Genomic DNA, 110,805 nt, shown 5'->3' on the forward strand with positions numbered 1-110,805 from the left:
ACCGTCACAATACGTAAATTCAATGAGTTATGAAACAGAGTTGTGATGCTTTGAAACCATCACACTGTGATGCTCTTGTGAAGGTTTTGTGATGGTTTTCAAAGTGCTAATTTATTCATATATATTATATAGATACATTACATTTTAAAATCTTGTGATGATTGTGACGGTTTTCCGATGCCCCCCATCAATTTTTGAGAATATCTCGATTGGCTAAATATTAGCCTGATTTGTTGGTGTAATTGTTGTGTTAGTGTTCGGATTATGTGTGCATTGGCATAACGAGGTTGGTGGGGATATAGTCGGCATCAAGGGCTGTTTCTGTACCCACACTCACCAAATGGAACGTTAGCAATGAATTATAATACTATTTTTCCGTTTACTTTTCATGGGGATAAGCTGTATATCGTTGAGCATAAAGGCGAGCCCTATGTAGCGATGAAGCACGTTGTTGAAGGCATGGGCCTGTCAAGGGGATCTCAGCATATTCGGCTGAAAGACCGATTCTCAGGGGGATCTCGCAAATCGAGATCCCCCTGGATGTTATGCCGCAAAAAATGGTTTGCATGTCGCTCAGAAAACTCCCGGGCTGGCTTATCCCTTCCTGGGCTACCAGGTGATTAAAAGCGCCATTACCGGCGAGTCAGTCCAGTGCTGGATATTTCGTCAGCGCTAAATCGTCTCGTTTCCGTGCTGTATTTTCGCCTGCGTTTTCACTGCCGGTGCGCACTGAACCTCGCCCGGTAGTGCAAAAGAGTGCAAAACTTTTTCCTATCGATAATCAGCCTGAAACCCGCGCCCCTCTTGACCTCACGCAATAAGGTGTGTTGAATCCGCGCTATCGGCGCGAGCGCTGGCCACACCCACGAAAAGTAACTCATTACCTTTTAAAACATCACGTTATCAATTTACCTGGTTCGCCACCGCCACCGTGTTTTTGCAATTTTTTGCAAAACCTTGCACTGATTGCAAAACCATCCAGGCGCTAGAACCCCAGCCACGGCGCTGGCTGGCGGTCGATTTGCGCCCCAATTCTTTTGCAAAATTTTTATGATCCAAATCGTGCAGGCGGGTGCGGTGTAGCGCCGTTTCCGTCTCGGATACGTTTCCGCCTGCCAGTTTCTGTCACGTCAGCGGGTCGTGGTAAGGCGAACGCAAAGAAGGCCGAACAGTGTCGGCCTTCGCGTTATGCGTTCAGTGGTGAGCGTTACAGCGCGTTTTTTTAGGTGGTGAAAATCAGCCTATCAGCGGGGCATATTTGGCGCTGAGTACGTCTGTTTTTTGGGCGGTAGCGGTGAACTGCGCGGACTGCTGACTCTGTCCGGCATTGGGGTGGGTATGGCTGGCGGTAAGCGTGGCCAGTTCCTTGAGTACATCCAGCGTGTCGGTCAGCAGAGTCAAGACGTTAATTTCGTCGGTTCCCAACTTCACCACAGGGGCGATAAGCTGCTGCGCCTGGGCGACGCTGCGCCGGATGCCGGTTATTTTCTCAGTGAGTGCGGCCCCCACATCCAACGTGACCGAACCGCCGATGTTATCTTCCAGGTTGCCGCCAATCTTTCGTTTCACGTTCTGGCCAACGTCGACGGTCGCGTTTTTACTGCATGTCACAATCAGACTTCCCGATGTGCCTAGGCTGTAATCGCCCTGGCTGATATGCATCACGGCACCGGCCATCAGCGTGGTGGTGCCCAGAACGGTGGTTTTGTCCGTGGCCTGGATAGTTGTTTCGCGTACAACCAGCGAGCGGGTTTCTTCATCGGCCTTGATTGCCCGCTTCATCGACGTTTCACTTATCGCTTGGTCGGTCTGCCGTTCCCAATCGCCGGCAACCGTTACCCGCTGTGATACGCCGTCCCGCTGCTGCTGGAGTTGTTCGCCGGGTTTTACCGCGGGCAGGTTTTGCCCCTGGGCCACAGTCTGACGCACAAAAGGCTTGTCAGGCCGCCCCTCGGTGAAGCCAACCTCAACCAAGGTTCCCTCGGGTGGAAACTGGAACATGCCCGACTCACTGCCGGCCATTGGTACCGGGAGCGGCACGGCGGGGTAAATCGGGGTATTGGGTACCGGTTTGCCGTCCGCGTCTATCAGCTGTAAATCCACGGCATAGCGGGGGCGAAACGGGTCGGCGATATTGCCGCTGGCCACATCTTCGGTCGGTGCCACCACTCGGGCAAATTTTGGCAGGTGCAACCCGGATGCCAACTCAGGGAATGCCCCTTCAACCTGGCGCTGGATAGGCGATTTTTGCAGCACCTGACCGGTGGTTTTATTGCGCGGTGACCAGGTGATCACCATATTGTCGTTTTCCAGCCGTACCTGATTTAAGCGATGACCGTTCACCTCTGCACCAGGTCGCAGGCTCTGGATCATGGGCACGGTCATGGAGTTGCCGCCCGCCGTTGCCTGGCTGAATTCGGCCGGAATATCGACCGGTTTGCCGGCCATGAGGCTATGCTCAGCGGCTCCCACAAAAACGGTACCATCCGGCATCTGATACCACAGATAATCCGTGATGGAGAACGCGCGACCCAGGGCAGCAAAAAGCTGGTACCCGGTGCCGCTATGCGTGAAGTGGGGGATCGGCTTGTCCGCATAGACGGCCCCGTCAGGTGGTGCGATGGTCAGGCCGCTTTGCTCAGACAACCCGGCGGTAATGTCGCGCAGGGTCGGATGCTGGAATGAACAGGGCCAAAGCTTATCAAAAACGCCGATCAGCTCGCGGACAAAAAGCCGTTGAGAACCGTTATCAGCCGGCTGGGAGCGTTCCACGTAACCGGTAAACCAACGCAATACCAGGCCGTCATAGCCGACATCAAGCCGTACCATTTTGCCTGTGTAATCCGTTTCGGTCTTGGCGGTGATAAATCCCCGGCCGCACGCATTGAGTTCCAACATGATGTTGGCGTCAACCAGGAGCACGGTGTCCGCGGAGAGGTACAGGCGTTTAATCGGTTTCATGGCTTACCCCAGGGCATCGTTAACAGGTTTCAACACCTTTTCCTCGAACCAAGTCATTTTGTCGGCATCCTCGGCAGCCGCCTTGCCTTTACCCCCGGCACCGCCGGTTTGTTTGGTGCTGGTTGTTGCGTTGCCTTTTCTGGCCTGGCGTTTTTCCGGTACGCTGATTTTTTCCCGCAAGGTGAAGTTGACCAGCCAGGCGAGGCGATCTTCCTGGGGAGTGGCATCTATCGAGCCGGTAAATGTTGCCTCCCTGAAATTGATGGCCGCCGCCGTTTCGTTAGCGATACGGTATTTTTTCAAGGCTCCGCCGGCATCCGTCGCCGATGCCAGTTGAAAGAGTCGCTGGAGCGTAGCTTCTTCGTCAAAGGTCACCAGCCCCGAGACCCGCAACTCTTTGGCCTTGATGCCCTGTTCGGAGTTGGCCGTGCTGGATGTCTGCCCGGATTGGTCTTTTTCCTGAAATTGCATCGACGGTGATACCAGCATGTTTTTCATGCTGATCCCCTCACCATCAAGGGCGAGTAATGCGGCCTGACTCATCGATCATCTTCTCCAAAACACCCAGCGAATCGCCGGTGAACATCATGGCGGCAGTGTGAACAGCCGTCGCTTGCGGGATATTTTTCAACAGTTCCACGGCTGCGGTTGTTCTATCACCAGAATGCGTAAATACCCAGGCTTCAGCGCGGGCACCTTTCAGCGTTTCCAGGGCATCGCTGATCGCCGTCAACATACTGGAACGGGCCTGAACAAAATCGGCGATCTGGGCTTGCATCCCCGCGATGCTGCTGCCGGCGGCAGCGGCTATCTGGGCCTTCGCAACACGCTGGGCATTCAGTGCGGCCCGATTGGTGGGCACTGACAACGGCATGGCGGCTGGCAGTGCGTTGGAGACTTTTGCCGGCAGTTGCATTTTCACCGTACTCAGTTCCACGGCGGCTTGAGCCATCCGGCTGACTTGCGTAAACGCCGGCGCGGGAAAGACTGCCGCTAGACTGCGTAGCCCCGCCATGAAGGCGTCGTGAGTGTTTTCTGCGATCATGAAAACAATCACATCACCCTGACCGCCACTCCCGACCAGTTTTTTAGCCAGGTAGCCTAGGGTATTGGTCGGGCTGAGATAATTTCCTGATTCGGCAGCCTGGCCCAGGCCATAAACCCAGGGATGCGCCGGAACAATGGCGCAGGACACCGCGGCCATGTCGTCCGCGATCCGTAACGTTGCCTTACGCCACACCCGGTACCTCCGGCCATTCAATATCAGGGGCGACAGAGGTATCGATGCGGTTCAGCTTAACGCGAAAGGTTTTCCAGGAAATTAACGCTGATTTCTCCTCGACCATTGCCATCCCTAAATCATCCGCATCCTGAAGAGGGGCTATCGCCTTGGCTGCTTCAGCCATCAACTGTGCCTTCTTCCGCTCTGCCGCCTCAATTTGCTCTTCGCGGGTTGGCGGCGGTATATCGACCCAGCACGGCAAACCGTTTTTGCCTGCGCCGCGCATTTTTCCCGGGGGGCCCTGCACACTGAACTTTTCCCATATCTCATCCGAGATGGACTTAACATCATCCGGCCAGTTGCCAAATTCTGCATAACCCTCTTTGTCTTCAATAACATAGAATATATTGGTTTTGGCGCTATACCCGTAACTCATCGTTATACCCCCACCGCCCACCAGTAACACTGGTGCTCTTGTTCAAACATCACGGCGTTAAAGCCGCCATTCTGCGCATCGCGTGCTTCGACGTTGGCCTGGCTTGTTCCCCAACGGTGGAACAGTGTCATCTGTACACCGAAGCATTCGCGTTGGTAACCGCGTGGAAATCCTACCCAGGTAACATCCCCGCCGCGTGTGACGGTGCCCCCCTGGAATATCAACCCGGTGACTTCGTCCTTATACCACCAACCACCACGACCACCGGCGACAGCCGAACGGCTATTAACGTAATCCCAAGTGGCGCGCGTATTGATGTTGTTATCGCGGGCAGTGAATTGATTGTTCAACCAGTTACTGAGATACCCACCCCATTGCGGACCTTCAACATTCCCATCAGGATGCCACGTGGTGCCGGCAGAGTTGATAATCGCGGGCCAGCGCCCACCTAAGTACACAGAACCATTGCTTCGAAACTCAGGCCAGCCATCCTCCCCACCACCGCGCACTCGAAAGCGCAGCGCGGTATATTGGCCAACGGTTTCAAGAAAGTAGATTTGCGCGTAATTGTCGCCACTCCCCTGAAGATGGAAGCCGTTCGTTTGGTTATAAGTCACACCATTGGATTGATATGTATTTATACCTAGCTTGCGAACATATTCAGCGTGTTCAAACGTTATTTGAGTGCCTAACGTTACCGCGCCAGTAGCATTGTTAACACCGAATGGACGCAAGCTGTTATATGCTCCCCATTGGTCATCTGCATTGGTGAGCATAAAGTATGTTGCATTACCGTCATTGCGCCAGAACGAGCCATATTTCCCGGAAACAATACGATAAGAATCAGCATACGTAGTGCCTAACGGGCCGCTCATTCTATCGCCAGTCTTAGCAACAGCGTTTATATCGGCAGCAGTAGGTTTAAACTTATCGGTATAAATTCTCGCCCAGGTAATCCCGTTAGCCTCTGCTTGAGAAATGCCGACATACGCCGCCATATTTCCACCAACAACAGCAACGTAGCCTGAGGATGGTGCGGCATCCATAGGCAAGCATACAACACCAGCTGATACGTTCCCTGAAACCGCCGGAGGCTTATTAGCAGCAGACGCATTTACACGGTAAAACTGCGCAATATTGCTGTAAGCGTCGGTCTTAGCTATAGGGCCAACACCCAAGCCAGCAGTGCCCATTTCCATCACATTGCCGCTGCCGGTACCGACATTGCGCGTGGCTGCCGTTCCCAGCCCCAAACTACCCCGGCTTTTGGCCTTATCTTTCAATGCGGCCAGGTTGTCGTCTTTACGCAAAAAGTCACTGTTGGCCTGCTGTTCACCGCGTGAACCTTTTGGGCGTAAATCGGTGATCACTCCGGCCGCGTCAATGCTCGCTAGGGCAAACACGTAGTGCGCGATGCCGTTCTCTGTGTAGTTCGCCAGGTTGCCGGCGACGGTGATTTTGATTTCCGTCCGGTAGGTGCTGGTGACCGTGCCGTGATAGCACACATCGGCCCAGACCTTGGTCGGCTTCGCGCTCAGGGTAATATTCTGGTTGTTTGCCAACGCCGCACGCAGCCCGCCGATGTAGCCCAGCCCCTGGGTAACAAAATACTGATTACCCGTTTTTGCCACCAAAAAGCCCGACTCAAAGAACGCGCCCGCGCCGTAAATATCCAGGTTGGCCAGCCGCGCAGCTTCATCCATGCCGGCGAGGCGAGCGGTAAAGTCAATCTGCCAGGTCTCGGCGGGGACGTTGATGCGTGTTTCAGTCTGTGCGCCGTTGAATTCCATCAGCACCGACCGGGTCAGCACATTGCCCTGTTGGCCATTGGCGTTTTTGACCTTGCGCTGGGTCGGGGCGTGAATAATTGACGCCAACGTGCCGCTGGCTTTATTGACAAGCCCTATCCAGTTGAAATCAAAATCACCGACCTCGGCCCCCATCGTCACCGAGTACACCACCGCGTTCAGGTTGACGACGCCGGCCTTGCCGACCGCCTGGCGATGCACAATCTTGTCGGCGGCGGGGAGCCCTTCGGTGTTAGCGATCGGCTTGTTGACGTCAAGACCGGGGATGTAGGCAAAAATAAACTCGTCCAGCACCACCGGCTGGTTGTCGATGGCCTGCTTTGCTTTCCACTCAACAAAGGCTTTCGTAATAACGGTCTGTGACATTTCTCACCCCTACAAACGTGCGCTATAGGTCGCGCTGTATTCTGTTTTCACGTCACCCAGGCTCACCGGGTAACAAATGTATTCGCCCTGGTACCAGCCGGCACGCAGATGCATACCGAGCGCGGTGATCACCTCAAACTGATAGCGCCGGCAGGTGCGCCCGTACTTGCGGATGATCTCCAGCAACAGGTCGCTGTTCTCGGCGACTTGGCTGTCGGTCACCCGCCCGATGATCACGTCCCAGTCGATCCCCTCCTGACGCTCCAGCAATTCGACGTAGCCGATCCCCAGGCGTTCGAAGATGGCGATAAACCCTGCGACCTCCCCCGAATCCTGGGCGTTGATAAACGCATACGCGACGCGCTTGCGGTACAGGGCGAGCGGTTCACCGTCAAAGCGGGTGATGTCGCGCTCATACGCCAGCAGGTTGAGCAGTGGTTCGGCACAGGTCAGCGGGTCAAACTGTTGGAGTGGCCATTGCACCCAGGCGTTGACCTTCGTCCAGAACTGGCGGCTGGCGCGAAGCAATTTGGCCGGTTCGCCGCTGTCCATCCAGGAAGGCAAGCGCAGGCCGCGCAGCAGGCGGTCAAAATCAATCATTGGCGATCACCACCTTCAGGCTGTTCAGCCGCGGCACCGACAGATCACTGACGATGTCCGGCAGCGAGAATGCCAGCGAATCAATCGCAGGAAACGTTTTATGCAGCTCCCGGCCCAGATTCGACATGGAAAAACGCGCATAGGGCCAGGTCTTCTTCACCGGGTAGGTGGCATTCTCCCTAAAGGCGCAGCGGATCAAGTGGGTGACGCCGGCTTCCAGTTCGGCCAGTGCCTCGCGCGTCATGTTCTCTTTGCTGGGAACATACACGGTAACCGCAAGGTCGTGCCGGGTCTCCGGCAGTGCAAAACACTGCATGTCGTCACCGTGGCCGTGGTGACCCTGGGTGTTGATGTAGTCATTGACGGCATCAACAAACGGCTGGGATAACTCGCCACTGTCGAGCAGCAAGTAGGCGTTAGCCGTCCCTGGCCCCCGCGGGGCATCATGCTTGAAGAAAATGCGGTCAACGCTCAGCCCTATCCGGCTGGCGATCATGCTGCGGTAAACCGCATCGGTGTGGTACTTCCCTACCAGGTTGAATTGATTGCGGGCCCGGTCGCGCAGTTCGTCGTCTGTTTCTTCATCGGCCCCCGGCGTCGTCAACCAATCTTCCTCATTCACCACGCTGGCGATACCGTTCACGGCAACCGGCAGGATGCGGTAATAGCCGGGTGCCAGGTTGTAGCCGCTGCCGGTACCGGTAGCGATAACCGGCACCAGGCCGTTCTCGTCCCCGGCGGGCAGCAGCGTGTCTTCGGTGACCTTCAGCACATACACCACGCCGTTGATGCGCTCGGTTTGCACCAGCGTGCCCGCGGTAACGGTCACCGCGTTGGCGGCGGTAGTCTTGTAAAAGCGCAGCACGCCGAGGGCAGCACTGGCGGGTTTTGCCTCAATATTGACCGCCCAGGCGAGTAGGCGAAGCATGGCCCCGCCCGCGGTTGCCACAAACATGTTGGTCAGCACGACCTGGACGAGTACGTCCTTCAGCCACAGCACCGGCGTGCTGACTATCTTGGTGATCAGCCGCCAGAACGGCGACATGCGCGACGTGTTTGTGATATAGCCCTCAGCCTGGACGAGCGCCTTAAACTCGGCGGTGATCTCGTCTTCGGTGGTCGGCATTCCACTGCCTTTGAGCACTTGCTCAAAATCGACGGTCGGCTTTTCACTCATAATCAATTCCCGTACTGATAGGGCCGAAATCGTAGGTTTCAGCCGTAATGTAAAGGCGCGACAGCGATTCTTCGGTGATCACAATCGTGCCGGGCACTAACCGTTCATCGCTCTCAACCAGCAAGATCAACTGGGTGATCACGTCACCGCGCATCGTTGGGCTGCGTTCGCCAATTAGACGGGCCGTAATGCCACTTTCGACAATGCTGTGAACGATGTCCTGCCCAATGCTCTGCCGGTTGTTGCAGCGTAGCGGCTCTTGCCCACTGTCCAGGGTGAAGTCGCCCTGGGTTATCAACAGGTCGATGTAGAGCGGTTCGGTACTCATCCGGCGTTCATCTCCTGCCATTCGGCCAGTTGGCCCGGCGTCATGCCGTTGGGCATGACGAAGTTCACTTCGCCAATGCTGCGGCGATTGTCGACGGTAGTTTTGCTGTCGGACTTAACCTGGCGCATCAGACCGCCCTGCGGCACCACTGCGCCGACGCTGTTACCGCTCAGTAGCGATTGCCCCGTCAGTTGGGGGGCAGCGGGCTGCGGTATTGCCTCGGCGGTGGGTTTGAGGTCGATATTGACGCCGGGGATCTTGTTCAGCTTTTCCGCTATCCAGTTGTAAGTCCCGGCAAAGGCGTTTTTCAGGCTGTCAAACAGAGAGCGGAAGATGTTGCCGATCTTCTCCCCAAATCCTTCAAATGCCGCGACCGGCGACAGTCCCATGAAGAAGGCGACCACCATATCCCAGCCTAGGGAAATGGACTTCCAGACATCGTCAAATACCTGGCCAACTTGTGCAGCGGTTTCCATGACCCACTTGAACGCCGCGGTGTTCATGATGGCGGTCTTAAGTTCATCCCAGTGACTGACCACATACCAGATACCGACCGCAAGCAGCGCCAGCGCGGCAATGATAAGGGTGATCGGGCTGGTCAGTAGTTGCATGGCCGCGCCGGCGAACATTGTCGCTACGCCATACACCCGCATGGCAATCGCCCCTGCTTTTAACACCGCGTTCCAGGCAAACAGCGCTACGCGACAAATGCCCGTCCACAATGCCAGGAGTTTGGATTGCACCCACAGCGCGGCCAAACCGATACGGGTCGTCAGCAGCGACGGCCGCAGCAGGTTCAGCGTCCAGATTAAGATTTTCCAGGCCCCACCCAGGGCCTTGGCGATCCCCTTGAGTCCCACCATGGTGAAACCAAATATCCCCATGATGATGTTGGTTGATGCCCCAACCAGGCCAAAGGAGAGCACGCCCAGGGTGATGTAGCCGAGCCAGCGGGCAATGTTGGGAAACATTTCTAACCAGCGGGCGAAGGTGGCACCGACGTCGGCGACGCGATTAATCAGCGGGGTGATCACCGGCAGCAGGGTGTTACCGATCGCCGCCCGCATGGCGTACCAGGTCGCGGTGATGCGCTCCCAGGGCTTGGCCATCTTCTCGGCCATTTCCTGTGCTCGCTTCATGCCGTCATTGCGTCCCAATTCGGTGATGCTTTTATTCAATGCATCCTGGCGGCCCAGCAGTTTTTTAATCACATCGGCACCGCCGCCAAATGCTGCATCAAGTGCCTGTTGCGCCTTGACGTTGCCTTCGATGTTCTTGCCGTATCTGGCCTGGATTTTTTGCAGAATATCGCCCATCGGCAACATCTTGCCGGTGGCGTCGACAAAGCTCATGCCCAGCTTCTGGGCCGCGGCCGGCGCACTGCGCAGGAACTGCTCGTAAATGCCGCTGGACTCGGTGCCCATGGTGCGATATAGCTCACCCAGCACGGCGAACTGTTCGTTCATGCTGACCCCAAAGTCAGCCCCGGCGTTCTTGGTGCCTTCCATCAATTCCTGCATGGTCTGCATTTTGACGCCGAAGTTTTGCACCATATAGGCCGTCTTGCCGGCCAACGCCTCGGCAAAGTCCACATGTCCCAGGTTGGACAGTTCGCGGTTAAAGCGAGCGGCCATTGCCCCCATGTATTCCCCGGCTTCCTCACCGCTGGCTTTCACTGCGGTGGCCAGGGTGTTGGCGGCCAGGGTGACGCGCGGCAAATCCTGGTCTGCCAGGCCGATCATCGCCCCCTTCATCGCGTAGCTTGAATTCACCACGTCGACGGCGCTTTTGCCGTAGCGCATGGAGAATTTCAGCGCCTGGTTGGACAGCCGGTTCAACGTGTCTTCGGCCACGCCTTTGGCATCCAGTTCGGCCAGCGCGTCTTTCATTTCTGTAGCCGGCCCTAACACGCCCTGAATAGACCGCGCCACGGCCCACACTGCTCCCGCGCCAATACCGATGCGGGTAAATGACGCCTGCGATTTTTCGGCGAAACCGGTTACCGACGCCTGCGCCTGTTTCAGCGGGCGCGTCAGCTTGTCGATTAGGCTCAAGGTAAAATCCAAATGGCGCATGTCATTTTCCATTCAGGGCAATGGCGATGCCCTCAGCAGTTTTATAGGCTTTTGTCTGGGCGAAATATTCATCCAGCCACAGGGCGCGGGCGAGGCTTTCCTCGCTGTCGTCCTCCCCTGGCAGGTAATACCGGCGCAGTGCGAGGTATTGCTCCAGCGGATTGGCGCGTATGGCTGCCAACCGCGCCGTCAGTTTTTTATTTCAATCTCAAGGTGAGGCGAATAAATCGCGTTGATCTTCTCGGTTAGCTGCATCTCGACGCCGGGATAGTCATCCAGCAGTTTGCCGAGTGCCGCTTTTGAATCGGCTTCAACGATACGGCCCAGGTAGGTGACCATTGGTGCCACCTTGTTGGTCAGGGTCATCTCGTTGATCAGCGCGTTAAAGGCGGTTTTATTCGGGCTGAACGCCAGGTCAACGCCGGCCACGGTCAGGGTGATGGTTTTGCTTTTTGTTTCGCTCATTGCGGTAAATCCTTACGTTGTCGAATAATGCCCACCAGGGCGTTGTGTCTCACCGCACAGGCGGTATACAGCTGCATGTACGCGGTCAGTGCCGCGTCAAAATCAGCGCCGGTTGTTCCCGCCAGACGCGGCAGGTTTGTCGGGCACAGGGTCAACTGATTTTCCTGAAAGGGTTCGCTCGGCACGATCGGCGTTCTCGTTGAACAACCGGACATAGTCATCAGTAGCGCAAACATGACTGAATACCGGCTTGACCACCTCAGTGCGAATAACCCGTTCGGTGTGGGTTTCATTGGCTTTTAACTCCGCGAGTTTCTTCTCTAACGCTTCCCCCGACTGGCGGGTTAACTCCGTGACCACCTGGCGGGTTAGCTCGGCGGACTCATTCGCGGCCAGCGCCAGCTTGGCAGTGTGCCAGCCGTGCGCTGTCCAGCCGATGTAAAACACGGCGACCAGGATAATCAGTTGCCCCCATGCCGCCCGCATCACCGCACCCCGTTATGTCCAAGGCTGAAGTGATTACCGTCCGGCCTGCTCTTGAAGCGTCCGCCCCAGCTACCGCCGAGGCTTTCCCAATATTCGCCCAGCGGCAAATAGGCTTCGGTCTGCGTCTGGTATTGGCCATCGATAAACAAATTAAAATCCACCGCCAGACGTTGGGTGTGCAGGCTGTTGGCGATCCCCTTGCCGGACTGGGCATTCAGTTTGGCCTGGTCAGGAGTGCGATAGGCTTCGCCGAAGGTCAGCGCGTAGCCGTTCGCCCCAGCCCAGGCGATCAGTTGGCCAATCATGTGCGTAAACTGTTGTTGCTTTTGGCTCAATGTCATGAGGTCTTATCCTTCTTGCTTTTAAGCCAGCGCTGGACGGCGGCTTCAACGGCCGTGTGGCCGGCAATGCCCAACATGCAGGCAATGCCGATCATGGCCAACTCGGGGATGTCACCCACCTGGATCAGCGCGACGCCGGATACCAGTGCCACGGCCGACCCCAAAATCACCCGCCCGATAAACAGCCGGGCGGTGATCTTCTCCTGGCCAACCAGCAGTTGACCGGCTCCAATCAGAGCCCCAATCAACACCAGCTTGGCAAACAGGCTTGTTTCACCATTCGGCATGGCATCATCCTTTCAGGTCGCGGGTGTCACGCGCGGACAAATACGGCACGCCATCAATAGCCACAAAATCAGGGCTGGTGACCATGAATTTGATTTTCTTAGTGGTTTTGCTGGCTTCGCTCGGGCTGATATTGACCAGGTCGGACAGCGTCGGCACGCAGCCGAACACCTCGATTTTTTCTTCTTCATCGCCAGCGTTGGCGTAGAACAGAAAATCTTTCGCGGCAATGCCGCGCCAGGAGCCGGCTGCACGGGCTACCGCCGTGAATTTCTTGAAGTTGAGCGCATCGACTTCAATTTCGACGTCAGCACTGACGGAGCCTTTGACGTGCCCGTTTGGCACGCCGCGCGTTTGCACCGCGGCGCTGTTGTCGGTGATGGTCACCGTGGCGTTCTCGACGTGGATCATGACACTGTCATAGTTCACGTCGAACGAACCGCCGCTAATACGTTCACCCATGGTTAGCTCTCCAGTGAGGTGTCAAGTTCGATGCTGACGGCGATTTCTTTCGCACTTTCATACGGTCGCACCACAATAAAAATCTGCACTTTAACGGTGCTGGCCCACTGGATGGCAATGTCACCGTCTTTGGGCGGCTTCACTTCCCCCGGGTACTCGACCCCATTGATCTGCACGGCTTTCGACATCTCGCGCAATGGCTTGCCGAAGTAGGTGACATGGGCGGCGATGCTGCCCGGGGTGCTGTTCAGCGAACGGTCGGCAATCTTCGGGATAGCCCGCAGGCGCACCTGGCGCGAGGCTTTATCCACGATGCGTACATTTTCTATGGTCTGGTAATCGCCACCCTCGGCGTCCAGGGTGCGGCCGTCAGACCAGTAGATACCGTCAAAATCGTGGTACCACATCGGCACGCTGAAACGTTTGGTCTCCAGCGCCTGCAACACGGCGAGATCAATCTCAGCGCCGGTGCCATCGACCGGCAGGTGGTCGTTACCCAATGCCGTGACTGTGCCGGTAGCCACGCGGGCCGGGCTGTCGGCAATGGTCACCGAGCGGTTGCACAAACGCCCCGCCAACACGCCCGGTTCGTTCCCCCACAGTCGGGGCACCAGTTGCACACCCGGGGAGGCGATTTTGTCCTGAAGCGCGGCCAGCCGGGCGGTATAGGTCGCCCAGTCCTCGTCCTTGTTTGGGCCGCCGACCGCAAGCGCGAACCACACGAACCGGCCGAAGCTGGCTTTCAGGGTTTCACGCATTTCCGTAGCGCGGTTGATGGTGGCGGCGCTATCGGTATCAAAAGCCAGGACGACGCCTTCCACTGAGGCGACGTTCTGCGCCAATTTAACCGCGTTCATCCAGTCCTCATCCGGCTTGACGTCAGTCCCTTTAGCCGGCTCGGGGAGCACATGCGCATAAGCAAACCAGTTTTGTCCGGCGTTGTTGCTGGCCGCTGCAACCAGACTTTTTAACAGGCTATCGGCAGAGCCCAGCGCCGTGTCCAGGTTGCTGCCGGTGTTCAACGCCAGGGTTTTGCCGGCGTTGGTTTTGCCATAGCCGACAAACAAAATGACGCGTTCGACGTCCTTCGTGGTGCCGTTATAGCGGTTAATCTGACTGACGTTGACGTTTGGCCATGTCATTTTTACCCCCTGATGTCCTGCGCGGAGACGTCCCAGCCGAAGCCGATCGCCTGTAACTGCCGTGCAAGTATTTTGTTAAATTCATCATTGCTCACGCCTAGGAATGCACGACCGGGTAAATCAATCGTCCAGACGCGCTTCGGTGGCGCGGCGCGTAATTTTCTGATAACCAATCCAGCCTGCGCCATACTCATGGTTTCCATGATTTTTTTGCTGGATGGCTTCACCCAACGTTTACCCTGGCGGATCTTGTACCCCAGGGCCCGCAATCGCTTGGCCTGCCGCGGTAAGGCGGGACGATTGGCCTGCGGCTTGCGCGGGGCCTGGCTGGCTTTCATGGTGATGCTGGCCCCCTCCTGCTGTACGGCCCCCACCAGACCGGCCGCGATGGGTTTTGTGCCATTGCGGTAGTTGCCGCCCTTGAGGTAAATCCTTATCCCTTGGATCTCCGGCATTTCCCTCACCGCCAGCAGCTTGGGCAATCCCTTCAACATCTTGCCTTTACCCCGCTTTCGGGGTGCCCATGGTGTGCCGTCCGGCGCGGTTTGCTCGCGCTGGTGACGCTTGGCCGCCACAACGATACCCAGCTTGGCGATACGCCACAGCAGCCGTTGGCGCTTCTTCGCCGGCAGGTCGGCGGCGGCCAGGGCGGTGCGCAGTTGGCTAAGCTGCCTGTTATCCAGTTCGCCGCGGATCACTGTGCATTACCGTGACGAGTGAAAAACTCGACATCTTCGGCCGTCCAGACCTCGGGGTAGACCACATCCCAGCGCTGCCCCTTCGAGGGCACCGCGCCGGTGCCGCTGGGCTTGAGGATGATTTCATCCGCAACCGCGACCACCACCTGGAGGATGCACGACCCTTCATCATCGTATTCCGGGTCAACCGTGGGGTCAGGGAGTTTCAACTCGTCATTCAAGGCGTTGGCGTGCTCCGACAGCCAGGTCAGCACCAGCGCATACACCAGGCCCGGCGAACATTCCCGATAGGGGAAGTCGTCCCACGACAGCACAGCGTCATAACGCAATACACCAATGCGCCTTTGTCCCAGCCCTAACCCCTTGGCACTGCGGATAATTTCGCAATTATCCATCGTGGGCAGAAACATTTGCATGGCGCGGGGTGGCATATTGGCCGTGATGAACGCCGTCAGGCTTTCCAGTTCAGTCATATCAGATGCACCCCAACGCGCGGCAGGCGCAGCATGTTGCGCATGACCATCGCCGCCTCGGCCAGCAGAATGGCGCGGGTCTCGTTGCTCTCCTGGCCTGGATGCGATTCACGCCGGCCAATGGTGGCGAACTCCCCCAGAAGGTCGGCTTTCGCCCTAGCGTAGACGGCCTTTTTGTATTGCGCCGTCAGTTGGGTTTCATCATTCATCCTGGCCCCGGGCACGTCTGCCGCCCTGGCATGGCCTTTAGCCGCCCAGTAGCTGACTACAGACGCGCAGGTGGCGTTGACCTCTGCAATGGCCGCCAGTACCGCAATGCCTGCGGTTTCTGCCGGCAGGTCGGCCGGTAACGTGCGCGACTTCTGGAATTCGCCCAGGTTCAAATCCGGCCAGAACGGCTCACCGTTGGCAATGACGTCCTGCTGATAGTCAATCGGTCGCCCGCTGATGCTGAAACTTGGCCCATTCATCGGTTCATACCCCAATGCAAAAAGAGAAGCGGGCTAACGATTTCCACGGCCTTAGAAAACCTTGCGAGTTTTCTGCCTCCACCGCGCCCGCCCCGCCGTGCGGTAGTCGTTATTCCGCCGTCAGACCGTTGATGCGTGCGGCGAGCTTCGTGCGCATGGTCTTGACGCCAGCATTTTTGTTGAACTTCTCAGCCTGGGCCAGCAGCGCGTCGGCTTGCTCCAGCACGCTGACATCCTCCACCGCGGTGGCGCGGGGTGCTCCGTTCTCGTCACGCAACAGGTATAACCCGGCGAACTTGAACCATTTGGCGTTGATGTCTTCATGCAACCGCCATTTGTCACGGATGTTGTTAAACGTCCGGCTAAAGTACGGTTCAATGCTGTGCCCTGCGGCGGCCTCATCGGTGGCCCATGCCAGAACGGTGTCGGCGACAAACGCCGGCATCGTGCTTTTGAAGTTTTCCGGCATGGTCTGGCCCTCGCTGATGGCAATATCTGCCCAGTCGAGCGCCCGTTCCATTTCCCCCGTGTCAAACAACCAAATGATGCAGTAGACCAGCGCCGGGTTCATGTAGCGCTTGTCGCCGGCCAGGTAGGCTTCCACGGTCGGCAGCCAGCGCGGCAAAAGCTCGTCACGCTTCATGTCGATGCGGTCGGCCGTCATAGGCAACGAGCGCAAGCGCTCGACATCGGCTTCCAGTTCAAGCTTTTGCAGATGGAAGCTGACCGGTGATGCAGTGAGCACCTCGCGGTTATCCAGCGCCTTGGCCGCCATAATGCGTGCCCGGTGGCGTTGACAGGGGGACATGGCCATGGTTATGCGCCTCCACCAACTGACGGCTGCGGTGCCGGCTCGTCGTGTGCCAGGGTGATTTTGTCGTAGGCGGCATACAATTCGTCATGTTCGACGGCGTAGCCTTCCATACGCAGATAGTTGTTTTCAAAGCGTTTGCGGTCGTCGTTCCACTCCGCCTTGCGCTTGCGGGTGCCGCCCTGGGTGTAGATGTGCAGGTTATCCAGGGTGGTGACGATCAAGCGCCCATCCGGCATAAACGGCGGGGTGTAGGCTTTACGGCCTGCAATCTCGCGGTTAATCAGCTGTGCGGCCACTTTCTCGGTCGGACGGTCAACCTTGTTCATCATGGTGGTGGCGTCAGCACCGATAAGGTCGGCGGCAACCAGCACCACCAGGCGCGGGTCGTTGCGTAACGGCTCGTAAATACAGGTGTGAATGATGTCAGTCACCGCCGCATCGAGGCCGACAAAGTCCGCTTTTGCGCCGCCGATAGTGACATTGCCGGTGATGACCTGCTCCTTGGAGCGCTCTTTCACAATCTGATGCCAGCCGATATTGACGTCTTCACCGTTCGGGTTCTTCTCCGGGTCGGTGTCGTCCGCCGCTTTCACACCGTTGAAGGCCACGCGGAGCATATCCAGGGCAAAGGACTCATTGCTAAACGCCTGGATGCGCTGGAAGAACTCGTCCTCGCTGCCCGAATTGGCCCAAATGACCAGCAGGTCATACGGCAGATAAGAGCCGGAATCCGTTTCGTACAGCTTGAACTCATTACCGCCCACACCCAGCGGACGAGAGAAACGCCCCTCTTTCTTGCGGCCGGTGTAGATGCCGGGTTTACCGGTGCTGACTACCTGGCCGACCGTCTGGCTGACGTCCATCACGTTGACCAAGCGCAAGAATTCCGACTCTTGCAGCAGTGCATTGCGCAGCACGGTTTCTTTCGGCGGCGTCAGGGAGAAGAAGCGGGACGTATCCATCGCGCCGTTGGCTTTCGCCAGGCCGGCAGCGTATTTACGCAGCAGCGCTTCAGCTTTAGGTGTTAATTGCATAGTGTCGATTTCCTAATAAACGAGCAGATCAGACCTAATAAACGGGTAGGTCAGACAAACTCAAACGGCTTGTTACTGCCGCCCGGTGCCTGGTTTGGCCGCTGGGTGCCACCGTTCTCCAGTGCGGACAGCTTGGCCATGAAGGTGTTCAGCGTGGTGTTAAGCGCCGTAAGCTGATCGCCATTGCCGACCTTCCGTTTTTGCACACTGAACTGGCGGCGCTTGCCACGACGCGAAGATTTTGCCGGCGTCGCGGTAAAGCCCTTCATAGCTTTTAGCAACTTGGCTTTCGCTGCGCTGAATTCTTCCGCCTTGACTTCATCTTCCAGGTTATCGGCGACTTCCTGGGCCAGTTCGGCGACCTCGTCAGCGGCGTCGGCGATGTCTTCCGCAATGGTGGCCACTTCTTCCGCGGCCACTTCCGGCGTGTTCGTGTCCGGTGAGTCGCCGCTGGCGGCGTCGCTCATCTCACTGAGCATTTGGAGCATTTGTTGCAAGAGGGCTTTTAATTCATCCATCTTCTCGTCCTCGCCCTCATTGGGCTGGTTAGTGTCAGTATTGGGGGCTGGTGTTGGCGTAAAGTCTTTGCGAGGCGTAAATAAACGCCCCCAGAAAGACGGTTCTTTCTTTTCAGCCTTGTTAACCTTTAATTTCCCTAGGCTGAAGGTTTCCAAACTGCCGCGTTCGGCATCTTTTTCCTCACCGGCTAAAATAAACTTCATTTTCTCGGTGCCGAGACTGGCGGGAATATCGGTAACAGCCAGCCCGAACAAATACTCTTTGCCGCTGCCGGCAAAATCAGAAATAAACTCTGCTGACGTAAAGAGCTTTTGCCCCATTCGGTTGGCATCAATTAAAAATTGATTCGGGATAAGTTGCGCGTACAGCTTGACGACATCACCTTCCGTTTCTGTTTTCAGCGCGTCGACTTCGCCCAAATTGCAGGTAAATTCTCGTTCGCTTAAATCAAATTGCGGATGGTGTGGCCAAATCATGGCCGTGTAGGTATTACGGGAATATGTCTGTGCCGCATCAATCAGCCATTGTGATTCAATGACGCGACCGTCGACAGCCTGGCCTGATGTAGCAATGCATAGCCAATCAGTGCGGTAATTGGATTGCGGCATAACAAACCTTAAATAGTCAGTAATAAAGTGTGCGTGTGAACGTGAAATTAAGTATTGCGAATTGCGCCGGCGGGCGCACCCGCTTTATATCGGGTGCATTCGGTTATCGGTGCTTATCCACCTATTGCCGATATTTAATGATAAATCCGTTTGTTTTTCCCAGTCATAATGACGACATGGCTAAATATTCAGATGAAATAAAAGACGCGGCCCGCGCATTATATCTAAAGCGCTGGACACCCCGCGATATTGCGCAGGAGTTAGACCTCCCCCCGCGCACAATCTACCATTGGGCGGATGTCGGCCAGTGGGCCGACCTGCTGCCGGCAGAATCGATAGAGTCAGCCATCGCCCGGCGCTACAACCAGCTTTCCAATAAAGAGAAGAAAACGGCGCTGGAACTGGAAGAACTGCGCGACCTGATCGCCGCTGACGTCAAACTGCGGGTCCAGCGCAACAAACACGCCGAGAAGATGGCCGAGATCCAGACCCGTAGCGCGATGGTGTTTGACGAGGACAGCGGCGGCACCCCGAGCGGAGACGGGCGCAAGCGCAAGTACAAAAAAAATGACGTCTCGGGTATCACCCCGGACATGCTGGATGCCTGGGCGAACGAACACCTGTTCGACTACCAGCTGCATTGCCGAGAGCATAAGGACGAGGACTGGCGCTTTATCCTGAAAAGCCGCCAGGTCGGCATGACCTTCTATTTTGCCTGGGAAGCCTTCGAGGATGCCGTGACCACCGGCGACAATCAGGTGTTCTTCTCGGCCTCCCGCGCCCAGTCGGAAATATTCCGCGAGTACATTGTCCAGATCGCCCAGCAATATTTTGACGTGACGCTGACCGGCAAGAATATCCGCCTCAGCAATGGCGCAATTCTGCGTTTCCTGTCCACCAACGCCAGCACCGCCCAGGGCTTTAACGGCCATCTCTACGGTGATGAGGTGTTCTGGATCCCCAAATTCACGCGACTGCATGAAGTCGCGTCGGCGATGGCGACGCATGACAAATTTCGTACCACCTACTTTTCGACACCCAGCGCTAAAACACACCAGGCATATACGGTCTGGACGGGCGATGAATGGAAGGAGGACGACGCCAAACGCAAGGCGGAGGTATTCCCGAAAGAGAGCGCCCTGCGCGACGCCGGCCAGCGCTGCCCGGATGGTATCTGGCGTTATGTCATCACCATGGAAGATGCGATCAAGGGTGGGCTCGGGGCCCTGGTCAACATCGAGCGTCTTCGCAACAAATACAACCCGACCGCGTTCGCCATGCTGTACATGTGCCAGTTCGTCGACAGCAAAGATGCGGTGTTCAAGTTTGCCACCCTGGCCGCCTGCGAAGTTGACCCCAACACCTGGGGAGACTACGACCCGACCGCTGCGCGGCCATTCGGCAACCGCGAGGTGTGGGCGGGCTTTGACCCATCCCGTTCGGGTGATAACTCCACCTTCGTTATCGTCGCCCCGCCTGTCTTTGACGGTGAGCGCTTCCGCGTGCTGGCGATTTACCAATGGCAGGGCCTTAACTTCAGTTGGCAGGCGGAGCAGGTCAAACAGCTGATGAGGCGATTTAACATCACCTATATCGGCATCGATACAACCGGCATCGGCAAGGGGGTCTTTGACCTAGTGAACAAGTTCGCCCCACGTGAGGCGCACGCCATTTTGTACAGCGTGGAAAGCAAAAACCGCCTGGTGATGAAGATGATCGACGTTATCGAGCGCAAGCGCATCGAATGGGCCAAAGACGCGATGGATGAAACCAACAAAGAGCGGGCGGAGATCGCCGCCAGCTTTATGGCCATCCGACGAACCACCACCGCCAGCGGCAACGCCATGACCTTTGTCGCGGAACGCTCGGACGCCACCGGCCACGCAGACGTCTTCTTTGCTATCTCGCACGCCGTGATTAATGAACCTCTCGACCACGAATATGACCGCCCATCGATCTGGGCTTTTGGAAAAGCAGCATGACAACGAAAAAGCGCAAGCCCCGTAAGCAGTTCGCCGCCCGGAAAGGCACCCCTGCGGTTAAACCGGAAACCTTTACGCCAGGCAAAGGCAGCGTCATCACCTTCGGCGAACCGGAACCGATCCTCACGACCGGCACGGATTATCACAACATCTGGTATGACAACGAATATGACCATTGGCGGCTACCCATCGACCGCCTGGCGCTGGCGCAGTTGCCGAACCTCAACGGCCAGCACGGCGGCGTACTCTACTATCGGCGCAACATGGTGGCGGCTGGTTATCTGGGCGGGGGGCTGACCACCGACCAGGTCGAACAGATGGCATTTGATTACCTGCTGTTCGGGGATGTGGCCATCCTGAAAATCAGAAACGTGTTTGGGGAGGTGATCGACCTGTTGCCGCTGCCGTCGCTGTATCTGCGCTGCCGAAAGAACGGCGACTTTGTGGTGTTGCAGGAGGGGCCGCCGTTGGTCTATGACCGGCGCGACATTATTTTTTTTAAAATGTATGACCCGCGCCAGCAGGTTTACGGGCTGCCGGATTATATCGGCGGCATCCATTCCGTGCTGCTGAACAGTGAGGCGACGATTTTCAGACGCCGGTACTACAACAACGGGGCCCATATGGGCTTTATCCTGTACGCCAACGACGCCAACATCACCAGCGAGGTGGAGGCCGAAATCAAGGAAAAGATCGAACAGTCCAAAGGGCTGGGCAACTTTCGTAACATGTTCGTCAATATCCCGAACGGTACCCCGGAGGGCTTAAAGCTGATCTCGGTCGGTGAAATGAGCGCCAAGGACGAGTTTGCCAACGTCAAGGGTATCACCGCCCAGGATATTTTTACCGCGCACCGCTTCCCGGCGGGACTCGGCGGGATTATTCCGACCAATGGCGCGGTCATGGGCAACCCGGAAACTGCCCGCGGAACCTACCGCAAGGACGAGGTGATCCCGCTCCAGCGCAAATTTATGAATGGCGTTAATGCCGATCGAGAAATTCCGGCGCACCTGCACCTGAAATTTGATGTTGAAACCGCAACAATCAACGCAGATAAGGGCGAAAAATGAACATAATTACGCTAAAATCATCCCCATTGTTGGCACTGGCGTGCGGGGTGGTAAATATGCGCATATTCAAAATTCATTGCCCGGAGTGTAATGCACCGGCCATCATCCGAAAGACGGAGTGGAAGAACAAGCAGTTGGCCGATTTGTATTGCGCCTGCTCAGACGTGGAGTGTGGTCACACCTTCGTATTTAACGCGACTTACTCGCACTCGCTCAGCCCCAGCGGGCTGACCGGCAACAAGCTGGTCAAGGCGTTGCTGGAAAGGTTGAAACCTGATGAACGGCAATTAGCGTTAGACCTGTTGCAGGCACAGGCGAGATAACAAAAAACCGCGATAAACGCGGTTTTTTATCACTTCTCATTTCTCCCGACGAAATACCCAGCAGCGGAATGTTTCCGGCATTCGTTGCATCTCTCCCTTACCGCGATTATGACGCTCACTGACGGCGCTGCGAATGGTACTTTGGCGGATAAACCGGCGCTCATTGCCATTTTTCAGCAGCTTTTTAATTTCCGTTAACGTGAACGGTATGCGTTGCCGGTGCGCGGCGGCCACTTCCTCCATATGGTTGAAGTTCACCGCAATTTCGTTTTCATCCGAAGAATGATTAATGCCATGTGAGGCGAGTTCATCCAGGTAATCAAACAGTTCCCAAAACTCTTGAACCATAGGGTGATCCTTTTTCAATGCTTGGCACCGTTCCACAGCAAGCCGTGTGATCGCCTCGCGCGTTTGTTCCAACCGGTCAACCGGCATCGGTACAACCAGCGCCAGCGCGTCAAGCAGTCCGACCAGTTGCGCGTGATTTTTGGCGATGCGGATATGTCGAATATCCGGCCGTGCTTCCAACTCGTTGCGTGCGCGTTCGTACCCCGCGCCGAAGGCCTTCATGATTTCCTTTTCGCGCATCGTGGCCAGCAACGTGAAACCGGACACCTGACCAACGGGGATTTGCTCCAGGCGTTCAGCAGCATGGCGGGTATGAATCGACTGGGCGCGTTTGTCGGTGTAGATGTGAATGATACGCTCCAGAAACGCTTTGCTGCCGTCAGTATCGGCATTCTGGGCGATCACAATACTGCCCCGGAACGGGGGCTCATAGGTTTCATTGTTGTTCGATTTGATGCCCACAGCCCGGGAGGCGCGGCCGTTATACAGTGATTTGAGTTCATCCCAATCAAAAGCGCGTTGCTTGGCGTTATCGGTGGTGCGGTCACCTTCGATTAAGACCACCGGCAGGTTGCCGACCTGGGCGAAATTACGGCCACGCGCGGCGGCGGTCGATTTGGACGGGTCAAACCCTTCATATTCTTCACGGCCGGCGAGTTTCCACAGAAATTCAATCAGCGTCGATTTACCGGTACCCGGCTCGCCGACGATTTCCAAAAATGGGAAGGATTTGTCACGCTCGCGGATTTGCTCGGCAAACAATGACCCTAGCCAGAATGCCAGCGCCGCATAGCCTTTTTCACCGAATGCCGTCCAGATGTCGTCAACCCAGCCAGTGGTAAACTGGTCTAGGCGAGGGTTTAGATCCAGCGATGGGGTCAGGCTCAGGCTTTTGACGCTGGCGCTGTTGATCTCGAAGTAATCCTCGTCATTCATTTCATACAACCGCCCATCACAGACGGCCACACGGTTAAACAGCCAGGCCGAATAGTCTTTGTTATAACCGATAAAATTCTGGGTTTTCACTTCTTTGATCTCCGGTAGTCGCATCTGGATAAACTTGTCCAGTTGCTTGGTGCTGCCGGTGTAAACCGCGCCTTTGGCGATGTGCAGCAGACGCTTTTTAAACTCGGCGGAACTGGTGAGTTGATTGGCGGTGAAAGTGTCTTTCACCGGCGGCCGATTAGGCATGTTGACCTTCACGTAATACCAGGATTCGTCTGTCGGTTCAGAACGCTGGAAATACAGCGGCGTCAGCCAGCAGTTGGCTATCTCTGAAACGCCGCCAGACTCCTTGATAGCCCTTTCCTTGGCCTCCCATTCCTGGACAACCTCTGAGCCGGTGTTGGTGATGCGCTCATAGGCCCGCATGTAGCGATCGAGATCCAACTCAAACCAGTACATGCGGGAAGCGTGTTCAAAGTAAAACGAGTGCCATTCATTATGTTGATGCATAAGAAGGGCTTTTTCGGTAGGGCTTTTTGCCAGCAGGAGATCGCCGTAATAGCGATAATTTTTGATGTCGGATTGACTGAACCGGTCACGTATCAGCAAATCGTTCCAGTCCAGGCCTGCGGTCGATTTTATCGGCTGGGCCGCACGGGTTTTCCAGCCCGACGCATCACTGCGGGCGGCAAACGCCAGCGTATGCTTGGTACCGGCCTTATCGCCATCAAAGGCCCATACCAGCCGCGGGCGAGGCTTATCGCCCAATGCCTTGGCCAACGAATCAAGCGCGGCCAAGGGGTAATTGTTGCTGCTCAGGGTGGCGACGGCGGGCAATCCTGCTTGACACAGGCTTAATGCATTAAAAATGCCTTCGGTGATCCAGATTTCCTTAACGTCCAGCAGATCCACAGACGGCGGTACCCACCAGTGACCGACATAGCTGCCTCTGATGTTGGCCTTTTGCTTGCCGAACCGCTGCGGCTGGTCAATGATGCGCTCCCACGTCGCACCACATGCCAGCTTAAATTTGACCGTAGCCGACCCCATACCGTCTTTGGCAAAGGCTCCCTGGGTGAAGCAGTCTTTCAGGTGTTCGGTGTCCAGCCCCCTGGCTTCACGCAAATAGGCCTCAGCGGCGGCGTGAGGCGTTTCCGGTGTGGCCTGGTACCGCTTTGACCAGTCCTCAAAAATGTCCGGGTACAACTCTTTGACCATCACCTGGTGACCGCATTTATTTTCACGGCCACATTTCAACACCCAGGGTTTATCAATGCTGGTGAATAACTCGCGCTTATGGCAGGCGGGGCAAACGCCCTGCTGCAAATATTTATCACGCTCTTTAAATTCAAAGTCATTAATGAGCCTGCGAACAACGTCATGTTGTAGTGTTGCGTTCATAGGTAAATCCAGATGTGAGAAATATTCCGGGAGACAAAAACGAATGCGCCGCTGTGCCTCCAGCTGTCGACCATTTGGAAACACGCCCACGGACGGGCTTGCAAATGGTGCCGGGATTACGCGCCCGGCCGCGTTGTGGTAACGTCATCGTGCCTGGCTAATCCCCTGACAAGGTTCCAGGCACAATTACTCACCGCCACAAAGGAGTTGTGATGAAATTCAATGTATATTTTGAGAAAGATCGGGGTTCACATTGGGTGCTTTCCAATGGAACCCCTATTTTTAAAAGCCCATCATTTGAAACAAGGCCAAATACCATTGATGACCTTGTGCAATTTGTAACGTTAATGGAGTCCCCAATTTTCACTGTGTCGCAAGGTGAAGATGATTTAGAAGATCCCGGGGTTCCTTGTGCTATCCTCATTACTTTGAGACAGCAAGGAAATAAATGGCGATGGGATGCATCATTTTTTGATAATGGAAAATCATCTAAAATAGGTAGGCTTTCAGAAAAAGAATTTGACACATTGGAGTTAGCGAAAGAAAACGCCACGTTATTCTGTAATGCCATTGTCGTTGCCCCTATTCTCGACCAAGCCGATGTTGCCATCCCGAATGTGCATTTTGATACGCCTTTCGCCAAAAGACATCGCATTGGCGATATACATCCATCCAGCAAATGGTTTAAATAACTTATAAGCTGGTTCGGGTCTTATTTATGTGCGGGGGTTATCTCTCGCACTGTTTCGTCATTAATAATCAAATCATAAACTCTTATTTGGTTTTCATGTTTATTGGCATCTGCGATGCTATTAATAAGAAAGTTTATAAATTGTACGTAAGTGACGCTGGGGTCAATGTAACCATTGGATACTTCAAGCAGCGGCGTGAGCCCACTGTTATTGATTATGGACACACATTTAAGCTGATCCAGACAGAAGAAGAAATTACCCGCGGGGGTTCTTTCATCTTTAATGCGAATATAAACATTGGATACCCGAGCCTGCTTATCGATGGGGAAACTGGCGCGTAATTTTGACCAGTCTTCCTTTTCTTTCTCGCTCATGGTGTGGTGTTGAGAAAATGTAAAGTCTTTGGCTGTGGTCGTACCATCCGAAACATTCGTCTCATTCGTGAGGATCACAGATGCAGCAATGTCCACTTGTTCGGACACGTCAACATGACTATTAGTGCCGACATGAGAAGCTAACGCATCAACAATCTCACCCGATGTACGGATGTCGTCGGCAGCATTAGCGCTGTAAAATATATCGCCAGCATGACACCCATTAATATAATAATGGCGACGAAGGAGTAGTGTGTCATTGGGTTTAGGGCGATTAATGAAGATGTTTTTAAATTCCATAGCGGCAGTCCTCTTTGTATAAATATTTTTGCGGGTGATTATTTACCTATGCAAATATTCCCATCAGCTTGGCAAACCAGCGCACTTTATTTCGGGGCCGCGCCATAAAGGGTGTACGGCATCCTTTAATAAACTGCACCTCGCTGGCTTTTGGCTGGAAGTGGCGACCGTCTGGCGTTTCCAACCAACCGCGGGTATGGCGTCTGTGGGTCACTTGCTGGCCATTGATAAGCATTGCGGCCAGTGAAGGGCACTGTGCGGTTGTCATGATTGTTTTTCCTCTACACTGAATGGTTCCGGCGCTTTTTCCGTCCGGCTCCAGGCATCTGCCGCAGCGCGGATATAGACCGCCTCTTTGCTGCCAACATAAGCCGCTGCGGCAGCGATACTCTGTAACATTTCACATGCCCAGTAGATCTCTGCTGGAGAGTGTGCCGGTGCCTAGGCACTGGTCCGTTCCTGACGCAAGGCATACATGGTTAATACTTTATTGGCCGCTGCGTAAAATGGCGTTTTCATGGTTTACCCTATCGAATTGCAGAATATCGAGACCGGGAATAATTGGATTTTGAGTCACGCCAACACCGACTAATCGGGTCAGCGCATAATTATTTCTCTCGCCGGGCATTACCTCTGGTGTAAGGTGATAGGCTAATTTCCTGCCTGCTATCTCTTTTAGTTCATCGGTCACTTTTATTTCAGCGTAAAGATGAATTCGATAGTCGATAACATCACAGCCCAAAGCGATAACTTCGCTAAGCAATGGACTCCAGCTATAATGCGCATAGGTCACCGGAACCATTAATTCTTCGTAATTAAAATTATCCACCATCGCCTTAATCTCTGCGGCATTAAGTGAGCGTCCATCCGTGAATTTACCTTCATAGGCAATTAGAAATCGTTGAGTCTTCACGCAGCAGCCCTCGAATGGCGCTTAGACGGTTTGGAGTGGTGCAGGCGGTCTTTCCAGCCGTGCCATTCATCCGGCGCGTTCTCGACCAACTGGTCGGCGTATTTGTCCCATTCGCCACGGTGAACCCACAATTCAGCATGGCCGCCCGGATTGAGTGGATCGGTCATGTAAAACGCTGGAAGCTTCCCGGCCTTCGCCATGGATGCGATAGCGATTGGCGTTTTCCCCACGTACAAGGCGAAACCTTCCTTCGAGAGAAGGTTGGAGGGGTCTTCCGATAGCTTGACCTCGGCGCGCTTGCGCTCGACCTTCGCTTTCTCGTCGTCGGTATCAGTTGCGGTTTCCGCTTTCAGCTCGATCTCTTCGGTGTTAGTGACATCTTGCATTTGATATTCTCCGCTTTGGCCCCTTTAGCTATCTAGCACCGTTTAGAACGAATTGGCTAGATGGGAAGGTGTTTTTTGTTTGTCTATATATTTGGAGATTAGCAAACATATGTCAATAGAGCAAAGAGAGAAATTGAAGCTTATACGAGATTCAGAAAGGCTTAATACGAAGCAACTAGCTGAATTATTGGGGATTAACTACCACACATGGCACGGCTATGAATCGGGGAAATCAAAAATGCCAATGGAAGCTGGCATGAAGCTTTTCAAACATCCGAGGTTCAGAAAGTACAGAGACTGGTTCATGTTCGACGAGATCGACACAGAAGCTGGTCAAATTGCACCGGCTCTCGCACACATTGGGCAAGAGTTAACAAAATCGTCCCAATCCGAAAAGAAAACTGGCTAACAGTTTACAGGCTATACATTTTCACGATTTGTTACCAAGACGACAATGATGTCGGAGGGCTGTCTTATGTCGATTAAGAAGCTCGATGATGGTCGTTATGAAGTGGACATTAGGCCCCGTGGTTCTGAGGGAAGAAGAATCCGGCGCAAGTTCAACACCAAGGGTGAAGCGCAGATTTTTGAGCGCCATATCTTGGTTAGCCACCACAACAAAGAATGGCTGGACAAACCAGCCGACCGGCGAAAACTCACTGACCTATTGGGACTTTGGTGGGTATTTCACGGAAAAAGCCATAGTCGCGGCGAGAAGGAACGGGAGAGGTTGACGAATATTATCGGTAATTTGGCTGAAATGGGCGTAACGCGAGCCGACCAACTAACTCGTAAGGCCATCATGGACTATCGAGTAATGATGCTCGACCGCGACCTGAAACCGTCAAGCGTGAATCGCCAGTGCGCGATTATGAGTGGCATGTTTACCAAGCTGATCAACGCTGAAGAATATCAGAACCCTAACCCGTTTCATGAGGTGAAAGCTTTCAAGGAAGCTGAAACTGATATGGCTTTCCTGTCGGCTGATGAAGTGGAGTTGTTGCTGTCTCGGCTTAGCGGGGATGATTTAAAGACCGTTATGTTATGCTTGGCGACCGGTGGCCGCTGGAATGAGGTAGCCAGCCTGAAAGGGGAGCATGTGATAGGTGGAAAGGTGATCTTTATGAAGACCAAAAACGGCAAACGCCGAGCAGTTCCCATAGATACTGACTTGGAAGCGGAAGTGAAAACCAAGGCAACGGGGCGCCTTTTCTATCCGAATTACATGAGTGCCCGCGCCGTTCTTAAAGAAATCAAACCCGACCTTCCCAACGGGCAGGCTCTCCATGTACTGCGACACACGTTCGCTACGCACTTCATGATGAACGGAGGGAACATTATCACCTTGCAACGTATCCTCGGACACGCCACGATCCAACAAACGATGGTGTATGCGCATTTTGCGCCAGAGTTTTTACAGGACGCAATCCGGTTCAATCCACTGATTGGAGTGTCCAGAAAGTGTCCATCGAATGGCACCAAATAGCACTTTTTGGCACCATCTGAAAATTGTAAGTGATTGATAAAGCGGGAGCGCTCCGGTTGTTGCTGGGGTGCTCAAGCGACCAGCGAGTCGCCTTTTCTTTATTTGAGGAGCAAGAGATGAAAGCCTGGCAGCGTCAGTTTATTGAGTTCGCCTTAAACAAGCAGGTGCTGAAGTTTGGTGAATTCACGTTAAAATCTGGGCGTAAAAGCCCCTATTTCTTTAACGCCGGTCTGTTTAACAGTGGACGAGATTTAGCGCTGCTGGGGCGCTTTTACGCGCAGGCGCTGGTAGACGATGGCGTGGATTTTGACCTGCTATTTGGTCCCGCCTACAAAGGCATTCCAATCGCTACAACCACTGCCGTCGCGCTGGCCGATCATCATGATCGTGATGTTCCTTACTGTTTTAACCGCAAGGAAGCTAAAGATCATGGTGAAGGCGGTTTACTGGTCGGTAGTCCGCTCGAAGGGCGTGTAATGCTGGTGGATGATGTGATTACCGCTGGTACGGCAATTCGCGAATCAATGGACATTATCAGCGCGCACAACGCGACACTGGCTGGCGTATTAATTTCACTGGATCGCCAGGAGCGTGGACGCGGAGATATTTCAGCAATCCAGGAAGTAGAACGTGACTATAAATGCAAAGTCACCGCGATTATTACCTTGAAAGATCTGATTGCTTATCTGGAAGAGAAGCCAGAGATGGCTGATCACCTTGCGCAGGTTCGCGCTTATCAGAAAGCCTACGGCATTTAATGCAAAAATGCGGGCACCAGCCCGCCTTCTGCTATATCAATTGTGCGGCAATCAGCGGCCAGCGGGTATCGAAGTCTGCTGTGGGACGAAAACGAAACTCAGAACGAACGTAACGCGATAATAATCCTTCGCAAAATGCCAACAGCTGGCTGGCTAACAGGGTATCGTCCGACTGAAAACCTTCGCCTTCACGCATCTTTCGCTCGCGCATGACCTGACGCAGTTGTACCTCAATACGCTCGAACAGCTGATTAATACGACCCTGCAAGCGGTCCTGCTCAAACATCAGCGCATGGCCGGTCAAAATACGCGTTAGCCCCGGATTACGCTCACCAAACCCCAGAATCAATTGCACGATAAGACGCAGACGCGCCATCGTCTCTTTTTCATCTTTAAGAATCAGGTTGATACGGGTAATCAGACTGTCTTCGATAAATTCTATCAAGCTGTCAAACATGCGTGTTTTGCTGGGGAAGTGGCGATATAAAGCCGCTTCAGAGACACCCACATTTGCTGCCAGTTTGGCGGTCGTAATTCGCTGGCTGCCATCACTTGACTCAAGCATTTGCGCCAGCGCCTGCAAAATTTCTTCGCGACGGTTCCGCTTTGCGACTGTTTTTTCTGCCATGATCCTAAAGACCCTTGAATTTCACCATAAACAGGCAACACCTACGCATCTGCCACAAGCAAGTGTCTCATGACAATGAGAAATAATAATGACTGGCGTAAGTGAAAATCGGTAGCGTGTGTTACTGACGGCCTGAATGACCAAAGCCACCTGTGCCGCGCAAGCTGGCGTCAAAGTCTTCAACCAGGTTGAATTCGGCCTGCACCACCGGTACAAAAACCAGTTGTGCCATGCGATCGCCGGGCTGTAGCGTAAAACTTTCCTGTCCACGATTCCATACAGAAACCATTAACTGGCCCTGATAGTCGGAATCGATCAGACCCACCAGATTGCCCAGAACGATGCCGTGTTTATGGCCCAGGCCTGAGCGCGGCAGAATGACGGCAGCCAGGCTGGGATCGGCGATATGTATCGCTAAACCCGTTGGCACCAGCGTGGTGGTGCCTGGTGCGATTTCCAGCACATCATCCAGGCAAGCGCGTAAATCTAACCCAGCGGAGCCCGACGTCGCGTAGGTCGGCAGGGGAAATTCTTTGCCAACACGTGCATCAAGTATTTTAACGTCTATTTTTTTCATCATAACGGCTGACAATCTCGTCTAATAAGAGCTGGCCAAGGAGCGCCTTCTCGCTGAGCGGTAAGCGTTTTTCTCCGTTGTGCCAAAAAAGATGAAGAGCATTGGTGTCGCTATCAAAACCTTGTCCGGCTTTAGCAACGTCATTAGCACAGATTAGGTCCAGATTTTTGCGTACTCTTTTTTGCCGGGCGTATTCTTCCACATTCTGGGTTTCAGCGGCAAATCCAACCACAAAAGGTCGGTCTGCTTGTAATGCGGCGACACCAGCGACAATGTCGGGATTTTTTATAAGTTGCAGCGTGGCGTTATCATCATCGCCCTGTTTTTTGATTTTTTCGGCCGCAATTTCGGCTGCCCGATAGTCTGCCACGGCTGCGCTTGCAATGAAAATATGTTGTTTGTTTATCTCGCTCATCACCACAGCCTGCATCTCTAGCGCCGTAGTGACATCAATACGTTTCACACCGACGGGCGTGGTCAGACTGACCGGACCGGCTACCAAAAGGACGTTTGCGCCACGTTTGGCGGCCGCTGAAGCGATAGAAAAGCCCATTTTTCCTGAACTTTTATTGGTGAGGTAGCGCACCGGGTCCAGTGCCTCGCGCGTCGGACCGGCAGTAATCATAATATTGAGATGTTGCATATCGTTGACAGGTGATGCCCATTGCACGGCATGGTCAACAATTTCCAGCGGATCCAGCATGCGACCCGGCCCCACATCGCCACAGGCTTGACTGCCGCTGTCTGGCCCCCAGATTAGCAGGCCGCGAGTCTGTAAGGTTTGCAGGTTTTGTTGGGTGACAGGCGCACGGTACATCTGCTGATTCATCGCCGGAACCACAGCAACGGGTGCGGCAGTCGCAAGACAGGCCGTGGTCACCAGATCATTTGCCATACCCGCAGTCAGGCGGGCTATCAGATCGGCAGTGGCAGGGGCCAGCACAATTAAATCAGCCCACTTCGCGAGTTCTATGTGACCCATCGCCGCTTCGGCGGCTGGATCGAGCAGATCATCCATTACCGGGTAGCCGGAAACTGCCTGTAGGCTGAGCGGTGTAATAAAGGCTTTGGCTCCTTCGGTCATCATTACGCGGACATCGGCGCCGCGATCGCGCAGGCGACGAACTAATTCCGGTGTTTTATAAGCGGCAATGCCGCCGCTCACGCCCAAAAGAATTTTTGTTCCGGCTAATCCCATCATCTTTTTGCCTCACTCATCTGTTTGCCGCGCCTGACGCGACATGTTGCACGGACTTTATCACAAAACCCTTGAATCGCTTTTTCACTCCCTGTTGTTTGCGAGACATCTCGTAAAACGCCGCAGTACTGCTGGTGACTGGCAAGGCGGCGGTTCAGGATAGTGAAGGCAGCAGGGAGAAAGTCCATGAAAAATATGGCACCGCGGGAAAAATTACAGCATTTAGGTGTGGAGGCGTTGAGCGACGTTGAGTTATTGGCCATTTTTCTGCGTACCGGTTCAGCAGGGCTGAATGTTATGGATCTGGCTCAACAGATGCTCCAGGAGTTTGGCTCGCTTTATCATATTATGACCGCCAGCAAAGCGGCTTTCAGTGACATCAAAGGTGTCGGGGATGCAAAGCTGGCACAGCTGCACGCCATTGCCGAACTGGCGAAGCGTTTTTTTGCCAGTCAGCTGGCGCGAGAAAGTGCGATGGAAAACCCCCAGGTTACGCGACACTATTTGCAAAGCCTGTTAGCGCATCAGGAACGCGAGATCTTTATGGCGCTGTTTCTGGATAATCAACATCGTGTCTTACTGGCGCAAAAGATGTTTTCCGGTTCAATTAGCAGCGTTGAGGTGCATCCACGCGAGATTGTACGAGCAGCACTGAAGGTGAACGCGGCAGCGTTGATACTGGCACATAATCATCCTTCAGGCGTGTCGGAACCCAGCAAAGCGGACCGCGATATTACTCACAAAATCAGCGAAGCCTGCCGCCTGCTTAATATTCGCTTACTCGATCATTTTGTTATTGGCCATGGTGAATATGTTTCATTTGCCGAGCGTGGCTGGCTTTAAGAGTAAGGAAAGGGAGGCCGGATGATGGCTTTTTACCCGATCATTCGGGATCTTTATCTGTTCGGGACTTGAGCACTTGCGCCGAGCGGCGTATACTACGCCACCTTTGAGAATCTCGGGTTTGGCGGTTAGGCCAGCTTAGCGGGTTCCATGGAACTCGCCTGGCGGGCTGCAAGCCTGACGAGGCGGCCAAAACCTAATTTTTAAAGCTCGAGCTGATTTGATTTTTGGAGAATAGACATGTCACGAGTCTGCCAGGTAACTGGAAAGCGCCCGGTGAGCGGTAACAACCGTTCCCACGCAATGAACGCGACGAAACGCCGTTTCCTTCCGAACCTGCACTCACACCGTTTTTGGGTTGAGAGCGAGAAGCGCTTCGTTACTCTGCGTGTATCTGTAAAAGGTATGCGTATTATTGATAAAAAGGGCATCGATACGGTTTTGGCCGATCTGCGTGTCCGTGGTGAGAAGTACTAAGGAACTGAATCATGGCTAAAGGTATTCGTGAGAAGATCAAGCTGGTTTCCTCTGCTGGTACAGGTCACTTCTATACCACCACGAAGAACAAACGTACTAAACCAGAGAAACTGGAACTGAAAAAGTTCGATCCGGTTGTACGTCAGCATGTAATCTACAAAGAAGCCAAAATTAAGTAATTTTGGTGTTCTGCTAAAAACCCGGCTCCGGCCGGGTTTTTTGTTTGTGAAAAACGCTGAGGAGAGGCTATGCCAGAGTTACCAGAGGTTGAAACCAGTCGTCGCGGTATTGAGCCGCATTTAGTAGGAGAAACTATCCTGCATGCCATCGTGCGCAATGCACGTTTGCGCTGGCCGGTTTCACAAGAGATTCTGGCATTGAGCGATCAGCCGGTCCTTAGCGTTCAGCGTCGTGCCAAATATTTGCTGCTGGAGCTACCGCACGGCTGGATTATTATCCATCTTGGTATGTCTGGCAGTTTGCGAGTGTTAACTGAAGCATTGCCGGCGGCTAAACATGACCATGTTGATTTGGTGATGAGCAATGGCAAAGTGCTGCGCTATACCGATCCGCGACGCTTTGGTGCCTGGTTATGGAGCAGCGACTTAGCGGGCAGCAACGTGCTGGCTCATCTGGGACCGGAACCGCTTAGCGACGTGTTTGATGGCGATTATCTGTTTGAAAAGTCACGCGGCAAGCGCACGGTGATTAAACAGTGGTTAATGGATAACAAAGTGGTCGTCGGCGTCGGTAATATTTACGCCAGTGAATCGCTGTTTACTGCGGGGATCCTGCCTGACAGAGCCGCAATGAGTTTAAGCAAAAAAGAAGCGGAACTGCTGGCTAATACGATTAAAGCGGTGCTGTTGCGCTCGATTGAGCAGGGCGGAACCACCTTACGTGACTTTTTACAGAGTGATGGCAAGCCGGGTTATTTCGCTCAGGAGTTGCAGGTTTATGGCCGGGCGGGTGAACCGTGCCGCGTGTGTGGAACACCAGTTATTAGCGGCAAGCACGGGCAGCGCAGCACTTACTGGTGCCCGTGCTGCCAGCATTAGCAGCAGGTAAGTTTGGCCTGTAACGCCTGATGTACCGGCGCGGGAAGGAAGGCAGTAACATCGCCACCGTGACGCGCCACCTCTTTCACCAGCGAAGACGAGACAAACGAGAAGCCTTCAGATGGCATCAGGAAGACGCTTTCCAGCGTGGGCAGTAAATGGCGATTCATATGCGCCAGCTGTAGCTCATATTCAAAATCTGATACCGCACGCAGGCCACGCACCAACACATTAGCCTGCTGCGCACGGGCAAAATTCGCCATTAAATCGCTAAATCCAACCACTTCAACATTAGGCAAGTGCGCAGTCACCTGCTGTCCCAACGCAACTCGCTCATTCAGGTCAAACATCGGTTTCTTACCTGGGCTTGCTGCCACCGCCACTATAAGGTGATCAAACATCTGTGCCGCACGGGTCACAATGTCGAGATGGCCTAACGTAACAGGATCAAACGTTCCGGGATAAATGGCTTTAGTACTCATATACACCTTTTTGCCGAGGATTGACCAAGCGCCCAAAGCGCCGAGTATTTGTTAAACGTATACTGCGCATTAACCACCGCTAATATCCAGCCCTGTTTACCGTCAAGAAAACCAGCACGTAGCAGCAGCGTTTTGATAAAAGCGCTTAACGTATGGCTAAAAATGGAGAACAGCCCGCAGCGTTTACCGCGTTGGTGACGTTCCTGCGCCCAGGCTTCAGCATAGGCAAGCTGCTTACGCTGAAAAGCGATGAGGTTGCGGCAGGTCAGATGTTGCAGATGGCCCTTTAGCATTCGGACTGGCGCATCCTGGGCGTTGAGCGACTCATGCACCTGGTTATCGTTATAGTTCAGCATCCGTGGGTAAAGGCGCGTCACGCGATCGGGATACCAGCCGCTGTGGCGCATAAACCGGCCCAGGAACAGGTTGCTGCGGCTCAGGCTATAAACGGCGTTGCTGGGCGGTGCGTTTAATACCTGCTCAATCGCCTTATGCAGTTCAGGGGTTACGCGCTCATCGGCATCAAGCATCAAAATCATTTCGCTTCTGGCATAACTTTGCGCGCGCTGACGTTGCTTGCCATATCCCGGCCAGTCGTCAGCATGAAAAACTTTAGCACCCGCAGCGCGAGCGATTTCAACGCTATCATCCGAGCTACCAGAATCCAGTATGATAATCTCATCAGCCCAGTTAACTGAGGCGAGGCAAGCTGGCAACAGTTCCGCTTCGTTTTTGATGATTATCACCACCGAAAGACGTTGGCGTATTGGCATTAATGGGCCCGTGGCGGTAAATGAGGTTCAAGTAACTGTAAAAGACGCTGTAGTGCGCCCTGATTCTGGTGTAGCACATCCACTGCATGACGGCCGTAATAACGGCGATAATCATCGTCCTGGAGTAAATTAGTCACTTCTTTCTCAAGCGAGATGACGTCCGTAACGATGATCAACCCCTGCGCTTCCTGCAATTTGCTGCAAATATCTTTGAAATTCCAGATATGAGGGCCCATCAAGACAGGAATAGCATGTGCCGCTGGCTCCAGCGGGTTGTGTCCACCACGTTCAACCAGACTGCCGCCGACAAATGCTAAATCAGCAATACCGTACAACAACATTAACTCACCCATTGAATCGCCGATGACAACCTGAGTAGAGCTGGAAGGGATCTCGCCACTGCTGCGCAAGATAAAACTGAAGTTGCGTTTTTGCGTCAGTTCTCGCGCATCGTTGAAACGTTCTGGATGGCGCGGCACCAAAATTAACAGCAAACTGGGAAAAGTTTGCAGCAAGCGACGATGTGCATCCAGTACGATCGCCTCTTCACCTTCGTGAGTGCTGGTAGCAATCCACACGGGACGACGCGAGGCCCATTGGCGACGCAGGGTTACTGCTCGCGCGGCCAACTCCGGCGTAACGGAAATATCAAATTTCAGGCTGCCCGTAACCGTTAACTGTGAACGTTTCAGGCCGAGTTCAAGGAAACGCTCACCATCTTCAGCGTTTTGCGCGGCTATCAGCGTGATGCTCTGCAATAGTTGGCGCATAAAGTTGCCCAGTTTGCGATAGCCTTTAGCGGAGCGTGCTGATAAACGGGCGTTAGCGATGACTAATGGAATCTGGCGTTGATGCAGTATACGAATGATATTCGGCCACAGTTCGGTTTCCATGATGATCACTAACCGTGGGTTTACTGTATCCAGGAAACGATTGATAGAACCGGGTAAATCGTAAGGCAGGTAAACGTGATGCACATCCTTACCAAACGCTGATTGTGCACGCTCCGATCCGGTTGGCGTCATCGTTGTAACGGTAATTGGTAAGGTGGGATAACGATGGCGTAACGCCCGCACCAGCGGAACGGCGGCCAGGGTTTCGCCAACGGAAACTGAATGCAGCACAATGCCGCCGGGTTGAACTTTGCCCACACAGTAGCCGTAACGCTCGGCCCAGCGTTTACGGTATGCCGGAGCTTTACGACCGCGCAGCCACAGGCGCAGCCAAATCAGTGGCTGGATAAGATAAAGCAATGCGGTGTAAATGGTCGTCATAGTTACCGTTACGACATGTTGGCGTCAAAAAATACAAAAAATTAGATTGCGGCATGGTATCAGAAACGCCACGCGCACTCATCTGACTTGTCAGTTAGTGTTTAGCACCTGTTGATACAGCGAAGTTAAGGCCTTAGCTAACCTTTGCGGACCATAAGGCTCAACTTTACGGCGCGCAGCTTCACCCATGCCTGAATCGACAGCGAGTGACGGAATAGCATTGATAGCCTGGTTTAACGCATTGATATTCAACGCATCGCAGACGAAGCCTTCCTGACCAGCCGTTATAAACTCAGCGCCACCACAGCCGGTGCTGGTGATCACCGGTAAGCCGCAAGCCATCGCCTCCAGCACCACATTCGGGAAGGGATCGTAGAGCGTAGGCAGTAATAAACCATCGGCGGCATGATAGAACGGTTGTACATCCTGCTGAACGCCGACAAAGCGCAGGCGATCCAGACAGTTCAGCTGATTCGCCAGCTGTTGGTAGCGCTGCAACTGTTTATCTTGTCCCACGACTATCAGGTAGCGATTGCTACGGGCTACCGCCTCAATTGCGGCCTTCAGGCCTTTCCGCTCAAAGCCTGAACCCACGTAGACCAGCACCGTGGCGCTGTCTGGCAGCGTAAGCTGTTGACGACTGGCGTGACGGGTAGCCTCGGTCGCGGGTTGAAAGTGGTAAGTATCAATGGCGTTGTGAATCACATGAATTTTACTGGCATCAAGCGAAAAGCAGCGCAAAATATCGCCTTTTACCATCTCTGAATTGCAGATTACCGCCTTAAGCGCCGGAGAATGGAACATTTCCGCTTCTGCCTGTAATACATAGCGATGATAAGGACTGAGGGTGGCGCTCAGGCGCTGCCATGGCGATACAAGGCGTGCACGCTGTTCAAGCCAGACGCGATGGACGCCATCACCAGCACGAAAAATATCGCAACCGGCGATGCGCTCATGGCTTTGCACAATATCAAATTTCTCCCGTTCCCAGCAGGCGCGTGCCGCACGCGCAAAGCCACGTTCCCGTGAGATACGCCCCCATTTGGCGGGATTACAGATATGCAGATGCCAGTCAGGATTGGGTATACCCTGCCAGTGGCGGGTAATGATATTCAGGTCCAGCTGTTCACTGCCCAGCGCTTCCAGGGCGCGTGAAATAAAGCGCTCGGCACCGCCATCGGGACGATATTTCTGGCGTACAATTGCCAGACGTAACTTACTCATTTAGATAGCTCCTGGCGGCTGCAACCACATCTTCAACTGGAATGGCTGAAAGAAAACGCTGTTCAGTTTTAGTATCAATGGAGTCCGGCGAAGGTAGCGAACTGTAATCGCCAGCCCAGATCACACGATTGTTTTTGCCCCAGGGACGCCACTGTTGCAATTTGGTTGGGCCAAATAGCGCAATGCATGGTGTATCCAGTGCCGCTGCCATGTGCATTGGTGCTGAATCAACACCAATAAATAGCTGCGCGTGATCAATCAGCGCTGCCAGTTGCGGCAATGAAAGTTTTCCCGCGAATGAGATCACTTCAGGCGATTGGCTCAGAGACTGAATATGCTTAATCATCGCCAGCTCTTTTTTATCCGGCGCCGCAGTGAGGATTATCTTGCGGCCGGACTGTGCCAACTGGTCAATGGTGGCCGCGAATTTCTCATCTTCCCAGCATTTAAAACCCCAGCGCGAGGTTGGCTGTACCACAATAAAAGGTGACGTTATGCCGCTTTTAGCCAGTTGAGTAAGGACAATTTGCTTATCACTTTCGCTGTAATACATTGACGCATATGCGTTTTCACGGCTGATGCCCAGCGGCGCCAGCGCAGTCATATTTTGCTCAATAGTATGTAATGCATTGTGATCGTTAGTAGGAACCAATTGGTTGTGGCAAAACCGCCAGAATGGATTATCCCGCTTTTTAAAGGCGAAACCGATGCGCAGCGGCGCACCTGATAAACGCGTCACGATCGCCGCGCGCCATTGATCAGCCAGATTGATGACTACATCATAATGACTGGCACGAATAGCGGCGATTAGCGCACGTTCATGTGCAAATTTGCGCCAGCTCCCTTCGTTTTTCCACTTGCGGTCAATAATATGAAAATGACGTATTGCCGGATGCGCGTCCAGCATTGGACGTGTTTCCTGATAGAGCAGCACATCAATATTCGCCTGTGGATAATGCTGATGAAGCGCATTAATGACAGGTGTCGTCAGCAGCATATCGCCATGATGGCGTAATTTAATAAGCAAAATATTTTGCGGAGAAGTGTTTGCTGCCATCGGGCTTGCCATAGTCCATTGTTCTCAAATTTTTATGGGCTGATTGTAGGGAAAAGCTTTTTGAGGTTAAAGCCAACCATTGTGGTTAAGTGTAACGCCAGCGATAAAGGCGGCTGAGCCACAGCAAAAGCTGATACCACTGTTTCACGCCTCGCGCGTTTCGCAGCATGCATCGATGGGTTCCGGTTGAGAAAATATCTGCAATGATAGCGTTGCGTGCATTTTCGTCCGGCTCTCGCCGTACGCTATGGCAAACGCTAAGCGCTTCATGGGTAATTTGATAATGGAAGGCGGGATATATTTTTGTCACGCCGCGATAATGTTGATTGAGTTCTTCCAGCATGCGGGCAATTTTTAAATAGTGCCGTTGATATTCCACATTACGCTGGCCGGTACGTTTGCAATTGCTGATGGAAGCATCATGCATATAATAGCGATAAAGGATCTCATCAGTATAACGTACACGTTTTGCCAGCAGCATAAACTCGGTGGTCCATGGAATATCCTGATGATGCAGGCCTGGCTCGAACTGTAATTGATGCTCTTCAATTAATGCCCGACGGTAAATGCCTAACCAGACTACATGCATGTAGCGACGCGTTTTCAGCGCGGTGCTTAACCATTTAGCACCATCGAGTACACCCGTACTACGCAAACGAACCAGAGGAATGAGTGGCTTAGCGCGTTGGTCCCGTTTAAAAAACCATTCAGCGTTACACTGAGCTGCATCCAGATTATCCGCTTCAGCCATTTCTACCAGTATCTGATACATTCTGGGCGCCATGGTGTCATCCGCATCGGGGAAGGTGACATATTTACCACGTGCAATGGCTAAACCGGCATTGCGTGCACGTGATACGCCACCATTTTCCTGATGAATTACCTGAATATGTGGATGCTGCTGCGCGTAGGCGTCAGCGCGCTCACCAGAACCATCGCTGGATCCATCATTAACAATGATGATCTCCAGCGATGCCAGTGACTGCGCAAGTAACGAATGCATAAATTCATCGAACATGCTGCCCGCGTTATACATGGGAGTAATAATGCTGAGCAAGGGGGAATCAGATAAATTTACCATGGCAATATTTAAGCCCTGCCGAGGTTACAGAAGCGGAATATTGCCGCATCATGACAAAATAACCCCAGATTAAAAGAATAAAATAGGGAGATTCGCGATTATAAAACTGGGAATCGCCCATGCTGAAATAGATCACAGGAATGGCGAGCAGTAGTCCTTCGTAGTAACGTTTTTTACCGCATAAAGGGGAAACGAGCAGGGCCACAAAAAACGCTATCATCGTGATACCACCAGCAATGCCTTGTAAGGATAAACTCTCGATGATGTCATTGTGAGTATGATACTGAATATTCAGATAGGCGATTTGGTTATCGGGTTGGTGAATATCAAGCCAGTGTTTAGCTTCCTGATTTCTGCTGTCTGCTGATTGGCCCCATGGGTGTTGTGTGAACGCCCAAAGTCCTGCTTGCCACATGCCGATTCGGCCACCAATTGACGTGCTGGTATCACCGTTCTGATACTGTTCAATTTCCGTTTTCACCGTTTCGATACGGTTAAGCAGATGAGAGGAATATTTTGCTGCGCTAAAGGTTGCTGCTATTAAAAGGGCAGCAAACAGGCTTATCCACATCACGCGCGTACGCCAGGGCGACACCATGATGTGATGAATAATCGCCACAAGGCAAAATAAACTAAATAGCAGGATCGCTGAGCGGGTTTCAGAAACGCCTAATAAAATAAACGAAACAAATAAAATCAGGAAAAACGGTAACGGATAATGACGTGGAAAAGCCTTACGGATTGACCAAAGGGTGACGAGAGCCAGTAACGTAAACATATACGCACCCGACGTGGCGGCATCAGAATTTATTTTGGGTCGCTCGCCGGTTACCATAAAGCCATGGATACCTGTCAGGGTGATAAGGATTAACATTAAGCACAGCATTAATGTTCCGGTCTGCACCATGCGCGGCGACAGCGTCCATTTTGGACTGAGGCGGTGGACAGTATAAAGCACAAAAGCGCCTAATATCATCCTCTTACCGCTGATGCGATAGTGCTCCCCAATTAACGGTAATTGTTGATTCGTGGTGATAGTTGCCCATAACCATTTACTGAGACCCAACAGTAAAAACAAAGTAGGCAGCCAGTAAAAAAATACTTTTTTATCGCGCCAGATGATCCAGAATGTGCTGAGCAGAGACAAATAAGTCAGAAAATAGTAGGTATTACGCGATACTTCTCCGGAATAGAGAAAAAACGCCATCGAAATGATCGTCAGGCAGTAAAACAGCTTTGCACGCATATCTTCAGTAAAGATGAATTTCGCAAAATGAACGATGCGCATTGCCGCCCTCAGTTAAAAAACTTATGTCTGATGTAATTCATCATCCAGGAAACACTTTCAGCGTAATGTTTTTGATGCCATTTGATACGAGAAAATCGCTTCATTTCTTTATGATTTCCAGGTAAATCAAGCGGCTGATCAGCCCAGGGTGAGCGTTGATAATAATCGAAATAAATCAAAGAAAGATCGCCGCCGCCCCACGCATGCCAGGGTTTACACTTGCCCGTATAATGAATCATGACGGTATCTTCCGGCACGCGGAATGCGTGCCAGACCTTATTGGCGATGATGTCATAGATATGGTTATAGCGTTCCGGCAGAATCAACACATCCTCTTCCAGTACCAAATTCAATGCGTCTTGATCGGGAAACCCAAACTCCGTGCCTTGTTTGACCAGCACATCGGTGATCCGTTCCGTTGTATTACTGGCTAACCATCGGGGAATATTGATGAGCATAAAGCCTGAGTTAAAATAATTACCTGACGATAGTCCCAGCTTATTACATTGATTTTGCCGTGCCCGAGGCGTGTCGTTACAGGCACAAAGCGTATACTGACCAATATCCAGCATAAACAGTGGCGAGTAATCACCCACCACCAAGGTATCGGCATCAATATAAATAACGCGGTCACTGTAGCGCGCAACGGTTTCAGGAATCAAAAAACGGTAATAAATGCTTTTAGGATAGCGTCCGACTGCTGGCAAATTATCTAGCCAGGTGCTGTTAAAAATATGCAAAGTAATGATGAGCGGATAGGCTTCGGCCAGCGATTGAAGTTTTTTTACATCTTTTTCATCAAGAGAATCAGAGAAAATGTGGGCGTGAAAAGCAGTATGTGGATGATTTATTAATAGCGAAAAAAGGGTAATGCCTAAACCACGTGCATAAGCGTGATTGATGCCAAAAGCGATATGTACGGGCGCCGCGTCCGTGTCTGAGAGCGTATTCACTAAAACTGTACTTTGCTGTACAGCGTCTGCAAGCTGAATAATTGCCATTGTGCTTTATTGTCCTGAGTTATTCTTAATAAATGCCTGGATTTCGGTGATTTTTTCCGCATTCAACCCAAATAATTCTTCCGCTGGCTGATCAAAATGGAAACGCGTCGCAAAGACAAATGTCGATGCAACGCTATTTTTAGGGCCAATAAATAAAACGTTGTTAACCGGGCGCTGCTCTCTGATTTCGCAAGGGCCGTATAGCATAATGACAGGTATCGCTTGTGCATCTGCGATATAAGCATTCCCCGAATCTGACGAGATATAAAAGTTCATCTGCCCGATTGCCCAGGGAACCTCCTCTAACTTTAATGTCCCAATCAGGCTGACGATATTCTCTTTTGGGCCTGTTAAGTTTAATAACTCATCCAGCCATGGCTGTTCGGCGGGCGGGCCAAATATGTAGTAGGTGCAAGGCAGATTCGCCAGACCATCCAGTAATTTCTTCCAGGTTGTGGCTGGGATGGTTTTGGCACGGTTTCCCGCTGAAATACTGATTCCAATTTTAATTGTTTGTGGCGATGCGAGCAGCGCGGCGGGAGGAGAAGACGGTTGCCATAAAGGCGAGGTCGCATGTTTTGGAAAATCAGTATATCGATACTGACGGTTAATCAGTTTGAGATAACTGTCCAGGGTAAGATCCTGTTTGCTGTGCTCGACAACGCCACTGGCGCTACGATAGAACACGACGTGATAGGACTTACGTACATAGGTACGCAGAAACTGTTTATTTGACGCATTACATAGCGCCGCAAAAAAAAGGTTCACGCTGTTAGGTTGGACCAGATAAACATTGTCGTAGCGATTCATCAGCGTAAACGCCAGTTTTAGCTTGGCGGCAAAGCTACGCCTGGCATCTTCAATCAAAAAATAGCGGGCAATTGTATCGTCATGACGAGCCAGCGGCTCCACTGCTTTGCTAATTAATACATCGGACTGACCTAATGCACGTAGCATCGGCGTGATATTGATAAAATCGCCAATCTTAGCCGTTTGAATCACCAGACTTCGTCCGGTTGGACGATAAAACAGCCGCATTACCGTCCGAAATGGCACCAGCAGCAAATAGATCAACACATAATTCATTGAGCGCCTTCTGCTAAAAAGACCCGGAGTTTTTCAATGACCGTTTGGGCCGAAAGCTGTGTTAAGTTATGCCCTGGTGCGATGACGATTTGCTGATTTTTGCCATAACCGCCAATGAGTCCCGGATCGGTTGGTCCGTATAACGTAATATTTGGACGGTCAAGCGCTGCTGTTAGATGACTCAAACCGGTATCCACTGACACCACGGCACGCGCCCCCGCCAGCTGTTGCGCCACGGCTTCCAGCGACAGTTTTGGCAGGACTTCTACATCATTAAATCCTTCTGCCAGGCGCCGGGCACGCTGATGTTCATGCTCTGCTCCCCACGGCAGCTTCACTTTTAATCCGAACGGCTGGACCTGCTCAATCAATTCACGCCAGTGCGCTTCTGGCCAGTGCTTGTTATCGCGCGTTGTGGCATGAAGAAAAACCAAATATGGCACGGTTTCATTTGTCGTTAGCGCAGAGAAATGCGCCGCGATAGAGTAATCGCCTTGTGTTTGCGGTTTTTCATAGCCAAGACTTTTGGCAAATAACTCGCGTGTACGCTCAACAGCATGTTGCTTCTTGCTGATTTCATGGCGTTTGTCATACCACCAGCTCACGAAAGGTTCACGCGCGCTGCGGCTGTCCTGGCCGTGCTTCACACCCCGCGCAAGACGCGTGACCAGCGCGGCGCTCTTAATTAACCCCTGTGCGTCTATCACAATATCGTACTGACGCGACTGTAATTCACGTTTGAATAACACCCGCTCTTCACGCTGTTGGCTACCGAACCAGTGTTTACGCCAGCGACGAATCGCGACGGGTAAGACCTTATCGACCGCAGGATGCCAGCTCGGGATTTGAGCAAAATTCTCCTCTACCACCCAATCAAAACGGATGCCCGGAATAGCATGCATGGCGTCGGTTAGCGCGGGAAGCGTATGCAGCACGTCGCCCATGGAAGAGGTTTTAACGATCAGGACGTGCATACCGTCTCCTGTTCGTTACTTAGCAGCTCGGTTAACGTCTGATAAACGCGAGTCGGCTGAATATCAATCAGGCTCTGATGATACCCTTGCTCCGCATCACCTTTACGCACTTTATGATAGCCGGTAATCAGGCGAATCACGCGGGCACGAGCGGAGAGGGGCGGCGTGAAGTCAGGGCTGCTCGGTCCATACAGCGCCACGAGCGGCCGGTTTAACGCCGCCGCGATATGCATTAAACCAGAATCATTGCTTACCACGGCACGGCAATGTGCCAAAAGAATCACGGCCTGCTCAAGTGAAGTATCGCCCGCCAGGTTACGGCAATGGGAGCGGGCATCTGCTGGCAGTGCTGCAATAATCTCATCGCCTGTTGGATGGTCTTTTGCCGAACCAAACAGCACTACCTGATAGCCTTCACTGATTAATTGCTGTGCCAGAGCGGCGTAATGATAGTGCGGCCAGCGTTTAGCCGGGCCAAACTCAGCGCCGGGACAAAAGCCAACGATCGGGCGAACGGCGGAAAGCTGATAATGCGCAGCCGTTTCGATTTTTTCCTGATCATCAACCTGTAATTTGGGCCACAACAGCGGCTGAGGCAGCTGCTGCGCTGAGCTAACGGGCCGGTCATAGCCCAGCGCCACATAGCGCTCGACCATCAGCGGAAACGCGGCTTTGTCCAGCTTGCGCAGATCGTTAAGCAGGCCATAACGCATCTCGCCACGCCAGCCAACCCGATGTTTAATCCCGGCAAAGAACGGCACCAAAGCAGATTTGAAGGAGTTAGGCAGAACATAGGCGCGGTCATAACCACTCGCGCGCAGCGAATTGCCAAGACGACGGCGTTCGCTGATTTCAAGCGCGCCATGTCCAAGCGGCATCGCCAGCGCCTGATTCACTTCCGGCATGCGGGATAATAACGGACGACACCAGGCAGGTGCCATCACGTCAATCACGGCATCAGGATGTTCGGCTTTGAGCGTGCGATAGAGACTTTGCGACATCATCATATCGCCGACCCAGGAAGGGCCGATTACCAGAATTTTCATTACCGGTACAGATTCCTTTACGCGTTACGGTTCAGCCAAACCATGTATTCAGCCACGCCTTGTGCCACGGTTTTAAACGGTTTGTCATACCCGGCGGCACGCAGCCTGGTCAGATCAGCCTGCGTATAAGCCTGATAGCGGCCTTTCAGTTTTTCCGGGAACGGAATGTATTCGATTTGGCCTTTTTGATGGAATTTCAATACGGCATCGGCCACTTCCTGGAAGGATTCCGCACGGCCAGTACCGCAGTTATAAATGCCGGAAATACCGTTTTCCCAGCACCATAAATTAACCGCAGCGACATCATCAACATGGATAAAATCTCGTTTGAAGCTCTCACTGCCTTCAAACAGTTTTGGATTTTCATCATTGCTGATTTGGGTATTCAGATGGAAAGCCACGCTTGCCATGCTGCCTTTGTGACCTTCGCGCGGTCCGTAAACGTTAAAGTAACGGAATCCACACACCGGTGAAGTCGCTTCTGGCAGGATCTGACGCACGTAATGATCGAACAGCATTTTTGAGTAGCCATAAACGTTCAGCGGCTGTTCATACTGGCGCTCTTCGATAAAGTTTTCGTTGCGGCCGCCATAAGTCGCGGCAGAAGAGGCATACAGGAAAGGAATTTCACGTTCAAGACAGAAATGCAGCAGCTCTTTTGAATACTGATAGTTGTTATCCATCATGTATTTGCCATCCCACACTGTGGTGGCGGAGCATGCACCTTCGTGGAATACCGCTTCGACAGGTCCGAGATCGTCACCCGCCATTACGCTGATAAGAAACTCTTCTTTGTCCATGAAATCGCTGATGTTCAGATCGACCAAATTCACAAATTTGGTGCCATCTTTCAGATTATCCACCACCAAAATATCGGTGTGACCGCGATCATTCAGCGCCTTGACGATATTGCTGCCAATCATTCCTGCGCCGCCAGTTACGATAATCATGTTAATACCTTCGAAGTTATGGGGTGAAACAGGAGGTTTCACACGCTAATGTCTATCATCATAACATTTCATCAAGATGCAGACAGCCAGATGACTCAGTAACGATTTGTACTTCATGCTCTGTGACGTGAACTATGCTGCAAATTTGACATTCTGTTGGGCGAATTATCGTGGCTGGGCTAACTGTTCAGTAAGATGTTCCAGGTTTTCGCCAATTGAGGAAAGTAATGATGGCAGCGCAATTTTACCAGCAATTACGTCAGCAACTGGATACGGCGCGTCAGGAAGGCTTGTTTAAACAAGAACGTATCATCACCTCGGCGCAGCAAACCGATATAGCCGTGGGCCATGACAATCACGTCATTAACTTCTGTGCCAATAACTACTTAGGCTTAGCTAATCATCCCGCCCTGATTCAGGCAGCTAAAGAGGGGATGGATTCGCACGGCTTTGGCATGGCCTCAGTGCGCTTTATCTGCGGGACTCAAGATACCCATAAGCAGCTGGAAAAAAAGCTGGCCGAATTTCTCGGTATGGAAGACGCGATTCTTTACTCATCCTGTTTTGATGCAAATGGCGGTCTGTTTGAAACCCTTTTGGGTGCGGAAGATGCCATCATTTCTGATGCGTTAAATCACGCTTCAATTATTGACGGCGTGCGCCTGTGTAAAGCTCAGCGTTATCGCTATGCCAACAACGATATGCAGGAACTACGCGCGCGTTTGCAGGAAGCGCGTGATAAAGGCGCTCGTCATATTCTCATCGCCACCGATGGGGTGTTTTCGATGGATGGCGTGATTGCCAGTTTAAACGCAATTTGCGACCTTGCCGACGAATTCTCCGCGCTGGTAATGGTGGATGATTCTCACGCGGTGGGGTTTGTTGGTCATACCGGGCGCGGTACTCACGAGTATTGTGATGTAATGGGCCGCGTCGACATTATTACCGGGACTCTGGGTAAAGCGCTTGGCGGCGCGTCCGGTGGCTATACCGCCGCCAAAGCCGAAGTGGTTGAATGGTTACGCCAGCGTTCCCGTCCTTATCTGTTCTCCAATTCATTAGCGCCTGCCATTGTCGCCGCTTCGATGCGTGTGCTGGAGCTGTTAAGCGAAGGCGACGAATTGCGCCAGCGTCTGTGGCGTAACGCGCGTTATTTCCGCGAAAAAATGACTGCCGCCGGATTTACGCTGGCGGGTGCCGATCACGCCATCATCCCGGTAATGCTCGGCGACGCGAGTGTAGCGCAGGAGTTTTCCCGTCTGCTGCAGCAGGAAGGGATCTACGTGACGGGCTTCTTTTACCCTGTGGTGCCTAAAGGTCAGGCGCGCATCCGTACCCAAATTTCTGCGGCGCATACCCAACAACAACTGGAACGCGCAGTGGCGGCTTTCACTCGCATCGGCCAGCAGCTTGGCGTGATTGTCTGAGGAGCCGATAATGAAAGCACTCGCTAAGCTGAAAAAAGAGCAAGGGATTTGGATGGTAACGGATGCAACCCAACCTGAGCCGGGCCACAACGATCTGCTGATAAAAATCCGTAAAACTGCCATTTGCGGAACGGATGTGCATATTTATAACTGGGACGACTGGTCACAAAAAACCGTTCCTGTACCCATGATTACCGGACACGAGTATGTCGGCGAAGTAGTGGCGATAGGGCAGGAAGTGAAAGGTTTTACGCTGGGCGATCGCGTTTCCGGCGAAGGTCACATTACCTGTGGGCATTGCCGCAACTGTCGCGCCGGGAAGAGGCATTTGTGCCGCAACACGGCAGGCGTAGGGGTAAATCGCCAGGGATGTTTTGCCGAATATCTGGTCATTCCGGCGTATAACGCCTTTAAAATCCCTGACAATATATCTGACGAACTGGCCGCGATTTTCGACCCTTTTGGTAACGCAGTGCATACTGCGCTCTCCTTTGATCTGGTTGGCGAAGATGTCCTGGTGAGCGGCGCGGGACCGATTGGTATTATGGCGGCGGCAGTCTGTCGGCATGCTGGTGCGCGTAACGTAGTGATCACCGATGTGAATGATTATCGCCTTGCGCTGGCGCGCAGCATGGGCGTGACGCGAGCCGTTAACGTGGCGCAAGAAGATCTTCATGATGTAATGCAATCCCTTGGCATGACTGAAGGTTTTGATATTGGCTTAGAGATGTCGGGAGCGCCGCCTGCTTTTCGCAGTTTGCTGGAAGTCATGAATCATGGAGGACATATTGCCTTGCTGGGTATCCCACCGGCTGAAATGGCTATCGACTGGAATCAGGTAATTTTCAAAGGGCTGTTCATCAAAGGCATTTATGGCCGCGAGATGTTTGAAACCTGGTATAAAATGACCGCGCTGCTCCAGTCGGGACTCGATCTGGCACCCATTATTACCCATCGTTATCACATTGATGAATTTCAGCAGGGTTTCGATGACATGCGTTCGGGACGTTCAGGAAAAGTGGTGCTGAGCTGGGATTAAATAACGACCGCCAGCGCGGCCGCTCGGTTTTGGGTCGCTAGCCAGTTGCAGAACGTTTCGGGCCTGTTTCGTCATCCGTTTCACTATTCCCTCGCATGGTCTGAGCTGTCGGCCGACATAATAATTTTTGCCGGTGACTGAGCGTGGAGCGCACGCTCAGGCGCATTGAGCGCGTTTAAAACAGCCGATGCAGCGTGCCAAACAGAGAGCTCTGACTGATGCTTTCAGTGACTACCGTCAGCGCACGTGTCGCTGGAACCGGCGTCAGCGGCTGTCTGGATTCACACACGCCTGGCGGCTGGAAATGGGGAGTGGCAGGCGTGGCTTTTGGCGGTTTGTTTATCTGCTTATTACCAGAGTTGCCATTGTGTAACGGCTCATTCAGTAACTGACCAGGACGCACCAGCGTGATGTCCGCAGGTAAAGTTGGCAACATTTGCTGAAGCACGCGCACGGTATTGGGATGGGGATGACCAATCGCTATGGCATAGCCATCACGCTGTGCCAGTTTAACCGCGCGGTTAAACTGTTGCCGTATGGCATGAATATCCTGGCTGTCATCAAGAAAAACGCGGCGCTTTAGGACCTTAACATGCGTGCCTTGCGCAGCCGGAATCGACTGGCTGTTGCCAATGGTCATGCTGTCAAGGAAGTAAAAACTGTACTGATTAAGCGCCTGCATTACTTTCTGCATGCCAAACAGGCTGGACGTCATCTTGCTGCCCATATGGTTATTCAACCCTACCGCATAAGGGACATTATTGACGGCTTCACGAATGATACGCTCAATCTCGGCGCTATTCATATCAGGCGTTAATGTGTCTTTTTCCAGCGGCTGTTTGCTGAGTGGCGCCATCGGCAGATGGATCAGCACTTCATGGCCACGCTGATGTGCTTTGATTGCCATATTGCGCGCTTGCGGCGCATTAGGCAGCACGGCGACTGAAATCGCTGGCGGCATCTGCAACACTTTGTTTTCTTCGGTAGGACGGTAGCCAAAGTCATCAATAACGATGGCGAGTTTGCCTGCGTGAGCGACGCAGCTGAGCAATAATCCGCTCACGATGGCGGAGAGTTTTCGAAGATGAAGCAAAGCTTATTTTCCTAACCACGGAAGTGGGTTGACGGCCTTTCCCTGACGTCGGATTTCAAAATAGAGCGATGGCGTGCCGCGGCCGCCGCTGGTGCCCACTAAAGCGATAGGCTGTCCTGCCTTCACCTGAGCACCTACACTCACCAGCGCACTTTGGTTGTAGCCGTAAAGGCTCATGTCGCCTTTACCGTGCTCAATAACCACCACAAGTCCATATCCTTGCAGCCAGTCGGCCATTAAGACACGGCCGTCGGCAATGGCTTTGACTTCCGTACCTTCCGGCGCGTCAATCACCAAACCTTTCCAGCGTAATTCGCCTTGCAGTTGTTCACCAAAGCGGTGTTCAACGCGTCCGTGCACGGGCCACAAGGCTTGCCCGCCAGGACGGCCTAAGCCACCGGTGCGCGCCATCAGCTCGCGCTCACTTTGTGTCGGCTGATAATGAGAACCTTTGGCTCTGGCCTGAGCCTGGCGCTGGCGAACCTGTTCGGCTTCACGTGCTTCACGCGCCGCACGTTCACGTGCTTCACGTTCAGCTCTGGCGATTTTGTTTTGCAGACGGCTTTCGTTCTGGCGCATTTCTACCAGGTCAGCCTGATCTTTCTCAAGCGAGCTTTCCAGTACGCTCAACGTTTTCTTACGCGCCGCGCTCGCCTGTTGCAGCTTATCCTGCTGGCCTTGCTGCTGCGCTAACAGCGATTTTTGCTGCTGCTGCTTTTGTTCCAGCGTACTACGCTGTTGGCTCAACGTCTGACGCGTCTTTTTCAGCGCCTCAATACTCTGCTGACGAGCCTCATTCAGATAGCCAAAGTAGGCCAGAATACGTTCGCTACGTTGACTTTCTTCCCCGCCCAGCAGCAGTTGCAGGCCATTGTGCTGGCCCTGGCGAAAAGCCGCGTCTAACTGTTGTGACAGCAGTGTTTCTTGCTGCGTCTGCTGTTTTTCCAGCCGGGCAATCGACGCGGCAAGCTGACTGATTTCGCTATTTAGCGCGGAAAGGCTGTTGCGCGTTTCTCGCAGTTGACGACTGGCCTGCGCGATAACCTTTTCCTGACTCTGGAGCTGATCGAGCAGTTTGCTGCGCTGCAGTTTTTGCGCTTTAACGATTTTTTCTTTTTCGGCAATATTTTGCTGGATAGACTTCAGCTGCGATTTGTTGTCGTCTGCGCTCTGAGCAGCGACCGGCAATAACAACGCGCCCGCGCAAAGCAGGCTGAAGGAGAGGGCGGACAAATAGGTGGACAACGGCAGGTTAGCACCGTTGCGACGGGTCCTTGTATGTAAAACGATTGTTTTTCCCTTCATAGGCCAATGATTATTCCACGATGAACAGCCGCTTACCAGTGCGCCGGGCCACCATTTGCTTTTCCAGACATGTCTGTTTTCGTCTAAACCAGGCATAAGCGTTGCGCCATTTTTGCCATTCGGCCACTTTTTTTGGAAAATGATGCACAAATCCTAACTCTGGCCGCTTAGCGTCTGTACATGCGAAGTGGCGCAGGTATACTCAGAACCCTTGTTTTAGCTTATTAGCCCGGTCTGGAGTCGTTATCCCACATGCAAGAAATTATGCAGTTTGCAAGCAATCACCCCATCCTGAGTCTGGCATGGGTTGTTTTACTCATTCTGGTGATTGTGACTACCGTTAAGGGGATGTTCTCTAAGGTAAAAACGATCAGCCGCGGTGAAGCAACCCGCCTGATTAATAAAGAGGACGCGGTAGTTGTAGACGTACGTTCGCGCGACGATTATCGCAAAGGGCACATTTCTGGTGCACTGAACGTGGCTGCGGCAGACATAAAAAAAGGCAGCTTTGGCGAGCTGGAAAAACATAAAGCACAGCCCATAATTGTGGTGTGTGCAACCGGACAAAGCGCAGCAGAGCCTGCTGCACATCTCAGCGCGGCAGGTTTTACTCAGGTTACCGTGCTGAAAGATGGCGTAAGCGGCTGGAGCGGTGAAAATCTGCCGTTAGTCCGCGGTAAATAACCTTACTGAGATACAATCCATGGCAAACATTGAGATTTACACCAAAGCTACCTGCCCTTATTGCCACCGGGCAAAGGCGCTGTTAAGTCAGAAAGGCGTATCGTTCCAGGAGATCCCTATTGATGGGGACATGGCGAAACGCGAAGAGATGATCAAACGCAGCGGCCGTACTACCGTTCCACAGATTTTTATTGATGCGCAGCACATTGGCGGCTGCGACGATCTTTTCGCGCTTGATGGTCGCGAAGGTTTAGATCCGTTACTGCAGGCGTAGTTTACGCTGAACATTTTAACTCACAGGACTTAGTTACATGTCAGAACATAACACCAACGAAATGCAATTCCAGATTCAACGCGTTTACACCAAAGACATCTCTTTTGAAGCGCCAAATGCACCGCAGGTTTTCCAAAAAGAGTGGGAGCCGGATGTAAAACTGGATCTGGATACGGCATCTTCACAACTGGCGGATGAAGTTTATGAAGTGGTGCTGCGCGTGACCGTGACGGCGACCGTTGGTGAAGAAACTGCATTTCTGTGCGAAGTTCAGCAGGCCGGTATCTTTACCATTAGCGGCATTGAAGGTACGCAAATGGCACACTGCCTGGGCGCATACTGCCCGAACATTCTGTTCCCGTATGCCCGTGAATGCATCACCAGTTTAGTTTCGCGTGGCACTTTCCCGCAGCTTAATCTGGCGCCAGTTAACTTTGATGCCCTGTTCATGAACTACCTGCAGCAGCAAGGTGAAGAAGGCGCTGAACAACATCAGGATGCCTGATGACACATAACGCTTCGATTAGCGTCATCGGTGCTGGCTCGTACGGCACCGCTTTGGCGATTACTCTGGCCCGTAATGGCCACCCGGTATTATTGTGGGGACACAATCCTGCGCATCTGGCGCAACTCCAGTCCGATCGCTGCAACACCGCTTTTTTGCCCGATGTGCCTTTTCCTGACAACCTTGCGCTTGAGCCTGATCTGGTTAAGGCCATTGCCGCCAGTCGCGATTTGTTAGTCGTAGTGCCAAGCCACGTTTTCGGGGATGTACTAACGCAAATCAAACCGCATTTGCGTGCCGATTCTCGTATTGTCTGGGCGACTAAAGGTCTGGAAAAAGAAACCGGGCGTTTATTGCAAGATATGGCGCGTGAAATCCTGGGCGATTCTATTCCATTGGCTGTGATTTCAGGTCCGACCTTTGCTAAAGAATTAGCGGCGGGATTGCCTACGGCGATTGCGTTATCCGCTACCGAAGGGGCGTTCGCTGAAGATTTGCAGCAGAAACTGCATTGCGGTAAAAGCTTCCGCGTTTACAACAACCCCGATTTTATTGGCGTGCAGTTAGGTGGTGCGGTTAAAAACGTTATCGCTATCGGGGCGGGTATCTCTGACGGCATCGGTTTTGGCGCAAACGCACGTACCGCGCTTATTACCCGCGGTCTGGCAGAAATGAGCCGTTTAGGCGCTGCGTTGGGTGCTGACCCGACGACCTTTATGGGCATGGCAGGACTGGGCGATTTAGTGTTGACCTGTACCGATAATCAGTCACGCAACCGTCGTTTTGGCATGATGCTGGGACAGGGCGAAGACGTTGACAGCGCACAACGCATTATCGGACAAGTTGTAGAAGGTTACAGAAACACTAAAGAAGTCAAAGCATTAGCCGCCAGAACTGGCGTAGAAATGCCAATTACCGAGCAGATTTATCAGGTACTATATTGCGAAAAACCAGCGCGAGATGCAGCATTGAGTCTGCTGGGGCGTACAAGGAAGGACGAAAACAGCAGCAGCTAAAGCAGGGAGCGAAGCGTAATCACCTGTAGCGCCAATTCAGGCGCTTTTTTTATCGGGAGAAAACAGCAATGTCGTCTGATGAGTTAGAAATGGTCTGGAACAATATCAAAGCGGAAGCGCGCGCATTGGCAGATTGTGAGCCAATGTTGGCCAGTTTTTACCATGCGACATTGCTTAAGCATGAAAATCTCGGCAGCGCGCTGAGTTACATGCTGGCGAATAAACTCGCCAATCCAATTATGCCAGCGATTGCCATTCGCGAAATCGTTGAAGAAGCCTATCGTGAAGATGCATCAATGATCGCCTCGGCGGCCTACGATATTCAGGCGGTGCGTCAGCGCGATCCCGCTGTGGATAAATATTCGACGCCGTTGCTTTATCTTAAAGGATTCCATGCTTTGCAGGCTTATCGTATCGGCCACTGGCTGTGGAACGAAGGGCGTCGTGCGCTTGCTGTGTATCTGCAAAATGAGATATCGGTATCGTTCGCGGTAGATATTCATCCAGCAGCGAAAATTGGTTGCGGCATCATGCTCGACCACGCAACCGGCATTGTGATTGGCGAAACCGCTGTGGTTGAAAACGATGTATCGATCCTGCAATCGGTAACGCTCGGCGGCACCGGAAAAACCAGCGGCGATCGCCATCCAAAAATCCGTGAAGGCGTGATGGTCGGCGCGGGAGCGAAAATCCTGGGTAATATCGAAGTGGGACGCGGCGCTAAAATCGGTGCGGGTTCTGTGGTTTTACAACCGGTTCCGCCCCATACCACCGCTGCGGGCGTACCCGCACGTATTGTCGGCAAGCCCGGCAGCGAAAAACCGTCAATGGATATGGATCAGCACTTCAATGGTAGCCTGGCGGGATTCCAGTTTGGTGATGGCATCTAGCGTTTAATCAGCGCGCCAGCATAATTCAGCTGGCGCCACGCTTCATATACCACCACTGACACCGCATTCGATAAATTCATGCTGCGACTTTCTGCCATCATCGGAATGCGGATTTTCTGCTGTGCCGGCAAGGCATCCAGGATTTCAGCGGGCAAGCCGCGACTTTCTGGTCCAAACAGCAGGTAATCTTCCGCATGGTAATGCACAGCACTGTGTGCAGGCGTGCCTTTGGTGGTTAAGGCAAATAGTCGGGCAGGGCGCTCAGTAGCGAGAAACGCCTGATAACCGGCATGCTTTTTAACGGCGGTGAATTCGTGATAATCCAGCCCGGCGCGGCGCAGACGTTTGTCATCCCAGGCAAAGCCGAGGGGTTCAATCAAATGCAGCTGAAAGCCGGTATTAGCGCAAAGGCGAATAATGTTGCCGGTATTAGGTGGGATTTCTGGTTCAAATAATACGATATGCATAAGGCCCCCGATGACAAGGGCCGAAGCATAACAAATTATTGTCGGGCAGAGGAGTAAAGCGGCAACCAGATAGTCAGACGCAAGCCACCAAGCGGGCTGTCATCGGCTTTCACCCACCCATGGTGTTGCTGAATAGCGGTATCCACGATCGCCAAACCTAAGCCGGTCCCACCGGATTCGCGATCGCGGGCCTCATCAGTGCGATAGAACGGGCGGAAAATTTGCTCACGATCTTCAGCGCTCACGCCGGGGCCATCATCATCGACGTGTACGGTGATACCGGAAATATCCACTGAGAAGCTCACGCTGATATGAGAATTTGAATAGCGCAGCGCGTTACGCACAATATTCTCTAGCGCACTTTCCAGCGCATGTGGATTGCCATACAGCGGCCACGGGCCAGGCGGATAAGGAATATCCATTTTTTTCCCCATTTGTTCCGCTTCGAATTTAGCGTCTTCCAGTACGCCATTCCAGAGCTGGTTCGCCTTCATCGCTTCGCTGATTAACGCATTTTTATGCTGCGTGCGCGACAACACCAGCAAGTCATTAATCATGCCATCCAGCCGTTGTGCTTCCGTTTCTATACGTTCCAGCTCTTTGCCTTCACCCTGGCGACGACGTAATAAAGCCGTTGCCAGTTGCAGGCGGGTAAGCGGAGTACGCAACTCATGGCTGATGTCCGAAAGTAAACGCTGCTGACCGTTCATCATGCGTTCGAGCGCGCTCACCATTTGGTTGAAGCTGGATCCTGCGGCTAAAAATTCTTGCGGGCCAGATTCCAGTTCCGGGTGTTGACGCAAATTACCGCTTGCTACCTCATCCGCAGCGTATTTCAATTTACGAGCCGGACGCGCCAGGCTCCATGCCAGCCACAACAGCAACGGCGAGCTGATGAGCATTGTAACAATTAACAACAATAGCGGACGGTCAAAAAGGAGATTGACAAAGTCGAGCTGGGAGCTGGTGGCAGGACGGATCATGTAGAGCTGATAATTATCTTCGCCATCACGCACGGCGAAAGGCCCAACCAACTCTACGCGCCCGTATTTCTTTTTCTGTGGATGATCGGCGTTATCTGACTGGCCAATAAAATTACGAATTACCTGCATTTCATTATGCTGCGCGCCAATCACACGACCTTCGCTGGTAACCAGTAGCAAGCGTTGACCAGGCGGTGCCCATTTTTCTACAGCGCGAAACAGCCGACGCCACCACATCAAATCATTCGGTGGATCCTGCAGTAGTTCCGCCTCCACGTGCTGCTCAATCATCAAGCCTTGCCGCTGTTCACTTTGCAGTAGCGAGGTCATTTGCCGGGAATCCAGCTTGGGCACCATTAACACCAGCATCAACACCAACGCTAGCGTTAACCAGAAGATGGCGAAGATACGGGTGGTCAAACTTCCAATCATGATGCCGAAACCATCAGATAGCCGCGGCCACGCAACGTTTTAAACCAGGGATGACCATCACGGCGCTCAGGCAATTTTCGCCGTAAATTGGAGATATGCATATCAATGGCGCGGTCAAATGGCGTTAAACGCTTGCCAAGCACTTCCTGGCTCAGGTGCTCGCGCGACACGACCTGTCCCAGATGTTGCGCCAGAAGATAGAGCAGAGTGAATTCGGTGCCGGTAAGATCCAGCGTCTCGTCATCGAAACTGGCTTCCTGTCGTCCTGGGTTGAGACGCAGGCAGTCCACTTCCAGGGTCGGTGAGCTGTTGTCATGTTGCTGCTGCTGTTCGCTCCAGTTAGAGCGACGCAGAATGGCGCGAATACGTGCAACCAGTTCACGATCGTTAAACGGTTTTGGCAAGTAGTCGTCTGCACCCAGTTCCAGACCGAGCACACGATCTAACTCGCTGCCGCGAGCGGTCAACATAATGACAGGCGTTTGATATTGTTGACGTAATTCTTTCAATGTGTCGATGCCGTTCTTCTTTGGCATCATGACATCAAGTAACAGCAGATCAATTGAGTTATCAAGCAGGTTTAGTGCTTGTTCACCGTCGCTGGCGACTTCAACTTCAAAACCTTCCATTTCCAACAGTTCTTTCAAAAGCGAAGTTAATTCGCGGTCATCATCTACCAACAGGATTTTATTCATTTTTGTAGCCCTCCGCAGGCAAAATAGCGTGTTCCTACCGCACCAATCCATCGCTTTACGTAGTTTTACACCCCCTGACGGATGTTTGCAGCTTTCGCCGTACACTGGCTCTCGTTGAATCGCAAAATGGAACGAACTGGAGTAAACGATGCGCAAAGTAAGCGCCGTCGTCCTTGCCTCCGCAATGGTTCTTAGTCATGCCAGCGCAGAAGCAGCAGACACGACGACGATTGACGAGATGCATCACAGCGGATTAACGACAGGCAGTATGACGCAAAATCCGCAAAGCCACATGTTCGATGGCATCGCGTTGACTGAACAACAACGGCAACAGATGCGTGACCTGATGCAACAGGCTCGACATGATCGTCCAGCGATAAGTATTGACGATGTTGCAGCCATGCACGACTTAGTGACTGCGGACAAGTTTAACGAAGCGGCCATTCGCGAAAAAGCGGAAAAAATTGCTCAGGTTCAGATTGAGCAGCACGTCGAGATGGCGCGCGTACAAAACCAGATGTATCACCTGTTAACGCCGGCGCAGCAAGCCACGCTACAGGAAAATTACCAGCAGCGACTCAATGAGTTGCGCGAATTATCGAATTTGCAGCCAACATCATCGCTGCAAGCAGTAAGTAATACCAGTAGTAAGTAATACCAGTAGTAACCCAGTATCCCTTTTTTCCTTGCCATAGACACCATCCCTGTCTTCCCCCACATGATGTGGGGTTTTTTTTATCAATCACTTACCTCTCAATCTAAGCAAATACAGCCACTTAGAAAAAGCTGTAACGGTGTGGAGCGGTTTTAAAATTCTCTGAGTGTGGACGCTATGTGGACACTCAGAGAGGTAATTTATAACGTCACTCCACCGTTAAGAGGATTCAGTGCGACGGCGTTCTGCAGGTAGTCAGGCGCAAGGTGAGCGTAGGCCATCGTCTGCTGAATGCTCGCATGCCCGAGAATCTGCTGCAGCGCAATTATGTTGCCCCCGTTCATCATGAAATGACTTGCGAATGTGTGTCGCAGGATGTGAGTTGCCTGATTGGGTGGTATGTCAGGTTTCACTCTGCGTAAAATCCCGCAAAACTTTTCATAATCGACCTTGAACAATTTAGCGCTAGCCTCCTCTTTAACTTTTTTCTCCAGTTCCGCAGAAATCGGCACAGTTCGCTTTTTGCCGTTTTTGGTTTTCAAAAAGGTAACTCTGCAGCTTGTTATCTGCGCTGGTTTCAGTGTGGCAACTTCCGTCCATCTTCCGCCTGTGCTCAGGCACAAAAGCGCGACCAGCAAGTCATCACCAACCAAAACGCTTAACAGCTTCTCGATTTCTGATTTCTCCAGAAACGTCATTTCCGGATTGGCTTCCGCCAGTGGCGCCAGTCCGTGAATAGGATGTTGCCCGGAAAACTCATCCAACTGGATTAGCTTGGTGAACATGCCCGATAAGCGATACATGTCACGATTTATCGTCGCGGCGCTGATGCCATCACGCAGGCGCGTAGAGCGATAATCCATCAGAGCTCTTTTGCTCACCCGGCTCACCGGCATATCACCTATGCCGCTGATAGTCTTGAGCAGGTGATTAAACTCTTTTGTGCCGTGTTCGTGGTTTTGACCGTGATACTTCCACCAGATGTCAAGCAATTCCGCTAAAGTTCGACGGTCTGCTCGCTGGCCTGCCCATTCTTTCTGGCTGGCATTGGCGATGGTGTATCGCTCAAATGCTACCGCCTCAGCCTTTCTTTCAAACTTCCTGCGGATGCGCTTTCCATCGCGACCGCGAGGTCTAATGTCCACTTCATAGCGACCATCATCGAGCTTCTTAATTGCCATAAGAAAGCCCTCCGGCGCTGTGCTCACTATCTTGGTAACAAATAGTAAAAATGTAATGTTTGTAGAGTGTTAACCAGTCTGTTTCTCGGAGTGGTCTGATTCCGTTGATTCTTGCCCAATGTGTGCGAAAGCCGGTGCTATCTGACCAGCTTGCGGGGCTGTTTTATCTGTCATTAGCCAAAGTGTGTATTTCTGAAACTGAGGAGTGTTTGTGATTTTCATCACCACCCCCAAGCCGGGCTCTGCATGTCCTCCCTCGTAATTTTTTAACGTACTGAGCGCTAGTCCGCTGATTTCACAAAACTTTACTTGGGTTAAACCCTCTGCTTTACGTATTGCCTTAATTTTCTCGGCTACGTTCATTTGACATGGTTCCTACTTTGAGACTATATTCGCCTGAAAAGGTCTAAAGGTAAGAACCTTTTCAGGATGGAAACCAACCGAGCAGAAACGAGCTTGAACGGTTTCTAAAGGGTTGGATCTAGTGAGGGTATCACAAATGGAACCAAACGATTATTTGTTGCAGTACCCGCTCGACGCGGTTCATGTAGAAAAGTTTGCTGAGTTATTAGGCAAGCCCAAAACGGCGGTTGCAGAAATGGTGAAAGCTAACAAGCTACCGGTAATTGAGCTTCGGGATCCATGCAAACCGAATGCTCGCGCCGGTGAAAAGTGGGTTTTCATCCCGGAATTTAATCGCGCAGTTCGTGAGGCGTTCTACAACAGACCGGTAGAACAGCGTGACGCTTGGCTGCTTTGGATGGGGCTTTGATTATGAATGAGCCTCGTTGCATTGCTCAGTTATTGCGTAACGAGAGCCAGAGGGCGATGGATTTCACTATCACCCACGGCAGAGGGCGCAAGGGCATCATCATCCGCACCAAAAAACCGAGCGCTATTAGCGCCGTTTTTGCTTTTCTGAAATCCCGGAGGTTCTGGAAATGCCTGTAATGACACTTGGTATCGTGGAGAAACAGCCTGCAGCTCTGCGCGGTCTGATTGGTAAATATCTGGCCGCGCCTCGCTGGCAGGATAGTTGCGATTTTTACAATCAGATGATGGAACGTGAGCGACTGACCGTTTGTTTTCATGCTCAGTTAAAGCAGCGTCACGCGACGATGCGTTTTGAAGAAATGAACGATGTAGACCGTGAGCGATTAGTTTGCGCTATTGATGAGCTGCGTGCTGCATTTTCCAGACGTCGACAAGTTGGCGCGAGCGAGTATGCGTATATTAGTTTTTTGACGGTCAGCCAACGCCGCACTTTGTTTATGCATGCTGGATTAACTGAAAAAGAATTTAATCAGCCTTACTGGCGTATTAATGAAAATTCCTGTTATTGGCGTGATGCCTTATTTCGTGCGTTGCGGGAGCTTTTTAATTTATTTGAATATGCACCAACAATATTAACCTCGGTAAAGCCTGAGCAATATCTGCATTAAATAAACAACCGTAGTTTTTTACGCACTTAATTGTGCGGGGCTTCTTTTTGTCTGGAGAAAGTCATGCATACAGTAACAGGAAAGCATCGCGGTAACTTCTCATTAATCCTGCAACAGGCGCGAGCCGAAGCGCAGGCCGATGCGGCGGTGCGCTTTTCCTCTCATCTGGACGGTTTAATCCGCCATATAGCTGGCGCTGAGTTGTCGCGCGTGGAGATTGTCGAGTTACTCAGTCAGGAATCCATCAAGTTTCATAATATCGGCCTTTCTCGCGGGGAGTCTCTTTCATGTCTCTGATGCACTCCGTATTACTTAATAACTGGCTAAAAATTGCGGTTATGAAAAACGGTGAATTATCGCTTGCTGACATTAAGCGCGATAAAGAAACCGGAGCGATGACGGAATCAACCATCGCTATTTATTCGAGTGAGTTAAACCTCCTGATGGATGCGGTCAATTTGCTTGTGAAACGCGCCGTTTTTCATAAGCAAATCACCGCCGTCGATGAATTATCGAAATTAACCATTGAGCTGACCGGTTACTGCGCCGGTGAGTTTAAAAAGCTGAACAAAGAGAGGAGCTAAATAAATGCCGGATTATATGGATCACATTCAGGAGCGACAGACGGAATCACTGACCCGCCAGATTAACGCCGCTCGGGTGAAGCCGTGCGGCGCTGCTGCATTGGTTTGCGAAGAATGTGACGCACCAATCCCTGCCGACCGTCGGGCGGCTTATCCGTCGGCGACTCGCTGCGTCTACTGTCAATCAGCGCTTGAATCAAAGGCCAAACACTATCGGGGGCAGGCATGAGCATTCGTATCGAGATTGGCGAGCGTTATGTCGTCACAAGTGACCGTTTTCAGTTCATTTTGCAGGAGAAAAAGACTGCTGAAACCGGGAAGAATGCCGGTAAAGAGTGGCTGGATGTTGTCGGCTATTACCCCAAATTAAACCAGCTCGTTTCTGGTCTGATTCATAACGATATTTTGAGCGGCAACGCTGTCTCTTTTGAAGCGTTGAGCGCTCAAGTTGAGCTGCTCGGTCAGCAGTGTTTACGGGCTTTTGACGCAAATGGCCGTTGATATTCGGGGGCGTTCTGCCCCTACACCGCCACCACCATTTGCAAAAGGCACCGGCAAAGAGTTTGCCGGTGTTTACTCATGGAACGCGCCGCGTGAGGCTATTGGGCGCGAGAGACCCCTTACACGTGACGAGCTGCGTCAGGTGCAAGGCGTTTTATCCAAAATTGACCGCCTGCCTTACTTTTTAAGTTCTCTGTTTACCTCGCGCTATGAATATATCAGGCGCAACAAAAGCCCTGTGCATGGGCTGTATTTCCTCAAGTCGACATTTCTGCGCCGGTTGTGGCCGCGCATTGAGCGGGTTAATCAACGTAACGAAATGAATACAGAGGCGTCGCTGCTGTTTCTTGCTGAAAGTGAGAATTACGCGCGTTTGCCGGGGATGAACGATAAAGAGCTGAAAAAATTTGCGTCTCGTATCGCCTCGCAGCTTTTCATCATGTACGAGGAATTAAGCGACGCATGGGCTGAGGCGCATGGTGGCAAAGAGTCGCTTTTTACCAATGAGGCTCAGGCGCACCTGTACGGTCATGTTGCTGGCGCAGCTCGTGCTTTTAATGTTGCCCCGCTTTTCTGGAAGAAATACCGCAAAGGCCAGATGACAATCCGACAGGCATTTTCCGCCGTCGCTCGACTGATTAACGATGAATGGTGGACTAACCAGCTTAAGGCGCAGCGCATGCGCTGGCATGAAGCGCTGCTGATTGCTGCAGGTGAGGTGAATAAAGACCGCTCGCCGTATGCCAGTAAACACGCCGTCCGTGATGTGCATGCACGTCGCCTGGCAAATCTTGAATACCTGAAATCCTGCGAGCTGGAAAACAAAGTTACCGGCGAACGTATCGACCTTATCAGCAAAGTGATGGGGAGTATTTCCAATCCTGAAATTCGCCGCATGGAACTGATGAACACCATCGCGGGGATTGAGCGTTATGCCGCTGCTGAGGGTGATGTCGGTATGTTTATCACGCTGACTGCACCGTCGAAGTATCACCCGACACGTCAGGTCGGGAAGGGTAAAGATAAGACTGTACAGCTTAATCATGGCTGGAATGGTGAGGCTTACACTCCGAAGGATGCGCAGCGTTACCTTTGTCGTATCTGGAGCCTGATGCGTACCGCTTTCAAAGATAATGATTTGCAGGTTTACGGTATGCGTGTTGTCGAACCGCACCACGACGGGACGCCGCACTGGCACATGATGCTGTTTTGCAAGCGCCAGCAGCGCAAAGAAATCACCGAAATTATGCGTCGTTATGCTCTCAAAGAAGATGGCGACGAGCGCGGTGCGGCTCGCAACCGCTTTCAGGCTAAGCACCTGAACAAAGGCGGTGCGGCCGGGTACATCGCGAAATACATCGCCAAAAATATCGACGGTTACGCACTTGATGGCGAGCTCGATAAAGATACCGGCAAGCCGCTCAAAGATACCGCCGCCGCTGTTACTGCATGGGCGTCAACGTGGCGAATACCTCAGTTTAAGCCGATTGGTCTGCCGACGATGGGGGCTTACCGTGAGCTGCGCAAGCTGCCTCGCGGGGTCAGTATTGCTGACGAGTTTGACGAGCGTGTCGAAGCAGCACGCGCCGCGGCTGATGGCGGTGATTTCGACCTGTATATCACCGCTCAGGGCGGCGCAAATGTCCCGCGCGACGGCCAGACTGTCAGGGTCGCCCGTAGCGTCAGTGATGAGGTTAACGACTACGAAGAAGATATCGAGAGGGTGGTCGGTATTTACGCGCCTCACCTCGGGGCGCGTCACGTTCACATTACCCGGTCATCAGAATGGCGCATCGTTCCAAAGGTTTTGGCCGTTGAGCCTTTGACCTTAAAAAGCGGCATCGCCGCGCCTCGGAGTCCTGTCAATAACTGTGGAAAGCTCACCGGCGGTGACGTTCCAGTTATGACCCCCACACCGTCTGAGCACGCCGCAGCGGTGCTAAATCTCGTTGATGACGGGGTTATCGCATGGGATGACCCCGAAGTCGTGACGGCGCTCAGAGATGCATTAAAACACGACGCGCCACAGCAAAATCGCCAGCAAAGAAGCGGAGAGCCGTTAAAACCGCATGACGTCGCCCCATCAGGCAGGCTGACTAAATCCGAGCGCGCGCAAATACCGCGCATTCGCTTTGACCTTGTGCAGCATGGCATCACCCCGAAACGCTGGGAGCTTGAGGCGCTGGCGCGCGGGGCGTCCGTGACATACGACGGGCAGAAATTCACATATCCGGTTGCGGATGAGTGGCCGGGGTTCTCAACAAATCAACAATGGTGATTGAAATGGCTGATTTTGCATCGACAAATAGAACCGCTAGTTTTGAGGAATGGCACGAGCAATTAATGGATTATGCAGAGCTGCGCGGCGATAGCGCTTCTGACGCGGATGCATGGAGAGAAGATTATGATTCTGGACGAAGTGTTGCGGATGCCTGGCATGATGCATGGGGGGATGACTGATGCATGTAATTCGAGGTGAAATACCGCAGCACCAGACCAGAAATATTAAGTTAATGGCTATCGTTCATCGCCTGCAGCAGATAATGGTCAATGAGAATTTGACCCCCGCCGAGCTGGTCGGGTGCGCCGAAATAGTCAGGGATAATTACGGCAGGCTGTACGATATTAGTAATCCGAAAATTGAGGCGTTTACACCGGCGAGAGGTCCGATTATTCCGCCGCCCCGCCGACCATAGCAAACGCCGCCGGTGCTGAAACTCGCTTTCAGCGCTGGCGGGGTTGAACAACGAGCCCCGCGAGGCGTTAGCTGGTTACCAGATTGACACCGAGGGAAAGCAGGTTTGTCACTGCACCTGCAATAACTCCCGGCGTACCGTCTTTTACTGCGCTGATAATTTTATCACCCATCGTTTCATTACCGCCGAGTGCCTCGGGCTTTTTGTTGAGCACGGCGAGTGCTTTCTCGGTCAGGCGTACATCCCGAAAATAAGTCTGATGGTCTGTTTCATACTGGATGTAGCCGTTTTCACTGAGAAAAGTGAATGTACCTTCAACCACACTACGCAACTGATTCAGTGCTTTCATTTCCGGTGAGTTAAGTTGGTCAAAGTAGTCATCAGGTAGCGCGGCGTTAAATTTTTCGTAGGTGATGACCTGTGGCACCGGGAAGTTATCCCATAACACCGCAAAGATTTCCGCCGTCTGCTGGTTAAATAATTCGAGGTTTTTGGACATGCATAATTCCCTTTCATCGATAGACCCGTTTGCCGATTGGGCAAAAAAGCTGACTGTAATGGCATCGAATAACGACCTGAGTTCTCGCGAGGTGGAAAGTTACACCGCAAAAATGGTCGACCAAGCCAGTAAAGATGAGCTTACGGTCGTTATAAAACACCTGTTAAACCACATCAGAATGCACAAATAAAAGGATCTATATCAATATGTTATCTCTCGTTTATGAAAACCCGTGGACGACGATTTTTCTGCTGATTGCTGCCAGCATGTGCCTCAACAGTGTTATTGGCGCATTGCGCGGCCAGTAATCGCGACAAAACCAGACCTAAACCGGCACCCTGAATGCCGGTTTTTTTATGCCATTTTCCCGCGATTTCCCCGTTTTTTAGCCGTGCATGCAACAGGTGCATGGTTTTGCATGCGTCGGGGTTGCCCGTTCTGGTCGTGCGCCGCCAGAGCTGGCGCGGATCCAGAGTGGTCATGCAACTGCATTAAAACCGACCCATAAAGCGGGCAAGCGTCTGCGCGTCTTCGTTTTTCGTCCATCAGCACAAAGGCACCATCAGCGCATTGCGTCGGGTGGTTGAGCCGCTCGGCTTTCTGATTGAGGTGCGCGAGTGGTGGCAGCTCGACGAGGAGCCCGGCACATTTCGCCTCGTTGTCGGTGTGCTCGACAGTGGCATCACTGACGAAATGTATCAGGAGCTTGAGCGCCTGATTGAAGACGCCAAGCCTGCAAGCCGTCACCTGACAGGGCTGGCTATCAGCCTGAGTGCGACCGGCGAGCTGTATGTCGACGCGGGATGTTACGACGGCGACGCGCTGACCGTTTACCCCTACACCCCCGAGGAAATTGTCGTTGGTGGTGAATATTACCCGGCCTCGGCCATCCATTTGATTGATAACCTGAGAGTGAACGCATGACCGCAAAATATTTTGCCATTCTGACCAATCAGGGCGCGGCGCGGCTGGCGAACGCGGCGGCACTCGGTACCAAACTCAACCTGACGCAGATGGCCGTCGGTGATGCGAATGGTACGCTGCCGACCCCTGACCCGGCGCAGACGAAGCTCATTAACCAGAAGCGCATCGCGCCGCTGAACCTGCTGACCGTTGACCCGGCCAACACCAGCCAGATTATCGCGGAACAGATTATTCCCGAGAATGAAGGTGGTTTCTGGATCCGCGAGATTGGTCTCTATGACGATGACGGAATTCTGATTGCCGTGGCGAACTGCCCGGAGACCTACAAGCCGCAACTGCAGGAGGGAAGCGGCCGCACTCAGACCATTCGTATGATTTTGATTGTGTCGAGCACGTCGGCCATCACCCTGAAAATCGACCCGTCGGTCGTACTGGCGACACGCCAGTATGTTGACGATAAGGTTATCGAGGTGAAAGCCTATGCTGATGACCTGATGAAAAAGCATGTTGATGCCGCAAACCCGCACAAGCAGTACCCTCTGATTGCGAATGCACTTAAAGAAATGGTGGATGCAGGCCTAATCAATGAAGTAATTAAGAATCTTGGATTAAGCGAGGTTTCTCTTGCAGGAACTGCAACAGGAGTCCTGGGGAGTAATGGATATTTCAAATTGCCGGGAGTAATAGGTAATGAGAAAAAGAATCTAATTATTCAATGGATGAAGGTATCAACGAATAGTCAAAATGGTGTTGATTCAGTATTTAACTGGCCTGTTTCATTTCCTACCGCATGCCTTAACGCTCAGGTGACTTATTCTGAGTTGTCTAATCCATATTCTGACATCACCACGCCAATCTTTATCACTGGTCGTTCAATGCAGAATATTACTATCAGGTCATATACCGGAGCCGGAAACGGCGTAGATGTTTGGGGGGTGGGGTATTAAAATTTCATCTGAAGTGATGTTTTACAGTGCATCTGTTAATGCATTTTTTGCGAAAAACATTAATCAGGATTTGCCGTTGGATGCGGTCGAAATCAGCTCCGAGGTTTGGGAGGAAATGCTTAATGGGCAGGCTAAAGGTAAGTTAATCACGCCAATGGAAGATGGATATCCGCAATTATCAGATCCACTACCTCCTAGCGGAGAAGTTCTTGTCGAAATTGCAGAAACAGAGAAAGTCTCCCGGTTAAACGAGGCTAAAAGTATTATCAGCCTGTGGCAGACTGAGTTGCAGCTCGGCATCATCAGCGACGATGACAAGGCCAGCCTGATTGCATGGATGAAATACATTCAGGCGCTGAACGCGGTCGACACCACCACGGCACCGGATATCGAGTGGCCGGTTAAGCCGGAATAAAGCAAGGCGGGCTGATGCCCGTCTTTTTTATGATTTGTTTATGTGCCATCGGCTATCCATCGCCGACAAATAGCCCCTCACCAGACCAGCCAGGACAATAACACTCGCCCACTAACCACGGAGTTAACCGGATGAGTGATTTTCACCACGGCACGCAGGTCATCGAAATCAATGACGGTACGCGTGTTATTTCTACGGTCGCGACTGCAATCGTCGGCATGGTCTGCACGGCCAGCGATGCGGATGTCGCGACATTTCCCCTCAACGAGCCGGTACTGATTACCAATGTGCAGAGCGCCATTGCGAAAGCCGGTAAAAAAGGCACGTTGTCTGCCTCCCTGCAGGCCATCGCCGACCAGTCAAAACCCGTCACCGTTGTCGTGCGTGTTGCCGAAGGTACCGGAGACGACGCCGAAGCGCAGACCATTTCTAATATCATCGGCGGCACGGATGAGAGCGGTAAATACACCGGTATCAAAGCGCTGTTGACTGCCGAAGCCGTCACCGGCGTTAAGCCGCGCATTCTCGGCGTGCCGGGTCTCGATACGCAGGAAGTCGCAACCGCACTCGCGTCAGTCTGTATCAGTCTGCGCGCCTTTGGTTACGTCAGCGCATGGGGCTGTAAGACCATTTCAGACGCCATCAAATACCGCGATAATTTCAGCCAGCGCGAGCTGATGGTTATCTGGCCTGACTTCCTCGCATGGGACACTACCGCGAACGCCACCGCAACGGCCTACGCCACTGCGCGCGCACTCGGCCTGCGCGCTTACATCGACCAGACTGTCGGCTGGCACAAAACCCTGTCTAACGTCGGCGTGCAGGGTGTCACCGGCATCAGTGCGTCAGTGTTTTGGGATTTGCAGGCATCCGGCACCGATGCTGACCTGCTCAACGAGGCCGGGGTCACGACACTGGTGCGCAAGGATGGCTTCCGCTTTTGGGGTAACCGCACCTGCTCTGATGACCCGCTTTTCCTGTTTGAGAACTACACCCGCACCGCGCAGGTGCTGGCCGACACGATGGCCGAGGCGCACATGTGGGCGGTCGACAAGCCCATCACCGCATCGCTTATCCGTGACATTGTCGACGGTATTAACGCCAAATTCCGCGAGCTGAAATCAAATGGCTACATCGTGGACGGTGAATGCTGGTTCGACGAGGAATCGAACGATAAGGAAACCCTCAAGGCCGGGAAACTGTATATCGACTACGACTATACGCCGGTTCCACCACTGGAAAGCCTGACCCTGCGCCAGCGTATCACCGATAAATATCTGGTGAATCTGGCCGAATCGGTCAACAGCTAAGGAGCCTGAAATAACATGGCACTACCCCGCAAACTCAAATATCTGAACATGTTCAACGACGGTCTGAGCTACATGGGCGTTGTTGAATCCGTGACGCTGCCGAAGCTGACCCGCAAGCTCGAAAACTATCGAGGCGGCGGTATGAATGGTGCGGCGGCGATTGACCTCGGTCTCGACGATGATGCGTTAACCGTCGAGTGGTCTGTCGGTGGCCTGCCTGATGTGGCGCTGTGGGCGCAGTACGCCGCGCCGGGTGCTGATGCTGTGCCGCTGCGTTTTGCTGGATCCTACCAGCGCGACGACACCGGCGAAATCATCGCGGTCGAGGTGGTCATGCGTGGCCGTCATAAAGAAATCGACGGCGGCGAAAATAAGCAGGGTGAAAACACCTCGACCAAACTGTCGACCGTTTGCACCTATTACCGCCTGACGATTGATGGTAGCGACGTCATCGAAATCGACACCGTCAACATGGTCGAGAAGGTGAACGGCGTCGACCGTCTGGAACAGCACCGCCGCGCAATCGGGCTGTAATTCCCTGACCGGTCGGCACTGCTGGCCGGTTATTAACTCCTTTCAGAGCAGAGAAAAACATCATGGCAAAAGCACCACGTAAAACCGCTGAATTTGTTGATACGGCTGGCAATGAAATTGACACCGTAAACCCGAACGTCGTGACCCTCGACAAGCCGATTAAGCGCGCCGGTCAGACGATTGATAAAGTCACCCTGATTGAGCCGAACGCCGGTACCCTGCGCGGTGTCAGTCTGGCTGCGGTGGCGCAGTCCGAAGTCGATGCGCTGATTAAAGTACTGCCCCGCATGACCTATCCCGCGCTCACCACGCAGGAACTAACCGCGATGAACCTGCCCGACATGTTATCGCTGGCCGCTAAGGTGATTGGTTTTTTGTCACCGGCTTCGGTGGAGTAGATTTTCCGCCCGACCTGTCGACCGATGACCTGATGGCGGATATCGCAGTGATATTCCACTGGCCGCCATCAGAGCTGTATTCCCTGAGCCTGACCGAGCTCATCACATGGCGCGAAAAGGCGCTACAGCGTAGCGGAAACCACAATGAGTAATAACCTGAGGCTTGAGGTATTGCTGAAAGCGGTAGACCAGGCAACCCGACCGCTTAAATCCATCCAGACCGCGAGTAAATCCCTGTCGGGTGATATTCGCGACACACAAAAAGGGCTGCGTGACCTGAATGGTCAGGCGTCAAAAATCGACGGCTTTCGTAAGGCAAGCGCGCAACTGGCCGTAACCAGTCAGGCGCTTGACAAGGCGAAGCGCGAAGCCGGTGAGCTGGCCGTGCAGTTTAAAAACACCACCAGTCCGACCCGCGCGCAGGCGCAGGCACTCGAAGCGGCAAAGCGTGCCGCCTCTGAGCTGCAGACGAAATACAACAGCCTGAGAACGTCGGTACAGCGCCAGCGCTCCGAGCTGATGCAGGCCGGTATTAATACCCGCACCCTGTCTGCTGATGAGCGTCGGCTCAAAACCTCCATCAGCGAAACGACGGCGCAGCTTAATCGACAACGCGAGGCACTGGCGCGCGTCAGTGCGCAGCAGGCGAAATTAGGCCGGGTGAAAGAGCGATATAAATCAGGCAAGGAGCTTGCCGGTAATATGGCCGCTGCAGGTGCTGCCGGGGTAGGTATCGCAACAGCGGGAACGATGGCCGGGGTTAAATTACTGATGCCCGGTTATGATTTTGCGCAGAAAAATTCCGAGCTGCAGGCCGTGCTCGGGGTCGATAAGCAGTCGCCAGAAATGCAGGCGCTACGTAAACAGGCGCGCCAGCTCGGCGACAATACTGCCGCCTCTGCCGATGATGCCGCCAGCGCGCAGATTATTATCGCAAAAGGTGGTGGTGATGCTGAAGCTATAGCGGCCATGACGCCTGTGACTCTCAACCTGTCACTTGCGAACAGAAAAACAATGGAGGAAAACGCGCAACTGTTGATGGGGACAAAAGCCGCCTTTCAGCTTTCTAATGACGCGGCTGCACATATTGGTGATGTTCTTTCAACCACGATGAACAAAACCACCGCTGATTTTCAGGGACTAAGTGACTCATTAAGTTACCTTGCCCCTGTTGCGAAAAATGCCGGAGTGAGTCTTGAACAAGCGGCGGCGATTACCGGCACACTTCATGATAATAACATCAGGGGGTCAATGGCTGGGACGGGCGGCGCGGCTGTAATAACGAGACTACAGGCACCAACAGGCAAAGCATACGATGCCCTCAAAGAGTTGGGTGTTAAAACCTCGGACAGCAAAGGCAATACGCGCCCGTTATTTACCATCCTGAAAGAAATGCAGGCCAGTTTTGAGCGCAACAAGCTCGGAACTGGTCAGAAAGCTGAATATGTGAAAACCATATTCGGCGAGGAGGCCATGAAGTCTGCAAGTGTGCTGATGGCCGCAGCGGCAAGCGGAAAACTCGATAAACTCACCGCTACGATAAAGGCATCCGACGGAAAAACCGAGGAACTGGTCAAGGTTATGCAGGATAACCTTGGCGGTGATTTTAAAGAGTTTCAGTCGGCTTACGAGGCGGTCGGTACTGACCTCTATGACCAGCAAGAGGACTCACTGCGCAAGCTTACCCAAACGGCCACGCAGTATGTGTTAAAGCTCGACGGCTGGATCCAGAAAAATAAGGGGCTCGCGGAAACTATCGGCATCATTGCCGGTGGCGCACTTGCTCTGATTGGTATCATCGGCGGCATTGGTCTCGTTGCGTGGCCGGTTGTGATGGGGATTAACGCCATTATTGCCGCTGCTGGCGTGTTGGGTACGGTCTTTACTGTTGCCGGTGGTGCCATTGTGACAGCGCTCGGTGCGATTACCTGGCCGATTGTGGCCATCGGTGCGGCGATTGTGGCCGGGGCGCTACTCATCCGCAAATATTGGGAGCCCATCAGCGCATTTTTCTCGGGGGTGATTGAGGGCATCATGAGCGCCTTTGCACCGGTAGGGGAAATGTTCGCTCCACTGGCTCCAATCTTTGACGGACTCGGTGAGAAGCTGCGCGGCGTCTGGCAATGGTTTAAAGACCTGATTGCACCGGTCAAAGCCACGCAGGAGACGCTAGATAGCTGCAAAAATGTCGGCGTTATATTTGGTCAGGCACTGGCCGATGCGCTGATGTTGCCTCTGAATATTTTCAATAAGCTGCGCGGTGGTCTTGATGTAATTCTCGAAAAGCTCGGCCTTGTTAAAAAGGAATCGAGCAGTATTGATACGGAAACGGCAAAAAAGCCGCCGGTTGGTCAGGGGGGAGGGTATATTCCGACAACCAGCTCGCTTGGTGGGTATCAGGCTTATCAGCCTGTCACGGCTCCCGCCGGTCGTACCTATATTGACCAGAGCAGCCCTACCTATCAAATAAACCTGCCGGGTGGCGGCGCGCCGGGTGGTCAATTGGGTAACCAGTTGCAGGATGCGTTAGAAAAATATGAACGCGACAAGCGAGCCAAAGCCCGCGCTAGCATGATGCACGATTAAGGAGGCTGATACGACAGTCACGACATTATTACTTTCTTTTATTTCAATCGGTTGCCATGATTTTAGCTGTTTTTGTAAAGTTTTTACGTTATTCGTTTGGGCGTGGGCGCTGATAGACAGAAGAATGGCGACGGTTGCAATTGCCGATTTGAGGTTGAGCATGGAACATCCTTATTAAACATTGAGTTAAAAGTTGTTTATAACCCCTGCCGGATGAAAAAACAAAGCCCCTGACGGGCAGGGGCGTTTTAGTCAATGTGGACGCTATGTGGACAGTGGATGATATAAATCCTTTTATATCATTATGTTAGGTGGTGTTTTCTGACACCATCCCTGTCTTCCCCGCCATTTATATGGTGGGGTTTTTTTTACAAAAAATCCTTTTAAATATCCTTTAAATCAAAAAGTTACTGGATTTTTGTAACGACAATGCTAACAGGCAGTGTGCTGGTCTCACCCCATCGGGCGCCAGTGCCAGGGCAAAGCAGGGCAATAAGAAGGCCATCACCTTCCAGCGTTTTCAACAGCTGGCCGCTCTCTGCTTCCTTGAGAAAAGTCATTGCCGACTGTTTCTCGCTCAGAGCTGGCAGCCCCTGCACTGGATTCTCACTCTCAGCCGAAGGTTTATTTCGCAGGTTCGTGAGAAAGAAATGATCAAAAAAGAGCAGCGCGCGGCTTCATCTAACGTCTTCTGCAAAAGCCCACATTATTCTGGCAGGAGGGTTTCCGCGCTCTGACTACGACGAAAATCAGTTAGCCTTCGCCCTCTGACAACATTAAGAGAAACCCGTCTGGCGGAGTTTTTTATTTCCTGCTTCTGGCAGAATGAATAACCCCAACACCCTTAAATGATTGCCATCAAGGGGTTATTCTTATTTCACCGGAACACAGTGTCGCTACCGATGTAAAACTGGCCCACCTGCCGATGTAAATCTGACCCACCTAGGGTAAAAATGGCAGTTTTAAGGCACTGCCAATGATGACATTGGAGACCAGAGTGGAGATTAGTGTTTTACACCGTCAGGGCATGTCGATACGCGCCATCGCGCGCCAGCTTTCATGCTCTCGTGAGACCGTTCGCAGATATATTCGTAGCCCGCTGCCCGTAGCGGATATGCGCTACAAGCCTCGCGCACCCAGACCCTGCAAGCTTGACCCGTTCAAGACCTATATCCTTGAGCGCGTGGCCGCTGCTAGGCCCCTCTGGATACCCGCCAGTGTGCTGCTGCGCGAGATCCGTCAGCGTGGTTACGAGGGTGGTTACAGCATGCTGACCGCTTTCCTGCACCCCATTAAGCAGCCCGTCACTGAAGAGGTAACGCGCTTCGAGACCGAGCCTGGCTTTCAGATGCAAGTTGATTTCACCATCATCAGACTCGGTCATAACCCATTGCTGGCCTTTGTCGCCACGCTGGGCTGGAGCCGCGCGACTTTCGTCAAGTTTTACAGCAACCAGGACTCCGCTGCCTGGTGTGACGGCATTGAGTCTGCGCTCAGGTTCTTCGGCGGGACGCCGCATCAGCTGCTGTTCGACAACGCCAAGGCCATCATCATTGAGCGCGATGTCTACGGCCCCGGTAAGCATCGCTGGAACCCGCAGTTGATGCACGTCGCCGAGAAGTATGCCTTTACTCCCAAGGTCTGCCGACCCTATCGCGCCAAGACCAAGGGTAAGGTTGAGCGGTTTAACCATTACCTCAAGAACAGCTTTATCGTGCCTCTTACCGCGACCTTCCGGCAGGCCGGGCTGGTACTGGATGTACCTGCTGCCAACACACGCATCGGCGAGTGGCTGGTCACCGTCGCGAACACACGAGTGCATGGCACCACAGGCGTACCGCCTGAGCAGCGCATGCCGCGCGAGCGTGCTGCGCTATTGCCGTTACCGAAGGTCACGTTGGCATTGCCTGCACCTGTCCCAGCGCTCAGCCAGCGTCCGGTGCCGACCGAGAGCCTGCAACATCCTCTGGCAACGTACCAGGCCTTGCTCGAGGTGCCAGCATGAACCTTCAACATGATCGTATTGCCGCGCTCTGCGAGCAACTCAAGCTCGACCGCCTGCCGGCAGAGTGGCCGGGTGTGGCACAGGCGACCATCGACAACAGCGGCACGCATGCCGACTTCCTGGAAGCCGTTTTGCAGCTCCAGCATGATGGCCAGAACGAACGGCGTCGCCAGACCATTTTGCGGTTATCAGGCCTGCCGGTGATAAAAACACTGGAGCAGTTCGATTACGCCTATGCCAGTGGCGTTCCACGAAGTCAGATCCAGGAGTTGGCGGGTCTGACATTTATCGAACGTCAGGAGAACGTTGTCCTGCTCGGGCCTTCTGGCGTCGGCAAAACGCACCTGGCGACCGCCATTGGCTATAAGGCCGCGATGGCGGGTTTAAGCATTCGGTTCATTACCGCCGCCGACATGATGCTGCAACTGATGGCGTCACATCGTCAGGGTGACCTGAAGGGCTACCTGAACCGCGTCGTAGGTAAACCTAAGCTGTTGATCATCGACGAAGTGGGATATCTGCCGTTCGGTAAAATGGAGGCGAACCTGTTCTTCCAGGTAGTCGCTAAACGGTATGAGTCAGGCAGCGTGATCCTGACCAGCAACCTGCCGTTTACGCAGTGGTCCGGAACGTTTGGTGATGACGAGACACTGACGGCAGCGATGCTGGATCGGCTGCTTCACCATGCGCATATCGCCCAAATCAGCGGCCAAAGCTATCGACTGAAAGATAAGCTGAAAAGCGGTCAACTCCAGAAGAAAACGAAAGCAACAACGCTCGAATGATTCAAAGGGGGTGGGTCAGTTTTACTTTGGCAGGGTGGGTCAGAATTCGATCGGTATTGACAACACAGCAGGGCATAGGGATGGATAGCAGGAAGTTAAGTGTAGAAATCAAGGATGATGGCTGGACCCTGGTAAGGGTAAACGGTAGTCATCGCCACTTTACTTGCCCGACAAAACCGGGTCTGGTTACGATACCCCACCCCAAAAAAGATTTACCGACTGGCATGGTAAAAAGCATCAGGAAACAAGCGGGGATGTAACCCCGCTTACCCGAAGAGGCTTGAATATGTTTTATCCAATTGCAATAGAAGCTGGCGACAGCGAGCACGCATACGGCGTAACTGTTCCCGATTTGCCTGGATGTTTTTCCGCAGGTGATACTCTGGATGAAGCCATAGCTAATGCAAAAGAGGCGATTACTGGACATATCGTATTATCCGTAGAGTTGGGACATGATATTCCCGCCGTGTCTACTGTTGAGGCTCTGGCTGCAAATCCCGATTATGCGGATTACACATGGGCGCTGGTTGACGTTGATGTTATCCGTTTGCTGGGCGGCTTGGAAAAAATTAACGTCATGTTACCTAAATCACTGATTGACCGGATTGATCGTTGTGTTGCTTCGCACCCGGAGTTTAAAAGCCGTTCGGGCTTTTTGGCTCAGGCAGCGCTTGAGCGTATAACTGCGTTGTGATAGCAAAAAGAAAAAGAACCCCCGCCAAGCGGGCTCTTTGTGTGTGTCTGACGTGCTGTAGTGGCTTAATAGTTCTGAACGCCGTCAGAAGCTATAACTTAAACGAGTACTGGCACTTACGCATTATTCCGACGAGTATTTTCCGCGCTCTGACTTAAATCCAGTAAAGCCCTTATTAATTGTCTTATTAATTTAATTTTTCCCGCTCTGCTTAATTAATTTTTGTTTTCTTTTTTTCTTAAGCGCAGCGCAAATTAAATGCCAAAAAATTTTAGATTAATTAACCCGTTAATAAATAATGAATTAATTAAGGATGTTATTTTTTATTCTATTATAAAACAATAGGTTATAAACCTGTCGCTGCGCTTGCGAGCCAGGGCCTGCGTTCTATACTTAATTTTGTCGCAACAAGGAAGGCGATACATCCCGGGAAAAATGGAGAGCTTCAACCACATTATGTAATCTAAAGTACGTCTATTAACGGAGTAAATTATGGCAGAACATCGTGGTGGTTCAGGTAATTTCGCAGAAAACCCGCAAAAAGCCTCTGAAGCCGGCAAAAAAGGCGGTCAGAGCAGCGGTGGTAACTTTAAAAACGACCGCGAAAAAGCCTCTGAGGCAGGTAAAAAAGGTGGCAAAAACAGCCATGGCGGCCGTAGCTAGCCTTTGCCTTGTTAGATCTGTATTTTAATCTGGCGCTTATGAGAATAAGCAGACTGCCCCGCCTTTCCCGAAGTCGGGGCATGTTTTTATCTGGATTTTATCAGAAATTTTTCGCGCCCTCTTACTTCAATCAACCGCTCTAGCTCGGTTGAGCCAGCCTTTTATGCGCAGCCGCAACCCAGGTGTTAGACTTAAGCTATTGTCCCAGTTTGGGTATGCGCCTTAATGGACGCGTATAAGGGAGCCAGATATGCAACCCACCTATGCTCGATTGGTTAAACGCGCAGCGTTAGCAGCAACTATCCTTGCTAGCACCTTGTTGATTGTGAAAATTTTCGCCTGGTGGTACACCGGTTCTGTCAGCTTGCTAGCGGCGCTGGTTGATTCTTTAGTCGATATAGCTGCCTCGCTGACTAATCTCCTGGTGGTTCGCTACGCGCTACAGCCCGCAGATGCCAATCACACTTTTGGCCACGGTAAAGCTGAATCTTTAGCGGCGCTGGCGCAAAGCATGTTTATTTCTGGTTCTGCCCTGTTTCTGTTCCTTACGGGTCTACAACATCTTGCTTCCCCCAATGTATTACGTGCGCCTATCGTCGGGATTGTTGTTACCGTCGTCGCGTTATTTTCAACGTTAACTCTGGTGGCATTTCAGCGTTGGGTAGTACGTAAAACCCGCAGCCAGGCGATACGCGCTGACATGTTGCATTACCAATCGGATGTCATTATGAACGGAGCAATCCTGGCTGCTTTAGTATTAAGTGGCTATGGTTTTGTCCGCGCTGATGCATTATTTGCATTGGGGATTGGCGTTTTTATCCTTTATAGCGCGTTGCGTATGGGATATGAGGCGGTACAGTCATTGCTTGACCGTGCCTTACCGGAAGAGGAAAGGCAGCAAATTCTTGAGGTTGCGATTAACTGGCCGGGTGTGCAGGGCGTACACGATCTGCGTACACGCCAGTCTGGCCCAACTAAATTTATTCAGCTGCATTTAGAGCTGGAGGATCAGCTACCGTTAGTACAGGCACATCGTGTGGCTGATCAGGTTGAGAAAGCCTTGCTTAAGAAATTCCCCGGCTCTGACGTAATAATCCATCAAGATCCCTGTTCTGTAGTACCGTTCGAACAGCAGGATTCACTCGGTTTTTAACTAAAAAAATCAACTTAGTACAAATGAAAATGACGTGACGCTAACATTGCTGCAAAAATAAATGAAAACTTGCCTGACCTGAATCAATTCAGCCGCAAGCCTTTGATATACTATTTGCCATCGTAAGTCGCGCCTGGCATAAATCAGCAAAACGGCGTTCGACAGGCAGGATTAACCCTTCGTTTTGAACAATCCAGAGGTTGTCATGATCAAAAAAATCGGTGTATTGACCAGCGGCGGTGACGCCCCAGGCATGAACGCAGCCATTCGCGGAGTTGTCCGCTCCGCGCTGAGTGAAGGACTGGAAGTTTTTGGTATCTATGACGGCTATTTGGGTTTGTATGAAGATCGCATGATCAACCTGGACCGCTACAGCGTGTCAGACATGATTAATCGTGGCGGTACTTTCCTGGGTTCTGCCCGTTTTCCCGAATTTCGCAACGAAGAAATTCGCCAGGTCGCTATCGAAAACATGAAGAAGCGCGGCATTGACGCGCTGGTCGTGATTGGCGGTGACGGCTCTTACATGGGCGCAAAGCGCCTGACTGAAATGGGCTTTCCGTGCATTGGTCTGCCAGGCACCATTGATAACGATGTTGCCGGCACCGATTACACCATTGGTTATTTCACTGCGCTGGAAACAGTAGTAGAAGCCATTGACCGCTTACGTGACACCTCGTCATCGCACCAGCGTATTTCAATTGTTGAAGTGATGGGCCGTCATTGCGGCGACCTGACGCTGGCAGCCTCAATTGCGGGCGGTTGTGAATTTATTGTATTGCCAGAAATTCCTTATACCCGTGAAGAGTTAGTTGCGGAAATCAAAGCGGGTATTGCCAAAGGTAAAAAACATGCGATTGTCGCTATTACCGAGCACATCTGCGACATTGACGATCTGGCGCGCTTTATTGAAACAGAAACCAAACGTGAAACACGCTCAACTGTCCTGGGTCACATTCAGCGAGGCGGAGCGCCTTGCGCCTATGACCGTATTTTGGCATCACGTATGGGCGCTTACTCGATCGAGCTGCTGATGCAGGATTACGGCGGACGTTGCGTGGGGATTCAAAACGAAAAAATGGTGCATCATGACATTATTGATGCCATTGAAAATATGAAACGTCCTTTTAAACGTGACTGGCTGGACACCGCAAAACAGCTTTACTGATTTTTCAGGGCGTATTATTAATGCGCCCTGCCATCTTCGCTGTATATTCCCTTAAGTTATATTGGATTTTTTTTAATTCTTTTAGCTCTGCTTTGGTTTATGTCACGCTTATTCCATAACGACATTGGGAGAGCGCGTGATGAACAAGTGGAGTATCGGTTTTACCCTGTTGCTGGCATCCTCCAGCGTATTGGCAAAGGATATTCAGTTATTAAACGTTTCCTATGATCCAACGCGTGAGTTGTATGAACAATACAACAAAGCGTTTAGTGCGCATTACAAACAGGAAACTGGCGATAATGTAGTGATTCGTCAATCTCACGGCGGCTCTGGTAAACAGGCCACCTCAGTGATCAACGGTATTCGCGCTGATGTTGTCACGCTGGCGTTACAATCAGATGTTGATGCAATTGCTGAACGCGGCCGCATCGACAAAAACTGGATCAAACGTTTGCCGGATAATTCCGCTCCCTACACGTCCACCATTGTTTTCCTGGTACGTAAAGGCAATCCCAAGGGGATCCATGACTGGAGCGATCTGATCAAGCCGGGCGTGTCTGTTATCACGCCAAATCCAAAAACGTCAGGCGGGGCTCGCTGGAACTATCTGGCGGCGTGGGGTTGGGCGTTAGATCATAACAATGGCGATCAGGCTAAAGCGCTGCAATACGTCAAAGCGCTGTTTAAAAACGTTGAAGTGCAGGATTCGGGGGCACGTGGCGCGACCAACACCTTTGTAGAACGTGGAATTGGTGACGTGCTGATTGCCTGGGAAAACGAAGCGTATCTGGCTGTGAACAAGCTGGGTAAAGACAAGTTTGAAATCGTTACGCCGAGCGAATCGATTCTGGCTGAACCTACTGTTTCGGTTATCGACAAAGTCGTCGATGAAAAAGGCACGCGTAAAGTGGCCAATGAATACCTGAAGTACCTCTACTCGCCAGAAGGCCAAACCATTGCAGCGCAGAATTATTACCGCCCACGCGATACAGAAGTGGCGAAGAAATTTGCCAGCACTTTTGCACCGGTAAAACTGTTCAACATTGACGACAAATTTGGCGGCTGGACAAAAGCGCAGAAAACGCACTTCACTGATGGCGGCACCTATGATCAGGTTATGAAGCCGTAATATTATCGTATCGTTCAGCTAAACCCCGAAAGCTGGGTAACCAGTCAGTAGGGGTTTTGTCTTTTTAGCGCGGTTTAGTTCCAGGCTGGCCATGTTCTTGTGCGTGACATTGAAACGTTACCAGGCGAGGATGCTGACTGGTCGGGAACAGAGGAAGCCTTGCTATGCAGGGACGTCGTTGCGCCTTCAATCCAGTCGTGGTTCTGCTCGCACTCATTATTACCGCAATGCTTGTCGCGGCCTTTCATTTCAGAAAAAATTCTGACGCCTTATGGCAGATTGTCAGCGAAAAATGCGTACCAAATCTGCAACGAGAAGGTCAGCCAATGCCATGCCAGAAGGTTGACCTTGCGCGTGGCTATGCAACCCTGAAGGATCTGAAAGGTCCGCTGCAATACCTGCTTATCCCAGTGGTGAAAACCACTGGCATTGAAAGTCCGCAACTGCTTGACCCTGCTACAGCCAACTACATTGCCCTTGCCTGGCAAGAACGGCATTTATTAGCGCAACGTCGTGCTAAGCCTATTAAAGATCGCGTGCTGTCGCTGGCGATCAACGCACAATATGGCCGCACGCAGAATCAGCTACACATTCATATCTCTTGTTTGCGACCTGATGTGCGACAGCGTCTCGACGTGCTGGCAGCCTCTCTCAACGATCAATGGCAAACAGAAACCTTACGCAAGCACCGCTATTTGCTGCGCACGCTGACAACGCCGGAATTGCTACAGCAAAGCGCATTTATCCGTCTGGCGACAGAAGTACCCAATGCGCGCAACGCAATGGGAAAATATGGTCTGGCAGTGGCAAGCTTATCGGATGGTCGTTTGGTGTTAATGGCAATTGAGCGTAACTGGCTGCTGTTTAACAGCGGCTCGGCAGAAGAATTGCAGGATCACAGCTGTAAATTATTGCGACCAATAAATGAGGCGGCACAGGCGCCGCCCTTCAATCCACAGGTAAAGACTTACGCGTTTTTCGCTGCGGCTGCGGCTTTAACGATTACGGTGAAAGCTTCGGCTTTCAGCGACGCACCGCCAACTAATGCACCATCAATATCTGGCTGAGTAAACAGCTCGGCGGCATTCTTATCGTTAACAGAACCGCCATATTGAATGATCACCTGTTCAGCGATAGCTGCATCTTTCTTAGCGATATGATCGCGGATGAATTTATGAACCGCCTGCGCCTGCGCTGGCGTGGCCGATTTACCGGTACCGATCGCCCAAACAGGTTCATAAGCGATAACGGCATCTTTGAACGCTTCCGCGCCCTGTGTTTCTAATACTGCGTCAATCTGACGTGCGCAGACTTCTTCTGTTTTTCCCGCCTCATTTTCTGCATCGGTTTCACCGATGCACAGAACAGGGATCAGACCAGCTGTTTTCAGCACTGCGTATTTTTTAGCGATGAATTCGTCGCTCTCTTTGTGATAAGTACGACGCTCAGAGTGACCGATGATGATGTATTTCGCACCGATGTCTTTCAGCATGTCCGCTGAAACTTCACCCGTGAATGCGCCAGACAGATTCACATCTACGTTCTGAGCACCCAGTGCAATGTGACTACCGGAGATAGCATGTTTTGCCTGATCGAGGTAAATCGTCGGTGGCGCAATCGCCACGCCACACCCTTCAACACCAGACAGCTCTTTGCGCAGACCGTCGATCAATTCGGCTGTCATGTGCTTGCTACCATTCAGCTTCCAGTTACCCATAACCAGTGGATGTCGCATTCTATCCTCCGCATAATGCGTTCATGAAATGGCACTGCCGGCAGGCAGCGTTATCTGCCAGACAGTATAGAGATCAAATGTGTCGATAGCTTTGCTTTTCGTCATTTTTGCCCAACCGATCAAGGGCTGGCGAGCGTCAGCTTGAGGGGTTCGATAGCGAAAGTTAATCCCTTATCACCGTTATCAGCCACCACAAAGCGCAAAGCGCCTTCATTATGGGCAAAATAGGGCGAGCCTTTGCCGTCGCTCAGGAGCTTCTCCAGCTTTTTATATCCCTCTTCAGGGGATAAACCCGGCACAAAAAAGCGCAACATTGCCGTCATATACTCCATGGCCCTGGTCTGAGATGCGCTTTGGTCCGGTCCCGGCAGCGGTAACCAGGTAATTTGCAGGGTTTTAATCTTGCCGGTGCCCGGTTCCAGCGCGGTAGAAGCATACAGCGTTTCGCTGATTTTACTGGCAGCGCGCGTCAGATTGCTTTTGTCATCCCGATTATCAATGGCACGATATTCCATCAGCGGAAGTTGAGGGTTAGTCGCGTTATATTTCTCGCGAAACTGGCCGATAGTCATATCAAAAGTCGGTGCGCCGGATAACAGATAAGGCGCGGTAGGCATATGTTCGGCCCGATCCCGTGGTAGTGGATCGGCGGCAAATGCCGGAACCGTCAGCGCAAAACTTAACAACAGCGCGCCAGGCAAACTCTTCATTTTTGTCGACCCTAACCAGTAAACTCAGCTCCAAATTAGACCGGGTTTTAGCCGCAAGGTCAAAAGCGCGGCGGCTTAAATTTCTCTCAGGGTGATAAAGCCTAACATTACGCAGCGCTGGCATGGCTTGCGGCACCGTCAGAGAAGCCGATGTGGTGCCGCGGCGTTGCCGGTGCGATATAAAGCGGTTTACCAGTAATGTTCGCTGGTCATATGTCCCGGTTTGCGCTTGAGATGTTTACGCATGCCGCGCGACTCCTTCAGCAGCTGCTGGGTGTCGCGCACCATTTGTGGATTGCCGCACAGCATAATATGGCTACTTTCTGCCTCCATCGGCAACCCAACGACGCGTTCCAGCTCGCCACTTTCGATCAATGCGGGAACGCGGCCAGTTAGCGAACCGGCAATCTCCTCACGACTCACTACGGTCTGGATGTGCAGTTTGCCGTTATAGATCTGCTGGAGCTGCTGCATCAAGGGCAAAAAACTTAAATCGGCGGCATAGCGCGCCGCATGCACCAGCACAATGTTTTCGAAGCGCTCCAGCCCTTCGCCCTGCTGCAAAATCGACAGATAAGGGCCAATCGCGGTGCCGGTCGCCAGCATCCACAGCGTTGTGCAGTCCGGCACCTCTTCCAGTACAAAAAAACCGGAAGCCTCTTTCGTTACCATCACCTGATCGCCAGGCCGTAACGCAGACAGATGTGGACTCAATTTTCCTTCCGGTACAGTGACCAGATAAAATTCCAGCAGGGGATCGTTTGGTGCATTCACATACGAATAGGCGCGTTGTACGCGTTCGCCATTAATCTCCAGTGCCAGCTTGGCAAATTGTCCGGCGATAAACGTATCGACAGGCGCCTGAACCCGCAGGCTGAACAGCGCATCGGTCCAGTTCTTCACTTCTTTCACTTGCGCATTGACCCACTCGGCCATATTCACTCCTTGGTTGATTTTCAGGCATACGGGTATCTTCGCTATCTGGCTCTGTGATTTCCACCCTGCGTCCGGTCAAAGGCTCTAATCGACAAACTGTTATGTCACCTTTACAAGCTGGTGCATAAACTTGACGTATGCAAGTTCAGCGCTTTTATCACACCCCTCGCTTTGTCATCGAATCCTGATATTTTGGCCCGCCAGTAACCCTAAGCAACCCTACGTTATGGCCGCTTTTTTCTTAATTTATAGTTAGAAATTTTGCTCAATAATGATGAATAAAATGGAAAATCGCCCGCTGTTGGTGATGTTAATTGTTCTGGTCGCGGTCGGACAGATGGCACAAACCATTTATGTTCCGGCGATGGCAACCATGGCGGAGGCGTTGAACGTGCGTGACGGCACCATGCAACGCGTTATGGCGGCCTATTTAATCACCTATGGGGGATCGCAACTGATCTACGGTCCGCTTTCCGATAGCGTAGGGCGGCGCCCGGTGATCCTGGCTGGCATGATGATCTTTATGATCGGCGCGCTAGTCGCGATGCTGGCACCTGCACTCAATATTTTGATATTGGGCAGCGCTATTCAGGGAATGGGAACCGGCGTGGCTGGTGTGATGGCGCGAACCCTGCCCCGCGATCTCTATTCTGGTCAACCGCTGCGTCAGGCGAACAGCTGGTTAAATATGGGCATTTTAGTCAGCCCGTTGCTGGCTCCCGTGATTGGCGCATTGCTGACGCAACTGTTTGGCTGGCACGCCTGTTTCGCCTTTTTACTGGCGCTGTGTCTGACCGTCACGGGCGCAATGGTGCGCTGGTTGCCGGAAACGCGTCCTTACAGCGCTGAAGTCACGCCATTTTTTATGCGTTACGCTAAATTGCTGAGCGACATCAACTTTATTCGCTATATCATTTTATTGATTGGCGCGCTGGCGGGAATTGCCGTGTTTGAGGCCAGCTGTGGTGTGCTGCTGGGTGGCGTACTGGGGCTGAACAGCTTAACTGTGAGCATTCTGTTTATCCTGCCTATTCCGGCTGCCTTCTTCGGCGCCTGGTTCGCCGGACGTGAGCAGCGTTCGTGGCACAGCCTGATGTGGTATGGCGTAAACAGTTGTCTGCTGGCGGGTATCCTGATGTGGCTTCCGGCGTGGTTTGGTGTCATGAATATCTGGACGCTGTTAGTGCCTGCTGCGCTATTTTTCTTTGGCGCAGGTATGCTGTTTCCACTGGCGACATCCGGTGCCATGGAACCCTACGCGTGGTTAGCAGGGAGCGCAGGCGCATTGATCGGCGGTTTACAAAATTTAGGGGCTGGTGGCATGGTTGTCAGCGTTTATGCCACAGCGCGATCAGTTCAGCATGGGTATGCTGATGTTTTTTACCGCGTTGGTCATGTTGATCTGTTGGTTGCCGCTCTCACGTCAGCCGGAAGGCGGCAACCAGCCAGTTACAGGATAAACTGATGCAGCGCTGGATCCTTCCGGTCGAGATAGTGAATCGACTGAATACGGCGGATGGTACGCGATTTACCGCGAATCAATAAGGTTTCACTGGTGGCGATGTTGCCCTGGCGCGTTATGCCCTTGAGTAAATCGCCGCTGGTGATGCCGGTGGCAGCAAAAATGACATTGTCGTTACGCGCCATCGCATCCAGCGTTAGCAGTTTGCCTGCTTCAATATTCATCTCGGCACAGCGCTGTAGTTCCTGTTCACCCAGTTGACGGTTTTCTGGGCTGTCGCCTTTTACCTGATGTCGCGCTAATAATCTTCCCTGCATATCGCCATCCAGCGCACGGATTACAGCTGCTGATACCACACCTTCAGGCGCGCCGCCAATTCCGTACATCACGTCTACTTCGCTATCCGGCATGCAGGTCAAAATCGAGGCTGCGACATCGCCATCCGGGAAGGCAAACACGCGCACACCGAGCTGCTGCAGCTGTTTGATGACAGCATCGTGACGTGGCTTAGCCAAAACCGACACGGTTAACTGCGTCAGCGGTTTATTTATCGCAGCAGCAATATTACGCAAATTCGTTTCCAGCGGCAGGTCGAGATTGATATGTCCACGAGCAGCCGGACCCACAATCAGCTTTTCCATATACATATCAGGCGCGTGCAGAAAACTGCCTTTATCGCCAACCGCCAGTACGGCCAGCGCATTGGCCTGACCCATTGCGGTCATGCGAGTGCCTTCAATCGGATCGACGGCAATATCTACCGCATCGCCGCTGCCGGTTCCGACTTTTTCACCAATGTAGAGCATTGGCGCTTCATCGATTTCACCTTCGCCGATCACAATCTGGCCGTCGATATGAATGGTATTTAAGACGTGACGCATCGCGTGGACAGCGGCGCCGTCGGCAGCGTTTTTATCGCCGCGTCCTAACCAGCGGTATCCCGCTAAAGCGGCCGCTTCGGTTACGCGGGAAAATTCAATGGCAAGTTCTCGTTTCATGGCATGCACCTGACAAAAAACAGGCAGGCAGTGTAACACAGCGGGAGTCGGGCGGGGGGAAAGGCCCGCGACAGCACATCGCGGGCCAGAACATTATTCTTGATCTTCCCAGGCTTGTGCACGGGCAACGGCTTTTTTCCAGCCTGCATAACGGAAGTTACGCTCGGTAGTTTCAAGGCCTGGACAGAACTCACGCTCGATAACGGACTTGGCGCGCACTTCCTCCAGATCTTTCCAGAAGCCAACCGCCAGACCTGCCAGATAAGCTGAACCCAGCGCAGTCACCTCGCGCACTTCGGGACGCTCAACGCGCGTACCAAGAATGTCCGACTGGAATTGCATCAGGAAATTATTCGCGACCGCGCCGCCATCTACACGCAGCGACTTCAAACGGGTTTTCGCATCGTTCTGCATGGCTTCCAGCACATCACGCGTCTGATAAGCCACAGACTCCAGCGTTGCACGGATAATATGGTTAGCGTTGGCGCCGCGCGTCAGGCCGAAAATCGCACCGCGCGCATACGGATCCCAGTAAGGGGCACCCAGGCCGGTAAATGCTGGCACCATATAAACGCCGTTAGAATCCTTCACTTTCATCGCAAAATATTCAGAGTCAGCAGCATCGCTGATTAGCTTCATTTCGTCACGCAGCCACTGAATTGATGCGCCACCGATAAACACCGCGCCTTCCAGCGCATAGTTTACTTCGCCGCGTGGACCGCAAGCGATAGTGGTCAACAGGCCATGGGTTGACGTTACGGCTTCGGTCCCGGTGTTCATCAACATAAAGCAGCCAGTGCCGTAGGTGTTTTTCGCCATGCCAGTTTGAACGCACAGTTGACCATATAGCGCAGCCTGCTGATCGCCCGCAATACCCGCGATGGGAATACGCGTACCGCCTTTACCACCGATATTGGTCTGGCCGTAAACTTCCGAGGAGGATTTTACTTCTGGCAGCATCTCACGTGGAATATCAAGGATGTCCAGCATACGCTGATCCCATTCCAGCTTGTGGATGTTGAACATCATGGTACGCGAGGCGTTGGTATAGTCAGTGATATGCACGCGTCCCTGGGTCATTTTCCACACCAGCCAGGTGTCAACCGTACCGAACAGCAGCTCGCCGCGTTTTGCGCGTTCACGTGCTCCTTCTACGTGATCCAAAATCCACTTCACTTTCGTGCCGGAAAAATAAGGGTTAATCACCAAACCGGTGGTGTGCTGGATATACTCCTCCAGACCCTCTTTCTTCAGCTTGTGACAGTAATCTGCGGTACGCGGATCCTGCCAAACGATAGCGTTGTAAATAGGCTTACCGGTTTCTTTGTCCCAGACGATGGCGGTTTCGCGCTGATTGGTGATACCGATCGCCGCGATTTCATCAGAGCGAATGTCCGCATGGGCCAGCACTTCAACTAAAGTGGAGCTTTGTGATGCCCAGATGTCCATTGGGTCATGCTCAACCCAGCCCGCTTTTGGGTAGATCTGGGTAAATTCGCGCTGTGATACCGCCACGATGTTTGCGTCGTGATCGAGGATCACGGCACGGGAACTGGTTGTGCCCTGATCGAGCGCGACGATGTATTTTTTATCGGTGGTAGTAGTCATAAATTCTGTCCTGATGATAAAGGTGAAACTTACGCTTTACGCTGTTGAGCGCGTGCGACCGGTTTTTCTGTTGTAGGGCTGGCAGGTTCCTGTACTGCGCCAGGTAAATGGCGGCCAATCAGAGCGCGATACCCAAAAGCACCCAAACAAGCACCCACAATGGGACCAAAAATCGGCACGAGGAAATAAGGAATATCACGACTGCCAGTAAAGGCCACGTTACCCCAACCGGCTAACCAGGCGAAGAGTTTTGGACCGAAATCACGCGCCGGGTTTAAGGCGAATCCGGTCAGTGGACCCATTGATCCGCCAATAACGGCAACCAACAGGCCAATCAATAGCGGTGCCAGCGGACCACGGGGTAGGCCGTTACCATCATCGGTCAGGCCCATAATTACCGCCATCAGCACGGCAGTAATGACCATCTCTACTAAAAATGCCTGGCCTACGCTGATATGCGGATTGGGATACGTTGAGAAGATACCGGCTAAATCGAGGCTTTCGACAGTGCCTCGCACCATTTGATGGCTGGCTTCGTAATCGAAGAACAGGTTGTAATACAGTCCATAGACCAGCGCCGCTGCGCAGAAGGCACCCGCAATCTGCGCAATGATGTAAGGTACGACTTTACGTCCCTCAAAATTAGCAAACAGGCAAAGCGCGATGGTAATAGCAGGATTAAGATGCGCACCCGATACGCCAGCGGTGAGATACGCTGCCATGGAAACACCTAATCCCCAGATGATACAGATTTCCCACTGACCGAATGCAGCGCCCGCTAATTTCATCGCAGCAACACAACCGGCGCCAAAAAAAATGATCAATCCGGTTCCGATAAATTCGGCGATACACTGGCCTTTGAGCGTGTTAGTTGTCTGACTCATGATGTTATTCCTGAAGCGAGGTTAAATTTTATCCGTTTTTGTTCTCAATCCGTGAGCCACCCAGCTCTAATGTAGGGCTGCTGTAAACTTATCGTTAACGAACATAAACGAGAAATAGCGAAATCAATTTTTGTGTGCTGTGTCATAAAAATGCGCGTTATCGCGTGTTTTTGCTTTCCTTAAGCATCATATGCGCATTCCTGAATGGTGAGCGCGATCGCGTAAATACGCAGCAAGTCGATTCTTAGGCATAGGCTGAAAAGTGTTACAGACTGCGCTGGAAAGGGCAGCGTTGCTGGACTTGCGCGGTGAGGCTACATACAATCGAAACATCGTTGCTGGCTGAAGCGTTGTGCGCTTAAGTTGGCATCATCAACGCCTTGCAAGATTTGGGAGAGGTCAGAAAGATGTCATTTGAAGTGTTCGAAAAACTGGAAGCGAAGGTACAGCAGGCGATTGATACTATCACTCTGCTGCAGATGGAAATTGAAGAACTGAAAGAGCAGAACAACAATCTGCGTAATGACGCGCAACAGGCGGCAGGTAATCAGGACGCACTGGTGCGTGAAAATCAGCATCTGAAAGAGGAGCAGCATGTCTGGCAAGAGCGCCTGCGTGCACTGCTGGGAAAAATGGAAGAGGTTTAAGTTAAGCCTCAGCTGAGATGAAAAACGGGTGCGCTGGCACCCGTTTTCGTTGCTGGCTTTATTCGATGTCCAGCGGATCTTCTGAAAGAATCATGCCGGTGTTATCAGCGTACAGATGGTCACCCGAGAAGAAGGTGACGCCGCCAAAGTTAACGCGCACATCGCTTTCGCCAATACCTTCACCCGCAGCGCCAGCCGGAACGGCGGCGATGGCCTGAATGCCCACCTCCAGCTCTTCCAGTTCATCAACCTGACGTACCGAACCGTAAACCACGATACCTTCCCACTCGTTTTGTGCCGCTAAACGCGCCAACTGCGCATCCACCAATGCACGACGTACCGAGCCGCCACCATCAATCAATAATACGCGACCACGGCCATTCTCTTCGAGCAGATCGTAAAGCAAGCCGTTATCTTCAAAACATTTCACTGTGGTAATCTGACCACCGAATGAGGTGCGCCCACCAAAGTTTGAAAAAAGCGGTTCAACAACATTCACTTCTTCATGGTAGATGTCGCAGAGTTCAGATGTATCGTATTTCATAAGGGTTTCGTCTGTTTGCCACAGGAGCGGTAAGTATATCGCTTTCTGCGGATTGTTGGCAAAATCATCAACGGATGAAAAGAGCGATGCATCAGCGATATGCAACGAAAAAAGCCCAACCGGATGGCTGGGCTTTGAGCAAACGCATAGACAGCAAGATTAAAGGATGAAGCGACTCAGGTCTTCATCTGCAACCAGCTGATCCAGGTGCTGGCCCACGTATTCGGCGTCAATGGTGACCGATTCGCCATGACGATCGCTGGCATCATAAGAGATGTCTTCCATCAGGCGCTCCAGCACGGTATGCAGGCGACGCGCACCAATATTCTCGGTCGTTTCGTTAACCTGCCATGCCGCTTCAGCAATACGGCGAATACCGTCATCGGTAAAGTCAATATTCACGCCTTCGGTATTCATCAACGCTTTGTACTGCACGGTAACAGACGCATTCGGTTCGGTCAGAATGCGCTCGAAGTCGTTCACGGTCAGCGCCTGCAATTCAACACGAATCGGCAAACGCCCCTGCAGTTCTGGAATCAGATCTGACGGGCTGGCAACCTGGAACGCGCCGGAAGCGATAAACAAGATATGGTCAGTTTTCACCATGCCGTGTTTGGTTGACACCGTGCAGCCTTCAACCAGCGGCAGCAAATCACGCTGTACACCCTCGCGCGACACATCCGGTCCGCCGGCGTTCTGGCCGCCGCGCTTACAGATTTTGTCGATCTCATCGATAAACACGATGCCATGTTGCTCAACGGCTTCGATGGCGTCTTGTTTCAGCTCTTCTGGGTTGACCAGCTTAGACGCTTCTTCTTCAATCAGCAGCTTCATCGCTTCTTTGATCTTCAGCTTGCGCGGCTTCTGTTTCTGGCCGCCCAGGTTCTGGAACATTGACTGTAACTGGCTGGTCATCTCTTCCATGCCCGGAGGCGCCATAATTTCTACTCCGGCTGAAGTCGCCGCGAGATCAATTTCAATCTCTTTGTCATCCAGCTGGCCTTCACGCAGTTTTTTGCGGAATGACTGACGCGCTGCGGACGGTTCGCTGTTTTGCTCCGCCTGACCCCAGTTATTTTTCGCCGGGGGAATCAATACATCGAGAATGCGCTCTTCCGCCATCTCTTCTGCACGATATTTGTTCTTCTCGATTGCCTGCATGCGCACCATTTTTACAGCCGCATCGGTCAGATCGCGGATAATAGAATCCACTTCTTTACCCACATAGCCGACTTCGGTGAACTTGGTGGCTTCGACTTTAATAAATGGCGCGTTAGCCAGTTTAGCCAGTCGACGCGCAATTTCGGTTTTACCCACGCCGGTTGGACCGATCATCAAAATATTTTTCGGCGTAACTTCATGGCGCAGCTCTTCATCAAGCTGCATGCGGCGCCAGCGGTTACGCAGCGCGATAGCCACGGCGCGTTTTGCACTGTCCTGGCCGATGATAAAACGGTTTAGCTCGCTGACGATTTCGCGAGGAGTCATCTCAGACATGGTTAAAATCCTTACGACTTAGACGGTAATTCTTCGAAATTAACGTTGTGGTTAGTGTAGATGCAAATATCACCGGCAATATTTAGCGATTTTTCCACGATGTCGCGGGCACCCAGATCGGAGTTTTCCAGCAGCGCGCGCGCCGCAGCCTGGGCATAAGGACCACCGGAACCAATCGCGATCAAATCATTCTCAGGCTGAATCACATCACCGTTACCGCTGATAATCAGCGACGCAGACTCATCAGCCACCGCCAGCAGGGCTTCGAGACGGCGCAACATACGGTCGGTGCGCCAGTCTTTTGCCAGCTCAACAGCGGCCTTCACCAGATGACCCTGATGCATTTCAAGTTTACGTTCGAAGAGTTCAAACAGGGTAAAGGCATCTGCGGTGCCGCCAGCGAAACCGGCAATTACTTTATCATTGTAAAGACGACGCACTTTTTTAACGTTGCCTTTCATTACGGTATTGCCGAGAGTAGCCTGGCCATCACCGCCAATCACTACCTGGCCGTTGCGTCGTACACTTACTATTGTTGTCACGGGCAGACCCCTTGTTCAGTCGAAAAAAGCTTCGCGCAACGAGGCGCGAAGCATCATGCAAACTGATATGGGGCGGGTTTGACGGGTTTCAACCCCCAACGGTAAGCGGAATACAGCTGGAATGGCCAGAACCGCGCAGACGTTTTAAGACGTTGTCGACAGTCGAACGATCTTTATACGGGCCGATAACTACGCGATTCCAGCCGCCACCGGTTGTGATGCGGCTTTCGAAGCCTTCGAATGCTAAGCCAGCACGAACTGATTCAGCCTGATCGGTGCCTTTGAATGAACCGCACTGTACCATCCAGCGCTGTGATGAGGCTTTTTCAACCGGTTTTTTCGCCGTTTCTTGCGGTTTCGGCTGAGCAGTGGGGGCTGGCTCATGCGTGATCGGTGCTGGTTGCGGCTGATGTTGCACGCTCTGCTGTTGTTGTTGGCGTTGTTGCTGAAGCTGTTGACGCTGCTGCTGTTGAACTTGCTGTTGCTGGCGCTGGAGTTGTTGCAATTGTTGCTGATGTTGCAGCGTAACCTGACGCTGTGCTGGAGTTTGTTCGTTCCACGGTACTTCGTTTAGCTGCGTTGGCTGTTGACGCATATCGGCTTGCATCTGCTCCAGCAGTTGGCGCTGTTCATCAGTTAATTGCGTTTGCGACTTCACTTCGCCGCCCGCCGAAGGTTCGATTGGCGTCGGCACCGTTACCTGACGGTTTTCCAGCTCTTTGATGTATTTCCAGCGCTCTTCAGGCTTCGGCGGTAAGCCATTGCCGTTGGCTTTATGATCCGTAATCACCGGCGTATCTTCTTTTTGGTGATGCGCGAGGAACCATAAACCACCGGCAAAGGTCACCAACACCGCAACCGCCAGTACAATCATTAATTTCGATGCACCCGATCCGCCTTTAGTGCTCTTCTTGCTACGGCTGGGGCTTTTTTTGCGACGCGTCCCTGTTGAACGTCCGCGGCCTACATAATCTTTTTGTGCCACTCTCGTTCAGATACCCTTTAAAAAATAGTGCCAAATGGGCGATTTTATTGCTGTTAATCGGCCCGGTAAGGAGTCCGCCATGTTACTTAAGGGCCGGTGCTTTGACCAGCAGTGTTCGCCTTAAGAATTTACTGAAAAAAGTAGAAAGTTACGTCTATTTTTCACGTTTTTTGCATGGCGCGGTGCTGCCTCGTACCGCCAGCTCAGCATCTAGCAGGCGTGAGCCATTATTTACCCGCCGACCCTGCAACTCATCAAGCAACAGCAGCATTGCTTCCCGGCCAATCTGATAACGCGGCTGTGTCACCGTTGTCAGCGGCGGCTCGCAATAGCGCGACAGTTCAATGTCAGCAAAGCCCACGACTGAAAGATCTTCCGGGACGCGAAGCCCCATGCGTTTTGCCTGCTTTATCGCGCCGAGCGCGATAATATCGCTGTGACAAAACAGGGCGCGCGGAGGTTGCGGCAGCGCCAGTAGCTGCTTCAGTGCCGCCACGCCCGCTTCAAACGTAAAGTTGCCACGTACGATATAAGTCGGATCAATCGCCAATCCGCTACGGCGCATCGCCTGAAGGTAACCCTGCAGACGATACTGGCACAGCGGCATGGTTTCAGGCCCGGCAATACAGGCAATCTGTGTATGACCCAGCTGAAGCAGATGATTAACCGCTTCGAAGGATGCGGTTAAATTATCAATATGTACCGTTGGCAAAGCCATCTCAGGCGCAAATTCATTGGCCATCACCATTGGCGGCAGGTTGCGTTGTTCATCAACACTGGCATCAAAGGGTAATTGTGAACCGAGCAACACCATGCCATCAACCTGGCGCGCCAGCATCATGTTCATGAAAGTCTTTTCTTGCTGATTTTGATGCGCACAGTCGCCAATGAGTACCAGGTAACCTTCCTGCGCTGCGGTCACTTCGACGCCACGAATGATCTCACTGAAAAAGGGATCACAAATATCGGGTACGATAATCAGAATAGTTTGTGTCTCACCCCGGCGGCCGTTGCGTGATAAACCATGCGGCGCATAGCCGACAGCAACGACAGCGCGCTCAACTTTCTGTCGGGTTGCGGCAGAGACTTTTTCCGGATTCATTAGCGCACGAGAAACGGTTGCGGTCGAGACGCCCGCTTTTTCCGCCACATCTTTCATGGTAGTGGCGGGCTGTTGTTGATTCTGCTCCAACACTGACTCCTGACGCGTTATTCACGTTCGAATGTTTATTTGGTCTGACCTGAAAGCAGGCCGGTCAGTATTGTTAACGATCGCCCGGCAAGGTTGTTACTTAATTTGCATAAAAATTGTGACTTATGCGACTTTTTTCGATCTGGCTCGCACTCTTGCTGCAACTTAGCTTTCTGTTGGATCAATATCCAGCGTCCATTTCACCTTACGTGCAGTCGGCAGGGTGGAGACCAGGGGTAATGAACTGCTAAGTAAGTGTTGTAAACGCTTACGTGATGGATGTTGCACCAATAGCTGCCAACGCCAGCGTCCGCTACGCTTGGGTTGCAGGGCAGGTAGCGGACCCATTAACCACATCGATTTGTCATTGAGCGGGCTGACTTCCAGCAGATTTCGCAACTGTTGCAGAAATTCGGCAGCCTGCTGGTTATCATGATCTTCCGCACGAAACAGCGCATGGCTGGTCCATGGCGGTAAAAACACCGCTTGTCGTTCCAGCAGCGTTTGCTGAGCAAAAGCAAAATAGCCCTGATGCAGCAATATTTGCAGCAATGGATGTTCAGGATGATGGGTTTGCAGCAGCACTTCTCCCTGTTTGCCTGCACGACCCGCACGTCCGGCAACCTGGGTATATAGCTGCGCAAAGCGTTCTGCTGCGCGGAAATCTGCTGAAAATAGTGCGCCATCCACATCCAGTAACGCTACCAGTGTCACATCTGGAAAGTGGTGACCTTTTGCCAGCATTTGCGTACCAACCAGTATACGGGCGCCGCCACGATGTACATCGGCCAGATGTTGTTCCAGTGCGCCTTTACGACTGGTGGTGTCACGATCGATACGCGAAACGGCAACACCGGGAAACAGCGTACCGAGATGCTGTTCGAGCTGCTCCGTTCCGACGCCAACCGGCAATAAATGAGTTGAACCGCATTGTGGACACTGGTTTGGTAGCGGACGCTGGCTGTCGCAGTGATGGCATCGTAGCTGACGCTGATGCTGATGTAGCGTGTAATAACGATCGCAGCGCTGACACTCAGCTATCCAGCCGCAATCATGACAGAGCAGGGCGGGTGAGAAACCGCGTCGATTCAGAAACAGCAGAACTTGATTGTTCGCCTGCAGATGCTGACGCATTTTGCCAATCAGCGCAGGCGCAAGACCGCCAGTCAGCTGTACGCCTTTTAAATCAATCAGCTGCTGTAGCGCGGGTTTAGCATTACCGGCACGTTTCGTCAGATCGAGCTGGCGATATTTGCCATTACGCACGTTATGCAGCGTTTCCAGCGCAGGTGTCGCTGACCCCATCACAACCGGAATATCCTCTTCATGTGCGCGGAACACTGCTAAATCGCGGGCCTGGTAGCGCCAGCCTTCCTGCTGCTTGTACGAACTGTCATGCTCTTCATCAATGATGATGACGCCAGGCCGCGCCAGCGGCGTGAAAAGCGCCGAACGTGTACCAATCACAATCGCCGTTTCGCCACGGCGTGCACGCAGCCAGACTGCCAGACGTTCGCTGTCATTCAGCGCGGAATGCAACACATCAACTGGCGCGTCAAAACGTTCACGAAAGCGGGCGATGGTCTGTGGTGTTAAACCAATTTCCGGCACCAGGACCAGCGCCTGTTTGCCACGCGCCAGCACATTTTCCAGCACGCTAAGATAGACTTCAGTTTTGCCAGAACCCGTAATACCTGCCAGCAGCCAGGCGGCGTAATGTTCATCTTCGCCACGTATCGCACCAACCGCGGTAGCCTGATCGGTATTCAGTCGCAGACGTTCGCCTTTAACAGCAAAGCTGTCGCGCCAGTCATGCCTCGGCGGTAAATGCGCATGCAGGTCGCACAAACCTTTCGTACGCAGCGACTGCATCACGGCATCGGTTAAATCATGGGACGTTACCTGATGGCGATACAGCGGCTTTTGCCGCAATGCAGCCAGCGCTTGCTGTTGCTTCGGGGCGCGCTTCAGGCTTTCGGGAGCGGTAGCACGTCCCTGTTCGGTGATTTGCCATTGCCACAAGGGGGTTTCCTGGGCGGCTTTGCCCTGACGCAGCAGAACCGGCAGCGCATGACTTAACACTTCGCCAGGCGGAGAATGGTAATAATCTGCGGCCCAGTTCAGGATGCGCCATAGCGAGGGCGGGAACAGCGATTCGCTATCCAGCACCTCATTGATCTTCTTGAGTTGTGTTTCCGGCAGATCGCTGGTTTCTCGCCAGGCGACGACGATGCCGATCATCTTCCGGTTGCCAAACGGCACGCTCACACGCCCACCGATGACCGGCTGCGTACCCAGCGGCGGCAGATAGTCAAACAGGCGAGGTAAAGGAACGGGCAGGGCAACCTGAACAACGGGCATGGCAATCTCTTTCCGGTTCAATGATCGGGAAACGTAGTGTACACGCTACACGTTTAAGCGGATATATCAGGCCATATTTGCAGCAGGGCGAAAATACCTGTATAATTTGCCGCCTTCGATGAGAAAGAGCTTGTCGGAGTACACCATTAATGTTTAACAGCGTGTGGTACCGTGCGGGATTGCTTCCTGGCGCGGAGAGCGACACGGCCTTATATGAGGTTTCCCATGAAACAAGGTATTCACCCAAAATACGAAGCAGTGACCATTAACTGTACTTGCGGTAACGTGATTCATACGCGTTCTACGCTGACTCACGAACTGAACCTGGACGTTTGCGGTCAGTGCCACCCGTTCTACACCGGTAAGCAGCGTGAAGTTGCAACTGGTGGCCGTGTTGACCGCTTTAACAAGCGTTTCAGCCTGCCGGGCAGCAAAAAATAAGATTACGGCATTCGAATCGAACCGGTTCGACAGCAAGAAAAACCCAGCTTCGGCTGGGTTTTTTTATGCCTGACGATTTAGTATTCCCAGGTATCGGGGTCAATGCCCATATCGCGCATGATCTTTTTTGCTTCTTCTGGAATTTCATCACTGCGTTCTTTGCGCAGATCCACATCATCTGGCAGCGGTTGCCCAGTAAAGGCATGTAAGAAGGCTTCGCACAGCAGTTCACTATTAGTGGCGTGACGCAGGTTATTCACCTGACGACGGGTACGTTCATCCGTTAAAATTTTTAGCACGCTCAACGGGATAGAAACTGTGATCTTTTTAACCTGCTCGCTCTTTTTACCGTGCTCAGCGTACGGGCTGATATATTTGCCGTTCCATTCAGCCATGGTTTACCTTAATCAATAAAAGTTAAATGTTAGGAAATCAGAGGATTATGCCTGATCTTTTAGCGCCTGACCCCTTAAATGGCGGGTTTTTCTCCGTTCAAAGTCGCATATACACAATCCTGAACGTCAGGCGATGACGCATAATTTTAGCGGGTATTGCGTTTTTGCTCAACCTATACGCAAAGACATTTAGATGTCCAGATGTATTGACGTCTAATTACGGAGTGCTATCCTGTTGCCTTCTTAATTTCACTCTTCAGGAACAGTTAGCACCATGACGCGTAAACAGGCAACCATCGCAGTTCGCAGCGGTTTGAATGATGACGAGCAATATGGCTGCGTTGTCCCACCCATTCACCTTTCCAGCACGTATAACTTTATTGATTTTAACGAGCCGCGTGCTCACGACTATTCGCGTCGTGGTAATCCAACCCGTGACGTAGTGCAGCGTGCATTGGCCGAGCTGGAAGGAGGAGCGGGGGCGGTATTAACCAATACCGGCATGTCAGCGATTCATCTGGTGACAACGGTGTTCCTGAAGCCTGGCGATCTGCTCGTCGCGCCACATGACTGTTACGGTGGCAGCTATCGCCTGTTTGATAGCCTGAGCAGGCGCGGCGCTTATCGCGTAAAATTTGTCGATCAAGGTGACAAAGCGGCATTGCAGGCAGCGCTTGATGAAAAGCCGAAGCTGGTGCTGGTGGAAAGCCCCAGCAACCCATTGCTACGCGTGGTTGATATTGCCGCTATTTGCGAAGCCGCTCGCGCAGCCGGGGCAATCAGCGTGGTCGATAACACCTTCCTCAGCCCGGCGTTGCAAAATCCACTGGCGCTGGGTGCCGATTTAGTCGTCCACTCCTGCACTAAATACCTTAATGGGCATTCAGATGTCGTGGCGGGTGCGGTCATTGCTAAGGATCCTCAGCTGGCCACCGATCTCGCCTGGTGGGCCAACAATATTGGCGTGACCGGCGCGGCATTTGACAGTTATTTATTGTTGCGTGGTCTGCGCACCTTATCGCCGCGCATCAACGCTGCCCAGCGCAACGCCCTGGCAATAGTCGATTACCTAAAGCAACAGACGTTAGTGAAAAAGCTGTATCATCCTTCACTGCCCGAAAACGCCGGACATGAGCACGCGGTACGTCAGCAGCGCGGTTTTGGCGCAATGTTAAGCTTTGAAATTGATGGAGACGAAGCTTTACTGCGCCGTTTCCTGAAAGCACTACGGCTGTTTACGCTCGCAGAATCACTGGGCGGCGTAGAAAGTTTAATTTCTCATACTGCAACCATGACGCATGCGGGCATGTCAGCCGAGGCGCGGGCCGCAGCGGGCATCTCCGAAACGTTGCTGCGGGTTTCTGTAGGTATTGAAGATCACGAAGATTTAATTGCCGATTTGGATAATGCATTCCGGGTCGCTGCCGAGGGTTAATAATGACGATTTCAGCAGGCGCAGGAACGCCGAACAGCAAGCAGTTGCACAAATTTGGTGGCAGTAGTCTGGCGGATGCTCGCTGCTATCAGCGCGTGTCCAGCATTATGGCAGGCTACAGCCAGCCGGGTGATATAATGGTGGTTTCTGCCGCTGGATCGACGACTAACCAGCTGATCAGCTGGTTAAAGCTCAGCCATAGCGATCGCCTTTCGGCGCATCAAGTGCAACAGGCTTTACGACGCTATCAAAGCGAACTGATTAGCGCGCTGCTTCCTGCTGAAATGGCTGAACGTTTAATTGAGCAGTTTATCCGCGATTTGGAAAAACTGGCCGCACTGCTGGATGGTAATATTACTGAAGCCGTGTACGCCGAGGTGGTGGGTCACGGCGAAGTCTGGTCAGCACGCCTGATGGCCGCGGTTTTAAGCCAGAATGACATTGACGCCTGCTGGCTGGATGCCCGCGACTTTTTGCGTGCCGAGCGAGCAGCACAACCGCAGGTAGATGAAGGGAAATCGTGGCCGCTGCTGCAAACCTTGCTGGCGCAGCATCCGCATAAGCGTGTGGTGGTGACCGGATTTATCTGTCGTAACGATGCCGGTGAAACCGTGCTGCTGGGCCGTAATGGCTCCGATTACTCTGCAACCCAAATTGGCGCGTTGGCGGGTGTAAGTCGCGTCACCATCTGGAGCGATGTGGCCGGTGTTTACAGCGCTGACCCACGCAAGGTCTCTGATGCCTGCCTGCTGCCGCTGTTGCGTCTCGACGAGGCCAGCGAGCTGGCGCGCCTTGCTGCGCCGGTATTACATACCCGCACGCTACAGCCCGTTTCCGGCAGCGATATTGACCTTCAGTTGCGCTGTAGCTACCAGCCAGAACAAGGCTCAACGCGTATTGAGCGCGTGCTGGCCTCTGGCACCGGTGCGCGTATTGTCACCAGCCATGACGATGTATGCCTGGTCGAGATTCAGCTACCGGAACAACATGATTTTGCCCTTCTGCAGAAAGAGATCGAACTGCTGTTGAAGCGTGCGCAGCTACGTCCGCTGGCGGTTGGTGTGCATCCCGATCGGCAGTTATTGCAGCTTTGCTATACCTCTGAAGTGGTTAACAGCGCTTTCACGCTGCTCCAGGATGCCGGTTTGCCGGGGCATTTGCAGTTACGTGATGGGCTAGCCCTGGTCGCTTTGGTTGGGGCAGGCGTTACCCGTAATCCGTTGCATACTCACCGTTTCTGGCAGCAGCTAAAAGATCAGCCAGTTGAGTTTGTCTGGCAGTCGGAAGATCATATCAGCGTGGTTGCGGTATTACGCGTGGGCCCTACTCAACATTTGATCCAGGGCCTGCATCAGTCACTGTTCCGGGCGGAAAAACGTATTGGCCTGATTTTGTTTGGTAAAGGTAATATCGGTTCACGCTGGCTGGAACTGTTCGCACGCGAACAGGAAACGCTGTCGGCACGCACGGGGTTTGAATTTGTTTTAGCGGGCGTAGCGGATAGCCAGCGCAGCCTGCTGAACTATGAAGGGGTTGATGCCCGTCGTGCGCTCGCCTTCTTTGACGATGAGGCTGAAAAGCGCGACGAAGAATCCCTGTTCCTGTGGTTGCGTGCGCACCCGTTTGACGATCTGGTGGTGTTGGATGTTACCGCTAGCGCACCGCTGGCTCAGCAGTATCTTGATTTTGCCAGCCACGGTTTCCACGTCATTAGCGCGAATAAAGTGGCTGGCGCATCCGACAGCCAGACCTGGCGTCAGATCCGTGATGCGTTCACTAAAACAGGCCGCCACTGGCTTTATAACGCCACAGTCGGCGCTGGCTTACCGATTAATTATACGGTGCGCGATCTGCGCGACAGCGGCGACACCATATTGTCAATCAGCGGTATCTTCTCAGGCACGTTATCGTGGTTATTTCTGCAATTTGACGGTACGGCGCCTTTCACCGAGCTGGTGGATCAGGCATGGCAGCAAGGCTTAACCGAACCTGATCCGCGCGTTGATCTGTCTGGTCAGGACGTAATGCGTAAGCTGGTAATTCTGGCGCGTGAAGCAGGATATAACATCGAGCCGGATCAGGTACGGGTTGAGTCATTAGTCCCCCATAACTGTGAAGAAGGCTCAATCGACCATTTCTTCGAGAATGGCGATGCGTTAAACAAGCAGATGTTGCAGCGTTTTGAAGCGGCACAGGAGATGGGGTTAGTGCTGCGCTATGTGGCGCGCTTTGATGCTAACGGCAAAGCGCGCGTGGGTGTAGAAGCGGTGCGACCGACGCACCCGCTGGCCTCGCTGCTGCCGTGTGATAACGTGTTCGCCATTGAAAGTCGCTGGTATCGCGATAATCCACTGGTGATCCGGGGGCCGGGGGCCGGGCGCGATGTCACCGCAGGCGCAATTCAGTCAGATATTAACCGTCTCGCCCAGCTATTATAATTTTTCAGGCGGGCGCGTTTATCGCCTGCCTTTTTCTTATTTCTCGCCGCATGTTGAATTTTATTCACGTTCCCTGAAGATTTGTCACTTTTCTGGTTCATTTTTAAGTTGACGCTGCGCGAGGAATCGTTCATTTTGAGCATCTGGACGTCTAAACGTATGGATGTTCGCAGGGCGACAGTTAACCGATGTGATCGATGAGGTAGCAGGATGAGTTTCTTTCATGCCAATCAGCGCGAAGCGCTAAATCAAAGCCTGGCAGAGCTGAACGGGCAAATTAATGTCTCTTTTGAATTCTTTCCGCCTCGTACCAGCGAAATGGAAGACACACTGTGGAGTTCAATCGATCGCCTGAGTAGCCTGAAGCCCAAATTCGTTTCGGTAACCTATGGTGCCAATTCGGGCGAGCGCGATCGTACCCACAGCATTATTAAAGGCATCAAAGATCGCACCGGTTTAGAGGCGGCACCGCACCTGACCTGCATTGACGCCACGCGTGGTGAGTTACGTACCATTGCGCAGGATTACTGGAACAATGGCATTCGTCATATTGTGGCGTTGCGTGGCGATCTGCCAGCGGGCAGCGGCAAACCAGAAATGTACGGCTGCGATTTAGTCTCGCTGCTGAAAGAAGTGGGTGATTTCGATATTTCAGTCGCGGCTTATCCTGAAGTGCATCCTGAAGCCAAAAGCGCGCAGGCTGATTTAATTAACCTGAAGCGTAAAATTGATGCCGGTGCTAATCGCGCAATTACTCAATTCTTCTTTGACGTTGAAAGCTATTTACGTTTTCGCGATCGCTGCGTATCAGCAGGCATTGACGTTGAAATCATACCGGGCATTTTACCGGTATCTAACTTTAAGCAGCTACAACGCTTCGCTACCATGACCAATGTGCGTGTTCCTGGCTGGATGAGCGCGATGTTTGAAGGGCTGGATGATGATGCGGAAACACGCAAAATGGTCGGCGCGAATATCGCCATGGACATGGTGAAAATTCTTTCTCGCGAAGGCGTTAAAGATTTCCACTTCTATACGCTGAACCGCGCTGAAATGAGTTACGCCATCTGTCATACCCTGGGGGTACGACCGGCTGTGGCGGTGTAATTCTTCTTCTTATAAAAAAGCCGGGCAATTTATCGATTGCCCGGCTTTTTTTGTCTGCCATTTCGGTTGATTAGAAAGCCGCTATGTACATCACTGTATCCAGCGGCTCGTTCTACATTAACCGGTATTGCGCATGCCTGCCGCCACGCCTGCAATAGTAACCATCAGCGCTTGTTCCACACGCGCATCCGGTTCGTCACCGCGCGCTTCCTGAGCACGTGAACGATGCAACAGTTCAGCCTGAAGAACGTTGAGCGGATCGGTGTAGACGTTGCGCAGCGCAATTGATTCGGCGATCCAGGGCTGGTCAGCCATCAGATGTGCGTCGTTGGCAATGGTCAGCACCGCTTTAATATCCAAATCAAGCTGGTCGCGCAGCTGCTTGCCCAGTGGCCACAGTGATTTATCAACCAGACGTTGATCGTAATATTCCGCCAGCCACAGGTCGGCTTTCGAAAACACCATTTCCAGCATGCCGAGGCGAGTCGAGAAGAAAGGCCAGTCGCGGCACATCGCTTCAAGCTGATCCTGATGGCCCGCTTCCATCGCCTGTTGCAGCGCCGCACCGGCGCCCAGCCAGGCTGGCAACATTAAGCGGTTCTGCGTCCAGGCGAAAATCCACGGAATTGCACGCAGCGACTCAACGCCACCGGTGGGACGGCGTTTCGCCGGACGCGAACCGAGCGGCAATTTACCCAGTTCCTGCTCTGGTGTTGCCGAACGAAAATAGGGTACGAAATCTGGATTTTCACGTACGTAACCGCGATACATTGCACATGAATCTGCGGACAGCTGATTCATAATGTTGCGCCACTCCGTTTTTGGCTCTGGCGGCGGCATCAGGTTAGCTTCCAGGATGGCACCGGTGTACAGCGAAAGGCTGGCAATAGTGACTTCTGGCAAACCGTATTTAAAGCGGATCATCTCGCCTTGTTCGGTAACACGCAGGCCGCCTTTCAGGCTGCCTGGCGGTTGTGACAGCAGCGCGGCGTGTGCGGGTGCACCGCCACGACCAATAGTGCCGCCACGTCCATGGAACAGGGTCAGCGAAATTCCTGCTTTCTCGCAGGTTTTGATTAGAGCGTCTTGCGCCTGATACTGCGCCCAGCTGGCAGCCATCACACCGGCATCTTTTGCCGAGTCTGAGTAGCCAATCATGACCATTTGCTTGCCCTGAATAAAACCGCGATACCAGTCGATGCTAAGCAATTGGCTCATTACATCATTGGCGTTGTTCAGGTCATCCAGCGTTTCAAACAGCGGGGCAACTGGCATCGCGAAGTTAATACCCGCTTCTTTTAACAGAAGGTGTACAGCCAGTACGTCAGAGGGCGTTTTCGCCATTGAGATAACATAGGCCGCAATAGAACCCTGAGGAGCTTCAGCCGCAACGCGACAGGTTTCCAGGACTTCGCGCGTCTCATCGCCTGGCTCCCAGTTACGTGGCAGCAGGGGACGTTTAGAGTTCAGTTCGCGGATCAGGAACGCCTGCTTATCGGCTTCAGACCAGCTTTCATAGTCGCCAAGACCAAGGTAGCGCGTAACTTCCGCAATGGCTTCAGTATGACGGGTGCTTTCCTGACGCAGATCGATGCGTACCAGCGGGACGCCAAAGCATTTTACGCGGCGCAGCGTATCCAGCAGTTGGCCGTTGGCGATAATGCCCATACCGCATTGCTGAAGCGACTGATAAATAGCATAAAGCGGCTGCCACAGCTGATCGTTGGAGACCAGCAAATCAGCCGGACGTGGCAGACGTTCTCCTTTCAGGCGGCGCTCGAGAAAGGATTGCGTAGACATTAACTGGCTGCGGATACGCTTCAGGATCATGCGATACGGTTCAATCGCTTCTGGATCGCCACACAGTTCACGCACTTCATCGCTACATTCCGACATCGACAGTTCTGAAATCAGCACGCCAATATCACGCAGGAACAGGTCGGTCGCTTTCCAGCGGCTTAGCTGCATGGCATGACGCGTAATAGAGGCAGTCACGTTCGGGTTGCCGTCGCGATCGCCGCCCATCCACGAGGTAAATTGCACCGGTACGAAATCAACCGGCAGTTTAATACCGAAAGATTCTTCAACCTGTTCATTCAGTTCACGCAAAAATGCGGGCACGCCTTCCCATAAGCTGTTCTCAACCACCGCAAAGCCCCATTTGGCTTCATCAATAGGGGTTGGGCGATATTTACGGATCTCATCAGTGTGCCACGCTTGTGCCACCAATTGGCGTAAACGACGCATGATTTGATTGCGTTCGTAATCGGAAATATCGCTGTGATCGAGCTGCTTCAGACAGCTGTTCACTTCAACCAGCTTATGGATCAGCGTGCGGCGGGTGATTTCAGTGGGATGCGCGGTCAAAACCAGCTCCAGCGACAACGATTCAATCGCTTGACGGATGGCGCTTTCGCTGATGCCACGCTGCTGCTTAAGGTTTTCGAAGGTTTTTTTCAATAGCTCCGGGTGATTCGCCCCCTCGCCATTGTGAGAAATGGTTTGATACTGTTCAGCCACGTTGGTGAGATTAAGGAACTGGCTAAACGCACGAGCCACCGGCAAAAGTTCATCGTTAGACAAGTTTTGCAGCGTGTTCAGCAGTTCCTTACGATGAGTGTCATTTCCTGCACGAGATGACTTGGACAGTTTACGGATGGTTTCCACCCGATCGAGGATGTTCTCTCCAAGCGCATCCTTAATCGTATCCCCGAGCAGTTTGCCGAGCATACTGACATTACTTCGCATTGCGGAATATTGTTCGTTCATTGGACCCTGACACCCTTATCGTCTTTTAACTTATATACCCACCGGGCATAACATCGTCTTTTATCTAGCCACGTTATGTTCCGTTCGTCAATTGACTTGAAGCGTCCTGAACGTGTCGCTAAATGTCGGAAATTCATAGAATTTAACGGAAGCAAAGCGGGATAAGTTATTCTTATTGGTAAATCCCGCAGAATGACCGGGCATTTTACTGGTAATGCAGTTAAATGCCCCATTTGCTGTTAATCAGAGGCAGAAATGGCGTACGACCTGACTGATAAGTTCGCGAGTTGGCTTGATAAATGCCGTATCGATAAATTCATCTGGCTGGTGTGCCTGATTAATGGATCCTGGGCCTAAAACCAGGGTTGGGCACAATTGCTGGATAAAAGGCGCTTCGGTGCAATAGTTCACTATCTCTGTCGGCATACCCAGCAGTTTTTCCACTACTTTTACCAGCTCATGATTGGCGGGACATTCGTAACCCGGAATCGGTGGATGCAGTTCACTGACGGTAATACGGCCCGGCCAGGCTGCACTCACCGGTGCCAGCGCTTCGTTGAGTAATTCATCTAAATCGCTCAGTGACAGTCCCGGCAGCGGGCGAATATCCATATGCAATTCACAGCAGGCGCAAATGCGATTCGCCGCATCACCGCCATGAATATGACCAAAGTTCATGGTTGGATAAGGGATAGCGAACCCATCATGGTGATAACGCTCTTTCAATGTATTACGCAGCTGCATTAAATGCCCGATCGCGTCGTGCATCAGTTCAATGGCATTGATGCCCCGTGACGGATCGCTGGAGTGGCCAGACTGGCCCTGAATGCGAATCGCATTTGACAGGTGGCCTTTGTGCGCACGCACCGGTTTAAGGGATGTTGGCTCGCCAATAATGGCACAATCCGGGCGCAGCTGAGTCGATTCAGAAAAGTACTTAGCGCCTGCCATGGTAGTTTCTTCATCAGCGCTCGCCAGGATGTAAAGCGGTTTGCTCAGCGTTGTTACATCAACATCGCGTAGCGTGTCGAGAATGAAAGCAAAAAAACCTTTCATATCGGCAGTGCCTAAACCGTACAGTTTGTTGTCGTGCTCGGTCAGCGTGAACGGATCGCGCGTCCAGCGACCTTCATCAAACGGAACGGTATCGGTGTGACCGGCGAGCAGCAGGCCACCAGCGCCGCTTCCGGTGCGGGCCAGCATGTTAAACTTATGACGCGTACCGGGCACCGGCTGCACTTCAATGCTGAAGCCCAGGTCGCGAAACCAGCCAGCCAGTAAATTGATTAAAGTTTCATTACTCTGGTCCAGCGAGGCATCGGTTGCACTGATTGACGGCGTGGCGATTAGCTGGCGGTAGAGTTCGATAAAAGGCGGTAATTTTGACTTCACTGTTGACGGTCCTTGAGTTAGGATGTATCAATATTCATGCATTAATAGTGAATAAAAATACATAAAAGTCGTTTGCCTGGGAACCTAAGTTTTCTGCAAACGACACCATGGGCAACGGGGCAAGGCCGCGTCCCGGAACGTGTGACTGTAATAAGGTATACAGCCTGATGTTGAATACACTGATCGTGGGTGCCAGTGGTTACGCTGGTGTAGAGCTTGCCACTTTCCTGAATCGCCATCCACATATGAACATAACCGCTTTGGCGGTTTCAGCGCAAAGCCCGGATGCCGGTAAGCGTTTATCTGACCTGCACCCCCAGCTGAAAGGCGTGGTGGATCTGCCACTGCAACCGCTGAGCAGTGCCGCTGAATGGGCAGATAAAGTCGATGTTGTGTTTCTGGCAACCGCTCACGAAGTTAGCCACGATCTGGCGCCGGAATTTCTGAAAGCCGGCTGCGTCGTTTTCGATTTGTCAGGCGCTTTCCGCGTTAATGATGGCGAGTTTTATACCCAGTACTACGGATTTACGCATCAGCATGGAGACTGGCTGGATAAAGCTGTGTACGGCCTTGCTGAGTTCCAGCATGAAAAAATTAAAGAAGCGCAGCTGGTAGCCGTACCCGGATGCTACCCAACCGCATCACAGCTGGCATTGAAACCCCTGGTAGATGCGGGCCTGCTGAATGAAGCGCAATGGCCCGTGATCAACGCAACCAGTGGTGTAAGCGGCGCAGGGCGTAAAGCTAACGTTGGCACCAGCTTCTGCGAAGTGAGCCTGCAACCCTACGGCATCTTCACGCATCGCCATCATCCAGAAATCGTGGCGCATCTTGGTACGCCGGTGATTTTCACTCCGCATCTTGGTAGCTTTCCGCGCGGTATTCTGGCAACTATCACCTGCCGCCTGAAAGCTGGCATTAGCCGGGAAGATGTCGCCAAAGCCTTCCATCATGCTTATCACGACAAACCGCTGGTACGTGTTTACGATCAAGGCGTTCCGGCATTGAAAGCGGTGGTTGGCCTGCCGTATTGTGATATTGGATTTGCGGTACAGGGCGAGCACCTGATTGTCGTGGCGGCAGAAGACAATTTGCTGAAAGGTGCAGCGTCGCAAGCGGTGCAGTGTATGAATATTCGTTTTGGTTTCTCTGAAACGCAGTCACTGATTTAACGGACGAGTAAGTTAACCATGACCAATCCTTTAATTATCAAGCTTGGCGGCGTACTGCTGGACAGCGAAGAAGCGCTGTCCCGGTTGTTTGACGCGCTACTGGCCTATCGCGCAGCACATCAGCGCTCGCTGATTATCGTTCACGGCGGTGGCTGCCTGGTAGACGAATTAATGAAAAAACTGGCGCTGCCGGTGAAGAAAAAGGGTGGCCTGCGCATTACGCCAGCCGATCAAATCGACATCATTACCGGTGCGCTGGCGGGAACAGCCAACAAAACGCTGCTGGCATGGGCGAGAAAATATGGCATCAACGCGGTTGGCCTGTGTCTTGGCGATGCTGGTTTGGTGAACGTGGCGCAGTTTGATGAAGAACTCGGCCATGTTGGCAATGCTACGCCGGGTAATCCAGCGTTGATTAATACGTTGCTGGGCGCCGGATACATGCCCGTGATCAGCTCAATCGGGATCACCGATAGCGGTGAGTTGATGAATGTTAACGCCGACCAGGCCGCAACAGCGCTGGCTTCAACTATCGGTGCTGATTTAGTCTTGTTGTCGGATGTCAGCGGTATTCTGGACGGTAAAGGTCAGCGCATTGAAGAAATGACTGCAGATAAAGCCGAACAGTTAATTGCTCAGGGCATTATTACGGATGGCATGATTGTTAAAGTGCACGCGGCGCTAGATGCCGCTCGCACCCTGGGCCGCCCGGTGGATATTGCCAGCTGGCGCCACGCTGAGCAGCTCCCAACCCTTTTTAACGGCGTGTCGATTGGCACCCGGATTCTCGCTTAACGACTCTGATTCAAGGATTACGACATGCAAACGCAAGGCATCAAAAAAATCGTTCTGGCTTACTCTGGCGGCCTTGATACTTCTGCCATCATTCCATGGCTGAAAGAAAACTATGGCGGATGTGAAGTTGTCGCGTTCGTGGCAGATATTGGCCAGGAACGTAGCGATTTGGACGGCGTTGAGAAGAAAGCGCTACAGTCTGGTGCCTCAGAATGTCACGTGGTTGATCTGCGTGAAGAATTTATCAGTGATTATGTCTATCCAGTGCTGCAAACCGGTGCGCTGTATGAAGGAACGTATCTGTTGGGCACTTCTATGGCGCGTCCTATCATCGCTAAAGCGCAGGTTGAACTGGCGCTGAAAGTGGGCGCTGATGCGCTGTGCCACGGCGCGACCGGTAAAGGTAACGATCAGGTACGTTTTGAAACTACCTACACCGCGCTGGCGCCGCAGCTGAAAGTGGTAGCGCCATGGCGTGAATGGGATCTGCGTTCACGTGAAGCGCTGCTGGATTATCTGAAAGAGCGCGACATCCCGACCACCGCATCGCTGGAAAAAATTTACAGCCGTGACGAAAATGCATGGCACATTTCTACTGAAGGCGGAGTGCTGGAAAGCCCAGCGAACGCACCGAACAAAGACTGCTGGGTGTGGACCGTTGATCCGCTGGACGCGCCTGATCAGCCTGAAGATGTTACTGTGACCGTAGAAAAAGGTCGCGTAGTCGCGGTAAACGGCGAAAAACTGAGCCCGTTCCAGTGCCTGGAAAAACTTAACGTAATCGGCGCTAAACACGGCGTAGGTCGTATTGATATTGTGGAAAATCGCCTGGTGGGCATTAAGTCGCGCGGTTGTTACGAAACCCCAGGCGGCACCATTATGATCAATGCGCTGCGTGCGGTTGAGCAGCTGGTTTTGGATCGCGACAGCTTCAAGTGGCGTGAGCAGCTGGGCCATGAAATGGCTTATGTTGTTTATGATGGCCGCTGGTTTGCGCCGCTGCGTAAATCTATCCAGGCCGCCGCTGAGTCGCTGGCTGAAGACGTGAATGGTGAAGTTGTCCTGCAGCTGTATAAAGGCCAGGCTGCGGCTACGCAGAAACGCTCTGCGAACAGCCTGTATTCAGAAGAATTTGCGACCTTCGGTGAAGATGAAGTCTACGATCATCGCCATGCGGGCGGCTTTATCCGTCTGTTCTCGCTCTCGTCACGCATTCGTGCGCTGAACGAGCAGAAGAAGTAATTCGCAGGCGAGGTGCGCCTCGCCTCATAGCATAACCACAGGGCGGCATTTATGCCGCCCTTCGTTTAACGATTTGAAGGAGATTTTCACATGGCACTTTGGGGTGGACGGTTTACCCAGGCAGCAGATCAACGTTTCAAACAGTTCAACGATTCGCTGCGCTTTGATTATCGCCTGGCGGAGCAGGATATTGTCGGCTCAATCGCCTGGTCCAAAGCGTTAGTGACAGTGAATGTGCTGAATAGCGATGAACAGCAACAGCTGGAAGCTGCACTGAATGCATTGCTGGAAGAGGTACGTGCCAGTCCTGAACAGATTTTACAAAGCGATGCCGAAGACATTCATAGCTGGGTTGAAGGTCAGCTAATCGAGAAAGTCGGTGCGCTGGGTAAAAAACTGCACACTGGCCGCAGTCGTAACGACCAGGTCGCTACCGATTTAAAGCTGTGGTGCAAAATGCAGGTGGAAGCCTTGCTGGGTGCCACGCGTGAACTGCAACAGGCGTTGGTAGTAACGGCAGAAGCCAACCAGGACGCGGTGATGCCGGGTTATACCCATTTACAGCGTGCGCAGCCGGTAACGTTTGCACACTGGTGTCTGGCGTATGTGGAAATGCTGGCTCGCGATGAAAGCCGTTTGCAGGATACGCTGAAGCGTCTGGACGTTAGTCCGCTGGGCTGCGGCGCGCTGGCCGGAACAGCGTATGAAATCGATCGGCAACAGCTGGCGGGTTGGTTAGGTTTTGCCTCAGCGACACGTAACAGCCTGGATACCGTTTCCGATCGCGATCATGTACTTGAGCTGTTGTCTGATGCTGCAATTGGTATGGTGCATCTATCGCGCTTTGCTGAAGATATGATTTTCTTTAACACCGGCGAAGCAGGTTTTATTGAGCTGGCAGACAAAGTCACCTCTGGCTCATCTTTAATGCCACAGAAGAAAAATCCGGATGCGCTGGAGTTAATTCGGGGTAAATGTGGCCGCGTACAGGGTGCATTGACCGGCATGATGATGACGCTGAAAGGCCTGCCGCTGGCGTACAATAAAGATATGCAGGAAGACAAGGAAGGGCTGTTCGATGCGCTGGATACCTGGCTCGACTGCCTGCACATGTCTGTGCTGGTGCTTGATGGTATTCAGGTGAAGCGTCCGCACTGTCAGGAGGCTGCTGAGCAAGGTTACGCAAACTCTACTGAGCTGGCAGATTATCTGGTCGCTAAAGGTGTACCGTTCCGGGAAGCGCACCATATTGTTGGTGAAGCGGTCGTGGAAGCGATCAAACAAGGCGTAGCGCTGGAAGCGTTGTCGCTGGCGCAGCTGAAGCAGTTTAGTACGGCGATTGAAGAGGATGTGTATCCGACTCTGGCGCTCCAGTCCTGCCTCGACAAACGTAACGCCCAGGGTGGCGTATCACCGCAGCAGGTGGCGTATGCCATTACTGAAGCGAAGCAGCGTTTAGCGTAAATTGCAGATAAAAAAAGCGGGCACAGAAAATGCCCGCTAACCTCTAACTTCAGAATTACCACTTTCTTATAGGCACATCATCAAAGGCCAGCTCCCAGCTGACACAGAGATTTTTTACGCTGACAGCAGAAACTGTTCAAGGTCATCGCTACCGCCAATGTGACGGCCACCGATAAACACTTGTGGCACCGTGGTGCGGCCGGTAACGGC

At 52.5% G+C, this 110,805-nt stretch carries 124 protein-coding genes and 3 pseudogenes (1 of these 127 cut by a window edge); 58 read left to right on the plus strand and 69 right to left on the minus strand.

The genetic code is table 11. The annotated features are described in order from the left end of the window. Positions 1-354: 354 nt before the first annotated feature. Complete coding sequence (locus QRY16_RS22190; RefSeq protein ID WP_419776110.1) at positions 355-624, plus strand: phage antirepressor N-terminal domain-containing protein; 270 nt, start codon at positions 355-357, stop codon at positions 622-624. A gap of 612 nt (positions 625-1,236) precedes the next feature. On the opposite strand, the gene QRY16_RS04460 is transcribed toward QRY16_RS22190, so the two are convergent. The 22 genes from QRY16_RS04460 to QRY16_RS04570 all read right to left on the minus strand — a co-directional run bounded on the left by QRY16_RS04460 (position 1,237) and on the right by QRY16_RS04570 (position 18,770). Next, complete coding sequence (locus QRY16_RS04460) at positions 1,237-2,961, minus strand: type VI secretion system Vgr family protein (protein WP_289775796.1); 1,725 nt, start codon at positions 2,959-2,961, stop codon at positions 1,237-1,239. Positions 2,962-2,964: 3 nt separating this feature from the next. Then, on the minus strand, positions 2,965-3,504 hold the full coding sequence (locus QRY16_RS04465) for a baseplate complex protein (RefSeq protein WP_289775797.1): 540 nt from the start codon (positions 3,502-3,504) through the stop codon (positions 2,965-2,967). After that, positions 3,476-4,201 (minus strand): hypothetical protein, encoded by a 726-nt coding sequence (locus QRY16_RS04470; protein ID WP_289775798.1) that lies wholly within the window; start codon positions 4,199-4,201, stop codon positions 3,476-3,478. Before QRY16_RS04470 ends, QRY16_RS04465 begins: the two co-directional genes overlap by 29 nt. Continuing rightward, positions 4,191-4,619, minus strand: a complete 429-nt coding sequence (locus tag QRY16_RS04475; RefSeq protein WP_289775799.1) for a tail fiber assembly protein — start codon at positions 4,617-4,619, stop codon at positions 4,191-4,193. The genes QRY16_RS04470 and QRY16_RS04475 overlap by 11 nt, the downstream gene beginning before the upstream one ends. Positions 4,620-4,621: 2 nt before the next feature. Beyond that, on the minus strand, positions 4,622-6,793 hold the full coding sequence (locus tag QRY16_RS04480) for a phage tail-collar fiber domain-containing protein (RefSeq protein ID WP_289775800.1): 2,172 nt from the start codon (positions 6,791-6,793) through the stop codon (positions 4,622-4,624). Between the two features lie 9 nt (positions 6,794-6,802). Then, positions 6,803-7,393 (minus strand): phage tail protein, encoded by a 591-nt coding sequence (locus QRY16_RS04485; protein WP_289775801.1) that lies wholly within the window; start codon positions 7,391-7,393, stop codon positions 6,803-6,805. Continuing rightward, on the minus strand, positions 7,386-8,570 hold the full coding sequence (locus tag QRY16_RS04490) for a baseplate J/gp47 family protein (protein ID WP_289775802.1): 1,185 nt from the start codon (positions 8,568-8,570) through the stop codon (positions 7,386-7,388). The genes QRY16_RS04485 and QRY16_RS04490 overlap by 8 nt, the downstream gene beginning before the upstream one ends. After that, a complete protein-coding gene (locus tag QRY16_RS04495; protein WP_288446404.1) occupies positions 8,563-8,898 on the minus strand; it encodes a DUF2590 family protein in 336 nt (111 codons plus the stop codon). Before QRY16_RS04495 ends, QRY16_RS04490 begins: the two co-directional genes overlap by 8 nt. After that, entirely contained in the window at positions 8,895-10,973 is a 2,079-nt protein-coding gene (locus QRY16_RS04500) for a phage tail tape measure protein (RefSeq protein ID WP_289775803.1), read from the minus strand. Before QRY16_RS04500 ends, QRY16_RS04495 begins: the two co-directional genes overlap by 4 nt. A gap of 1 nt (position 10,974) precedes the next feature. After that, complete coding sequence (locus QRY16_RS04505) at positions 10,975-11,154, minus strand: DUF6890 family protein (RefSeq protein WP_288446544.1); 180 nt, start codon at positions 11,152-11,154, stop codon at positions 10,975-10,977. Between the two features lie 8 nt (positions 11,155-11,162). Further along, positions 11,163-11,438, minus strand: coding sequence for a putative phage tail assembly chaperone (locus QRY16_RS04510; RefSeq protein WP_289775804.1), 276 nt, complete (start codon positions 11,436-11,438; stop codon positions 11,163-11,165). A 102-nt stretch (positions 11,439-11,540) separates the two neighbouring features. After that, positions 11,541-11,924, minus strand: a complete 384-nt coding sequence (locus QRY16_RS04520) for a hypothetical protein (RefSeq protein ID WP_289775805.1) — start codon at positions 11,922-11,924, stop codon at positions 11,541-11,543. Beyond that, a complete protein-coding gene (locus QRY16_RS04525; protein WP_289775806.1) occupies positions 11,924-12,265 on the minus strand; it encodes a M15 family metallopeptidase in 342 nt (113 codons plus the stop codon). The genes QRY16_RS04520 and QRY16_RS04525 overlap by 1 nt, the downstream gene beginning before the upstream one ends. Beyond that, complete coding sequence (locus tag QRY16_RS04530) at positions 12,262-12,552, minus strand: phage holin family protein (protein WP_289775807.1); 291 nt, start codon at positions 12,550-12,552, stop codon at positions 12,262-12,264. The genes QRY16_RS04525 and QRY16_RS04530 overlap by 4 nt, the downstream gene beginning before the upstream one ends. Positions 12,553-12,556: 4 nt before the next feature. Further along, positions 12,557-13,012, minus strand: a complete 456-nt coding sequence (locus QRY16_RS04535; RefSeq protein WP_289775808.1) for a phage protein — start codon at positions 13,010-13,012, stop codon at positions 12,557-12,559. A gap of 2 nt (positions 13,013-13,014) precedes the next feature. After that, entirely contained in the window at positions 13,015-14,154 is a 1,140-nt protein-coding gene (locus tag QRY16_RS04540; RefSeq protein ID WP_289775809.1) for a DUF2586 domain-containing protein, read from the minus strand. 2 nt (positions 14,155-14,156) lie between these two features. Beyond that, positions 14,157-14,852 carry a hypothetical protein gene (locus tag QRY16_RS04545; protein WP_289775810.1) on the minus strand — a complete coding sequence of 232 codons (696 nt, stop codon included), beginning with the start codon at positions 14,850-14,852 and terminating at the stop codon, positions 14,157-14,159. After that, positions 14,849-15,325 (minus strand): phage tail protein, encoded by a 477-nt coding sequence (locus QRY16_RS04550; RefSeq protein ID WP_289775811.1) that lies wholly within the window; start codon positions 15,323-15,325, stop codon positions 14,849-14,851. Before QRY16_RS04550 ends, QRY16_RS04545 begins: the two co-directional genes overlap by 4 nt. Further along, positions 15,322-15,795, minus strand: coding sequence for a head completion/stabilization protein (locus tag QRY16_RS04555; protein WP_289775812.1), 474 nt, complete (start codon positions 15,793-15,795; stop codon positions 15,322-15,324). The genes QRY16_RS04550 and QRY16_RS04555 overlap by 4 nt, the downstream gene beginning before the upstream one ends. A 109-nt stretch (positions 15,796-15,904) precedes the next feature. Next, positions 15,905-16,609 carry a phage terminase small subunit gene (gene gpM, locus QRY16_RS04560; RefSeq protein ID WP_289775813.1) on the minus strand — a complete coding sequence of 235 codons (705 nt, stop codon included), beginning with the start codon at positions 16,607-16,609 and terminating at the stop codon, positions 15,905-15,907. Positions 16,610-16,611: 2 nt separating this feature from the next. Beyond that, positions 16,612-17,643 (minus strand): phage major capsid protein, P2 family, encoded by a 1,032-nt coding sequence (locus QRY16_RS04565; protein ID WP_289775814.1) that lies wholly within the window; start codon positions 17,641-17,643, stop codon positions 16,612-16,614. Between the two features lie 50 nt (positions 17,644-17,693). Continuing rightward, positions 17,694-18,770, minus strand: coding sequence for a GPO family capsid scaffolding protein (locus QRY16_RS04570; RefSeq protein ID WP_289775815.1), 1,077 nt, complete (start codon positions 18,768-18,770; stop codon positions 17,694-17,696). A gap of 176 nt (positions 18,771-18,946) precedes the next feature. Between QRY16_RS04570 and QRY16_RS04575 the strand changes: the two genes are divergently transcribed. From QRY16_RS04575 to QRY16_RS04585, 3 genes are read left to right on the plus strand one after another with little or no spacing between them, the layout of a single operon-like run. Then, on the plus strand, positions 18,947-20,752 hold the full coding sequence (locus QRY16_RS04575) for a terminase large subunit domain-containing protein (protein WP_289775816.1): 1,806 nt from the start codon (positions 18,947-18,949) through the stop codon (positions 20,750-20,752). Then, entirely contained in the window at positions 20,749-21,822 is a 1,074-nt protein-coding gene (locus QRY16_RS04580) for a phage portal protein (RefSeq protein WP_288446443.1), read from the plus strand. Before QRY16_RS04575 ends, QRY16_RS04580 begins: the two co-directional genes overlap by 4 nt. Positions 21,823-21,878: 56 nt before the next feature. Then, positions 21,879-22,145, plus strand: a complete 267-nt coding sequence (locus QRY16_RS04585) for an Ogr/Delta-like zinc finger protein (RefSeq protein WP_289775817.1) — start codon at positions 21,879-21,881, stop codon at positions 22,143-22,145. A gap of 36 nt (positions 22,146-22,181) precedes the next feature. Here the strand turns inward: QRY16_RS04585 and QRY16_RS04590 are convergent, their stop codons facing one another. Continuing rightward, a complete protein-coding gene (locus QRY16_RS04590) occupies positions 22,182-24,839 on the minus strand; it encodes a toprim domain-containing protein (protein WP_289775818.1) in 2,658 nt (885 codons plus the stop codon). A gap of 212 nt (positions 24,840-25,051) precedes the next feature. Between QRY16_RS04590 and QRY16_RS04595 the strand changes: the two genes are divergently transcribed. Further along, positions 25,052-25,531 carry a hypothetical protein gene (locus QRY16_RS04595; RefSeq protein WP_289775819.1) on the plus strand — a complete coding sequence of 160 codons (480 nt, stop codon included), beginning with the start codon at positions 25,052-25,054 and terminating at the stop codon, positions 25,529-25,531. Between the two features lie 20 nt (positions 25,532-25,551). Here QRY16_RS04595 and QRY16_RS04600 read toward each other — a convergent pair whose 3' ends face one another. From QRY16_RS04600 to QRY16_RS04620, 5 genes are all read right to left on the minus strand, one after another. Continuing rightward, positions 25,552-26,205 carry a hypothetical protein gene (locus QRY16_RS04600; RefSeq protein WP_289775820.1) on the minus strand — a complete coding sequence of 218 codons (654 nt, stop codon included), beginning with the start codon at positions 26,203-26,205 and terminating at the stop codon, positions 25,552-25,554. Between the two features lie 46 nt (positions 26,206-26,251). After that, positions 26,252-26,473 carry a phage filamentation protein Fil family protein gene (locus QRY16_RS04605; RefSeq protein WP_289775821.1) on the minus strand — a complete coding sequence of 74 codons (222 nt, stop codon included), beginning with the start codon at positions 26,471-26,473 and terminating at the stop codon, positions 26,252-26,254. Next, positions 26,470-26,604 (minus strand): hypothetical protein, encoded by a 135-nt coding sequence (locus tag QRY16_RS04610; RefSeq protein ID WP_289775822.1) that lies wholly within the window; start codon positions 26,602-26,604, stop codon positions 26,470-26,472. Before QRY16_RS04610 ends, QRY16_RS04605 begins: the two co-directional genes overlap by 4 nt. Before the next feature lie 88 nt (positions 26,605-26,692). Further along, a complete protein-coding gene (locus tag QRY16_RS04615) occupies positions 26,693-27,118 on the minus strand; it encodes a GPO family capsid scaffolding protein (RefSeq protein ID WP_289775823.1) in 426 nt (141 codons plus the stop codon). Then, complete coding sequence (locus tag QRY16_RS04620; protein ID WP_289775824.1) at positions 27,115-27,504, minus strand: Cox family DNA-binding protein; 390 nt, start codon at positions 27,502-27,504, stop codon at positions 27,115-27,117. Before QRY16_RS04620 ends, QRY16_RS04615 begins: the two co-directional genes overlap by 4 nt. 109 nt (positions 27,505-27,613) lie before the next feature. On the opposite strand from QRY16_RS04620, the gene QRY16_RS04625 reads away from it, so the two are divergent. The 3 genes from QRY16_RS04625 to pyrE all read left to right on the plus strand — a co-directional run bounded on the left by QRY16_RS04625 (position 27,614) and on the right by pyrE (position 29,748). Beyond that, the gene (locus QRY16_RS04625) at positions 27,614-27,913 is read left to right on the plus strand and encodes a helix-turn-helix domain-containing protein (protein WP_289775825.1); all 300 of its coding nucleotides are present in this window, start codon (positions 27,614-27,616) and stop codon (positions 27,911-27,913) included. Between the two features lie 66 nt (positions 27,914-27,979). Continuing rightward, positions 27,980-28,990 carry a phage integrase gene (locus QRY16_RS04630; protein WP_289775826.1) on the plus strand — a complete coding sequence of 337 codons (1,011 nt, stop codon included), beginning with the start codon at positions 27,980-27,982 and terminating at the stop codon, positions 28,988-28,990. A 116-nt stretch (positions 28,991-29,106) separates the two neighbouring features. After that, positions 29,107-29,748: an orotate phosphoribosyltransferase gene (pyrE, locus tag QRY16_RS04635; protein WP_193406149.1), complete on the plus strand. Its 642-nt coding sequence runs from the start codon at positions 29,107-29,109 to the stop codon at positions 29,746-29,748. Positions 29,749-29,779: 31 nt separating this feature from the next. Here the strand turns inward: pyrE and slmA are convergent, their stop codons facing one another. From slmA to coaBC, 3 genes are all read right to left on the minus strand, one after another. Next, positions 29,780-30,376, minus strand: a complete 597-nt coding sequence (slmA, locus tag QRY16_RS04640; RefSeq protein WP_193406148.1) for a nucleoid occlusion factor SlmA — start codon at positions 30,374-30,376, stop codon at positions 29,780-29,782. Between the two features lie 121 nt (positions 30,377-30,497). Continuing rightward, positions 30,498-30,956 carry a dUTP diphosphatase gene (gene dut / locus QRY16_RS04645; RefSeq protein ID WP_193406147.1) on the minus strand — a complete coding sequence of 153 codons (459 nt, stop codon included), beginning with the start codon at positions 30,954-30,956 and terminating at the stop codon, positions 30,498-30,500. After that, positions 30,934-32,154, minus strand: a complete 1,221-nt coding sequence (gene coaBC, locus QRY16_RS04650) for a bifunctional phosphopantothenoylcysteine decarboxylase/phosphopantothenate--cysteine ligase CoaBC (RefSeq protein WP_193406146.1) — start codon at positions 32,152-32,154, stop codon at positions 30,934-30,936. The genes dut and coaBC overlap by 23 nt, the downstream gene beginning before the upstream one ends. Positions 32,155-32,337: 183 nt before the next feature. Between coaBC and radC the strand changes: the two genes are divergently transcribed. The 4 genes from radC to mutM all read left to right on the plus strand — a co-directional run bounded on the left by radC (position 32,338) and on the right by mutM (position 34,529). Continuing rightward, positions 32,338-32,994, plus strand: a complete 657-nt coding sequence (gene radC / locus QRY16_RS04655; RefSeq protein WP_289775827.1) for a RadC family protein — start codon at positions 32,338-32,340, stop codon at positions 32,992-32,994. Positions 32,995-33,234: 240 nt separating this feature from the next. After that, positions 33,235-33,471 carry a 50S ribosomal protein L28 gene (gene rpmB / locus QRY16_RS04660; protein ID WP_193406144.1) on the plus strand — a complete coding sequence of 79 codons (237 nt, stop codon included), beginning with the start codon at positions 33,235-33,237 and terminating at the stop codon, positions 33,469-33,471. 11 nt (positions 33,472-33,482) lie between these two features. Next, positions 33,483-33,650 carry a 50S ribosomal protein L33 gene (gene rpmG / locus QRY16_RS04665; protein ID WP_001051798.1) on the plus strand — a complete coding sequence of 56 codons (168 nt, stop codon included), beginning with the start codon at positions 33,483-33,485 and terminating at the stop codon, positions 33,648-33,650. A 69-nt stretch (positions 33,651-33,719) separates the two neighbouring features. Beyond that, the gene (gene mutM, locus QRY16_RS04670) at positions 33,720-34,529 is read left to right on the plus strand and encodes a bifunctional DNA-formamidopyrimidine glycosylase/DNA-(apurinic or apyrimidinic site) lyase (protein ID WP_193406143.1); all 810 of its coding nucleotides are present in this window, start codon (positions 33,720-33,722) and stop codon (positions 34,527-34,529) included. Here the strand turns inward: mutM and coaD are convergent. From coaD to rfaD, 12 genes are all read right to left on the minus strand, one after another. Beyond that, positions 34,526-35,011, minus strand: coding sequence for a pantetheine-phosphate adenylyltransferase (coaD, locus tag QRY16_RS04675; RefSeq protein ID WP_289775828.1), 486 nt, complete (start codon positions 35,009-35,011; stop codon positions 34,526-34,528). The genes mutM and coaD overlap by 4 nt on opposite strands. Continuing rightward, entirely contained in the window at positions 35,008-35,784 is a 777-nt protein-coding gene (locus QRY16_RS04680) for a glycosyltransferase family 2 protein (protein ID WP_289775829.1), read from the minus strand. Before QRY16_RS04680 ends, coaD begins: the two co-directional genes overlap by 4 nt. After that, the gene (waaA, locus tag QRY16_RS04685) at positions 35,784-37,058 is read right to left on the minus strand and encodes a lipid IV(A) 3-deoxy-D-manno-octulosonic acid transferase (protein WP_193406140.1); all 1,275 of its coding nucleotides are present in this window, start codon (positions 37,056-37,058) and stop codon (positions 35,784-35,786) included. Before waaA ends, QRY16_RS04680 begins: the two co-directional genes overlap by 1 nt. A gap of 90 nt (positions 37,059-37,148) precedes the next feature. Continuing rightward, a complete protein-coding gene (locus QRY16_RS04690) occupies positions 37,149-38,282 on the minus strand; it encodes a glycosyltransferase family 4 protein (protein WP_289775830.1) in 1,134 nt (377 codons plus the stop codon). Further along, on the minus strand, positions 38,275-39,351 hold the full coding sequence (rfaQ, locus tag QRY16_RS04695; protein ID WP_289775831.1) for a putative lipopolysaccharide heptosyltransferase III: 1,077 nt from the start codon (positions 39,349-39,351) through the stop codon (positions 38,275-38,277). Before rfaQ ends, QRY16_RS04690 begins: the two co-directional genes overlap by 8 nt. A gap of 73 nt (positions 39,352-39,424) precedes the next feature. Further along, on the minus strand, positions 39,425-40,420 hold the full coding sequence (locus QRY16_RS04700) for a glycosyltransferase (protein WP_193406137.1): 996 nt from the start codon (positions 40,418-40,420) through the stop codon (positions 39,425-39,427). After that, positions 40,404-41,498, minus strand: a complete 1,095-nt coding sequence (locus QRY16_RS04705; RefSeq protein ID WP_289775832.1) for an O-antigen ligase family protein — start codon at positions 41,496-41,498, stop codon at positions 40,404-40,406. The genes QRY16_RS04700 and QRY16_RS04705 overlap by 17 nt, the downstream gene beginning before the upstream one ends. Positions 41,499-41,716: 218 nt before the next feature. Continuing rightward, positions 41,717-42,709: a glycosyltransferase family 8 protein gene (locus QRY16_RS04710; RefSeq protein WP_193406133.1), complete on the minus strand. Its 993-nt coding sequence runs from the start codon at positions 42,707-42,709 to the stop codon at positions 41,717-41,719. A gap of 6 nt (positions 42,710-42,715) precedes the next feature. Continuing rightward, positions 42,716-43,795, minus strand: coding sequence for a glycosyltransferase family 9 protein (locus tag QRY16_RS04715; protein ID WP_193406132.1), 1,080 nt, complete (start codon positions 43,793-43,795; stop codon positions 42,716-42,718). Beyond that, complete coding sequence (gene rfaC, locus QRY16_RS04720; protein WP_193406131.1) at positions 43,792-44,769, minus strand: lipopolysaccharide heptosyltransferase RfaC; 978 nt, start codon at positions 44,767-44,769, stop codon at positions 43,792-43,794. The genes QRY16_RS04715 and rfaC overlap by 4 nt, the downstream gene beginning before the upstream one ends. After that, on the minus strand, positions 44,757-45,815 hold the full coding sequence (rfaF, locus tag QRY16_RS04725) for an ADP-heptose--LPS heptosyltransferase RfaF (RefSeq protein ID WP_289775833.1): 1,059 nt from the start codon (positions 45,813-45,815) through the stop codon (positions 44,757-44,759). The genes rfaC and rfaF overlap by 13 nt, the downstream gene beginning before the upstream one ends. Before the next feature lie 17 nt (positions 45,816-45,832). Continuing rightward, positions 45,833-46,765: an ADP-glyceromanno-heptose 6-epimerase gene (rfaD, locus tag QRY16_RS04730; RefSeq protein ID WP_289775834.1), complete on the minus strand. Its 933-nt coding sequence runs from the start codon at positions 46,763-46,765 to the stop codon at positions 45,833-45,835. 230 nt (positions 46,766-46,995) lie between these two features. Here rfaD and kbl point away from each other — a divergent pair, with 230 nt between their 5' ends. Further along, positions 46,996-48,192 (plus strand): glycine C-acetyltransferase, encoded by a 1,197-nt coding sequence (gene kbl, locus QRY16_RS04735; protein WP_289775870.1) that lies wholly within the window; start codon positions 46,996-46,998, stop codon positions 48,190-48,192. 10 nt (positions 48,193-48,202) lie between these two features. Continuing rightward, a complete protein-coding gene (tdh, locus tag QRY16_RS04740; protein WP_193406128.1) occupies positions 48,203-49,231 on the plus strand; it encodes an L-threonine 3-dehydrogenase in 1,029 nt (342 codons plus the stop codon). Between the two features lie 175 nt (positions 49,232-49,406). On the opposite strand, the gene QRY16_RS04745 is transcribed toward tdh, so the two are convergent. Next, positions 49,407-50,324, minus strand: a complete 918-nt coding sequence (locus tag QRY16_RS04745; RefSeq protein WP_193406127.1) for a divergent polysaccharide deacetylase family protein — start codon at positions 50,322-50,324, stop codon at positions 49,407-49,409. 3 nt (positions 50,325-50,327) lie between these two features. Then, entirely contained in the window at positions 50,328-51,629 is a 1,302-nt protein-coding gene (envC, locus tag QRY16_RS04750; protein WP_193406126.1) for a murein hydrolase activator EnvC, read from the minus strand. Between the two features lie 252 nt (positions 51,630-51,881). On the opposite strand from envC, the gene QRY16_RS04755 reads away from it, so the two are divergent. The 5 genes from QRY16_RS04755 to cysE all read left to right on the plus strand — a co-directional run bounded on the left by QRY16_RS04755 (position 51,882) and on the right by cysE (position 54,998). After that, positions 51,882-52,313: a rhodanese-like domain-containing protein gene (locus QRY16_RS04755; protein ID WP_193406125.1), complete on the plus strand. Its 432-nt coding sequence runs from the start codon at positions 51,882-51,884 to the stop codon at positions 52,311-52,313. A gap of 19 nt (positions 52,314-52,332) precedes the next feature. Next, complete coding sequence (grxC, locus tag QRY16_RS04760; protein WP_193406124.1) at positions 52,333-52,587, plus strand: glutaredoxin 3; 255 nt, start codon at positions 52,333-52,335, stop codon at positions 52,585-52,587. Between the two features lie 37 nt (positions 52,588-52,624). After that, a complete protein-coding gene (secB, locus tag QRY16_RS04765; protein WP_193406123.1) occupies positions 52,625-53,092 on the plus strand; it encodes a protein-export chaperone SecB in 468 nt (155 codons plus the stop codon). Beyond that, entirely contained in the window at positions 53,092-54,108 is a 1,017-nt protein-coding gene (gpsA, locus tag QRY16_RS04770) for an NAD(P)H-dependent glycerol-3-phosphate dehydrogenase (RefSeq protein ID WP_289775835.1), read from the plus strand. The genes secB and gpsA overlap by 1 nt, the downstream gene beginning before the upstream one ends. A gap of 68 nt (positions 54,109-54,176) precedes the next feature. Further along, positions 54,177-54,998: a serine O-acetyltransferase gene (cysE, locus tag QRY16_RS04775; RefSeq protein WP_193406121.1), complete on the plus strand. Its 822-nt coding sequence runs from the start codon at positions 54,177-54,179 to the stop codon at positions 54,996-54,998. Here the strand turns inward: cysE and trmL are convergent. The 3 genes from trmL to cpxR are packed head-to-tail and all read right to left on the minus strand — an operon-like array spanning position 54,995 to position 57,575. After that, complete coding sequence (gene trmL / locus QRY16_RS04780) at positions 54,995-55,465, minus strand: tRNA (uridine(34)/cytosine(34)/5-carboxymethylaminomethyluridine(34)-2'-O)-methyltransferase TrmL (protein WP_289775836.1); 471 nt, start codon at positions 55,463-55,465, stop codon at positions 54,995-54,997. The two genes, cysE and trmL, sit on opposite strands and share 4 nt — an antisense overlap. Positions 55,466-55,500: 35 nt before the next feature. Continuing rightward, a complete protein-coding gene (cpxA, locus tag QRY16_RS04785; protein WP_289775837.1) occupies positions 55,501-56,880 on the minus strand; it encodes an envelope stress sensor histidine kinase CpxA in 1,380 nt (459 codons plus the stop codon). Then, positions 56,877-57,575 carry an envelope stress response regulator transcription factor CpxR gene (cpxR, locus tag QRY16_RS04790; protein WP_193406118.1) on the minus strand — a complete coding sequence of 233 codons (699 nt, stop codon included), beginning with the start codon at positions 57,573-57,575 and terminating at the stop codon, positions 56,877-56,879. The genes cpxA and cpxR overlap by 4 nt, the downstream gene beginning before the upstream one ends. Before the next feature lie 148 nt (positions 57,576-57,723). Here cpxR and cpxP point away from each other — a divergent pair, with 148 nt between their 5' ends. Next, positions 57,724-58,230, plus strand: coding sequence for a cell-envelope stress modulator CpxP (gene cpxP / locus QRY16_RS04795; RefSeq protein WP_289775838.1), 507 nt, complete (start codon positions 57,724-57,726; stop codon positions 58,228-58,230). Positions 58,231-58,430: 200 nt separating this feature from the next. Here cpxP and QRY16_RS04800 read toward each other — a convergent pair whose 3' ends face one another. Further along, on the minus strand, positions 58,431-59,411 hold the full coding sequence (locus QRY16_RS04800; RefSeq protein WP_080107286.1) for a phage integrase: 981 nt from the start codon (positions 59,409-59,411) through the stop codon (positions 58,431-58,433). Positions 59,412-59,480: 69 nt separating this feature from the next. Next, positions 59,481-59,774: a helix-turn-helix domain-containing protein gene (locus QRY16_RS04805; protein ID WP_001099751.1), complete on the minus strand. Its 294-nt coding sequence runs from the start codon at positions 59,772-59,774 to the stop codon at positions 59,481-59,483. A gap of 136 nt (positions 59,775-59,910) precedes the next feature. Between QRY16_RS04805 and QRY16_RS04810 the strand changes: the two genes are divergently transcribed. From QRY16_RS04810 to QRY16_RS04855, 10 genes are all read left to right on the plus strand, one after another. Continuing rightward, on the plus strand, positions 59,911-60,183 hold the full coding sequence (locus QRY16_RS04810) for a Cox family DNA-binding protein (RefSeq protein WP_001583792.1): 273 nt from the start codon (positions 59,911-59,913) through the stop codon (positions 60,181-60,183). A gap of 2 nt (positions 60,184-60,185) precedes the next feature. Continuing rightward, positions 60,186-60,362 (plus strand): hypothetical protein, encoded by a 177-nt coding sequence (locus tag QRY16_RS04815; RefSeq protein WP_179125055.1) that lies wholly within the window; start codon positions 60,186-60,188, stop codon positions 60,360-60,362. Continuing rightward, positions 60,353-60,853 (plus strand): phage replication protein B, encoded by a 501-nt coding sequence (locus QRY16_RS04820; RefSeq protein ID WP_080107287.1) that lies wholly within the window; start codon positions 60,353-60,355, stop codon positions 60,851-60,853. The genes QRY16_RS04815 and QRY16_RS04820 overlap by 10 nt, the downstream gene beginning before the upstream one ends. A gap of 63 nt (positions 60,854-60,916) precedes the next feature. Continuing rightward, the gene (locus QRY16_RS04825; RefSeq protein ID WP_052946303.1) at positions 60,917-61,150 is read left to right on the plus strand and encodes a DUF2732 family protein; all 234 of its coding nucleotides are present in this window, start codon (positions 60,917-60,919) and stop codon (positions 61,148-61,150) included. Continuing rightward, entirely contained in the window at positions 61,141-61,437 is a 297-nt protein-coding gene (locus tag QRY16_RS04830) for a DUF5405 family protein (protein WP_080107288.1), read from the plus strand. Before QRY16_RS04825 ends, QRY16_RS04830 begins: the two co-directional genes overlap by 10 nt. A gap of 4 nt (positions 61,438-61,441) precedes the next feature. Then, entirely contained in the window at positions 61,442-61,666 is a 225-nt protein-coding gene (locus QRY16_RS04835; RefSeq protein WP_052946305.1) for a TraR/DksA C4-type zinc finger protein, read from the plus strand. After that, entirely contained in the window at positions 61,663-61,938 is a 276-nt protein-coding gene (locus QRY16_RS04840; protein ID WP_080107289.1) for a DUF5405 family protein, read from the plus strand. Before QRY16_RS04835 ends, QRY16_RS04840 begins: the two co-directional genes overlap by 4 nt. Further along, entirely contained in the window at positions 61,928-64,216 is a 2,289-nt protein-coding gene (locus tag QRY16_RS04845) for a replication endonuclease (protein WP_080107290.1), read from the plus strand. Before QRY16_RS04840 ends, QRY16_RS04845 begins: the two co-directional genes overlap by 11 nt. Before the next feature lie 5 nt (positions 64,217-64,221). After that, positions 64,222-64,398 carry a hypothetical protein gene (locus QRY16_RS04850; RefSeq protein WP_179125056.1) on the plus strand — a complete coding sequence of 59 codons (177 nt, stop codon included), beginning with the start codon at positions 64,222-64,224 and terminating at the stop codon, positions 64,396-64,398. Beyond that, positions 64,398-64,634 (plus strand): hypothetical protein, encoded by a 237-nt coding sequence (locus QRY16_RS04855; RefSeq protein WP_032237111.1) that lies wholly within the window; start codon positions 64,398-64,400, stop codon positions 64,632-64,634. Before QRY16_RS04850 ends, QRY16_RS04855 begins: the two co-directional genes overlap by 1 nt. A 67-nt stretch (positions 64,635-64,701) precedes the next feature. Here the strand turns inward: QRY16_RS04855 and QRY16_RS04860 are convergent, their stop codons facing one another. After that, positions 64,702-65,133, minus strand: a complete 432-nt coding sequence (locus QRY16_RS04860) for a hypothetical protein (protein ID WP_080107292.1) — start codon at positions 65,131-65,133, stop codon at positions 64,702-64,704. Between QRY16_RS04860 and QRY16_RS22080 the strand changes: the two genes are divergently transcribed. After that, on the plus strand, positions 65,132-65,323 hold the full coding sequence (locus QRY16_RS22080) for a hypothetical protein (RefSeq protein WP_080107293.1): 192 nt from the start codon (positions 65,132-65,134) through the stop codon (positions 65,321-65,323). The genes QRY16_RS04860 and QRY16_RS22080 overlap by 2 nt on opposite strands. Before the next feature lie 19 nt (positions 65,324-65,342). Here QRY16_RS22080 and QRY16_RS04865 read toward each other — a convergent pair whose 3' ends face one another. Continuing rightward, on the minus strand, positions 65,343-65,615 hold the full coding sequence (locus tag QRY16_RS04865; protein ID WP_179125057.1) for a hypothetical protein: 273 nt from the start codon (positions 65,613-65,615) through the stop codon (positions 65,343-65,345). 28 nt (positions 65,616-65,643) lie between these two features. Here QRY16_RS04865 and QRY16_RS04875 point away from each other — a divergent pair. From QRY16_RS04875 to QRY16_RS04910, 8 genes and pseudogenes are all read left to right on the plus strand, one after another. Then, positions 65,644-66,057, plus strand: a pseudogene (locus QRY16_RS04875) (phage tail protein I); the annotation flags it as partial. Next, positions 66,054-67,004, plus strand: a complete 951-nt coding sequence (locus QRY16_RS04880; protein ID WP_289775840.1) for a phage tail protein — start codon at positions 66,054-66,056, stop codon at positions 67,002-67,004. The pseudogene QRY16_RS04875 and the gene QRY16_RS04880, both read left to right, overlap by 4 nt. Further along, positions 66,982-67,419 carry a tail fiber assembly protein gene (locus QRY16_RS04885; protein ID WP_256864485.1) on the plus strand — a complete coding sequence of 146 codons (438 nt, stop codon included), beginning with the start codon at positions 66,982-66,984 and terminating at the stop codon, positions 67,417-67,419. The genes QRY16_RS04880 and QRY16_RS04885 overlap by 23 nt, the downstream gene beginning before the upstream one ends. A 131-nt stretch (positions 67,420-67,550) precedes the next feature. Continuing rightward, positions 67,551-68,729: a phage tail sheath protein gene (locus QRY16_RS04890; RefSeq protein ID WP_080107311.1), complete on the plus strand. Its 1,179-nt coding sequence runs from the start codon at positions 67,551-67,553 to the stop codon at positions 68,727-68,729. 15 nt (positions 68,730-68,744) lie between these two features. Further along, positions 68,745-69,263, plus strand: coding sequence for a phage major tail tube protein (locus QRY16_RS04895; protein ID WP_001207674.1), 519 nt, complete (start codon positions 68,745-68,747; stop codon positions 69,261-69,263). Between the two features lie 62 nt (positions 69,264-69,325). Further along, positions 69,326-69,661 carry a phage tail assembly protein gene (locus QRY16_RS04900; RefSeq protein WP_080107312.1) on the plus strand — a complete coding sequence of 112 codons (336 nt, stop codon included), beginning with the start codon at positions 69,326-69,328 and terminating at the stop codon, positions 69,659-69,661. 14 nt (positions 69,662-69,675) lie between these two features. Next, positions 69,676-69,813 carry a GpE family phage tail protein gene (locus QRY16_RS04905; RefSeq protein ID WP_032159022.1) on the plus strand — a complete coding sequence of 46 codons (138 nt, stop codon included), beginning with the start codon at positions 69,676-69,678 and terminating at the stop codon, positions 69,811-69,813. Next, complete coding sequence (locus QRY16_RS04910; protein ID WP_080107313.1) at positions 69,806-72,247, plus strand: phage tail tape measure protein; 2,442 nt, start codon at positions 69,806-69,808, stop codon at positions 72,245-72,247. The genes QRY16_RS04905 and QRY16_RS04910 overlap by 8 nt, the downstream gene beginning before the upstream one ends. 407 nt (positions 72,248-72,654) lie before the next feature. Here QRY16_RS04910 and QRY16_RS04915 read toward each other — a convergent pair whose 3' ends face one another. Further along, entirely contained in the window at positions 72,655-72,807 is a 153-nt protein-coding gene (locus tag QRY16_RS04915; protein ID WP_193406116.1) for a hypothetical protein, read from the minus strand. A gap of 416 nt (positions 72,808-73,223) precedes the next feature. Here QRY16_RS04915 and istA point away from each other — a divergent pair, with 416 nt between their 5' ends. The 9 genes and pseudogenes from istA to QRY16_RS04960 form a co-directional block, all read left to right on the plus strand. Further along, positions 73,224-74,252 (plus strand): IS21 family transposase, encoded by a 1,029-nt coding sequence (gene istA, locus QRY16_RS04920; RefSeq protein WP_193403243.1) that lies wholly within the window; start codon positions 73,224-73,226, stop codon positions 74,250-74,252. Next, positions 74,249-75,037: an IS21-like element helper ATPase IstB gene (gene istB, locus QRY16_RS04925; RefSeq protein ID WP_193403211.1), complete on the plus strand. Its 789-nt coding sequence runs from the start codon at positions 74,249-74,251 to the stop codon at positions 75,035-75,037. The genes istA and istB overlap by 4 nt, the downstream gene beginning before the upstream one ends. An 80-nt stretch (positions 75,038-75,117) precedes the next feature. Further along, a complete protein-coding gene (locus QRY16_RS04930) occupies positions 75,118-75,297 on the plus strand; it encodes a type II toxin-antitoxin system HicA family toxin (RefSeq protein ID WP_289775841.1) in 180 nt (59 codons plus the stop codon). 26 nt (positions 75,298-75,323) lie between these two features. After that, positions 75,324-75,731 (plus strand): type II toxin-antitoxin system HicB family antitoxin, encoded by a 408-nt coding sequence (locus QRY16_RS04935; RefSeq protein WP_289775842.1) that lies wholly within the window; start codon positions 75,324-75,326, stop codon positions 75,729-75,731. 492 nt (positions 75,732-76,223) lie between these two features. Next, positions 76,224-76,394, plus strand: a complete 171-nt coding sequence (locus tag QRY16_RS04940; protein ID WP_193406114.1) for a con-10 family general stress protein — start codon at positions 76,224-76,226, stop codon at positions 76,392-76,394. A gap of 250 nt (positions 76,395-76,644) precedes the next feature. Continuing rightward, positions 76,645-77,547: a CDF family cation-efflux transporter FieF gene (gene fieF / locus QRY16_RS04945; RefSeq protein ID WP_193406113.1), complete on the plus strand. Its 903-nt coding sequence runs from the start codon at positions 76,645-76,647 to the stop codon at positions 77,545-77,547. Positions 77,548-77,752: 205 nt separating this feature from the next. Then, on the plus strand, positions 77,753-78,715 hold the full coding sequence (gene pfkA, locus QRY16_RS04950) for a 6-phosphofructokinase (protein ID WP_289775843.1): 963 nt from the start codon (positions 77,753-77,755) through the stop codon (positions 78,713-78,715). Positions 78,716-78,854: 139 nt separating this feature from the next. Continuing rightward, entirely contained in the window at positions 78,855-79,844 is a 990-nt protein-coding gene (locus tag QRY16_RS04955) for a sulfate ABC transporter substrate-binding protein (RefSeq protein ID WP_289775844.1), read from the plus strand. A 164-nt stretch (positions 79,845-80,008) separates the two neighbouring features. After that, positions 80,009-80,779, plus strand: a pseudogene (locus tag QRY16_RS04960) (CDP-diacylglycerol diphosphatase); the annotation flags it as partial. 32 nt (positions 80,780-80,811) lie between these two features. On the opposite strand, the gene tpiA reads toward QRY16_RS04960, so the two are convergent. The 3 genes from tpiA to fpr all read right to left on the minus strand — a co-directional run bounded on the left by tpiA (position 80,812) and on the right by fpr (position 83,225). Further along, on the minus strand, positions 80,812-81,579 hold the full coding sequence (tpiA, locus tag QRY16_RS04965; protein ID WP_193406110.1) for a triose-phosphate isomerase: 768 nt from the start codon (positions 81,577-81,579) through the stop codon (positions 80,812-80,814). Between the two features lie 119 nt (positions 81,580-81,698). Then, positions 81,699-82,289 (minus strand): YiiQ family protein, encoded by a 591-nt coding sequence (locus tag QRY16_RS04970; protein WP_193406109.1) that lies wholly within the window; start codon positions 82,287-82,289, stop codon positions 81,699-81,701. Positions 82,290-82,478: 189 nt separating this feature from the next. Further along, a complete protein-coding gene (fpr, locus tag QRY16_RS04975; protein ID WP_289775845.1) occupies positions 82,479-83,225 on the minus strand; it encodes a ferredoxin--NADP(+) reductase in 747 nt (248 codons plus the stop codon). Positions 83,226-83,499: 274 nt separating this feature from the next. Between fpr and emrD the strand changes: the two are divergent. Then, positions 83,500-84,685, plus strand: a pseudogene (gene emrD, locus QRY16_RS04980) (multidrug efflux MFS transporter EmrD). On the opposite strand, the gene glpX reads toward emrD, so the two are convergent. The 3 genes from glpX to QRY16_RS04995 form a co-directional block, all read right to left on the minus strand. After that, positions 84,675-85,685 (minus strand): class II fructose-bisphosphatase, encoded by a 1,011-nt coding sequence (gene glpX / locus QRY16_RS04985; protein ID WP_289775846.1) that lies wholly within the window; start codon positions 85,683-85,685, stop codon positions 84,675-84,677. The pseudogene emrD and the gene glpX overlap by 11 nt on opposite strands. A 93-nt stretch (positions 85,686-85,778) precedes the next feature. Continuing rightward, entirely contained in the window at positions 85,779-87,293 is a 1,515-nt protein-coding gene (glpK, locus tag QRY16_RS04990) for a glycerol kinase GlpK (protein ID WP_289775847.1), read from the minus strand. A 29-nt stretch (positions 87,294-87,322) separates the two neighbouring features. Further along, positions 87,323-88,177 carry an MIP/aquaporin family protein gene (locus QRY16_RS04995; RefSeq protein WP_289775848.1) on the minus strand — a complete coding sequence of 285 codons (855 nt, stop codon included), beginning with the start codon at positions 88,175-88,177 and terminating at the stop codon, positions 87,323-87,325. A gap of 407 nt (positions 88,178-88,584) precedes the next feature. Between QRY16_RS04995 and zapB the strand changes: the two genes are divergently transcribed. Beyond that, entirely contained in the window at positions 88,585-88,824 is a 240-nt protein-coding gene (zapB, locus tag QRY16_RS05000) for a cell division protein ZapB (RefSeq protein ID WP_193406104.1), read from the plus strand. Between the two features lie 58 nt (positions 88,825-88,882). On the opposite strand, the gene rraA is transcribed toward zapB, so the two are convergent. The 6 genes from rraA to priA form a co-directional block, all read right to left on the minus strand. Then, a complete protein-coding gene (gene rraA / locus QRY16_RS05005) occupies positions 88,883-89,368 on the minus strand; it encodes a ribonuclease E activity regulator RraA (RefSeq protein ID WP_193406103.1) in 486 nt (161 codons plus the stop codon). Between the two features lie 159 nt (positions 89,369-89,527). Next, the gene (gene hslU / locus QRY16_RS05010) at positions 89,528-90,865 is read right to left on the minus strand and encodes an ATP-dependent protease ATPase subunit HslU (RefSeq protein ID WP_193406102.1); all 1,338 of its coding nucleotides are present in this window, start codon (positions 90,863-90,865) and stop codon (positions 89,528-89,530) included. Between the two features lie 11 nt (positions 90,866-90,876). After that, positions 90,877-91,407: an ATP-dependent protease subunit HslV gene (gene hslV / locus QRY16_RS05015; protein WP_193406101.1), complete on the minus strand. Its 531-nt coding sequence runs from the start codon at positions 91,405-91,407 to the stop codon at positions 90,877-90,879. 88 nt (positions 91,408-91,495) lie between these two features. Next, positions 91,496-92,392, minus strand: a complete 897-nt coding sequence (ftsN, locus tag QRY16_RS05020) for a cell division protein FtsN (protein WP_289775849.1) — start codon at positions 92,390-92,392, stop codon at positions 91,496-91,498. 154 nt (positions 92,393-92,546) lie between these two features. Beyond that, entirely contained in the window at positions 92,547-93,584 is a 1,038-nt protein-coding gene (gene cytR / locus QRY16_RS05025) for a DNA-binding transcriptional regulator CytR (RefSeq protein WP_289775850.1), read from the minus strand. Between the two features lie 165 nt (positions 93,585-93,749). Further along, positions 93,750-95,945 (minus strand): primosomal protein N', encoded by a 2,196-nt coding sequence (gene priA, locus QRY16_RS05030; protein ID WP_193406098.1) that lies wholly within the window; start codon positions 95,943-95,945, stop codon positions 93,750-93,752. A gap of 225 nt (positions 95,946-96,170) precedes the next feature. Between priA and rpmE the strand changes: the two genes are divergently transcribed. Beyond that, positions 96,171-96,386 carry a 50S ribosomal protein L31 gene (gene rpmE, locus QRY16_RS05035; RefSeq protein WP_193406097.1) on the plus strand — a complete coding sequence of 72 codons (216 nt, stop codon included), beginning with the start codon at positions 96,171-96,173 and terminating at the stop codon, positions 96,384-96,386. A gap of 77 nt (positions 96,387-96,463) precedes the next feature. On the opposite strand, the gene metJ is transcribed toward rpmE, so the two are convergent. Then, on the minus strand, positions 96,464-96,781 hold the full coding sequence (gene metJ, locus QRY16_RS05040; RefSeq protein WP_193406096.1) for a met regulon transcriptional regulator MetJ: 318 nt from the start codon (positions 96,779-96,781) through the stop codon (positions 96,464-96,466). 274 nt (positions 96,782-97,055) lie between these two features. Here metJ and metB point away from each other — a divergent pair, with 274 nt between their 5' ends. From metB to metF, 3 genes are all read left to right on the plus strand, one after another. After that, positions 97,056-98,216, plus strand: coding sequence for a cystathionine gamma-synthase (gene metB, locus QRY16_RS05045; protein ID WP_193406095.1), 1,161 nt, complete (start codon positions 97,056-97,058; stop codon positions 98,214-98,216). Positions 98,217-98,218: 2 nt separating this feature from the next. Beyond that, complete coding sequence (locus QRY16_RS05050) at positions 98,219-100,654, plus strand: bifunctional aspartate kinase/homoserine dehydrogenase II (RefSeq protein ID WP_289775851.1); 2,436 nt, start codon at positions 98,219-98,221, stop codon at positions 100,652-100,654. A 210-nt stretch (positions 100,655-100,864) separates the two neighbouring features. Beyond that, the gene (metF, locus tag QRY16_RS05055) at positions 100,865-101,761 is read left to right on the plus strand and encodes a methylenetetrahydrofolate reductase (RefSeq protein ID WP_193406093.1); all 897 of its coding nucleotides are present in this window, start codon (positions 100,865-100,867) and stop codon (positions 101,759-101,761) included. Between the two features lie 117 nt (positions 101,762-101,878). Here metF and ppc read toward each other — a convergent pair whose 3' ends face one another. Further along, positions 101,879-104,530, minus strand: coding sequence for a phosphoenolpyruvate carboxylase (gene ppc, locus QRY16_RS05060; protein ID WP_289775852.1), 2,652 nt, complete (start codon positions 104,528-104,530; stop codon positions 101,879-101,881). Between the two features lie 243 nt (positions 104,531-104,773). After that, positions 104,774-105,922, minus strand: coding sequence for an acetylornithine deacetylase (gene argE / locus QRY16_RS05065; RefSeq protein WP_289775853.1), 1,149 nt, complete (start codon positions 105,920-105,922; stop codon positions 104,774-104,776). 167 nt (positions 105,923-106,089) lie between these two features. Between argE and argC the strand changes: the two genes are divergently transcribed. The 4 genes from argC (at position 106,090) to argH (ending at position 110,595) form a co-directional block, all read left to right on the plus strand. Next, positions 106,090-107,094 carry an N-acetyl-gamma-glutamyl-phosphate reductase gene (gene argC, locus QRY16_RS05070; protein WP_289775854.1) on the plus strand — a complete coding sequence of 335 codons (1,005 nt, stop codon included), beginning with the start codon at positions 106,090-106,092 and terminating at the stop codon, positions 107,092-107,094. An 18-nt stretch (positions 107,095-107,112) separates the two neighbouring features. Then, positions 107,113-107,889 carry an acetylglutamate kinase gene (gene argB / locus QRY16_RS05075; protein WP_289775855.1) on the plus strand — a complete coding sequence of 259 codons (777 nt, stop codon included), beginning with the start codon at positions 107,113-107,115 and terminating at the stop codon, positions 107,887-107,889. A 24-nt stretch (positions 107,890-107,913) separates the two neighbouring features. After that, positions 107,914-109,131: an argininosuccinate synthase gene (locus QRY16_RS05080; RefSeq protein ID WP_289775856.1), complete on the plus strand. Its 1,218-nt coding sequence runs from the start codon at positions 107,914-107,916 to the stop codon at positions 109,129-109,131. Positions 109,132-109,221: 90 nt separating this feature from the next. Next, entirely contained in the window at positions 109,222-110,595 is a 1,374-nt protein-coding gene (gene argH, locus QRY16_RS05085; RefSeq protein ID WP_289775857.1) for an argininosuccinate lyase, read from the plus strand. Positions 110,596-110,709: 114 nt separating this feature from the next. Here argH and QRY16_RS05090 read toward each other — a convergent pair whose 3' ends face one another. Then, positions 110,710-110,805: the 3' portion of a glutathione peroxidase gene (locus QRY16_RS05090; RefSeq protein WP_289775858.1), read on the minus strand. The gene runs 639 nt beyond the window's last position; only the last 96 of its 735 coding nucleotides appear in the window; the start codon falls outside the window, past its right edge; its stop codon occupies positions 110,710-110,712.

It is taken from the genome of Mixta mediterraneensis, assembly GCF_030283135.1.
GTDB lineage: Bacteria > Pseudomonadota > Gammaproteobacteria > Enterobacterales > Enterobacteriaceae > Pantoea > Pantoea mediterraneensis.

What these genes read in the sequence shown, in the direction of transcription:
- QRY16_RS04555 (WP_289775812.1), bottom strand. Translation starts at nt 15,795, where the DNA reads ATGAATGGGCCAAGTTTCAGCATCAGCGGGCGACCGATTGACTATCAG.
- QRY16_RS04855 (WP_032237111.1), top strand. Translation starts at nt 64,398, where the DNA reads ATGCATGTAATTCGAGGTGAAATACCGCAGCACCAGACCAGAAATATT.
- argC (WP_289775854.1), top strand. Translation starts at nt 106,090, where the DNA reads ATGTTGAATACACTGATCGTGGGTGCCAGTGGTTACGCTGGTGTAGAG.
- tdh (WP_193406128.1), top strand. Translation starts at nt 48,203, where the DNA reads ATGAAAGCACTCGCTAAGCTGAAAAAAGAGCAAGGGATTTGGATGGTA.
- envC (WP_193406126.1), bottom strand. Translation starts at nt 51,629, where the DNA reads ATGAAGGGAAAAACAATCGTTTTACATACAAGGACCCGTCGCAACGGT.
- QRY16_RS04510 (WP_289775804.1), bottom strand. Translation starts at nt 11,438, where the DNA reads ATGAGCGAAACAAAAAGCAAAACCATCACCCTGACCGTGGCCGGCGTT.
- QRY16_RS05050 (WP_289775851.1), top strand. Translation starts at nt 98,219, where the DNA reads ATGACGATTTCAGCAGGCGCAGGAACGCCGAACAGCAAGCAGTTGCAC.
- QRY16_RS04800 (WP_080107286.1), bottom strand. Translation starts at nt 59,411, where the DNA reads ATGGCAATTAAGAAGCTCGATGATGGTCGCTATGAAGTGGACATTAGA.
- gpsA (WP_289775835.1), top strand. Translation starts at nt 53,092, where the DNA reads ATGACACATAACGCTTCGATTAGCGTCATCGGTGCTGGCTCGTACGGC.
- QRY16_RS04575 (WP_289775816.1), top strand. Translation starts at nt 18,947, where the DNA reads ATGGCTAAATATTCAGATGAAATAAAAGACGCGGCCCGCGCATTATAT.
- QRY16_RS04935 (WP_289775842.1), top strand. Translation starts at nt 75,324, where the DNA reads ATGTTTTATCCAATTGCAATAGAAGCTGGCGACAGCGAGCACGCATAC.
- cpxA (WP_289775837.1), bottom strand. Translation starts at nt 56,880, where the DNA reads ATGATTGGAAGTTTGACCACCCGTATCTTCGCCATCTTCTGGTTAACG.
- glpX (WP_289775846.1), bottom strand. Translation starts at nt 85,685, where the DNA reads ATGAAACGAGAACTTGCCATTGAATTTTCCCGCGTAACCGAAGCGGCC.
- QRY16_RS04710 (WP_193406133.1), bottom strand. Translation starts at nt 42,709, where the DNA reads ATGGCAATTATTCAGCTTGCAGACGCTGTACAGCAAAGTACAGTTTTA.
- QRY16_RS04580 (WP_288446443.1), top strand. Translation starts at nt 20,749, where the DNA reads ATGACAACGAAAAAGCGCAAGCCCCGTAAGCAGTTCGCCGCCCGGAAA.
- slmA (WP_193406148.1), bottom strand. Translation starts at nt 30,376, where the DNA reads ATGGCAGAAAAAACAGTCGCAAAGCGGAACCGTCGCGAAGAAATTTTG.
- QRY16_RS04995 (WP_289775848.1), bottom strand. Translation starts at nt 88,177, where the DNA reads ATGAGTCAGACAACTAACACGCTCAAAGGCCAGTGTATCGCCGAATTT.
- QRY16_RS04475 (WP_289775799.1), bottom strand. Translation starts at nt 4,619, where the DNA reads ATGAGTTACGGGTATAGCGCCAAAACCAATATATTCTATGTTATTGAA.
- priA (WP_193406098.1), bottom strand. Translation starts at nt 95,945, where the DNA reads ATGCCCGTTGTTCAGGTTGCCCTGCCCGTTCCTTTACCTCGCCTGTTT.
- QRY16_RS04480 (WP_289775800.1), bottom strand. Translation starts at nt 6,793, where the DNA reads ATGTCACAGACCGTTATTACGAAAGCCTTTGTTGAGTGGAAAGCAAAG.
- mutM (WP_193406143.1), top strand. Translation starts at nt 33,720, where the DNA reads ATGCCAGAGTTACCAGAGGTTGAAACCAGTCGTCGCGGTATTGAGCCG.
- QRY16_RS04850 (WP_179125056.1), top strand. Translation starts at nt 64,222, where the DNA reads ATGGCTGATTTTGCATCGACAAATAGAACCGCTAGTTTTGAGGAATGG.
- QRY16_RS04970 (WP_193406109.1), bottom strand. Translation starts at nt 82,289, where the DNA reads ATGAAGAGTTTGCCTGGCGCGCTGTTGTTAAGTTTTGCGCTGACGGTT.
- QRY16_RS04690 (WP_289775830.1), bottom strand. Translation starts at nt 38,282, where the DNA reads ATGAGTAAGTTACGTCTGGCAATTGTACGCCAGAAATATCGTCCCGAT.
- rfaC (WP_193406131.1), bottom strand. Translation starts at nt 44,769, where the DNA reads ATGCACGTCCTGATCGTTAAAACCTCTTCCATGGGCGACGTGCTGCAT.
- coaBC (WP_193406146.1), bottom strand. Translation starts at nt 32,154, where the DNA reads ATGATGGGATTAGCCGGAACAAAAATTCTTTTGGGCGTGAGCGGCGGC.
- cpxP (WP_289775838.1), top strand. Translation starts at nt 57,724, where the DNA reads ATGCGCAAAGTAAGCGCCGTCGTCCTTGCCTCCGCAATGGTTCTTAGT.
- QRY16_RS04755 (WP_193406125.1), top strand. Translation starts at nt 51,882, where the DNA reads ATGCAAGAAATTATGCAGTTTGCAAGCAATCACCCCATCCTGAGTCTG.
- QRY16_RS04535 (WP_289775808.1), bottom strand. Translation starts at nt 13,012, where the DNA reads ATGGGTGAACGTATTAGCGGCGGTTCGTTCGACGTGAACTATGACAGT.
- hslU (WP_193406102.1), bottom strand. Translation starts at nt 90,865, where the DNA reads ATGTCTGAGATGACTCCTCGCGAAATCGTCAGCGAGCTAAACCGTTTT.
- QRY16_RS04620 (WP_289775824.1), bottom strand. Translation starts at nt 27,504, where the DNA reads ATGCAAGATGTCACTAACACCGAAGAGATCGAGCTGAAAGCGGAAACC.
- rpmG (WP_001051798.1), top strand. Translation starts at nt 33,483, where the DNA reads ATGGCTAAAGGTATTCGTGAGAAGATCAAGCTGGTTTCCTCTGCTGGT.
- radC (WP_289775827.1), top strand. Translation starts at nt 32,338, where the DNA reads ATGAAAAATATGGCACCGCGGGAAAAATTACAGCATTTAGGTGTGGAG.
- QRY16_RS04890 (WP_080107311.1), top strand. Translation starts at nt 67,551, where the DNA reads ATGAGTGATTTTCACCACGGCACGCAGGTCATCGAAATCAATGACGGT.
- QRY16_RS04885 (WP_256864485.1), top strand. Translation starts at nt 66,982, where the DNA reads ATGTTTGGGGGGTGGGGTATTAAAATTTCATCTGAAGTGATGTTTTAC.
- QRY16_RS04520 (WP_289775805.1), bottom strand. Translation starts at nt 11,924, where the DNA reads ATGCGGGCGGCATGGGGGCAACTGATTATCCTGGTCGCCGTGTTTTAC.
- grxC (WP_193406124.1), top strand. Translation starts at nt 52,333, where the DNA reads ATGGCAAACATTGAGATTTACACCAAAGCTACCTGCCCTTATTGCCAC.
- istA (WP_193403243.1), top strand. Translation starts at nt 73,224, where the DNA reads ATGATGACATTGGAGACCAGAGTGGAGATTAGTGTTTTACACCGTCAG.
- rpmB (WP_193406144.1), top strand. Translation starts at nt 33,235, where the DNA reads ATGTCACGAGTCTGCCAGGTAACTGGAAAGCGCCCGGTGAGCGGTAAC.
- secB (WP_193406123.1), top strand. Translation starts at nt 52,625, where the DNA reads ATGTCAGAACATAACACCAACGAAATGCAATTCCAGATTCAACGCGTT.
- coaD (WP_289775828.1), bottom strand. Translation starts at nt 35,011, where the DNA reads ATGAGTACTAAAGCCATTTATCCCGGAACGTTTGATCCTGTTACGTTA.
- QRY16_RS22190 (WP_419776110.1), top strand. Translation starts at nt 355, where the DNA reads ATGAATTATAATACTATTTTTCCGTTTACTTTTCATGGGGATAAGCTG.
- waaA (WP_193406140.1), bottom strand. Translation starts at nt 37,058, where the DNA reads ATGACGACCATTTACACCGCATTGCTTTATCTTATCCAGCCACTGATT.
- rfaF (WP_289775833.1), bottom strand. Translation starts at nt 45,815, where the DNA reads ATGAAAATTCTGGTAATCGGCCCTTCCTGGGTCGGCGATATGATGATG.
- QRY16_RS04930 (WP_289775841.1), top strand. Translation starts at nt 75,118, where the DNA reads ATGGATAGCAGGAAGTTAAGTGTAGAAATCAAGGATGATGGCTGGACC.
- argB (WP_289775855.1), top strand. Translation starts at nt 107,113, where the DNA reads ATGACCAATCCTTTAATTATCAAGCTTGGCGGCGTACTGCTGGACAGC.
- QRY16_RS04585 (WP_289775817.1), top strand. Translation starts at nt 21,879, where the DNA reads ATGCGCATATTCAAAATTCATTGCCCGGAGTGTAATGCACCGGCCATC.
- istB (WP_193403211.1), top strand. Translation starts at nt 74,249, where the DNA reads ATGAACCTTCAACATGATCGTATTGCCGCGCTCTGCGAGCAACTCAAG.
- QRY16_RS04880 (WP_289775840.1), top strand. Translation starts at nt 66,054, where the DNA reads ATGACCGCAAAATATTTTGCCATTCTGACCAATCAGGGCGCGGCGCGG.
- QRY16_RS04550 (WP_289775811.1), bottom strand. Translation starts at nt 15,325, where the DNA reads ATGACTGAACTGGAAAGCCTGACGGCGTTCATCACGGCCAATATGCCA.
- ppc (WP_289775852.1), bottom strand. Translation starts at nt 104,530, where the DNA reads ATGAACGAACAATATTCCGCAATGCGAAGTAATGTCAGTATGCTCGGC.
- QRY16_RS22080 (WP_080107293.1), top strand. Translation starts at nt 65,132, where the DNA reads ATGCATAATTCCCTTTCATCGATAGACCCGTTTGCCGATTGGGCAAAA.
- metF (WP_193406093.1), top strand. Translation starts at nt 100,865, where the DNA reads ATGAGTTTCTTTCATGCCAATCAGCGCGAAGCGCTAAATCAAAGCCTG.
- argH (WP_289775857.1), top strand. Translation starts at nt 109,222, where the DNA reads ATGGCACTTTGGGGTGGACGGTTTACCCAGGCAGCAGATCAACGTTTC.
- QRY16_RS04605 (WP_289775821.1), bottom strand. Translation starts at nt 26,473, where the DNA reads ATGACAACCGCACAGTGCCCTTCACTGGCCGCAATGCTTATCAATGGC.
- metB (WP_193406095.1), top strand. Translation starts at nt 97,056, where the DNA reads ATGACGCGTAAACAGGCAACCATCGCAGTTCGCAGCGGTTTGAATGAT.
- QRY16_RS04900 (WP_080107312.1), top strand. Translation starts at nt 69,326, where the DNA reads ATGGCAAAAGCACCACGTAAAACCGCTGAATTTGTTGATACGGCTGGC.
- QRY16_RS04570 (WP_289775815.1), bottom strand. Translation starts at nt 18,770, where the DNA reads ATGCCGCAATCCAATTACCGCACTGATTGGCTATGCATTGCTACATCA.
- QRY16_RS04910 (WP_080107313.1), top strand. Translation starts at nt 69,806, where the DNA reads ATGAGTAATAACCTGAGGCTTGAGGTATTGCTGAAAGCGGTAGACCAG.
- QRY16_RS04600 (WP_289775820.1), bottom strand. Translation starts at nt 26,205, where the DNA reads ATGGAATTTAAAAACATCTTCATTAATCGCCCTAAACCCAATGACACA.
- fpr (WP_289775845.1), bottom strand. Translation starts at nt 83,225, where the DNA reads ATGGCCGAGTGGGTCAATGCGCAAGTGAAAGAAGTGAAGAACTGGACC.
- QRY16_RS04460 (WP_289775796.1), bottom strand. Translation starts at nt 2,961, where the DNA reads ATGAAACCGATTAAACGCCTGTACCTCTCCGCGGACACCGTGCTCCTG.
- QRY16_RS04915 (WP_193406116.1), bottom strand. Translation starts at nt 72,807, where the DNA reads ATGACTTTTCTCAAGGAAGCAGAGAGCGGCCAGCTGTTGAAAACGCTG.
- QRY16_RS05080 (WP_289775856.1), top strand. Translation starts at nt 107,914, where the DNA reads ATGCAAACGCAAGGCATCAAAAAAATCGTTCTGGCTTACTCTGGCGGC.
- gpM (WP_289775813.1), bottom strand. Translation starts at nt 16,609, where the DNA reads ATGGCCATGTCCCCCTGTCAACGCCACCGGGCACGCATTATGGCGGCC.
- rpmE (WP_193406097.1), top strand. Translation starts at nt 96,171, where the DNA reads ATGAAACAAGGTATTCACCCAAAATACGAAGCAGTGACCATTAACTGT.
- QRY16_RS04590 (WP_289775818.1), bottom strand. Translation starts at nt 24,839, where the DNA reads ATGAACGCAACACTACAACATGACGTTGTTCGCAGGCTCATTAATGAC.
- rfaQ (WP_289775831.1), bottom strand. Translation starts at nt 39,351, where the DNA reads ATGGCAAGCCCGATGGCAGCAAACACTTCTCCGCAAAATATTTTGCTT.
- pyrE (WP_193406149.1), top strand. Translation starts at nt 29,107, where the DNA reads ATGAAAGCCTGGCAGCGTCAGTTTATTGAGTTCGCCTTAAACAAGCAG.
- QRY16_RS04715 (WP_193406132.1), bottom strand. Translation starts at nt 43,795, where the DNA reads ATGAATTATGTGTTGATCTATTTGCTGCTGGTGCCATTTCGGACGGTA.
- QRY16_RS04625 (WP_289775825.1), top strand. Translation starts at nt 27,614, where the DNA reads ATGTCAATAGAGCAAAGAGAGAAATTGAAGCTTATACGAGATTCAGAA.
- tpiA (WP_193406110.1), bottom strand. Translation starts at nt 81,579, where the DNA reads ATGCGACATCCACTGGTTATGGGTAACTGGAAGCTGAATGGTAGCAAG.
- QRY16_RS04940 (WP_193406114.1), top strand. Translation starts at nt 76,224, where the DNA reads ATGGCAGAACATCGTGGTGGTTCAGGTAATTTCGCAGAAAACCCGCAA.
- metJ (WP_193406096.1), bottom strand. Translation starts at nt 96,781, where the DNA reads ATGGCTGAATGGAACGGCAAATATATCAGCCCGTACGCTGAGCACGGT.
- cysE (WP_193406121.1), top strand. Translation starts at nt 54,177, where the DNA reads ATGTCGTCTGATGAGTTAGAAATGGTCTGGAACAATATCAAAGCGGAA.
- trmL (WP_289775836.1), bottom strand. Translation starts at nt 55,465, where the DNA reads ATGCATATCGTATTATTTGAACCAGAAATCCCACCTAATACCGGCAAC.
- QRY16_RS04845 (WP_080107290.1), top strand. Translation starts at nt 61,928, where the DNA reads ATGGCCGTTGATATTCGGGGGCGTTCTGCCCCTACACCGCCACCACCA.
- QRY16_RS04860 (WP_080107292.1), bottom strand. Translation starts at nt 65,133, where the DNA reads ATGTCCAAAAACCTCGAATTATTTAACCAGCAGACGGCGGAAATCTTT.
- glpK (WP_289775847.1), bottom strand. Translation starts at nt 87,293, where the DNA reads ATGACTACTACCACCGATAAAAAATACATCGTCGCGCTCGATCAGGGC.
- QRY16_RS04955 (WP_289775844.1), top strand. Translation starts at nt 78,855, where the DNA reads ATGAACAAGTGGAGTATCGGTTTTACCCTGTTGCTGGCATCCTCCAGC.
- cpxR (WP_193406118.1), bottom strand. Translation starts at nt 57,575, where the DNA reads ATGAATAAAATCCTGTTGGTAGATGATGACCGCGAATTAACTTCGCTT.
- kbl (WP_289775870.1), top strand. Translation starts at nt 46,996, where the DNA reads ATGGCAGCGCAATTTTACCAGCAATTACGTCAGCAACTGGATACGGCG.
- QRY16_RS04465 (WP_289775797.1), bottom strand. Translation starts at nt 3,504, where the DNA reads ATGAGTCAGGCCGCATTACTCGCCCTTGATGGTGAGGGGATCAGCATG.
- rraA (WP_193406103.1), bottom strand. Translation starts at nt 89,368, where the DNA reads ATGAAATACGATACATCTGAACTCTGCGACATCTACCATGAAGAAGTG.
- pfkA (WP_289775843.1), top strand. Translation starts at nt 77,753, where the DNA reads ATGATCAAAAAAATCGGTGTATTGACCAGCGGCGGTGACGCCCCAGGC.
- QRY16_RS04895 (WP_001207674.1), top strand. Translation starts at nt 68,745, where the DNA reads ATGGCACTACCCCGCAAACTCAAATATCTGAACATGTTCAACGACGGT.
- QRY16_RS04530 (WP_289775807.1), bottom strand. Translation starts at nt 12,552, where the DNA reads ATGCCGAATGGTGAAACAAGCCTGTTTGCCAAGCTGGTGTTGATTGGG.
- QRY16_RS04595 (WP_289775819.1), top strand. Translation starts at nt 25,052, where the DNA reads ATGAAATTCAATGTATATTTTGAGAAAGATCGGGGTTCACATTGGGTG.
- QRY16_RS04565 (WP_289775814.1), bottom strand. Translation starts at nt 17,643, where the DNA reads ATGCAATTAACACCTAAAGCTGAAGCGCTGCTGCGTAAATACGCTGCC.
- QRY16_RS04865 (WP_179125057.1), bottom strand. Translation starts at nt 65,615, where the DNA reads ATGACCACTCTGGATCCGCGCCAGCTCTGGCGGCGCACGACCAGAACG.
- QRY16_RS04525 (WP_289775806.1), bottom strand. Translation starts at nt 12,265, where the DNA reads ATGACATTGAGCCAAAAGCAACAACAGTTTACGCACATGATTGGCCAA.
- QRY16_RS04840 (WP_080107289.1), top strand. Translation starts at nt 61,663, where the DNA reads ATGAGCATTCGTATCGAGATTGGCGAGCGTTATGTCGTCACAAGTGAC.
- QRY16_RS04830 (WP_080107288.1), top strand. Translation starts at nt 61,141, where the DNA reads ATGTCTCTGATGCACTCCGTATTACTTAATAACTGGCTAAAAATTGCG.
- QRY16_RS04485 (WP_289775801.1), bottom strand. Translation starts at nt 7,393, where the DNA reads ATGATTGATTTTGACCGCCTGCTGCGCGGCCTGCGCTTGCCTTCCTGG.
- QRY16_RS04815 (WP_179125055.1), top strand. Translation starts at nt 60,186, where the DNA reads ATGAATGAGCCTCGTTGCATTGCTCAGTTATTGCGTAACGAGAGCCAG.
- zapB (WP_193406104.1), top strand. Translation starts at nt 88,585, where the DNA reads ATGTCATTTGAAGTGTTCGAAAAACTGGAAGCGAAGGTACAGCAGGCG.
- rfaD (WP_289775834.1), bottom strand. Translation starts at nt 46,765, where the DNA reads ATGATTATCGTAACTGGCGGCGCAGGAATGATTGGCAGCAATATCGTC.
- QRY16_RS04825 (WP_052946303.1), top strand. Translation starts at nt 60,917, where the DNA reads ATGCATACAGTAACAGGAAAGCATCGCGGTAACTTCTCATTAATCCTG.
- fieF (WP_193406113.1), top strand. Translation starts at nt 76,645, where the DNA reads ATGCAACCCACCTATGCTCGATTGGTTAAACGCGCAGCGTTAGCAGCA.
- QRY16_RS04630 (WP_289775826.1), top strand. Translation starts at nt 27,980, where the DNA reads ATGTCGATTAAGAAGCTCGATGATGGTCGTTATGAAGTGGACATTAGG.
- QRY16_RS04495 (WP_288446404.1), bottom strand. Translation starts at nt 8,898, where the DNA reads ATGAGTACCGAACCGCTCTACATCGACCTGTTGATAACCCAGGGCGAC.
- dut (WP_193406147.1), bottom strand. Translation starts at nt 30,956, where the DNA reads ATGATGAAAAAAATAGACGTTAAAATACTTGATGCACGTGTTGGCAAA.
- QRY16_RS04610 (WP_289775822.1), bottom strand. Translation starts at nt 26,604, where the DNA reads ATGTTACAGAGTATCGCTGCCGCAGCGGCTTATGTTGGCAGCAAAGAG.
- QRY16_RS04540 (WP_289775809.1), bottom strand. Translation starts at nt 14,154, where the DNA reads ATGACATGGCCAAACGTCAACGTCAGTCAGATTAACCGCTATAACGGC.
- QRY16_RS04490 (WP_289775802.1), bottom strand. Translation starts at nt 8,570, where the DNA reads ATGAGTGAAAAGCCGACCGTCGATTTTGAGCAAGTGCTCAAAGGCAGT.
- QRY16_RS04680 (WP_289775829.1), bottom strand. Translation starts at nt 35,784, where the DNA reads ATGCCAATACGCCAACGTCTTTCGGTGGTGATAATCATCAAAAACGAA.
- QRY16_RS04805 (WP_001099751.1), bottom strand. Translation starts at nt 59,774, where the DNA reads ATGAACGTAGCCGAGAAAATTAAGGCAATACGTAAAGCAGAGGGTTTA.
- QRY16_RS04500 (WP_289775803.1), bottom strand. Translation starts at nt 10,973, where the DNA reads ATGCGCCATTTGGATTTTACCTTGAGCCTAATCGACAAGCTGACGCGC.
- QRY16_RS04835 (WP_052946305.1), top strand. Translation starts at nt 61,442, where the DNA reads ATGCCGGATTATATGGATCACATTCAGGAGCGACAGACGGAATCACTG.
- QRY16_RS04810 (WP_001583792.1), top strand. Translation starts at nt 59,911, where the DNA reads ATGGAACCAAACGATTATTTGTTGCAGTACCCGCTCGACGCGGTTCAT.
- QRY16_RS04820 (WP_080107287.1), top strand. Translation starts at nt 60,353, where the DNA reads ATGCCTGTAATGACACTTGGTATCGTGGAGAAACAGCCTGCAGCTCTG.
- QRY16_RS04700 (WP_193406137.1), bottom strand. Translation starts at nt 40,420, where the DNA reads ATGGTAAATTTATCTGATTCCCCCTTGCTCAGCATTATTACTCCCATG.